Source organism: Methylobacterium nodulans ORS 2060, assembly GCF_000022085.1.
GTDB lineage: Bacteria > Pseudomonadota > Alphaproteobacteria > Rhizobiales > Beijerinckiaceae > Methylobacterium > Methylobacterium nodulans.
In genome coordinates this window covers 5083258-5191815 of the sequence record NC_011894.1, presented here as the reverse complement: position 1 = coordinate 5191815, position 108558 = coordinate 5083258, and the positions used below count along the sequence as shown (strand labels likewise).

The 108558-nt window shown below is 68.2% G+C and carries 117 protein-coding genes, 1 tRNA gene and 11 pseudogenes (1 of these 129 only partly in view); 71 read left to right on the top strand and 58 right to left on the bottom strand.

The window, feature by feature from the left end; translation table 11 throughout:
* The 6 genes from rnd to MNOD_RS24200 all read right to left on the bottom strand — a co-directional run.
* Positions 1-896: the 5' portion of a ribonuclease D gene (rnd, locus tag MNOD_RS24225; RefSeq protein ID WP_015931595.1), read on the bottom strand. 274 nt of this gene lie to the left of the window's left edge; the window shows 896 of its 1170 coding nt (coding positions 1-896); its start codon is at positions 894-896; its stop codon lies beyond the left edge, outside the window.
* A gap of 104 nt (positions 897-1000) precedes the next feature.
* Positions 1001-1711 (bottom strand): tRNA (guanosine(37)-N1)-methyltransferase TrmD, encoded by a 711-nt coding sequence (gene trmD, locus MNOD_RS24220; protein WP_015931594.1) that lies wholly within the window; start codon positions 1709-1711, stop codon positions 1001-1003.
* 142 nt (positions 1712-1853) lie between these two features.
* Positions 1854-2279, bottom strand: a complete 426-nt coding sequence (locus MNOD_RS24215) for a hypothetical protein (RefSeq protein ID WP_015931593.1) — start codon at positions 2277-2279, stop codon at positions 1854-1856.
* On the bottom strand, positions 2269-2529 hold the full coding sequence (locus tag MNOD_RS24210) for a type II toxin-antitoxin system prevent-host-death family antitoxin (RefSeq protein WP_015931592.1): 261 nt from the start codon (positions 2527-2529) through the stop codon (positions 2269-2271). Before MNOD_RS24210 ends, MNOD_RS24215 begins: the two co-directional genes overlap by 11 nt.
* Positions 2530-2737: 208 nt before the next feature.
* Positions 2738-3367 carry a PilZ domain-containing protein gene (locus tag MNOD_RS24205; RefSeq protein ID WP_015931591.1) on the bottom strand — a complete coding sequence of 210 codons (630 nt, stop codon included), beginning with the start codon at positions 3365-3367 and terminating at the stop codon, positions 2738-2740.
* An 83-nt stretch (positions 3368-3450) separates the two neighbouring features.
* Positions 3451-4044: a PAS domain-containing protein gene (locus MNOD_RS24200; protein WP_015931590.1), complete on the bottom strand. Its 594-nt coding sequence runs from the start codon at positions 4042-4044 to the stop codon at positions 3451-3453.
* 438 nt (positions 4045-4482) lie between these two features.
* Between MNOD_RS24200 and MNOD_RS24195 the strand changes: the two genes are divergently transcribed.
* Together MNOD_RS24195 and MNOD_RS24190 are read left to right on the top strand one after the other, a co-directional pair.
* Positions 4483-5304 carry a rhomboid family intramembrane serine protease gene (locus tag MNOD_RS24195; RefSeq protein WP_015931589.1) on the top strand — a complete coding sequence of 274 codons (822 nt, stop codon included), beginning with the start codon at positions 4483-4485 and terminating at the stop codon, positions 5302-5304.
* 250 nt (positions 5305-5554) lie between these two features.
* Positions 5555-5986, top strand: coding sequence for a CBS domain-containing protein (locus MNOD_RS24190; RefSeq protein ID WP_015931588.1), 432 nt, complete (start codon positions 5555-5557; stop codon positions 5984-5986).
* 81 nt (positions 5987-6067) lie between these two features.
* Here the strand turns inward: MNOD_RS24190 and MNOD_RS24185 are convergent, their stop codons facing one another.
* Complete coding sequence (locus tag MNOD_RS24185; protein ID WP_015931587.1) at positions 6068-7132, bottom strand: patatin-like phospholipase family protein; 1065 nt, start codon at positions 7130-7132, stop codon at positions 6068-6070.
* Positions 7133-7296: 164 nt separating this feature from the next.
* Positions 7297-8505 carry a UbiH/UbiF family hydroxylase gene (locus MNOD_RS24180; RefSeq protein ID WP_015931586.1) on the bottom strand — a complete coding sequence of 403 codons (1209 nt, stop codon included), beginning with the start codon at positions 8503-8505 and terminating at the stop codon, positions 7297-7299.
* Positions 8506-8631: 126 nt separating this feature from the next.
* Between MNOD_RS24180 and MNOD_RS24175 the strand changes: the two genes are divergently transcribed.
* Positions 8632-9606, top strand: coding sequence for a quinone oxidoreductase family protein (locus MNOD_RS24175; RefSeq protein ID WP_015931585.1), 975 nt, complete (start codon positions 8632-8634; stop codon positions 9604-9606).
* On the top strand, positions 9603-10235 hold the full coding sequence (pncA, locus tag MNOD_RS24170) for a bifunctional nicotinamidase/pyrazinamidase (RefSeq protein ID WP_015931584.1): 633 nt from the start codon (positions 9603-9605) through the stop codon (positions 10233-10235). Before MNOD_RS24175 ends, pncA begins: the two co-directional genes overlap by 4 nt.
* A 15-nt stretch (positions 10236-10250) precedes the next feature.
* On the opposite strand, the gene rimO is transcribed toward pncA, so the two are convergent.
* From rimO to MNOD_RS24155, 3 genes are all read right to left on the bottom strand, one after another.
* Complete coding sequence (rimO, locus tag MNOD_RS24165; protein ID WP_015931583.1) at positions 10251-11564, bottom strand: 30S ribosomal protein S12 methylthiotransferase RimO; 1314 nt, start codon at positions 11562-11564, stop codon at positions 10251-10253.
* Between the two features lie 622 nt (positions 11565-12186).
* Entirely contained in the window at positions 12187-13215 is a 1029-nt protein-coding gene (locus MNOD_RS24160; RefSeq protein WP_015931582.1) for a cyclase family protein, read from the bottom strand.
* The gene (locus MNOD_RS24155; RefSeq protein WP_015931581.1) at positions 13212-14426 is read right to left on the bottom strand and encodes an ABC transporter substrate-binding protein; all 1215 of its coding nucleotides are present in this window, start codon (positions 14424-14426) and stop codon (positions 13212-13214) included. The genes MNOD_RS24160 and MNOD_RS24155 overlap by 4 nt, the downstream gene beginning before the upstream one ends.
* Before the next feature lie 196 nt (positions 14427-14622).
* Here MNOD_RS24155 and MNOD_RS24150 point away from each other — a divergent pair, with 196 nt between their 5' ends.
* Positions 14623-14976, top strand: coding sequence for a DUF1428 domain-containing protein (locus MNOD_RS24150; RefSeq protein ID WP_015931580.1), 354 nt, complete (start codon positions 14623-14625; stop codon positions 14974-14976).
* Between the two features lie 34 nt (positions 14977-15010).
* On the opposite strand, the gene MNOD_RS24145 is transcribed toward MNOD_RS24150, so the two are convergent.
* The gene (locus MNOD_RS24145; RefSeq protein ID WP_015931579.1) at positions 15011-16993 is read right to left on the bottom strand and encodes a transglycosylase domain-containing protein; all 1983 of its coding nucleotides are present in this window, start codon (positions 16991-16993) and stop codon (positions 15011-15013) included.
* Between the two features lie 276 nt (positions 16994-17269).
* Between MNOD_RS24145 and MNOD_RS24140 the strand changes: the two genes are divergently transcribed.
* On the top strand, positions 17270-18472 hold the full coding sequence (locus MNOD_RS24140; RefSeq protein ID WP_015931578.1) for a hypothetical protein: 1203 nt from the start codon (positions 17270-17272) through the stop codon (positions 18470-18472).
* Between the two features lie 473 nt (positions 18473-18945).
* On the top strand, positions 18946-20580 hold the full coding sequence (locus MNOD_RS24135) for an ABC1 kinase family protein (RefSeq protein WP_015931577.1): 1635 nt from the start codon (positions 18946-18948) through the stop codon (positions 20578-20580).
* 258 nt (positions 20581-20838) lie between these two features.
* On the opposite strand, the gene MNOD_RS24130 is transcribed toward MNOD_RS24135, so the two are convergent.
* Positions 20839-21036 carry a hypothetical protein gene (locus MNOD_RS24130; RefSeq protein ID WP_015931576.1) on the bottom strand — a complete coding sequence of 66 codons (198 nt, stop codon included), beginning with the start codon at positions 21034-21036 and terminating at the stop codon, positions 20839-20841.
* A 510-nt stretch (positions 21037-21546) separates the two neighbouring features.
* Here MNOD_RS24130 and MNOD_RS24125 point away from each other — a divergent pair.
* The 3 genes from MNOD_RS24125 (at position 21547) to MNOD_RS24110 (ending at position 23923) form a co-directional block, all read left to right on the top strand.
* Positions 21547-22050, top strand: coding sequence for a cupin domain-containing protein (locus MNOD_RS24125; RefSeq protein WP_015931575.1), 504 nt, complete (start codon positions 21547-21549; stop codon positions 22048-22050).
* Between the two features lie 410 nt (positions 22051-22460).
* Positions 22461-22550 (top strand) — tRNA-Ser (locus MNOD_RS24115).
* 110 nt (positions 22551-22660) lie between these two features.
* Positions 22661-23923, top strand: a complete 1263-nt coding sequence (locus MNOD_RS24110; RefSeq protein WP_015931573.1) for a tyrosine-type recombinase/integrase — start codon at positions 22661-22663, stop codon at positions 23921-23923.
* On the opposite strand, the gene MNOD_RS43915 is transcribed toward MNOD_RS24110, so the two are convergent.
* The 7 genes from MNOD_RS43915 to MNOD_RS24080 all read right to left on the bottom strand — a co-directional run bounded on the left by MNOD_RS43915 (position 23863) and on the right by MNOD_RS24080 (position 27442).
* Positions 23863-24129 carry a helix-turn-helix domain-containing protein gene (locus MNOD_RS43915; RefSeq protein ID WP_015931572.1) on the bottom strand — a complete coding sequence of 89 codons (267 nt, stop codon included), beginning with the start codon at positions 24127-24129 and terminating at the stop codon, positions 23863-23865. The two genes, MNOD_RS24110 and MNOD_RS43915, sit on opposite strands and share 61 nt — an antisense overlap.
* An 80-nt stretch (positions 24130-24209) precedes the next feature.
* Positions 24210-24440, bottom strand: coding sequence for a hypothetical protein (locus MNOD_RS24100; RefSeq protein WP_015931571.1), 231 nt, complete (start codon positions 24438-24440; stop codon positions 24210-24212).
* Positions 24441-24448: 8 nt separating this feature from the next.
* Positions 24449-24778, bottom strand: a complete 330-nt coding sequence (locus MNOD_RS24095; RefSeq protein ID WP_015931570.1) for a hypothetical protein — start codon at positions 24776-24778, stop codon at positions 24449-24451.
* Positions 24771-25682 (bottom strand): phage Gp37/Gp68 family protein, encoded by a 912-nt coding sequence (locus MNOD_RS24090; protein ID WP_015931569.1) that lies wholly within the window; start codon positions 25680-25682, stop codon positions 24771-24773. Before MNOD_RS24090 ends, MNOD_RS24095 begins: the two co-directional genes overlap by 8 nt.
* A gap of 2 nt (positions 25683-25684) precedes the next feature.
* Complete coding sequence (locus MNOD_RS48230) at positions 25685-25843, bottom strand: hypothetical protein (RefSeq protein WP_015931568.1); 159 nt, start codon at positions 25841-25843, stop codon at positions 25685-25687.
* Between the two features lie 268 nt (positions 25844-26111).
* Positions 26112-26540, bottom strand: coding sequence for a hypothetical protein (locus MNOD_RS47100; protein ID WP_015931567.1), 429 nt, complete (start codon positions 26538-26540; stop codon positions 26112-26114).
* Positions 26537-27442 carry a DNA adenine methylase gene (locus MNOD_RS24080; protein WP_015931566.1) on the bottom strand — a complete coding sequence of 302 codons (906 nt, stop codon included), beginning with the start codon at positions 27440-27442 and terminating at the stop codon, positions 26537-26539. Before MNOD_RS24080 ends, MNOD_RS47100 begins: the two co-directional genes overlap by 4 nt.
* A 167-nt stretch (positions 27443-27609) precedes the next feature.
* On the opposite strand from MNOD_RS24080, the gene MNOD_RS47095 reads away from it, so the two are divergent.
* Positions 27610-27834, top strand: coding sequence for a hypothetical protein (locus MNOD_RS47095; RefSeq protein ID WP_157091543.1), 225 nt, complete (start codon positions 27610-27612; stop codon positions 27832-27834).
* Between the two features lie 60 nt (positions 27835-27894).
* Here the strand turns inward: MNOD_RS47095 and MNOD_RS41730 are convergent, their stop codons facing one another.
* From MNOD_RS41730 to MNOD_RS24000, 15 genes are all read right to left on the bottom strand, one after another.
* Complete coding sequence (locus MNOD_RS41730) at positions 27895-28461, bottom strand: hypothetical protein (protein ID WP_015931564.1); 567 nt, start codon at positions 28459-28461, stop codon at positions 27895-27897.
* Complete coding sequence (locus MNOD_RS24065; RefSeq protein ID WP_015930374.1) at positions 28461-28667, bottom strand: hypothetical protein; 207 nt, start codon at positions 28665-28667, stop codon at positions 28461-28463. Before MNOD_RS24065 ends, MNOD_RS41730 begins: the two co-directional genes overlap by 1 nt.
* Positions 28667-28864: a hypothetical protein gene (locus MNOD_RS24060; RefSeq protein WP_015931563.1), complete on the bottom strand. Its 198-nt coding sequence runs from the start codon at positions 28862-28864 to the stop codon at positions 28667-28669. The genes MNOD_RS24065 and MNOD_RS24060 overlap by 1 nt, the downstream gene beginning before the upstream one ends.
* Positions 28864-29283: a hypothetical protein gene (locus MNOD_RS24055; protein WP_015931562.1), complete on the bottom strand. Its 420-nt coding sequence runs from the start codon at positions 29281-29283 to the stop codon at positions 28864-28866. Before MNOD_RS24055 ends, MNOD_RS24060 begins: the two co-directional genes overlap by 1 nt.
* A gap of 2 nt (positions 29284-29285) precedes the next feature.
* Complete coding sequence (locus MNOD_RS24050) at positions 29286-29732, bottom strand: hypothetical protein (RefSeq protein WP_015931561.1); 447 nt, start codon at positions 29730-29732, stop codon at positions 29286-29288.
* A gap of 10 nt (positions 29733-29742) precedes the next feature.
* A complete protein-coding gene (locus tag MNOD_RS24045) occupies positions 29743-30234 on the bottom strand; it encodes a hypothetical protein (RefSeq protein ID WP_015931560.1) in 492 nt (163 codons plus the stop codon).
* Positions 30235-30237: 3 nt separating this feature from the next.
* Positions 30238-31200 (bottom strand): recombinase RecT, encoded by a 963-nt coding sequence (locus MNOD_RS24040; protein WP_015931559.1) that lies wholly within the window; start codon positions 31198-31200, stop codon positions 30238-30240.
* Between the two features lie 20 nt (positions 31201-31220).
* Positions 31221-32183 carry a PD-(D/E)XK nuclease-like domain-containing protein gene (locus MNOD_RS24035; protein ID WP_015931558.1) on the bottom strand — a complete coding sequence of 321 codons (963 nt, stop codon included), beginning with the start codon at positions 32181-32183 and terminating at the stop codon, positions 31221-31223.
* 5 nt (positions 32184-32188) lie between these two features.
* Positions 32189-32482 (bottom strand): hypothetical protein, encoded by a 294-nt coding sequence (locus MNOD_RS24030; RefSeq protein ID WP_015931557.1) that lies wholly within the window; start codon positions 32480-32482, stop codon positions 32189-32191.
* A complete protein-coding gene (locus MNOD_RS24025) occupies positions 32479-32793 on the bottom strand; it encodes a hypothetical protein (RefSeq protein WP_015931556.1) in 315 nt (104 codons plus the stop codon). Before MNOD_RS24025 ends, MNOD_RS24030 begins: the two co-directional genes overlap by 4 nt.
* Entirely contained in the window at positions 32787-33068 is a 282-nt protein-coding gene (locus tag MNOD_RS24020; RefSeq protein WP_015931555.1) for a hypothetical protein, read from the bottom strand. Before MNOD_RS24020 ends, MNOD_RS24025 begins: the two co-directional genes overlap by 7 nt.
* Complete coding sequence (locus MNOD_RS24015) at positions 33068-33487, bottom strand: hypothetical protein (protein ID WP_015931554.1); 420 nt, start codon at positions 33485-33487, stop codon at positions 33068-33070. The genes MNOD_RS24020 and MNOD_RS24015 overlap by 1 nt, the downstream gene beginning before the upstream one ends.
* On the bottom strand, positions 33484-33741 hold the full coding sequence (locus MNOD_RS24010; RefSeq protein ID WP_015931553.1) for a hypothetical protein: 258 nt from the start codon (positions 33739-33741) through the stop codon (positions 33484-33486). The genes MNOD_RS24015 and MNOD_RS24010 overlap by 4 nt, the downstream gene beginning before the upstream one ends.
* Before the next feature lie 83 nt (positions 33742-33824).
* Positions 33825-34457, bottom strand: a complete 633-nt coding sequence (locus tag MNOD_RS24005; protein ID WP_244424555.1) for a LexA family protein — start codon at positions 34455-34457, stop codon at positions 33825-33827.
* A gap of 1021 nt (positions 34458-35478) precedes the next feature.
* Positions 35479-35757: a hypothetical protein gene (locus tag MNOD_RS24000; RefSeq protein ID WP_015930626.1), complete on the bottom strand. Its 279-nt coding sequence runs from the start codon at positions 35755-35757 to the stop codon at positions 35479-35481.
* A 107-nt stretch (positions 35758-35864) separates the two neighbouring features.
* Here MNOD_RS24000 and MNOD_RS23995 point away from each other — a divergent pair, with 107 nt between their 5' ends.
* The 29 genes from MNOD_RS23995 (at position 35865) to MNOD_RS23855 (ending at position 61836) form a co-directional block, all read left to right on the top strand.
* On the top strand, positions 35865-36191 hold the full coding sequence (locus tag MNOD_RS23995) for a hypothetical protein (RefSeq protein ID WP_063748572.1): 327 nt from the start codon (positions 35865-35867) through the stop codon (positions 36189-36191).
* A 554-nt stretch (positions 36192-36745) separates the two neighbouring features.
* On the top strand, positions 36746-37153 hold the full coding sequence (locus MNOD_RS47090; RefSeq protein WP_157091542.1) for a hypothetical protein: 408 nt from the start codon (positions 36746-36748) through the stop codon (positions 37151-37153).
* A 98-nt stretch (positions 37154-37251) separates the two neighbouring features.
* The gene (locus MNOD_RS23985; protein ID WP_015931547.1) at positions 37252-37641 is read left to right on the top strand and encodes a VRR-NUC domain-containing protein; all 390 of its coding nucleotides are present in this window, start codon (positions 37252-37254) and stop codon (positions 37639-37641) included.
* Positions 37642-37643: 2 nt separating this feature from the next.
* Complete coding sequence (locus tag MNOD_RS23980) at positions 37644-38072, top strand: hypothetical protein (RefSeq protein WP_015931546.1); 429 nt, start codon at positions 37644-37646, stop codon at positions 38070-38072.
* Positions 38069-38632, top strand: coding sequence for an MT-A70 family methyltransferase (locus MNOD_RS23975; protein ID WP_015931545.1), 564 nt, complete (start codon positions 38069-38071; stop codon positions 38630-38632). Before MNOD_RS23980 ends, MNOD_RS23975 begins: the two co-directional genes overlap by 4 nt.
* 4 nt (positions 38633-38636) lie before the next feature.
* Positions 38637-38885: a hypothetical protein gene (locus MNOD_RS23970; protein ID WP_015931544.1), complete on the top strand. Its 249-nt coding sequence runs from the start codon at positions 38637-38639 to the stop codon at positions 38883-38885.
* On the top strand, positions 38882-39979 hold the full coding sequence (locus tag MNOD_RS23965) for an ATP-dependent DNA helicase (protein ID WP_015931543.1): 1098 nt from the start codon (positions 38882-38884) through the stop codon (positions 39977-39979). Before MNOD_RS23970 ends, MNOD_RS23965 begins: the two co-directional genes overlap by 4 nt.
* On the top strand, positions 39976-40545 hold the full coding sequence (locus MNOD_RS23960; protein WP_015931542.1) for a hypothetical protein: 570 nt from the start codon (positions 39976-39978) through the stop codon (positions 40543-40545). Before MNOD_RS23965 ends, MNOD_RS23960 begins: the two co-directional genes overlap by 4 nt.
* Positions 40542-42170 (top strand): hypothetical protein, encoded by a 1629-nt coding sequence (locus MNOD_RS23955; protein WP_050783394.1) that lies wholly within the window; start codon positions 40542-40544, stop codon positions 42168-42170. Before MNOD_RS23960 ends, MNOD_RS23955 begins: the two co-directional genes overlap by 4 nt.
* A gap of 367 nt (positions 42171-42537) precedes the next feature.
* On the top strand, positions 42538-42957 hold the full coding sequence (locus tag MNOD_RS23950) for a Ros/MucR family transcriptional regulator (RefSeq protein ID WP_015931539.1): 420 nt from the start codon (positions 42538-42540) through the stop codon (positions 42955-42957).
* Between the two features lie 50 nt (positions 42958-43007).
* Positions 43008-43700 (top strand): transcription termination/antitermination protein NusG, encoded by a 693-nt coding sequence (gene nusG / locus MNOD_RS43900; RefSeq protein ID WP_015931538.1) that lies wholly within the window; start codon positions 43008-43010, stop codon positions 43698-43700.
* Between the two features lie 247 nt (positions 43701-43947).
* Positions 43948-44106: a DUF3309 family protein gene (locus MNOD_RS43895; RefSeq protein ID WP_015931537.1), complete on the top strand. Its 159-nt coding sequence runs from the start codon at positions 43948-43950 to the stop codon at positions 44104-44106.
* Between the two features lie 144 nt (positions 44107-44250).
* Positions 44251-44601, top strand: coding sequence for an HNH endonuclease (locus MNOD_RS23940; RefSeq protein ID WP_015931536.1), 351 nt, complete (start codon positions 44251-44253; stop codon positions 44599-44601).
* 119 nt (positions 44602-44720) lie between these two features.
* A complete protein-coding gene (locus MNOD_RS43890) occupies positions 44721-45302 on the top strand; it encodes a hypothetical protein (protein ID WP_015931535.1) in 582 nt (193 codons plus the stop codon).
* A gap of 16 nt (positions 45303-45318) precedes the next feature.
* Positions 45319-47019 (top strand): terminase large subunit, encoded by a 1701-nt coding sequence (locus MNOD_RS23930; protein ID WP_015931534.1) that lies wholly within the window; start codon positions 45319-45321, stop codon positions 47017-47019.
* 19 nt (positions 47020-47038) lie between these two features.
* Positions 47039-49018, top strand: a complete 1980-nt coding sequence (locus tag MNOD_RS23925) for a phage major capsid protein (protein WP_015931533.1) — start codon at positions 47039-47041, stop codon at positions 49016-49018.
* 59 nt (positions 49019-49077) lie between these two features.
* A complete protein-coding gene (locus MNOD_RS23920; RefSeq protein WP_015931532.1) occupies positions 49078-49476 on the top strand; it encodes a hypothetical protein in 399 nt (132 codons plus the stop codon).
* 2 nt (positions 49477-49478) lie between these two features.
* The gene (locus tag MNOD_RS23915) at positions 49479-50846 is read left to right on the top strand and encodes a phage portal protein (RefSeq protein ID WP_015931531.1); all 1368 of its coding nucleotides are present in this window, start codon (positions 49479-49481) and stop codon (positions 50844-50846) included.
* A complete protein-coding gene (locus tag MNOD_RS50065; protein WP_015931530.1) occupies positions 50839-53358 on the top strand; it encodes a collagen-like domain-containing protein in 2520 nt (839 codons plus the stop codon). Before MNOD_RS23915 ends, MNOD_RS50065 begins: the two co-directional genes overlap by 8 nt.
* A gap of 7 nt (positions 53359-53365) precedes the next feature.
* Positions 53366-54004, top strand: coding sequence for a hypothetical protein (locus MNOD_RS41705; protein ID WP_015931529.1), 639 nt, complete (start codon positions 53366-53368; stop codon positions 54002-54004).
* The gene (locus tag MNOD_RS23895; RefSeq protein ID WP_015931528.1) at positions 54001-54330 is read left to right on the top strand and encodes a hypothetical protein; all 330 of its coding nucleotides are present in this window, start codon (positions 54001-54003) and stop codon (positions 54328-54330) included. Before MNOD_RS41705 ends, MNOD_RS23895 begins: the two co-directional genes overlap by 4 nt.
* A complete protein-coding gene (locus MNOD_RS23890) occupies positions 54330-55007 on the top strand; it encodes a hypothetical protein (protein WP_015931527.1) in 678 nt (225 codons plus the stop codon). Before MNOD_RS23895 ends, MNOD_RS23890 begins: the two co-directional genes overlap by 1 nt.
* Before the next feature lies 1 nt (position 55008).
* Complete coding sequence (locus MNOD_RS23885) at positions 55009-55419, top strand: DUF4128 domain-containing protein (RefSeq protein ID WP_015931526.1); 411 nt, start codon at positions 55009-55011, stop codon at positions 55417-55419.
* A 28-nt stretch (positions 55420-55447) separates the two neighbouring features.
* Positions 55448-56374, top strand: coding sequence for a phage tail tube protein (locus tag MNOD_RS23880; RefSeq protein WP_015931525.1), 927 nt, complete (start codon positions 55448-55450; stop codon positions 56372-56374).
* 11 nt (positions 56375-56385) lie between these two features.
* Positions 56386-56607 (top strand): hypothetical protein, encoded by a 222-nt coding sequence (locus MNOD_RS23875; protein ID WP_015931524.1) that lies wholly within the window; start codon positions 56386-56388, stop codon positions 56605-56607.
* Entirely contained in the window at positions 56604-57020 is a 417-nt protein-coding gene (locus tag MNOD_RS23870) for a hypothetical protein (RefSeq protein ID WP_015931523.1), read from the top strand. The genes MNOD_RS23875 and MNOD_RS23870 overlap by 4 nt, the downstream gene beginning before the upstream one ends.
* The gene (locus MNOD_RS47085; protein ID WP_157091541.1) at positions 56957-57382 is read left to right on the top strand and encodes a phage tail assembly chaperone; all 426 of its coding nucleotides are present in this window, start codon (positions 56957-56959) and stop codon (positions 57380-57382) included. The genes MNOD_RS23870 and MNOD_RS47085 overlap by 64 nt, the downstream gene beginning before the upstream one ends.
* 78 nt (positions 57383-57460) lie before the next feature.
* Complete coding sequence (locus tag MNOD_RS23860; protein WP_015931522.1) at positions 57461-61522, top strand: phage tail length tape measure family protein; 4062 nt, start codon at positions 57461-57463, stop codon at positions 61520-61522.
* Positions 61523-61533: 11 nt separating this feature from the next.
* Positions 61534-61836, top strand: a complete 303-nt coding sequence (locus MNOD_RS23855; RefSeq protein WP_015931521.1) for a hypothetical protein — start codon at positions 61534-61536, stop codon at positions 61834-61836.
* A gap of 59 nt (positions 61837-61895) precedes the next feature.
* Here MNOD_RS23855 and MNOD_RS47080 read toward each other — a convergent pair whose 3' ends face one another.
* Positions 61896-62270, bottom strand: a complete 375-nt coding sequence (locus MNOD_RS47080) for a hypothetical protein (protein ID WP_157091540.1) — start codon at positions 62268-62270, stop codon at positions 61896-61898.
* Positions 62271-62376: 106 nt separating this feature from the next.
* Here MNOD_RS47080 and MNOD_RS23850 point away from each other — a divergent pair, with 106 nt between their 5' ends.
* From MNOD_RS23850 to MNOD_RS23765, 18 genes and pseudogenes are all read left to right on the top strand, one after another.
* Positions 62377-62694, top strand: coding sequence for a hypothetical protein (locus tag MNOD_RS23850; protein WP_015931520.1), 318 nt, complete (start codon positions 62377-62379; stop codon positions 62692-62694).
* Between the two features lie 57 nt (positions 62695-62751).
* Complete coding sequence (locus MNOD_RS23845) at positions 62752-63087, top strand: hypothetical protein (RefSeq protein WP_015931519.1); 336 nt, start codon at positions 62752-62754, stop codon at positions 63085-63087.
* A 26-nt stretch (positions 63088-63113) separates the two neighbouring features.
* Complete coding sequence (locus tag MNOD_RS23840) at positions 63114-63524, top strand: hypothetical protein (RefSeq protein ID WP_015931518.1); 411 nt, start codon at positions 63114-63116, stop codon at positions 63522-63524.
* Between the two features lie 9 nt (positions 63525-63533).
* Positions 63534-63899: a phage tail protein gene (locus MNOD_RS23835; RefSeq protein WP_015931517.1), complete on the top strand. Its 366-nt coding sequence runs from the start codon at positions 63534-63536 to the stop codon at positions 63897-63899.
* The gene (locus MNOD_RS23830; RefSeq protein ID WP_015931516.1) at positions 63896-64627 is read left to right on the top strand and encodes a phage minor tail protein L; all 732 of its coding nucleotides are present in this window, start codon (positions 63896-63898) and stop codon (positions 64625-64627) included. Before MNOD_RS23835 ends, MNOD_RS23830 begins: the two co-directional genes overlap by 4 nt.
* Positions 64605-65423 carry an NlpC/P60 family protein gene (locus tag MNOD_RS23825; protein ID WP_015931515.1) on the top strand — a complete coding sequence of 273 codons (819 nt, stop codon included), beginning with the start codon at positions 64605-64607 and terminating at the stop codon, positions 65421-65423. Before MNOD_RS23830 ends, MNOD_RS23825 begins: the two co-directional genes overlap by 23 nt.
* On the top strand, positions 65420-65983 hold the full coding sequence (locus MNOD_RS23820) for a tail assembly protein (protein WP_015930586.1): 564 nt from the start codon (positions 65420-65422) through the stop codon (positions 65981-65983). Before MNOD_RS23825 ends, MNOD_RS23820 begins: the two co-directional genes overlap by 4 nt.
* Before the next feature lie 7 nt (positions 65984-65990).
* Positions 65991-74690 carry a TipJ family phage tail tip protein gene (gene gpJ, locus MNOD_RS23815; protein ID WP_015931514.1) on the top strand — a complete coding sequence of 2900 codons (8700 nt, stop codon included), beginning with the start codon at positions 65991-65993 and terminating at the stop codon, positions 74688-74690.
* Positions 74691-74692: 2 nt separating this feature from the next.
* Positions 74693-75112 carry a hypothetical protein gene (locus MNOD_RS23810; protein ID WP_015930584.1) on the top strand — a complete coding sequence of 140 codons (420 nt, stop codon included), beginning with the start codon at positions 74693-74695 and terminating at the stop codon, positions 75110-75112.
* A gap of 3 nt (positions 75113-75115) precedes the next feature.
* A complete protein-coding gene (locus tag MNOD_RS23805; protein WP_015930583.1) occupies positions 75116-75553 on the top strand; it encodes a hypothetical protein in 438 nt (145 codons plus the stop codon).
* A gap of 6 nt (positions 75554-75559) precedes the next feature.
* Positions 75560-76009, top strand: coding sequence for a hypothetical protein (locus MNOD_RS23800; RefSeq protein WP_015931513.1), 450 nt, complete (start codon positions 75560-75562; stop codon positions 76007-76009).
* A 1-nt stretch (position 76010) separates the two neighbouring features.
* Positions 76011-76427 (top strand): hypothetical protein, encoded by a 417-nt coding sequence (locus MNOD_RS23795; protein WP_015931512.1) that lies wholly within the window; start codon positions 76011-76013, stop codon positions 76425-76427.
* Complete coding sequence (locus MNOD_RS23790; protein ID WP_015931511.1) at positions 76424-76786, top strand: hypothetical protein; 363 nt, start codon at positions 76424-76426, stop codon at positions 76784-76786. Before MNOD_RS23795 ends, MNOD_RS23790 begins: the two co-directional genes overlap by 4 nt.
* Positions 76787-76902: 116 nt before the next feature.
* Positions 76903-77547, top strand: a complete 645-nt coding sequence (locus tag MNOD_RS23785) for a glycoside hydrolase family 108 protein (protein WP_015931510.1) — start codon at positions 76903-76905, stop codon at positions 77545-77547.
* Between the two features lie 89 nt (positions 77548-77636).
* Positions 77637-78200: a hypothetical protein gene (locus MNOD_RS23780; RefSeq protein WP_015931509.1), complete on the top strand. Its 564-nt coding sequence runs from the start codon at positions 77637-77639 to the stop codon at positions 78198-78200.
* Between the two features lie 28 nt (positions 78201-78228).
* Entirely contained in the window at positions 78229-78678 is a 450-nt protein-coding gene (locus MNOD_RS23775) for a hypothetical protein (RefSeq protein ID WP_015931508.1), read from the top strand.
* A complete protein-coding gene (locus MNOD_RS23770; RefSeq protein ID WP_015931507.1) occupies positions 78678-79049 on the top strand; it encodes a hypothetical protein in 372 nt (123 codons plus the stop codon). Before MNOD_RS23775 ends, MNOD_RS23770 begins: the two co-directional genes overlap by 1 nt.
* Before the next feature lie 105 nt (positions 79050-79154).
* Positions 79155-80141: pseudogene (locus MNOD_RS23765) on the top strand (IS481 family transposase).
* An 85-nt stretch (positions 80142-80226) separates the two neighbouring features.
* On the opposite strand, the gene gltX reads toward MNOD_RS23765, so the two are convergent.
* Both gltX and MNOD_RS47075 read right to left on the bottom strand, forming a co-directional pair.
* Positions 80227-81654 (bottom strand): glutamate--tRNA ligase, encoded by a 1428-nt coding sequence (gene gltX / locus MNOD_RS23760; RefSeq protein ID WP_198157651.1) that lies wholly within the window; start codon positions 81652-81654, stop codon positions 80227-80229.
* A 224-nt stretch (positions 81655-81878) separates the two neighbouring features.
* A complete protein-coding gene (locus MNOD_RS47075; RefSeq protein WP_050783390.1) occupies positions 81879-82217 on the bottom strand; it encodes a hypothetical protein in 339 nt (112 codons plus the stop codon).
* Between the two features lie 109 nt (positions 82218-82326).
* On the opposite strand from MNOD_RS47075, the gene MNOD_RS47070 reads away from it, so the two are divergent.
* Entirely contained in the window at positions 82327-82635 is a 309-nt protein-coding gene (locus MNOD_RS47070) for a hypothetical protein (RefSeq protein WP_157091539.1), read from the top strand.
* 254 nt (positions 82636-82889) lie between these two features.
* On the opposite strand, the gene MNOD_RS23750 is transcribed toward MNOD_RS47070, so the two are convergent.
* Positions 82890-84074 (bottom strand): TlpA family protein disulfide reductase, encoded by a 1185-nt coding sequence (locus MNOD_RS23750; RefSeq protein ID WP_015931504.1) that lies wholly within the window; start codon positions 84072-84074, stop codon positions 82890-82892.
* 267 nt (positions 84075-84341) lie between these two features.
* Here MNOD_RS23750 and MNOD_RS47065 point away from each other — a divergent pair.
* Positions 84342-84488: pseudogene (locus tag MNOD_RS47065) on the top strand (IS66 family transposase); the annotation flags it as partial.
* Between the two features lie 34 nt (positions 84489-84522).
* On the opposite strand, the gene MNOD_RS23745 reads toward MNOD_RS47065, so the two are convergent.
* From MNOD_RS23745 to MNOD_RS23735, 3 genes are all read right to left on the bottom strand, one after another.
* A complete protein-coding gene (locus MNOD_RS23745; RefSeq protein WP_015931503.1) occupies positions 84523-85275 on the bottom strand; it encodes an IS6-like element ISMno27 family transposase in 753 nt (250 codons plus the stop codon).
* A gap of 339 nt (positions 85276-85614) precedes the next feature.
* On the bottom strand, positions 85615-86631 hold the full coding sequence (locus tag MNOD_RS23740) for an IS110-like element ISMno26 family transposase (RefSeq protein WP_015931502.1): 1017 nt from the start codon (positions 86629-86631) through the stop codon (positions 85615-85617).
* 470 nt (positions 86632-87101) lie between these two features.
* Positions 87102-87470 carry a hypothetical protein gene (locus MNOD_RS23735; protein WP_015930475.1) on the bottom strand — a complete coding sequence of 123 codons (369 nt, stop codon included), beginning with the start codon at positions 87468-87470 and terminating at the stop codon, positions 87102-87104.
* 428 nt (positions 87471-87898) lie between these two features.
* On the opposite strand from MNOD_RS23735, the gene MNOD_RS23730 reads away from it, so the two are divergent.
* The gene (locus tag MNOD_RS23730; RefSeq protein WP_244424531.1) at positions 87899-88555 is read left to right on the top strand and encodes a Crp/Fnr family transcriptional regulator; all 657 of its coding nucleotides are present in this window, start codon (positions 87899-87901) and stop codon (positions 88553-88555) included.
* A gap of 89 nt (positions 88556-88644) precedes the next feature.
* Here the strand turns inward: MNOD_RS23730 and MNOD_RS50720 are convergent.
* A pseudogene (locus MNOD_RS50720) lies at positions 88645-88746 on the bottom strand (IS6 family transposase); the annotation flags it as partial.
* A gap of 88 nt (positions 88747-88834) precedes the next feature.
* Between MNOD_RS50720 and MNOD_RS23725 the strand changes: the two are divergent.
* On the top strand, positions 88835-89086 hold the full coding sequence (locus tag MNOD_RS23725; protein ID WP_015930477.1) for a hypothetical protein: 252 nt from the start codon (positions 88835-88837) through the stop codon (positions 89084-89086).
* Positions 89087-89111: 25 nt separating this feature from the next.
* Here MNOD_RS23725 and MNOD_RS23720 read toward each other — a convergent pair whose 3' ends face one another.
* The 4 genes and pseudogenes from MNOD_RS23720 to MNOD_RS23710 form a co-directional block, all read right to left on the bottom strand.
* Positions 89112-89471, bottom strand: a complete 360-nt coding sequence (locus MNOD_RS23720) for a DUF4113 domain-containing protein (RefSeq protein ID WP_015930478.1) — start codon at positions 89469-89471, stop codon at positions 89112-89114.
* 106 nt (positions 89472-89577) lie between these two features.
* A pseudogene (locus MNOD_RS47060) lies at positions 89578-89712 on the bottom strand (IS66 family transposase); the annotation flags it as partial.
* A gap of 20 nt (positions 89713-89732) precedes the next feature.
* Positions 89733-90537, bottom strand: a pseudogene (locus MNOD_RS23715) (IS5 family transposase).
* A gap of 288 nt (positions 90538-90825) precedes the next feature.
* Positions 90826-91872 carry a LacI family DNA-binding transcriptional regulator gene (locus MNOD_RS23710; RefSeq protein WP_015931501.1) on the bottom strand — a complete coding sequence of 349 codons (1047 nt, stop codon included), beginning with the start codon at positions 91870-91872 and terminating at the stop codon, positions 90826-90828.
* 377 nt (positions 91873-92249) lie between these two features.
* On the opposite strand from MNOD_RS23710, the gene MNOD_RS23705 reads away from it, so the two are divergent.
* Positions 92250-92954 (top strand): GntR family transcriptional regulator, encoded by a 705-nt coding sequence (locus MNOD_RS23705; RefSeq protein ID WP_015931500.1) that lies wholly within the window; start codon positions 92250-92252, stop codon positions 92952-92954.
* A gap of 159 nt (positions 92955-93113) precedes the next feature.
* Here the strand turns inward: MNOD_RS23705 and MNOD_RS47055 are convergent.
* A pseudogene (locus MNOD_RS47055) lies at positions 93114-93465 on the bottom strand (IS66 family transposase zinc-finger binding domain-containing protein); the annotation flags it as partial.
* A 267-nt stretch (positions 93466-93732) separates the two neighbouring features.
* Between MNOD_RS47055 and MNOD_RS23700 the strand changes: the two are divergent.
* The 5 genes and pseudogenes from MNOD_RS23700 to MNOD_RS23680 form a co-directional block, all read left to right on the top strand.
* Positions 93733-94659 (top strand): hypothetical protein, encoded by a 927-nt coding sequence (locus MNOD_RS23700; protein WP_015931499.1) that lies wholly within the window; start codon positions 93733-93735, stop codon positions 94657-94659.
* 184 nt (positions 94660-94843) lie between these two features.
* Positions 94844-95743: a dihydrodipicolinate synthase family protein gene (locus MNOD_RS23695; protein WP_015930569.1), complete on the top strand. Its 900-nt coding sequence runs from the start codon at positions 94844-94846 to the stop codon at positions 95741-95743.
* A gap of 107 nt (positions 95744-95850) precedes the next feature.
* On the top strand, positions 95851-96141 hold the full coding sequence (locus tag MNOD_RS49345) for an aldehyde dehydrogenase family protein (RefSeq protein WP_043749296.1): 291 nt from the start codon (positions 95851-95853) through the stop codon (positions 96139-96141).
* Positions 96142-96163: 22 nt separating this feature from the next.
* Positions 96164-96517, top strand: a complete 354-nt coding sequence (locus MNOD_RS49340) for an aldehyde dehydrogenase family protein (RefSeq protein WP_043749046.1) — start codon at positions 96164-96166, stop codon at positions 96515-96517.
* 41 nt (positions 96518-96558) lie between these two features.
* Positions 96559-97143, top strand: a pseudogene (locus MNOD_RS23680) (GntR family transcriptional regulator); the annotation flags it as partial.
* A 64-nt stretch (positions 97144-97207) separates the two neighbouring features.
* Here MNOD_RS23680 and MNOD_RS23675 read toward each other — a convergent pair.
* A complete protein-coding gene (locus MNOD_RS23675) occupies positions 97208-98242 on the bottom strand; it encodes an IS481 family transposase (protein WP_015931497.1) in 1035 nt (344 codons plus the stop codon).
* 115 nt (positions 98243-98357) lie between these two features.
* Here MNOD_RS23675 and MNOD_RS49335 point away from each other — a divergent pair.
* Positions 98358-98483 (top strand): annotated as a pseudogene (locus MNOD_RS49335) (IS110 family transposase); the annotation flags it as partial.
* A 580-nt stretch (positions 98484-99063) separates the two neighbouring features.
* On the opposite strand, the gene MNOD_RS23670 reads toward MNOD_RS49335, so the two are convergent.
* The 5 genes and pseudogenes from MNOD_RS23670 to MNOD_RS48225 all read right to left on the bottom strand — a co-directional run bounded on the left by MNOD_RS23670 (position 99064) and on the right by MNOD_RS48225 (position 103097).
* Positions 99064-100002 (bottom strand): homocysteine S-methyltransferase family protein, encoded by a 939-nt coding sequence (locus tag MNOD_RS23670; protein ID WP_015931496.1) that lies wholly within the window; start codon positions 100000-100002, stop codon positions 99064-99066.
* A gap of 9 nt (positions 100003-100011) precedes the next feature.
* Positions 100012-100199, bottom strand: a pseudogene (locus MNOD_RS49330) (IS481 family transposase); the annotation flags it as partial.
* A 447-nt stretch (positions 100200-100646) separates the two neighbouring features.
* Positions 100647-101582 (bottom strand): methanethiol S-methyltransferase, encoded by a 936-nt coding sequence (gene mddA, locus MNOD_RS23660; RefSeq protein WP_244424554.1) that lies wholly within the window; start codon positions 101580-101582, stop codon positions 100647-100649.
* 10 nt (positions 101583-101592) lie between these two features.
* Positions 101593-102840, bottom strand: a complete 1248-nt coding sequence (locus tag MNOD_RS23655; RefSeq protein WP_015931493.1) for an SfnB family sulfur acquisition oxidoreductase — start codon at positions 102838-102840, stop codon at positions 101593-101595.
* Positions 102837-103097 carry a hypothetical protein gene (locus MNOD_RS48225; RefSeq protein ID WP_198157536.1) on the bottom strand — a complete coding sequence of 87 codons (261 nt, stop codon included), beginning with the start codon at positions 103095-103097 and terminating at the stop codon, positions 102837-102839. The genes MNOD_RS23655 and MNOD_RS48225 overlap by 4 nt, the downstream gene beginning before the upstream one ends.
* Positions 103098-103573: 476 nt before the next feature.
* On the opposite strand from MNOD_RS48225, the pseudogene MNOD_RS49325 reads away from it, so the two are divergent.
* Positions 103574-103696 (top strand): annotated as a pseudogene (locus MNOD_RS49325) (porin family protein); the annotation flags it as partial.
* 58 nt (positions 103697-103754) lie between these two features.
* On the opposite strand, the gene trxA reads toward MNOD_RS49325, so the two are convergent.
* Positions 103755-104078, bottom strand: a complete 324-nt coding sequence (gene trxA / locus MNOD_RS23645; protein ID WP_015931491.1) for a thioredoxin — start codon at positions 104076-104078, stop codon at positions 103755-103757.
* A gap of 672 nt (positions 104079-104750) precedes the next feature.
* Here trxA and MNOD_RS23640 point away from each other — a divergent pair.
* Positions 104751-105149 (top strand): annotated as a pseudogene (locus tag MNOD_RS23640) (IS66 family transposase zinc-finger binding domain-containing protein); the annotation flags it as partial.
* Here the strand turns inward: MNOD_RS23640 and MNOD_RS50345 are convergent.
* From MNOD_RS50345 to msuE, 3 genes are all read right to left on the bottom strand, one after another.
* Entirely contained in the window at positions 105073-105339 is a 267-nt protein-coding gene (locus MNOD_RS50345) for an ATP-binding cassette domain-containing protein (protein ID WP_341874471.1), read from the bottom strand. The pseudogene MNOD_RS23640 and the gene MNOD_RS50345 sit on opposite strands and share 77 nt — an antisense overlap.
* A 278-nt stretch (positions 105340-105617) precedes the next feature.
* Positions 105618-106718 (bottom strand): dimethylsulfone monooxygenase SfnG, encoded by a 1101-nt coding sequence (gene sfnG / locus MNOD_RS23635; RefSeq protein ID WP_015931489.1) that lies wholly within the window; start codon positions 106716-106718, stop codon positions 105618-105620.
* Between the two features lie 58 nt (positions 106719-106776).
* On the bottom strand, positions 106777-107385 hold the full coding sequence (gene msuE, locus MNOD_RS23630; protein WP_015931488.1) for an FMN reductase: 609 nt from the start codon (positions 107383-107385) through the stop codon (positions 106777-106779).
* Positions 107386-108558: the final 1173 nt, after the last annotated feature.

Genomic DNA, 108558 nt, shown 5'->3' with positions numbered 1-108558 from the left:
GGACGGCCGCGTTCGGGCAGCGGGATCGTGGCCGGGTCGCGGGCGAGGCCCCGCTCCACCGCGGCCAGGATCTCGGCCCCGGTGCGGGAGCGCTCGAACCCGGTCGGGATGGTGCGCAGCCGGCCCAGGGCCTCGACGCTGCGGGGCGCCGCCGTCGCGACGTCGAGCACCGCCTCGTCCTTGAGGATGCGCCCGCGGGGCACGTTGCGGCTCTGGGCCTCCCGCTCGCGCCAGGCCGCGACTTCCATCAGGATGGCGATCTCCCGGGCCTTGCGCATCCGGCCGGCCAAGCGCCGCCACGCCTGGTCGGGATCGGCCCGGTAGGTCTCCGGCGAGGTGAGCACCGCCATCTCCTCGTCGAGCCACGCGCCGCGGTCGGTGGCGAGAAGCTGGCGTGCCAGCGCCTCGTAGACCTTGATCAGGTGCGTGACGTCCGAGAGGGCATAGGAGAGCTGCGCCTCGGACAGCGGGCGGCGCGACCAGTCGGTGAAGCGCGAGGACTTGTCGATCTTCGCCTTCGCGACGTCGTTGACGAGCTGCTCGTAGGACACCGAGTCGCCGTAGCCGCACACCATCGCGGCGACCTGGGTGTCGAAGAAGGGCTGCGGCAGCAGACCGCCCTGCAGCCAGATGATCTCCAGATCCTGGCGGGCCGAGTGGAACACCTTCAGCACCCGCTCGTCGCCCATCAGGGCGAAGAAGGGAGTGAGATCGATTGCGGGGGCGAGCGGATCGACCAGTGCCGTCGATCCGTCCGGCGCCGCGATCTGGATCAGACACAGCTTCGGGTAATAGGTCGTCTCACGCATGAACTCCGTGTCGACGGTCACGAAGGGTTGCGTGGCAAATTGCGCGCAGGTCGCGGCAAGCCCGTCCGTCGAGGTGATCAGTTTCATGAAATCCGGCTATAGCGGAGGTGCTTCGCGAGCGCGAGACGTCGATGCGCCGGCGCACCGAAAAGACCGGCTGCCGGCGCCCCGCCAAGGCCCCGCGACCTGTCTCAAGGTCGATCGGCGGTCGCGCGCGGGCCGATGAGATCGGGCCGCCGCTCCCGGGTCAGCCGGGTCGCCTGGTCTGCGCGCCAGCGGGCGATGGCCGCATGGTTCCCGCCGGTCAGGACTTCCGGGATGGCGCGCCCCTCCCATTCGCGGGGCCGCGTGTAATGCGGGTATTCGAGCAGGCCGCCCTCGAAGCTCTCCTCCTCGCCCGACGCGATCTTGCCCATCACGCCCGGGAGCAGCCGCACGCAGGCGTCGATGAGCACCAGGGCGGCGAGTTCGCCGCCCGAGAGGACATAATCCCCGATCGAGACCTCCTCCAGCCTGCGTCCCTCGATGACCCGCTCGTCCACCCCCTCGAACCGCCCGCAGACCACCACGACGCCCGGCCCTTCGCTGAGCGCCCGGACGCGCGCCTGGGTGAGGGGCCGCCCGCGCGGGCTCATCAGCAGGCGCGGGCGCGGATCCTCCGCCGGGGCCGCGGCGTCGATGGCGGCGGCGAGCACGTCGCAGCGCAGCACCATGCCGGCACCGCCGCCCGCCGGCGTGTCGTCCACCGCCCGGTGCCGGCCGATCCCATGATCACGGATGTTGCGCGCCTCCAGGCTCCAGGCGCCCCGCGCCAGGGCATCCCCCGACAGCGACAGCCCGAGAGGGCCGGGGAACATCTCCGGGAACAGGGTGAGGATTGTCGCGCGCCAGGGTGTCGTCATGCGGTCTGATCGCCCGCGCCGGGCGGGCGGTCAACGCCTGATGCCAACGCCCCTGGCTGCTGACGCAGCAGGCTGTTGACCCACCTCGCATTTGAGGGAAGGGTTTGATCATCACGGGGGCCGAACCGCCCCCGTCCAAATGCTACATGGTGCGATCAACGCGACCTGTTTTGCCGCGGATCGTTGGCAGAACAGCACTTTGAATCTGCTTAAGGAATGGCCTGCTGAACCGGCCGAGAGGCGGACGGTTGATCGGAAAATCCCAGGACCGCTCCAGAATATCGTAATTGTACTCTGAAACTGTAATCCAACCGCGCTTGGCCTCGGTCAACCCAGCGCGCTTCAGCTCCAGCAAGGGAATCTCGATCGCGATCTGGTCAGATTTTGGTGGGGTGCCCGAAATCGGCAGGATCACAAGATGTGTCAGATTCCGGACGCTGTCCTTGATCATCATTGCGACGCAAGCTGGGCGGTCCTTCTCGCCCTCGGTCCGGTCGAGCTCAGCCTGCCATTTCCAGAGATAGCTGTATTCGACGACATGGCCCTCCTTGAATTGATCAGTCGTCATAGTCGGTCGCTTTGTCGTTGATCCGGCGCTCGAGCTCAGTGGCCAGCAGGTCGGCCAGCTCAGGCGGCGTCTCGCCCACACCATAGACCCGCCGCGGCCTGCCCTGCGCCTGCATCCGCTCAAAGTCCTCTATGCTCATGAGCACAAAACGAGGCTTGCGATGCTGTGTGATGACGACCGGCTCCTTGCTGGCAATATGTGTGACCGTTCCGATTTGCTGTGTCAGTTCGACCGTCGAAAACTGGCGCATCAGGCGTTTCTCTAAAAATCAGAATTTCAAGAATATATAGATATTCTGAATATCACCTCACTGCAAGCAGCAAATGGTGGCGAAAGGGCTTTGATCGAACACGCGCCGAACCGGCTGCTTGGTGGGGGAAAAGCCCCATTCGCATCACTGTAAGGTTTCAGAACGCAAGCGATCAACCGTCGGTATGAACCCCGTCCGGGCGATCACCCTACAGAACGAGGTTCTCGTCGAAGCGGTCCGGGGAGAGCGGCAGCCGGAATTCCACCGCGAGCCCGCCCTTGAACTGGCGCACCACCCGGCAGGCGGTCCGGCCGATGAGGAGGGGCGAATCCACCGGGAGCGGCAGGTCGCAGGCGAGCGCGGCCCCCGAGAGCGAGACGTCGATCAGGCGCGCGGGGACCTCGCTGCCGTCGTCGAGGCGCAGCGTCACCGCGCTCTGCCGCGGCACCACGCGCTCGTGCCGCCGGTCCTCCGGCAGGCCGAGGCTGGCGCGGTTCGCAAGCCAGGTCAGCTGCGAGGCGATCTTCTCCCGCTTGTGCGGCGTCGCGCTGAGCGCGACCGCGAAGCCGTCCGGCAGGATGCGCGAGATCGTGCCCTCAAGCCGCCCGAGATGCTCCAGGTAGATCACCACCCGCTCGCCGATCTCGCCGGGCACGGCGCAGACCAGCCGCACGCCGCCGGGCGAGATGTCCACCGTCTGGCAGGGATACTCGCGGCGATCCGCCAGCATGTAGCGCCCGAGCAGGGCGATGGCGACCCGATGGTGCCGCCGCCGGTCCGCCACCCGGGCCGCCAGCAGACCTGCGCGGGAGATGGCGGGACTCGCAGCGTGGCTCATGGTCTGGATGATTCCCGGAAAGGCATCGGCCGAAACCTGCCTCTTCTGACCCCCAAACCCTTAACGAAACGCGAGGGCGGCGCTCACGCGCGTCCGCCCCGATGCACGACCAGTCGCGGCCGGCGGGGCTCCTCGCGATCATTGGCAGGCTCCGGCGCGAGGTCCGGCTCCGGCGGCCCCTCGGCATTCGTGAGGATGCGTAGCGATACGGTTCGCAGGGCGGTCAGCGGCCGCAGGCCGAGCCAGATCGGCGCGGAGCCCGCCGAGAGTGCGCCGATCACCCGCGCCTGGGTCTTGCCGCGGTGGCGCAGGGGCAGCAGCAGAAGCTCGAGATCGATCTCGTCGCCCTCGCGGGTCGTGCCCACGAGGCCGACGACGACGCCCACGGTCTCCTGCACCACCACCTCGATGAGCCGCCAGGGATCCGCCGCCGGGCCCTCGCCCCAGAGGCCGGCGAAGCGCCGCCCGCGCAGCTCGGCCCCGAACAGGGCGCAGATGCGCGTGCCGGCGAGCCGGACCGTCGCATGGTGCTGCGCCGGCTCGACTTCGAGGATCAGGCTGTCGGCCAGGATGTGGCGGATCTCACCGGGCTCGATCTCGCCGCGCTCCGGGGCGGCCCGCGCCCCGCGCAGGCCGTTCCAGTAGGCGTGAAGCAGGGCGCTGGTCGGATGCTTCATGTTGTCTCGTCGTGACACAGGCCGGGTCGCGGTCCTGGCGGTTTCGGGAACGATCGGCGTAACCACCGGTGGATGGCGGCCCGCCGTGATTCGATGCAGCAGAGCCTATGCCGCGCTCAGGATCCGGAAAGCGCAACGTTCTCGTAAGGTTAACGCGTGCGGTCCGTGGCCGGGGGTGCACAACGCCATAATTTTGACGTGCAACACTCTCGGGGGGCTAGCGCACCGGCAGCAGCCGCCCTATGGGTCGGTTCAGCAAGGGGCGGGGGCCGATTCGGCCCGCGTCGTCACGGTCCGGACGCCGTCCGCGCCGGGTTACACCCGGTCCGACCGCCCCGATCAAGGGAGAGCGGCAACGCTCTCCCTTCTTTTTGCGCGCGGACGGGGCATGCGTCCTGCCCGCTTGCGGCCGAGGCGCCGCGCCGCCACGGTGACCGGATGGATGCCACTCCCGATCTTCCGCGCCCGCCCCGCGTGCCGGTCTTCAACATGCCGGCCGTGGTCACGGCCTCGGTCGGTCTGCTCGTCGCGATCCAGGCCGTGCGCATGCTGATCCCGGACACCTGGGACATCGCGCTCCTCGTGGATCTCGCCCTGGTGCCGGCCCGCTGGACCGTGGCGATCGATCCCTCACGGGCGGACGAGGTGCTGCGGGCCGCCGCCGCATGGCCCGGAAGCGCCCTCGAGGTGGAGGCGCGCACCGCTTTCGCGCGCTACCTGATCGCCGAGAACTCGGCGAACCCCTGGACCTTCGCCACCTACGGCCTGCTGCACGGGTCCTGGGCGCATGTCCTGCTCAACAGCCTGTGGCTCGCCGCCTTCGGGACGCCGGTGGCGCGCCGCTGCGGCGCGTGGCGCTACGGCGTCATCGCCCTCGTGGCGACGGTCGTCGGCGGGGCGCTGCACGTCCTTCTCGATCCCCTGAGCACGCTGCCGCTCGTCGGCGCTTCGGCAGGGGTCTCCGGCCTCATGGCGGCGGCCACCCGCTTCGTGTTCCAGCCCGGGGCGGATCCCGGACTTCAGCCCGGCCTGCTGCCCTGGCAGCGGCCGGTTCCGGCCCGGCTCCAGTCCTTGTCCGAGCTGCTGCGCAACCGCGCCGCCGCCCTGTTCCTCGGGATCTGGTTCGTCACCAACCTGCTCTTCGGCCTCCTGGCGGTACCGCTCGGCATCAGCGACGCGAGCATCGCCTGGGACGCGCATCTCGGCGGTTTCGCGGCCGGATTCTTCCTGCTTCCGCTCCTCGAACCGCGCCGAGGCTGACGCAAGCAGCCTCCGACGCAGCGGGTGCCGATCCGTCGGAGAAAACACCTCAAGATCAAAGACATGACGTGGAGGTCGCGAGGGCCGGTGCGGAATCCGCTCTCTAGCGCAAATCCCGCGACCTGACGTGAAGTCCAGTTGCAAGCTGCCGTGGTTGATCACACACTCGTGCAGGAACAGCGGATCGGCCCCCGCGAGCCACGTTCTCGGCAGGATCGCGGGCAGCCGGATCCTCGACGAGGAGGAAGCGATGAGCGTTGCGCGTATCCTGTCTCAGAAGGGCCGTACCGTGGTGACGGTGCAGCCTCACCGGACCCTGGCCGAGGCCGCGGAACTGCTCGCCGAGCGGGGCATCGGCGCCCTCGTGGTGAGCGATGCCGGGCTGACCGTGCTCGGCATCATTTCGGAGCGCGACATGATCCGGGCGATCGCCCGCGGCGGCAGCGCGGTTCTGGAACACCCAGTCTCCCGCTACATGACGGGCCGCGTCATCACCTGCACGCGCAGCACCGCCATCGAGGAAGTGATGGAGCTGATGACCGACGGGCGTTTCCGCCACGTGCCGGTGGTGGAGGAGGGGCACCTCGTCGGGCTCGTGTCGATCGGCGACGTGGTCAAGCACCGCATCGCCTCGGTCGAGGCCGAGCAGCAGGCCCTGCGCGAGTACATCGCCACCGCCTGACCGGGCGGGCGGCCGTTGGAGGGTGTCCAGGAGAAGTGGAGAGGTTCTCAGTCCGGCGCTTCTCGAAGCGCCGGACGGGCTCTAGCTCGGCAGGGCTGCGGCCGACACCACCTCGTGGATCTCGGGCAGCATCTTCTGGGCGGCCTGCCGCCCGAGCTCGATGCATTCCTCCGCGCGGTGGAACTCGAACAGGCCCATCTGGGCGAGCTTCGGGTTGATCATCACGTCGGGCGGATCGCCCGCAAGGCGCGAGCGCGAGATGCGATCCTGCGTGATGTTGAAGGCATCCACCATCACGCTGGCGATGCCGCCCGGCATGCCCGGGTCCAGCCGGGGCTTGGGCTGGCGCACGCCGCGCAGGCGCGGCCAGCGGCGCGGCGCCGCGGGCAGCTGCTCCACGGCCTCGGCCGCGGCGGCATCGACCACGCTCTCGTCCGCCCCATGGGCCTGGATCACGGTGCCGCGGACGCGGATGTCGCCGTTGAGGTTCACGCACAGGACCACGTCCGCCCCGAGCGCGCGGGCGACCGTCACCGGCACCGGGTTCACCAGCGCCCCGTCCATCAGCCAGCGGCCCGCGATCTTCACGGGATCGAAGATGCCCGGCAGCGCGTAGGAGGCGCGCACCGCTTCGACGACGCAGCCCTTCGTGAGCCAGATCTCGTGGCCGGTGCCGAGCTCCGTCGCCACGGTTGCGAAGGTGATCGGGAGAGTCTCGATCCGCCGCCCGCCGAGGTCGCGCTCCAGCAGCTGGCGCAGGCGCTCGCCCGCGATCAGCCCCGAGCCGCTGAGATGGAAGTCGAGCAGGCCCATCACCCGCCGCTTGGTGAGCGAGAGGGCGAAATTCCTCAATTCGCCGAGCTTGCCGCCCGCGTAGCAGGCGCCGACGGCGGCCCCGATCGAGCAGCCGGCCACGACGTCGATCGTCAGGCCGGCCTCCTCGAGCGCCTGAATCGCCCCGATATGGGACCAGCCGCGGGCCGCGCCGCCGCCGAGCGCGAGGCCGATCTTGGGGCGGCGGGCGTGCCGCCGGGGCGCGGGGTGGGGTGGATCCTCGGACAGGCTGGAGCCACCGCCCGCGCCGCCCCCATCTGCGAGGCGACGGACCGGTGGTCCCGAGAACAGACCCAGGCCGTCCCACATCATGACGCTCAACTCCCGTGACGTCCGCTTGCCTTGCGGAACCCGTGCCAAGCGGGCTTGTCTCCGAAGCCAGTCTGCGCGGGACCTATCAATCGATTCTCAACGGCAACGGTTTCATCACGGAATCGTAGACTGATCAGATCGCATGCCCGACGACCGCCCGCGCGTCAGGCCTGCATGAGGCGCGGCGTGCCGAAGCGCGGCAGGATGCCCTCGCGCATCACCACCCGGCGCAGGGGCGCGATGGTGGCGAGGGCGAGGAGGCCCGCGCCGCGCAAGAGATCGGCCGGCAGCAGGCCCGAGAGGAGGCTGCGGTTGAGCGCGTCGACGGCCGCCGTGCGCAGGCGCGCGTCGAAGCCCCGGCTCCGGGCGAAGCGGGCGAGCAGCGCGTCGCTTCCGGGATCCTGCCCGTGGTGCCGGGCTTCCACCACGAGGTCGCGCAGGAACGCGGCGTCGCGCAGGCCGAGATTCAGCCCCTGGGCCCCGATCGGCGGAAACACATGGGCCGACTCGCCCACCAGGGCGAGCCGCGGGCCGACCGGGCGGGTGGCGAGAAGGCCCCGCATCGGCACGACGCCGCGCGGCCCGTCGATGGCCATGCGTCCGAGGAGCGCCTGGGCCTGCCGCTCGACCGCCCGCGCGAGGGCGGGATCGTCGAGATCCCGCAGGCGCTCGGCCTGAGCCTCGCCCGTCACCCAGACGAGGCTGGAGCGGCGCCCGCCGGGCAGCGGCACGAGCGTGAACGGCCCCTTCCGCGTGTGGAACTCCGTCGAGATCTCGCGGTGGTCGCGGGCATGCGCGAGGATGGTGGTGAGGGCCGCCTGCGGATAATCCCAGCGCTTGACCGGGATCCCGGCCGCCTCGCGCAGGGGCGAGCGCGCGCCGTCGGCCGCCACCATGAGCCGGGCGCAGACCATGCCGCCGCCCTGAAGCGCCACGCTCGCCGCCTCGGGGCCGGCGGTCGCGCCGGCCGCATCCTGCTCGATGAGCGCGAGGCCGGGCACGGCCCGGGCGCGCTCCCGCAGCGCCTCGATCAGCCGCGCGCTCTCGACGTTCCAGCCGAAGGCGTCGAGCCCGATCTCGGAGGCGACGAAGCGGGCGGGGGGAGGACGGAACAGGCTGCCCGTATCGTCGATGAGGTGCAGCTCGGCCAGGGGCGCGGCAGAGGGCGCGATCGCCTCCCAACATCCCAGCGCCTTGAGCAGCCGCACCGAGCCGTCGAGAAGGGCCACGGTGCGGCCGTCCGCCACCGGCGCATGCCGGCCGACGAGCGCCGTGCGGATGCCGTCGCGGGACAGGGCGAGGGCGGTGGCGAGGCCCGCCGCGCCCGCCCCCACCACCGCGACGTCGAAGGCCTCGTCACGCGCGTCGCTCACGATCGGATCTCCTGCGGATCGGGTGCATTGCGGGCAAGATGGGAGCCCCCTGCGCCCCGCGCCATTGCCGAAACGGTCGCGCCTCCTATCATCCGGCCGCAGTCAGACAAGGAGCGGGAGGCGGCCATGCCGAAGGCGATCAGGGTCCACGAATATGGCGGCCCCGAGGTGATGCGCTACGAGGAGGTCGAGGTCGGCGCGCCGGGACCGGGCCGGATCCGCGTCCGCCAGACGGCGATCGGCGTCAACTTCATCGACATCTATTTCCGCTCCGGCCTGTACAAGGCGCCGCAGCTTCCCTTCACGCCGGGCAACGAGGGCGCGGGCGAGATCGTGGCCGTGGGAGAGGGCGTGACCGGGCTCTCGGTCGGCGACCGGGTCGCCTACGGCTCGGCCTCCGGCACCTACGCGCAGGAGGTGGTGATCGAGGCCCGCATGGCGGTGCGGATCCCCGATGGCATCGACGACGAGACCGCCGCCGCCATGATGCTGAAGGGGCTGACCGCCCAATACCTGCTGCGCAGGACCTACCGGGTGCAGCCCGGCGACACGATCCTGTTCCATGCCGCGGCGGGCGGCGTCGGCCTCATCGCCACGCAATGGGCCAAGCATCTCGGCGCGACGGTGATCGGCACGGTGGGCTCGCAAGAGAAGGCGGATCTCGGGCGCCAGCACGGCTGCGATCACGTCATCCTCTACCGCGACGAGGATTTCGCCGCCCGCGTGAAGGAGATCACCGGGGGCAAGGGCTGCGCGGTCGTCTATGACGGGGTCGGCAAGGCGACCTATCCGGCCTCCCTCGACTGCCTCAGGCCGTTCGGGATGTTCGTGAGCTTCGGCAACGCCTCCGGGGTGATCGAGGACTTCAACCTCGGGCTCCTCGGCCAGAAGGGCTCGCTCTACGCCACGCGCCCGACGCTGTTCACGCATGTCGCCGAGCGGGCGAGCCTGGAGGCCATGGCGGAGGATCTGTTCGGCGTGGTCAAGAGCGGCGCCGTGAAGATCCCGGTCCACAGCCGGGCGAAGCTCGCGGACGCCGCCGAGGTCCACCGCAACCTCGCCGGCCGCCAGACCACCGGCGCGACCGTGATGCTGCCGTGATCGAGCCCTGCGACACGGACGTCCTCCTCGTGGTGGACGTCCAGCGCGACTTCCTGCCGGGCGGCGCCCTCGCGGTGCCGGACGGCGACGCCGTGGTGGCGCCGATCACGGCGCTCGGCCGGCTTTTCCCGCATGTCGTCCTCACGCAGGACTGGCATCCGCCGGGCCATGCCTCCTTCGCATCGAGCCATCCGGGCCGGCAGCCCTTCGACACCATCGCGCTCGCCTATGGCGAGCAGGTGCTCTGGCCGGACCATTGCGTGATGGGCACCTCCGGCGCGGCCCTGGCGGAGGGGCTCGACCTGCCGCATGCGGAGCTGGTGATCCGCAAGGGCTACCGGCGGTCCATCGACAGCTACTCGGCCTTCGTCGAGGCGGACCGGCGCACCCCCACCGGGCTCGCGGGCTACCTGCGCGAGCGGGGCATCACCCGGGTCGTGCTGTGTGGGCTGGCGACGGATTACTGCGTCGGCTGGAGTGCGCTCGACGCGCGGGCGGCCGGTTTCGAGGCCGTGCTGGTAGAGGATGCTTGCCGCGCCATCGACCAGGGCGGCTCGCTGGCGCGGGCCTTCGCGGCGATGGACGCGGCGGGGGTGGCGCGGGTTCGCGCGGAGGCGGTGGCCGGCTGAGCGGCTCGCCCCGCGCTACACCGCGATGCCATGCAAATCGTAGGTGTCGGCGCGCTCGATCTTCACCGTGACGATGTCGCCGGCCCGCACCGGGCGCCGGAAAGCGACGTGGACGCTGCCGTCGATCTCGGGCGCATCGTATTTGGAGCGGCCCTTGGCCACAGTCGGGCCGGCCTCGTCGATGATCACCGGCAGGCGCTTGCCGACCTTGGCCTTCTGCAGCCGCGCCGAGATGACGGCCTGCGCCTCCATGAAGCGGCGGTAGCGCTCGGCCTTCACCTCCTCCGGCACGAGTTCGGCGACGCCGTTCGCCGCCGCCCCCTTCACGGGCTCGTAGGGGAAGCAGCCGACGCGCTCCAGCTTCGCCTCGGCGAGCCACGCGAGCAGCTCCTCGAACTCCGCCTCGGTCTCCCCGGGGAAGCCGACGATGAAGGTCGAGCGGATGGCGAGGTCCGGGCAGGTGCTCCGCCAGGAGCGGATGCGCTCCAGCATCTTCTCCTGGTTCGCCGGGCGGCGCATGCGCTTGAGCACGCTCGGGCTCGCATGCTGGAGCGGCATGTCGAGATAGGGGAGCACCGTCCCCTCGGCCATCAGCGGGATGACCTCGTCCACATGCGGGTAGGGGTAGACGTAGTGCAGCCGCACCCAGACCCCGAATTCGCCGAGCGCCCGGGCGAGGTCGTAGAAGCGCGCCCGCACCTCGCCGTCGCGCCAGGGGCTCGGGGCATAGCGCAGGTCCACCCCGTAGGCGCTGGTATCCTGCGAGATGACGAGGAGCTCCTTGACGCCGGCCTTCACCAGCTTCTCGGCCTCGCGCAGCACGTCGCCGGCCGGCCGGCTGACGAGGTCGCCGCGCAGAGACGGGATGATGCAGAACGTGCAGCGGTTGTTGCAGCCCTCGGAAATCTTCAGGTAGGCGTAGTGCCGCGGCGTCAGCTTCACGCCCTGCGGCGGTACGAGATCGAGGAACGGGTCATGCGCGGGCGGCACCGCCTCGTGCACGGCCGCCACCACCGATTCATAGGCCTGCGGGCCGGTGATGGCGAGCAGGTTCGGGTATTTGTCGCGGATCTCGTCGGGCTGTGCGCCCATGCAGCCGGTGACGATGACGCGGCCGTTCTCGGCCATGGCCTCGCCGATCGCCTGAAGGGATTCCGCCTTGGCCGAGTCGAGAAAGCCGCAGGTGTTGACGATGACGACGTCGGCGCCGTCGTGCTTGCGGGCGAGCTCGTAGCCCTCCGCGCGCAGATGCGTGAGGATGCGCTCGGAATCGACCAGCGCCTTCGGGCAGCCGAGCGACACGAAGGAGATCTTGGGGGCAGCATTCATGGGCGGGATATATCTCACCCGCCCCGCGCCCTGAGAGCGGCGCGGGCAGGCCTGGTCGTGTGTGGGAGGGTGTCGGGGCGGCCCATAGCATATCAGGCGCGCAGGCGTCACCCGACCCCGCGCGAGAGCGCTCAATCGAAACCGAGGAGCGTGGCCTCTTCCACGCACCTCAGGTTCGTGTCAGCCCAGGCGACGCCGTCCGTCTGACGCGTCCGCAGACGACCGAGGATCAGGTCCGCCTAGCCTCCTGTCGCCTGCTCCCGCTTTCCCGGGCGCATGCAGCGCCAGCGGAATGCGACCCGGGAGCCAGCACAGGAAGTCGCGCAGCGACCACTTGTCAGCCACGGTGGAGACAAGCGGAGCCGCTTTGCGGCACATCCTTGTGCTGGTCCCCGGATCTCCTTCCGCTGACGCTACAGTCGTCCGGGAAAGCGGGAGCGCGAAGGGGCGGAGGCCGGATCACCGCGCCCCCTTAAGCGAAGCTGAGATCCGCATGGCCAGCAAGCAACCGAATTTCGGTTGAGCTCACCGCCGGCCGGGCCGACCCTGGCGGATGAAACCGCGGCTGACTGAGCGCTCCGGGGTTGGGTGCCCCGGAAGGGAGTGCTTCGGGCCGTCGGCATCACACGGTGGCGATCGGCGTCGTCGGGGAGCCCACGGCCCCGGGAAGCCGCAGGGGCGGGGCGGTGAGGAGGAAGCGGGAGCGGCCGTTCGCCCGCAACCAGCTCGCGAGCGGCGTCAGGTGCCAGAGCTCGCCGAGATTGACCCCGAGCTTGAACAGGCAATGCTCATGGAGCGGTAGCGTGGCGCAGCAGCCCCGCATGGCCCGGGCCGGATAGGCTTCGACCGCGTAGTTGTCGGCGATGAGGGCGCAGAGCCCGGAATCGGTGATCCAGTTCAGGAGCCGCGCGTCGCGCCCGTCGAGCCCGGCGCCGAGGCGGTGGACCACCTCCGGATCGGGCGCGCGGTTCATGCCGAGCAGGCGCTCGGCGAAGCCGGTATGCAGGCAGACCATGTCGCCCGGCTCGACCACGACGCCGTCGGTGTCGAGGATCCGCTGCAGCGTGTCGTAGCCGACCGCGCTGCGCGCCTCGCCGAGATGCGCGTGAAGATCGATCATCACGCCCCGGCCCTGCATGCCGCGCTCGGCCAGGCGCTCGATGCCGAGGGCCTTCGCGTGCGAGGGCCGTCCCGCCTCCTCGGGCGTGGCCGGTCCGGTGATGTCCCGGCCGGCCCGGAAGCCGTTGTAGTAGACGGGCTCCGCCCGCCCGTCGCCATCCGCGTCGAACAGCGAGCCGACATGGCAGAGGCCGTCCCACTGCGTCGAGTACTGAAGATGGAGCACCGCGAGGTCGTCGCTGATCACGTCGGTGGCGTCCGGCACCTCCTCGCAGACCGGGAAGTTCATGGTGGGGCGCCCGCTCGCCCGCACGGTCGGCGTGAGGCGCGGCGGGTGGCGGCGCGGGTTCAGGACGTTGCCGCCCGGATAGTCGAGGGGCAGGCTGAGGCAGAAGGTCAGACCCTCGCGCACCTCGGCGACGCCCTGGCGCACCTTCTCGGGCGTCAGCAGGTTGAGGCGCCCGATCTCGTCGTCGGCTCCCCAGTCGCCCCAGGTCGAGCCTTCGGGCCGGCGGCTCCAGCGCGGGTTCATTTCTTCACCAGAGGGCAGCGGGAGGCCGAGAGCGGCTGGAAGGCCTGGTCGCCGGGAATCGTGGCGACCCGCTTGTAGAGGTCCCACTCGCCCGTCGATTCCTCGGGCCGCTTCACCTCGAACAGGTACATGTCGTGCACCATGCGGCCATCCTCCCGGATGCGCCCGCCCTTGGCGTAGAAGTCGTCGACCGGCGTCTCGCGCATTACCTTCATCACGGCGTCGGTGTCGTCTGTGCCGGCCTTGGCGACGGCCTTTAGATAATGCGTGACGGTCGAGTAGACGCCGGCCTGGGACATGTTCGGCATCCGTCCGGTCCGCTCGAAGAAGCGCTTCGACCAAGCCCGGGTGGCGTCGTCGAGATCCCAGTAGAAGCCTTCGGTCAGCAGCATGCCCTGGGTCGGCTTCAGGCCGAGGCTGTGGACGTCGTTGATGTAGACGAGGAGCCCGGCGAGCGTCTGGCCGCCCTGGGCGAGGCCGAACTCGGCGGCCTGCTTGATGGCGGTGGTGGTGTCGCGGCCCGCATTGGCGAGGCCGACCACCTTGGCGCCCGAGCCCTGCGCCTGCAGCAGGAAGGATGAGAAATCCGGCGTGTTGAGGGGGGCGCGCACGCTGCCCTTCACGCTGCCCCCGCTCGCCCTGACGACGGCACTCGCATCCCGCTCCAGATCGTGCCCGAAGGCGTAGTCGGCAGTGAGGAAGAACCAGGAATCGCCGCCCCGCTTCACGGTCGCCTGGGCGGTGACATTGGCGAGGGCATAGGTGTCGTAGGCCCAGTGGATCGAGACGGGCGAGCAGGCCTCGTTGGTGAGCCGCACGGCGCCCGGGCCGTTGAAGGCGATGATCCTGTGCTTGGCCCTGGCGATGTCGGCGGCGGCGAGGGCGGTGGCGGAGGCGGCGACGTCGAGGATCGCATCGACCCGGTCGGTGTCGAACCATGCCCGCGCGGTCGCGGCCGCGATGTCGGGCTTGTTCTGATGATCGGCGATCACGACCTCGATCGGCGCTCCGAGCACCGTGCCGCCGAAATCCTCCACCGCCATGCGCGCCGCCGCGGCGCTGCCGGGGCCGGTGACGTCGGCGTAGACGCTCGACATGTCGAGAAGGAAGCCGATGCGCACCACGCCGTCGGAGACCGTCTTCGCCGGCTGCGCGCAAGCGGAACCGTGCCACGCGGCGATGCACGCCGCGGCCAGGAGCGTTGTCCTCACCCGAGTCGTCCTTGTCCGGGGGCCTCTCGTGGAGCCCGAAGGCCATGCTTCGAGGCGTGAGACCGCTTGTCAATCCCGCGGAATGGTGTTTCGCAGGGCTGCCGTCGCGAATTCCACGGCGGAGGTGTCGGGAGCGGAGCCGCCCGATCGTCGTTCCGGCGGTCCCGCCAAAGGACCAGTCAAGGGAGACTCGGGGATGACCTACGTCGATGGTTTCGTGATCGCGGTGCCGAAGGACCGGATCGAGGACTACAAGGCCATGGCCCGCCGCGCCGGGGAGCTCTGGAAGGAGCACGGCGCCCTCGCCTTCGTGGAATGCCTGGCGGACGACGTGCCCTATGGCGAGCTCACCTCCTTTCCCCGCGCCGTGCAGGCGCGCGAGGACGAGACTGTGGCCTTCTCGTGGATCGTCTATGCCTCCCGCGCCGATCGGGATGCGATCAACGCCAAGGTGATGGCCGATCCGCGCCTCAAGGCCGACATGACGAACATGCCGTTCGACGGGAAGCGCATGATCTTCGGCGGGTTCGAGGCCTTCCTCGAGATGTAGCGCAGCTGGCGGCCGCCGGCCGGCTCGCGGCCGGTCAGTTCTGCCAGACGCCGGCCTGGCGCGCCTTCGCGTTGGCTTCGGCGGCGATCAACTCCGGCGTTGCGCCGGGCGCGGCCTTGCCGGCGCCGTTGAACAGCACGACCTCGGAGAGATCCTGCGCGCCGGTGCGGCAGCGATAGACCTCGGCCTCTCCGGCGGGCTCGCAGGTCACCTCGCGCTTGCGCAGGTATTGGCGGAACTCCCGCGCCGCCCGGCCGCCCTGGCCCTCGACGCCGAACAGCCGGACGGTCTGGCCTTCGACCTTGAGGCGGCCGGTGTCGATCACCCGTGCGGTGCCCCTCAGCACCGGGGTCGTCGCCTTCTCCTCCGGCGCCTGCCAGGCGGCGCGCGGGGAGCCCGGCTCCCGCGCCGGCGGCTCCCGCGCCTCGCGGGCCTTCGCGGCGAAATCCTGCCAGATCGCCTCAGGGGCGGCGCCGGCCGCGCCCTCGTCCTCCGACGACACCCAGACCCCCACGGTCACGTCGCCCGCCATGCCCACGGAGACGCCGTCGCGCGTCGCGGGCGCGGAATCGGCGCCCTCGGGCAGGCGGGCGAAAGCAGCGAGGAGCGCGAAGGCCCGCGCCCTCACCGCCGCCGCAGGGAGCGTCGCCGCCTGCAGCCGGTCGTAGACCGGACGGCCGTCGCGGGTCACGCGGCGCAAGCTCGCCTCCGCGGCGGCGCGACCGGCGGGATCGGCCGCGAGCGGGCTGCCGGTGGTCGCCAGCGCCAGGACCGCGCCGTCCGGCGCGAGAGCCACGAGCCCGGTACGGGCGCCGCGGCCCTTGGCCGTCGCGTCGAGCCGCCGCTCGATCGCCGCTTCCGCGAAGCCCTGGAGCTTGCGATCGAGGGAGGTGCGCAGCGCCGCATCGCGGATATCCTCGCCGAGCCGGTCGCGTGCGGCGAGCACCGCAAGATCGGGGAAGCCGCTGCGCGTCACCGTACTGGCCGACGGCAGCGTCAGGCCGGCGAGGGCGCGGGCGGACTCGTCGGCCTCGATGCGGGTGACGGCGCCGGTCATCACCATCGCCTCCAGCACCCGCCGGGCGCGCAGGCGCGTGGCCTCGACATCGCGGTCGGCCCGCAGGTCGGCCGGCGGCAGCGTCAGGCCGGCCAGGAGGGCGGCCTCCGCCGTCGAGAGATCGCGCGCCGCCTTGCCGAGGATCCGGTGGGCGGCAGCATCGATCCCGCTGATATCCGGACCGAAGGCGGCGGTGTTGAGAAACCGCGTCAGGATCTCGTCGGGCGTGGCGCGGGCCTGCAGCCAGAGCACCAGCACCGCCTCCTGCAGCTTGCCGACGAGCCCGCGCCGGCCGTCGAGGATCTGATGGCGCACGAGACGCTGCGTCAGCCGGGCTGCGCCCATGCGCGGGCCGAGGGGAATCCTGTCGCGGAAGGCCAAGCGGACGACCTCGGCGATGCCGCCTGCGTCGAGCCGGTAGGCGTCGTGGAACCAGGGGTCCTGCGCGGCGACGATCGCGCGCTTCATCACGGGGGCGATCGCGCGCGGCGCGAGCGCCTGCCCGCGGACGGCGCCGCGCATCGCCAGGGTCTGGCCGTCCTCCGCCTGCACCTGGATCGGGGAGGAGGCGGCCGGCGGCCCGTCGAGCCGCGGCAGGGTGGCGACCGCGTAGGCCAGGAGGGCGGCGGCGAGGCAGGCCAGGGTAGCTGCTGCGCCGGCCGCGAGGCGGCCCCAGCGGAGGGCGGCGATCCGGGCGCCGGCCTGCTGCCAGCCCTCCCGCGCGCGGCCCGCGAGAGGATGGGCGACGACGCGCCCGCCCATGCGGCCGGCCGCCTCCCGCAGCGGAGCCACCCGCGCCGCCAGGATCGGCTGCCAGCGCGCCGCGATGCCCGGACCGGCGGGGACGGCCTCAAGGCGGTCCGGCCGGAGAGGCGCGTCGGCCGGGGCGGAAATCGGAGCAGAGGGACCGAGATCCAGCCAGTCGCGCTCGGGCGTCGTCGTCGAGGGCTCCGCCAGCATGTCGTCGTCGCGTCTCCCGAGAGCACGTAGCCCTACGGCCACGGTCCCCGGAAACGCCGCCGGGGCGCGCTGGTTCCCGCCCGCCGGAACGACCTTCCGCCCAGCCTCCCTACGGATCGTCCGGTCGATCTGCGCAGGGCCAGCGTTCCGATGATGGTGCAGCGCCGAAACGGCCGAGAGATGATCTTGGAAATATGGTCGAGCTTCTGTGGCGGATTGGAACGATACTCGTCAGACAACGTTTTGGAGCATCTTTTTCAGCTTCGGAGGAGCATCATGACCAAGTCGTCCATGGGCCGCTTGACCGCTGGTCTGGCCGCGCTGCTGATCAGCACGTCGGTGTTCGCGCAGACGGGCGGCGCGGGATCGCCGGCCGGATCCGGCGCGCCGGGCGCCTCGTCGAGCAGCGCGGGACGCGGCGGTGAAACCGGTGGCAGGCGCTCCGCCGGCCAGAGCGTCCGCGGCGAGATGCAGGGCACTCGCGGCGAGACCGGGATGCGCGAGGGCCAGGGCGGGCGCCAGGAGCAGGGCGCGATGCGCGACCGCGGCGGCGACCAGCGGATGGGCGCGCGCGACGAGAGGGGGACGGGCGAAGCCCGCGGCAACCGCGAAGCCGGGATGGATGGGCGGGACCGCGACGCCCGCCGGGCGGGGCGCGAGGAGAGCCGTGACCTGCGCCGCGACCGGGCCGAGCACGTCGACCGGACCCACCGGACCCATGAGGAGCGCAGCGTGCGCACGAGCAGCCGCGAGGAGCGGTTCTCCACTGGCGGCCGCCAGCACTACGTGACCGTGGCGGGCCAGCGGGTGGTCTATGGTTCGCCCGAATACCGCCGCCTCGTGGTGATCGAGCGGCGCCAGAAGCGCGGCGTGCGCCATGCCGGTGCGGAGTTCGTCGTGATCCAGGGCCGCCGCGTCCGGGTCGGCTCGCCCGAGTACCGCCGCCTCGTGGTGCACGAGAAGAAGGGCGGCCCGCGCTACGTGGTGGTGCATGGGCAGCGCGTCGTCTACGGCTCGCCGGAATACCGCCGTCTGGTGGTCACGGAGCGCTCGGGGACGACGGGCAGCGTGAGCGTGCGCGGCACGCGGCACGACCGCGTCGACATCCGCGGCAGCGAGCGGACCTCGGTGCGCAGCGGCCGGGACGAGGCGCGCACGAGCGAGCGCCGCGACGAATCGCGTGGGATCAGCGAACGCAGCCGCGGCGAACAGCGCCTGGGGCAGGATCGTGACCGGATGCGCGGCGAGCAGGGCCGCATGAGCCAGGATCGGGCGGGCCAGGACCGCATGGGCCAGGGCCGCGGCGCCGGCCACGAGCAGGCGACCCAGCAGGGCATGCGTGACCGCAGTGGTGCCCACGGCCGCGGCACCTCGCCCGAGACCACCGGCAGCACCATGCGCAGTGGCGCGCCGGGCGGCCAGACCGGCGGCGCGGGCAGGTCCGGCGGCGCCGAGGGCTCCACGGGCGGCCGCCAGTAAGCCGCGGATCGCCACCGCGGGATGCAGGCCGCATCCTGCCGATGCCCCGCCGCCGGATCTCCCGACGGCGGGGTTTCTCATGGACGCAAGCTCACGCGGGCGGCTGTGTCGCCGCTCCGCCCTGTGACACGCGACCCAGGGGCTGCGCAGGCTCAGGGCCGCGAGGCCGGCTGCGTCGTGGCGCTCGTCGGCAAGGCGCAGGCGGCGGGCTGACACCCTTCGCCGCGGATCCACTGCGTTGTGCCGGCCGGATCCATGCGCTACCGCGGTAGGGTGTCGTCCCGCCGAACGGAATCGATGCGACCTTGGCCCGTTCCGCGCCCAAGTCCCGCCGCGTTGACGCGTTAAGCCTCATGGCCGGGCGACGCCGGATCGCGCACCGCGCGGCGGGTCTCGTCCCTCGCAGGGCTCAGCGCCGGCGGCCCGACATTGTGCTTGGACTCTCACGGCAGCCGGGCTGAACTGATGCATCCATGCTGAAAACGGCCTTCGTCGCGGCGCGCGACCGTCAGCGCCTCCAGGAGATCGCCGGGATCCTGATCGGGTTCGGCGTCAATCAGGTCGTCGACCGGCTCGGCCTGAGGGCGATCCCGCGGCTCGCCTGGCGCAGCACGCCGGCCGTCGACCTCACCCGCCTGTCCCAGCCGGAGCGGATGCGGCGGGCGATCGAGGCGCTGGGGCCGACCTTCATCAAGCTCGGGCAGGTTCTCGCGAGCCGCGCCGACCTGCTCGCCCCGCAATGGACGGAGGAGCTCGGCAAGCTGCACGACCGGGTCGCGCCCGTGCCCTGGGAGGTGATCCGCCCGCAGCTCGAAGCCGATCTCGGTGCCCCCCCGAGCGAGATTTTCTCCGAGTTCGACACCAACCCGCTCGCCTCGGCCTCGATCGCACAGGTCTACCGCGCCCGCCTCGAGAGCGGGGAGGAGGTGATCGTCAAGGTGCGCCGCCCGGGCGTGCAGAAGATCATCGAGGCGGACCTGCGCCTCCTCTCGCATGCCTCGCGCATCGTGGAGAGCGAATGGCCCGAGATGGTCCGCTACCGGCCCCACGAGCAGATGCGGCACATCGCCAACGGGCTGCGCGAGGAACTCGACCTGCTCAACGAGGCGCGCAACTGCGAGTTGCTCGCCGGCCTCTTCGCGGACCGGGACGACATTGTCTTCCCGAAAATCTACTGGGAGTGGACCTCCGAGCGCGTCCTCGTGCAGGAATTCATCCATGGGATCCCGCCGACCGACCTGACGCGGCTGGAGGAGGCCGGTCTCGACCGGGTGGTGCTGGCCCAGCGCGGCACCGACGCCTTCCTGCAGATGTCCCTGATCGAGGGCGTCTTCCATGCCGACCCGCATCCCGGCAACCTGCTCTGCCTGCCGGGCAGCCGCATCGCCTTCGTGGATTTCGGGATCGTCGGCCGCCTGTCGCAGCGCCGCCGCGCCCAGCTCCTGATCCTCATCGGGGCGATGCTGAAGGAGGATGCCGACGGGCTGATGGCCGTGCTCCTCGACTGGACCGGCGCCAGCAACCCGGACCTCACCCGGCTGGAGGCGGCCTCCCAGGCCTTCGTCACCCGGCACACCGGGGCGACGCTGAACCTCGGCGTCGTGCTCACCGACTTCATGACCATGGCGCGGGAGAACGACCTCGCCATGCCCACCGACCTCGCCATCCTGTTCAAGGGGCTGGTGATGGCGGACGGCGTCATGCGTCAGCTCGACCCGCAATTCGATCTCTTCGCGGCGGCAGGCCCCACCGTGAAGCGCACGATGCGCACGCGCTTCTCGATGAAGGAGGTGAAGACCAAGTTCGAGGGCTTGGCCGCCGGTCTCTACGGCGCCGCCTCCGAACTGCCGACCCTCGTCCACCTGATGCTGGTGCGCCTCAAGCAGGGCCGGGTGACGGTGGAGATCGAGCTCAAGGGGATGGACAAGCTCACCCGCGGCATCGAGCGGGCGGCGGCGCGCGTCGCGGTGGGCCTCGTGGTGGCGGCCTTTGCGACGCAGCTCGCCCCGAAGCTGATGGAGCACGGCACGCCGGCCTTCGCCACGATCGGCATCCTGGTGCTCACGATCGGCATCGGCTGGATCCTGCTCCTCGCGCGCAACCGCTAGAGCAGAAGCCGTTCACGGTGGAACGGCTTCTGCTCCAGGCCTTTGAGTTTGCCGTATTGTCTGCGACGAACCAGCATCCACGTTTACCGACGGCCCAAGATGCTGACGCATCGGGCCGTTGACCTATCTCGAATTTCCGATGCCACGCCAGAGACTTTGTTGCAGAGGCTTGGCGAGAATTCGAGAACTGAACCAACAATCATCGACAAGGCCCGCTGGTATGACCGGGCTGACCGGCGAAGCGGATGCCGGTCGGCCTCAATGCTGCTGGCGCCTCGTGCGGCGGCTTGCCCGCAATTCCTCGGCGGCGCGGGTCGCGTGACGCGGGCTGCGGAAGATTCGGCCCTCCAGCAGGTGGTAATCCGGATGGGCCGAGAAGAACCGGAAGCCTCCCGGTTCCGGGACGACGATGCCGGCGGAGATCTCGTCGATCTCGACGATGCGCGCGGAAGACATCACAAAAACTCTCCTGTCGCCGACGCGAGGCCGGCGGGCGGCGCCGAAGCGGCGCGCGGTTGAAGGCAGGGCGGTGAGTGGGGCGGGCGTCAGTCCCCGCGACAGCGGTCGCGGGCCGTCCGCGCACAGCCGCGCACCAGGCGGCGGAGCCGGTCGTCTTGGTTGGGAATCGGCCGCATCGCCGCGTCTCCGCTCGTATCGGGTGGCGCTGCCCTGACGGGCCGTCCGGCGGGCCGAGCGGCGCGCCGGGAATGCCCGAAGGATCAGGCGAGGAGCCCTGCCGTGTCAACGGGAATGTTCTTTCTGTAGAACAGTTTGAGAGAGCAGGCCGCCCCCTGCGGGACTGCGTGTGCAGAAGGAACCTTCGCCGAAGGCTCTCGGTTAGGGCCGACGCCCAGGAGATTCCACAGGTGTCGTTCTCTAAACAGAACGATCCGTCGCGCCTTTCCGCTGGCGCGGCGGCGCGGCGTGACGCAGGATGATGCCATCGAGGAACCGGGAGAGGACGTCATGTCCGACGAGAGGCACGACCATCATCACGCACCCGCCGCGGAGGTGCCGCGCTGGAAGCATGACGGCGTGCGGGTGATCACGGGCGATCGGCTCGACCCCAACACGGCGCAGACGCCGGGAATGTTCCGGCAGGCGGCGATCAACCACGCGCGGGTCGGTGCGCAGAAGATCTGGGCCGGCACCGTCGCGATCCAGCCCGATGCCAAGACCGGGGTCCATCATCACGGGGCGCTGGAGAGCGTGATCTACGTGGTGCGCGGACGCGCCCGCATGCGCTGGGGCGACCATCTGGAATTCACTGCCGAGGCCGGGCCGGGCGACTTCATCTACGTGCCGCCCTATGTGCCGCATCAGGAGATCAACGCGTCACCGGACGAGCCGCTCGAATGCGTGCTGGTTCGCTCCGACAACGAGGCCGTGGTGGTGAACCTTCCGGATGTCGAGCCGGTCGAGCCCCCGGAGACGGTCTATTGGGTCGATCCGATCCACCGGCATCCGTAAAGTCGCGTCGATCGGCGGGCGAACATTGTGTGATGTTCTCGCCGACCAACTTGGGATCGTTGGCGGATTGCTCGTTTCGGGAGCTGTTTTAACCTTTTGTTCGTCATCCGCGGGGAGGTTCGAGGTGGAATATCCCGGCTGGGGCCGCCATTGCCGACGCAGCGGCGAGACCGTTGATGCGACCGCCGCGGAAATCGCGGCCCGCACGGCGCTCGTTGTGCAGTCCCGGAACCGGCCGGCCCAGGCCGCCGAGCCCCACATGGCAACGGGTCGGCGCATCAGCCTTGCCGGATCGGCCGGCACATGAGTTCTGTGAGATTGCGCGATCGCACCGAAATTTGCGATCGGCGCTTGTGAGCCGCCGCAAAGCCGTGTTAAAGGCGCCCGCCTGCGACGCGAAGCGCGGCGCCGGAGAGGTGGCAGAGCGGTTGAATGCACCGCACTCGAAATGCGGCATGGGCGCAAGTCCATCGGGGGTTCGAATCCCTCCCTCTCCGCCAATAGTCAATTCACCATCATTCACTGACGGTGACTGACCGCACCCATCCCCTTGCAGATCAGCCACATAAGGCCCAATACCGTGCACCGACGGTGATGGTTCGGCACCACAATGGTGGGGCGCCGATGGGGCGAATGGTGGGGTGCGGTGGGGCGGGAGGTCAACAAGCTCTCGGCGCGGCGTGTCCAGACGCTGACGGAGCCGGGCCGACACGCTGATGGCGGCGGCCTCTATCTTGTCGTGGATCCGGCCGGCGGCAAGCGCTGGGTCTTTCTCTATCGGATGGCCGGCAGGCGCCGCGAGATGGGCCTCGGGCCCGTCCTGTCCGTGCCGCTCGCCCGCGCCCGCGAGCTCGCCGCTGAAGCCAGGGCTCAGGTCGCTGGTGGGGTCGATCCGATTGACGCCAGGCGCGCCCCACCAAGCGATGAGCCGCCACCCCACCGGATCACGTTCGCCGAGGTCGCCGAGGTCTACATGACCGATCGCGAGCGGGCGTGGCGCAACGCCGCGCATCGCCGGCAGTGGCGGCAGACCCTTGAGGTGCAGGCGGCATCGCTCTGGGCAATGCCGGTCGCGGATGTCAACACGGAAGCCGTGCTGGCGGTGCTGCGACCGATCTGGCACAGCAAGGCCGAGACGGCGCGCCGGCTGCGCGGCCGCATCGAGCGCATCCTGGATGCCGCCCGGGTGGCAGGACACCGCGGGCCCGAAAACCCCGCCCGGTGGAAGGGGCATCTCGACGTCCTGTTGCCGCGAGCCGGTAAGCTCCAGCGCGGGCATCACAACGCGCTCCCATATATGGAAGTGCCGGCCTTTGTCGCCGAGATCCGCCAGCGCGAGGCGCAGACCGCGCGTGCGCTTGAGCTGCTGATCCTCACGGCGGCCCGGTCCGGCGAGGTCCGCGGCATGACCTGGGCCGAGGTGGATCTGGTGGGCGCGCTCTGGACTGTGCCGAAGGAACGGATGAAGGCGAAGCGGCCGCATCGCGTGCCGCTCTGTGCCCGCGCTGTTGAGATCCTGTCCAAACTACACTTGGAGGCCCCGGACGCGGAGGGTCTGATTTTCCCAAGCCGCAATGACACGGTGCTGTCCGATATGGTGTTCGCGGCCCTGCTGCGCCGGGCGAAATATCCAGACATCACCGCCCATGGCTTCCGGTCGTCATTTCGAGATTGGGCCGCGGATGAGACTGACCATCCGCGCGAGGTGATCGAAGCGGCCCTGGCGCACATGGTGGGAGACGCCACCGAACGGGCCTATCGGCGGGGCGACGCGCTGGCGAAGCGCCGCCTGCTGATGGATGATTGGGGCGCCTATGTCTGCGGCGGAGCATCCGCGGCCGAGCCGCCAATGAGCGCGACGAGATCGCCGTGAGGGATCACCGTTGCGCGGCCGATCTTGCTGGAGCGCAGCTTTCCCTCGCGGATCAGCTTCCAGATCATGGAAGTGCTGACCCCCACCATGCCGGCTGCATCCTCGACCCGATGGGCCAGTGGCGTGATGGACGACTGCGCGCGCTTCGCGGATCGCTCCTGTGCTGGTGTCTCTTTCTGGCTGGGGATGCGCTCAGCCCTGCGCATGGGGTGGTTCTCCTTTGACCTGCTGACCTCCCGCTCCTGACGCGGGGGCGGATGGCGGCGTGAGGGCGGCGCGGGCGGGCTCAGCCGACATGGCGCGCCTCCGGCAGCGGCGCCCACTCGGCGGGATCGCGGATGATCGAGCGCGGTCCGAGGTTGTCGCAGACGACCCACTCCCCATCCCAGGTCACGAGGCTCGAGAAGGCCTGCGGAACGACCTCCTGATTGCCGCGCACCCACGTGCCGCCACGCACCAGGATGCGGCGGGTCGGGTCGTGCGGTGCGGTCGCAATGTCTCGCCAGCGCTCAGCCATGGCTCACCTCAGAACGGCATGTCATCGTGGGAAGCGTCTTCATCGACGCTGTGAGCGAGCCGGAGCCGGGCCGGAGGCTCGTAGGGCTTGTTCACCTTCAGCGCGGCGTCGCGCTCGCAGGGCGTGAGCGAGAAGATCGAGGCGCCGCCGTAGTAGTGGGTGCGCCACCCCTTGGCGTCGGGGTCGCCGTCGATCGGGATGTCGATGCGCAGGAGCTTCGTGCCGAAGCGCTCCTCCTCGCGGATCCGGCCGGCGTGCCGGCGATGGCCGAAGACCTCGACCACGGCCCATTCCCAGCCGTCGGCGTCATCGGTCGTGGGTGCTGTGGTGTCAGACATGGCTCACCTCCGGCATCTGGTCCCAGGTGCGGCCGTCGAGGAGGCGGCCGGCGGCCTTCTTACCGTACCGCTCCAGGGTCAGGGGTGGCCCGAGCGCGTCGTCATCGCGCGTCGGCATGGCGAGCTTGATCTCTCGCGAGCCGGCGATGTGAAGCGTTTGGATCTCGCCGCGGTAGACGGCGCGAGCCGACTCCGTGGCATCGAACGCCGCGCCCGGTCCCCACTCGCCCCATTGCTTGAAGTGATAGTCGATCGCGGCCGCTTGGCACTGATCCCGCAGGCTCCGCGCCCAATCCGGGTACATCGGCCGGGCGCCAGGGCCGCTCTCGCCGCCGACGATCACGAGGTGGATGCCGGTGAGGTCGATCTCGCCGAGGTCCTCGAGCAACGGCTCGCAGGACAGGAAACGGACCCACGCCGGCACGGCCCTCAGTGCGTCGAGGTTCCGCAGCCGGGCCCGGTCCTCGATCGTCGTGCCGAGCCAGACGTTCGACCAGCCCGCGCCCCAGGCCGGTGCGCCGATCGCCGGGCCCGGCAGCATCTTGGCGATGTTCTGCGGGCGCTTCGTCAGCAGCATCCAGTCGAGGTGCGGCGTCTGGCTGATGAGGTGCCAGGCGTTGTCCCGCCAGCGGCTCGGCACTTGGTGGTCGAAGAAGTCGGCGAGCGAGGCGCAGAAGACCCGATGCCGCTCGCCGGCCGCCGCCGCGGCGCGGTCCCACTTGAGCGGCTGCTGCCAGTTCGAGGCGCTGGTCCGGCGGCGCTCGCCGGTCCAGAGGTGCGGCTGCCCGGTGCGCTTGGCCCAGGCCTCGGCGTAGCAGTGGTCACACGCCGGGCTGAGGCGAGTGCAGCCCACCCAGGGATTGAAGGTGTGGTGGCACCATTCGATCTTGGTGTTCTCGGCCACGATCACGCTCCCACAAACGAGAAGGCCGGGCCCGGGCCGAAGAAGCCTGCGATGTCGGCCACTACCGCAGCCGGCATCCGCCAGACGATCGCGACGAGCAGCTCGAAGGCGGCCGCGCCGATGGCGAGAAGCTCAACAAAAGTGAGACGGTCCGCGCTCATGGGCGGGGTCCTTCTGTGGGAGAGGGATCGGTACGCTCTGGAAAGCGGCAAAAAACTGCCGGTGTTCGCGCTTCGTCCGGAAAGGAATTTCCGCGAACGTCTCGTGATGTTCTGCTCGCCTCTGAGGGCGGGGTGAGGTGGGAGAGGGCGGCGGGAGGCGTTCGCACTTTGATCGCGCTGCGCGTGCAGGTTCGCACTTCGCCCGCATCACGGGTTAATCTGGGCCACTCCCAATCCTCTGCGAACAGGTCCGTGAGGCGGGCGGAGGTCATACCAAATCTCCACTTGCCTGCGACCAATTGTGGGCGTGGAATATTCGTGCGCTCCGCTCTCTATGGGAGTGGTAATCATGTACCGTCAGATGAAAGCGCGCGCACAAATCGAGGCGCTCGTCTTGAAACACGCGCAACATTTGCCTGGATGTCAAAGCATCTTCAGTATCGAGATTGTGCGTCGTCAACCATCGCGCACATATCCTGCGTTCTGTATTCTCACCGATGATGATGATATCGCGCCGCACGGTGATATTGTGCGACAGGTTGCCATCATCATCCGACACTTCTACAAGGTATACGACGTCTGGGATGAGCGGCTGCAGTAGGTTGATTGAACAGCCAAAGCTCAGATGCTGCTGGCTCTGTCGTGCGTCGTTGATGGGGAGGAGGACAGCCAGATCTGTGAGGTGGGCGGAGGTCATGCCGGCACCTCGAAGAGGTGCGCCTGGGCGAGCACGCTGCCGAAGGCGGAGAGGCGGGCAGCCGCGCGCGGGTTGATCCACAGCACCTCGGTGCGGGCCCGGGCGCCGTCGGCATGGGCGGCACGCTCGACCCGGGTCCAGCCCGGCAGGGCCGCGTCATAGACCGGCGACGGGTAGCCGGAGAGCACCACCATGCCCGTGAGACCGCGCAGCGCGTCGAGGAGACGCGCGTGGTCCTCCGTCGTCAGCTCGTGGGCATACATCCCGCCGCGGTACTTGATGTCGTATGGGTTCTTGAGAGACCTCGTCTCCGGCAGGTACGGCGGATCGACGTAGTGCAGGCTCTCGGGGCTGTCGTGCTGGGCTAGGACCTCGGCCGCCTCGCGGTGCTCGATCACGACGCCGCGCAGCCGCTCGATCACGAGGCCCAGCGCGTCGGGCAGACCGGCCCAATCTTGAGCCGGGGTCGTGCCGCATCGGAAGCCATTCGACCGGAAGCCCGTCGGCGCCCGCCGGTTATGGCCATTCGATCCGAAGCCCATGAACAACCGCACGATGAGCCGCCGGGCCTCCTCGACCGGATCGTCAGAGATCTCGTAGGCCTGCTCGAACTCCGCGCGAGCGAACGGGGTCGCCCGCAGAGCCGCGATCAGCGCGGGCGCACGCTCCGAGCGCAGCACCCGGAACAGGTTGACCACGTCGTCGTCGAGGTCGTTGTAGATCTCGGCGTAAGAGCGCGGCTTGCGCAGCAGGACGCTGGCGGCGCCGCCGAACGCCTCGGTGTAGAGGCGGTGGGGCGCGAAGTGCCGGACGATCCAGGGCGCGAGGCGCCACTTGCCGCCGTGCCAGCGCAGGACGGGACGCGGCGGCTCGGGCGTGGGCGCGAGGGCGGCGGAGGTCACGGAGCCACCCCTGCGATCTGGAGGATGCGGAGGTGATGCGGCCGCCTCGCAACCGAGGAACCCCCTAAAGTGTTGCTAGCAATCCGGCGGCAGACCGCAACCTGTGCGAGCTTCGCCGAGACCGCGTGCTGCACGTCCGACGCATGGCATAGGCTGGGTGTGAGCCCATGAACTGCAAGGTCAAAACTCGCAGTGAGGTCGAGGCAATTCTTCTCAACCGAATCCGCGAATTCCCTAACGGCCATCTGGTGCGACGTATTGAAATTGTAACCCGCGGCCTCGGCGAGGAATTTCCTGGCTTCAATGTCTACATAGAGGACCCTCTGCCTGATAATTCGACTGAGATCGTCGAATTTATTCAGATTATGATGGTCACGCTGCAACATGTATGAAGTGTCTGAAGCACGAATTCAGTAGATAGCGATCACCTGGCAAGTTGTAGGGGCGCACCGTCATGCCGCGTCCTCCACGGCGGCGCGCATCAGCCACGCCTCGTCCCGGTCGGTCCACGTGATCAGTTCGACCTTGCCGTGCCCGACGATCCGCTCGTCCGGGCGGGCGACGTAGCCGGGCACGTACTCACCAATGTGGGCGGGGTCGATGATCGCGAACTGCGGGCGGTGCCGACGCACCTGCCGGACCGCCATGGTGCCGTTGCGGACGTCGCGCTTGAGCGAGGGGCAGTGCTGCAGGCTGACCGCGGCACATTCCCGGTGCAGCAACGGCTCGACTTGCATGATGCAGAGGCCGTCGGCGCCGATCCGGGGCCGAGCATGCGACAGGGATACCTTCGTGCGGTTGCGCAGCGGCCGGCCGCACAGGTCGCACAGATCCCGGGCGATGGCCTCGCGCTGCCGCTGGCTGTGCGGCTTGCCGAACCGGGGCTTGCCCTCGCCGGGCGCGACGGCCTGGCAGATCGCGGGCCGGCCCGTGTAGGCGCAGCGGTCGACGCGGAACGCCTCTTCGGCACTCCAGGAGACGGTGTAGGGGACCGGCACGCCGCCGTAGGTGAGGGGCATCACAGCGCGCCTCCCAGCAGCCAGCGGGTGACAGCTGCGAAGGCGAGAGCGATCCCGAAGTTCAGGGTGCAGGCGATCGCCGCGGCTAGACGATGTCGGGCTTCCGCTGGAGCTTTGGCTAACTCAACCAAGTTGATTGCCGCGCTCAGCACGAAGAAGATCGCTGCGCCGTAGCCGATTGCGGCGATGAGGAAGGTGCCAACCATCAGACCAGCCCCTTCTCGATCGCGACCCGCTCGGGCAGGGTCAGGGTGTGCGTGGCCTTGCCCGCGCCCGGCTCGATCTCGCAGGCGGATTTCGGGATCCAGACCGCCTTTTCGCGGTCGCCATCCGTCGAGCCGAGGACGGCACGATTGGTCTCGTGGTGCAGGCGCACGGTGACGTCGACGAGGTCGGAGCGCATCACCGCACCTCCGCCGCCATCGCGACCACGACCGGCCCCATCACCGTCCCGGGCCGCCGCATCATCGGCCAGTGGGCCCGCACCGGGACCGCGCTGCGCGGCCGCACCAGCTCCGCCGCCCGGCTCTGACGGATGGTCACCTCCTCGCCGCGCTCCAGGGCTTCGAGGATCGGCTGCAGCCGGTCGGCATAGAGCTCATAGAACTCGGCAAAGTCCTGGAGCCGGCGCAGGTCGTCCCGTTGCGCCGTGGCGTGCGCGCGAATCCGCATCAGGTCTCGATGCTGGCCCGGCCAATTTCCGATGAGGGTCGATTGCCACTCGAACGCCTGCGCGAGATCGGCACTGTGCCTGTCCGCTTCCTTGCGGGCGGCGTCGGCGAGGCTCGGAAAGTCGAATTCGCGGAGATCAGCGGCGCGCATGGTCAGGCGTCTCCCGGGATGGCGACGAGGCGGAGGGAGCCGCCCCAGATCGTTTCGATGTGCAGGTGCAGACGGGCGAGCACCGCGTTGGCGCGGCGCACGAGCTGGGCTTGCCAGGCGTCGCTCATCGGCTTGCCGGGGCGGGCCGCAGCCATGGCCTCGGCGCGGCTCACCGCCAGCCCGACCCGCTCGCTGAACAGGAAGGCAAGCAGCTCGAACGTGCCGACCTGACGGAGGTCGAGGCGATGCCGGCCGCACCGAAGGCAGCGGTAGGCCCGGTCCAGCACCACGGCGCCGGGGTTGGCGAGCGCGGTGTCGTAGCCGCAGGCCTCCACGATGATGATCGTCGGCAGCGGCAGGACTGGCCGCTCCACCGCCTCGCGTGCCGCATGGGCACGGCGCGAGCGAATATTGTGGCGGACCTGCTGGGGCGCGGTGGTGCCGAGCATCGCAGCGCCCTCAGAAGGGGATGTCGGCGGGATCCGGCCGGCCCGTGGCGGCGCAAATCGCGCTGACGAGTGTCATCCGGAAATCGCTGGTCGCATCGACGCCGCGGGGGCCTTCGATCCCGTGCGGACCCGCGCCGGCGGCGAAGCCGCGGCACCAGCACAGCAGGTCGGCCATCTCCTCGGCGACGCGCTCGGCTGCAGGGATGCTGAGCGAGAGCGTGAGGGCAGGCTCGGCAGACTGCGGCGCCCACGGCTCGCCACGCCGCGGAACGCACGGCGTCGCGTCCGACCCCGCATCGCCCCGCTTGGCACCAGCCGCCGCGCGCACCTTGCTGATGCCGTAGGGCGCAGACCGGATCTCGGGGTGGGTGAGCACACCCACCATGCCGAGGAACTCGTCCCACGCGAGGCCCGTGGCGTGCTGGATGTTCTCGCCGTTCCCGACGGAGAGGTTGAAGTGCCCCGAGTCGTCGGCGGTGATCGTGATGGGGAGGACGCGCATCGGTCAGCCCTCCCGTCTGGACGAGCGGCGGCCCGTGCGCATGTCGCTCAAGGCGTCGTTGCCCGGGAAATCGTCTGCGGCGCCGCTCCCCTCGGCCGGGTCGTGACAGTCGCCGCTCTCGCCGACCTCTGCCCTCTGCGCGCCCGTCTCGGTCTCGTCCTCACCAGCATCCGACGGGTCGGCGCCTGCCGCGGTCTCGGGCTGGTGCTCGATCGTGTCAGACAGCGGGTTGACGACCGGCTGGAACAGGCCCGTGATCTGCCCGTCCTGGCCCGGCTTGCGGCCGAAGGCGTAGAGCTCGTCGTCGCGGCGGAGCAGGTCGTCGAGGTCCGACGAGAGCGGCAGCACCTTGCTGTGGCGGCGCGCCACCGTCTTGCGCGCCATCTCCTCCCACCACTGCGACCAGGGGCCGCCGTTCCGCGCCCGGCTGACCTTCCGGACCTTCTCGATTTCCTCGACGGTCATGACCTCGCGGGAGCGCTCGCCGCTCTTGAGCACCGCGATCGAGTAGGCGGCGATCGGCTTGCCGCGGTTCACGAGGGCGGGCCGATGGATGATCTTCGGATCGTCGCCGAGCTGGTACTCGAACTCGTCGTTCTCGAAGACGACGTTCGCCTCCCAGGTCGAGACCTCGCCCGAGTTGCGCACCTTCTTCCGGATGCCGGCGATCATCGGCATCCACTGCGCGCGGCCGTTGAACTCGACGATCGCGCCCTCGCGCCCGTCCGGCAGCAGGCCATCCTGGGCGGCCCGCATCGCGGCGTTGAAGAAGGAGCGCCGCTCCAGCTTCAGAAGGTCCGGGTTGTTCTGGACCGCCGTCAGCAGGATCCGCTTGAAGCGCTCGACCGGGATGTGGGCGGGCAGCGCCGCGGCGAACTCGGCCTCGCGGCTCTGGATCTGCTCGCGCACCAGCACGAGCGGATTGGCGGCCGGATTGCGCTCGGCGACGGCCGTGGATGCAGCCATGGACGTTCTCCTGTCGGGGTTCAGCGGGACCACCACGCGGGCAGGTCGGAGAGCTCGATCTCGTCGAGCGGGGTGTGCGCGACCCACGGCGCGTCGAGGCCGTGCGCGCGGCGGGCCGCGACGTAGTTCCAGAGGGCGAGGTCGATGGTCTTCTCGGCGATGCCGAGCACCTCGTTGCCGGGCGAGAGCGCGACGCCCCAGGTCAGTGGCGCGTCGCCCGTGCTCCAGAAGACGAAGACGAAAGCGAAAGCCGGCGCTGCGGCGACACGCGCGAGCCAGGCCGGATCATGGTCACCGAAGACCTGGCCCTCGGCGGCGAGCCGCGCGAGCTGCGCGCGGGCCTGCAGGTAGGCGGCGGCCTGCACCGGGTAGCCGTATTCGGCCATGGCGCGCAGGCAGTTCGCCTTGAACGAGGTCGGGCGGCTCGGCCGCGTGCTCTTGAGGTCGACGATCGCGCGCGGCTTCAGGTAGTCGAACCGCGCCTTGCGGCGCACCGGCTCGCCGTCCACCTCGGCGGTCCAGAAAATCGACACCTCGGACATGCCGCCGGTGAAGGAGGTGGCGAGGTGCGGGTTGGCCAGCACCGCAGCGGAGGCCTGCTGGACCCGGTCGAAGTCGTCGCCGGCGAGCACCTCCTCGCCGTTCGGCGCCAGCTTGGCGCGGGCCGTGGCGTCGAGGCGCGCGAGGTCGTCGGGGCGGCGCACGAAGCGCGCGGCGAAGGACGGCTGGCCTTCGAGCACCAGCTTGTGCACCGCCATGCCGACGATCTGCGAAGGCGTGGAATCCTCGGCTGGGCGGTTCGGGTTGAGCACCGAGCCGAACCAGTAGTCGGCCGGCTCGGCCGCGAGGCGCTTCAGGTCGGAGGAACCGAGCGCCGCATCCGCGTGATAGCGATCCTCCTCCAGGCCGAAGTAGATGCCATCCTCGAAGGGTGCTGGCGGGATGGTCGGAGCGGCGGTACCGTCCTCATCGATCATCTTCATGATGATCACTCCGCCGTCACGGCGCCGACGCGCCGCAGGACGTGGGTGGTCTGGGCCGACACCGCCTCGTGGCAGGGCGCAGCGTCATCGGCGCCGGCCGCCGCGTTGATGGCCTTCGCCACCGCGGCCGCGAGCTCGTGGTCCCGGGCGGCATTTCCAGTCGGAATGATGAGGAGCGCGATGCGCCCCGTCGCGTCGACGATTTGGCGGCCGCTGGCGGTGAGCGGAGCCCACGGCGCCGGGGCGCCGAGGCCCGCGAGGGAGGCGGCAGCCTGATTCTGAGGGGTGGGGGGCGTCACAGCTGCGCCCTCCGCTCCTCGGCCGCAGCGCGAAGCTGGGCGCTCACCACCTGGAGAGCCGCACGGAACTGCAGGTCCGCCGCGATGCGCGCCTCGAAGTCCGTGCGCTCGAGCAGGCGCGAGGCCTGCAGCAGGTGATGACCGACCAGCACCAGCGCAGAGAGGCGCTCGGCGGCGATGTCGGTACGCGCCGCCGCATGGGCGCGGCGCTGAGCATCGAACCGTGCGATGGCGGCGATGTGGAGCGGATCGAAGACCCGCCCGGTGCGCAGGTCCACGACGGGGGCGGTGGGGCGGTCGGCGGTCAGCATGACCGGCCCTCCGCCTTGGCGATGACGGCCAGAAGGCCGGAGACGCAGCCCCGCTCGGTCTTCTGCTCTGCGAGAGCGTCAACCGCGCGCCTCAGCCCATCAAGCAGATCAGGCGCCGCCAGAATCAGGTTCGCGACCTGCCCCGCATTCTCGGTCTCATTGACCTCGATCACCCCGCTGCCCGACAGATAGATGACTGCGGTGTCAGTGACGGGCTCGCCGTTGACGTGCTCGACCGAGCCGAGCGACCAGGGAAGACTGTAGGGCGCGCTCATCAGCACCGCCGCCCGTGCACCTGGAGGACGTATTCGCGGCGGCTCTCCTCAAGGTAGGAGAGTTCGCCTGGGGCCACCTCGGCCTCCTCGTTGGCGCGCAGCCGCAGCTGCAGCGCCGTCGCCATGTCGTCCTCGTCGTTCGGGGTGAGCGCGTGCTCCTCGGGCGCGAGCAGCTCGAGGCAGATCTCGTCCACCTCGCTGCGCATCGCGTAGACGCGCTCGCGGGCCTCGCGGGTCACGGCATCGTCCGAGGCGCCGGCCCGGGACAGCCCGGTGTCGCCGCTGTGGAGCGCGACGGTCACCTCGGCGCGGTAGCGCTCGGCGCAGAGAAGCGTCTCAAGCGCGGAGCTGAGGCGGGCCGCGGCAATGGCGCGGGCGGCATTGGAAGCGCCGGGACGAGCGAGGACAGTGCCGCTCACAGCACGACCCCGCGTACCGCGTTGACCAGGGCGCCGCCGCTCAGGGCCAGCGCGATGAGGATCGCCACCGCGACGATGACGAGGCCGGTCGCGAGCCAGTCGCGGTTCGCGGGCTCGCGCTGCGGCTCATCGTCGGTAAGCGGCTCGCGCAGGAACAGCGGCGGCTCGAAGGCGGGGAAGGTCTCGGCTGGGAAGTGCGGCGCAGCAGGTCGCGGCGCGGATGCGATCAGGTCGGGTTGGGGGCGGGTGAGCATGGCGGGGCATCCGTGGTGGATGACCCCATAATCGCTGTTTTCGCGATTTGGTCAACGAGAAAATCGCGCTTTTGTCGATTGTCTCAGAAGCGAGTCCCCGATCGGATGAAGTCCAGGACAAAGCCGATCACGCGGACGTTGTCTCCGCCGTTACCTGCAACGACGAGTGGGCGCTGAAAACGGTCGTCGTTGCTGTCAGGCCACAACTCCCATGCGCCCTCACTGCCCCGCACCTGTTTTACGGTTGTCTCGACGAGGTCGCCGCACCGCTGCTCAACGACGACCCAGTCGCCCGACTGGTACGGGCGCGGCGCTGCACTTGCGTCAAGTACGATGATGTGATCCCCGTCACGGGCCTGACGGTTAATGCTCTCCCCACGTACTATGTACGCGGTTATGGCTTCTTTAGGCCAACGCGGATCAGCGACGTAGGGGATGTCGTAGTCTACGAAATCGACATACTGCATGTCTATGAAGGCGCCTGCCGCGACCTCCCCCACGACCTTAACGTAAGACACATCGCGCGCGGGGAGTTGTGCTGTCAATGGTGGGCTAGCACCTAAGAACGCGCAAATGCGCTTGAGTTCGTCGGCTTTGATCGTGCGCTTGCCAGACAGCATCCGACTGACCGCGTCCTCGCTGAGGCCGATCGCGGACGAGAGGGCTTTCTGCGGGATCCGTCGATCGCGCAATTGCCCAGCGATCCATTCTCGCAACAATTCCCGATCCCCGTTGGATGCTACTCTCCGGCGCCTTTCTGGCACCCTAGGCACGGATGTCATTCGACCATTTCCCAACGGTGGTGGGCGAGGGCCGTAGACAAAATCGCGATATGGCTTGACACGGCTTGTGAATATCACGATTTCTGAGGGCATGACGAGCCGCACCCGCCCCGCCTCGCTCCGCTGTGAGCCGGCCCGATCCATCATCCTGAAGCTCGGGGGGATAGATCCCGTAGCCGAGGAGTGCGACGTGCACCGGAGCCGTGTCTGGGCGTGGGCGCAGCCCCGCGAGCGGCACAGAGCTGCGACGGGTGGGAACGTACCGCAGCGCCACCACGTCCGGCTGCTCAATATGGCTCGTCGGCTGAATGTGCCTATGACCGCTGAAGACTTCCTTCCCGTCCATAATAACGAGTCTCTCCCGGTATGCGTGGCTGCTGCGCCAGACGCTGTAGCAACATTGTGATGTATTTCAAAATGTAGCCTGCCGGTGATCATTTAATCACAACCGTTACTAGAGCGGATTTGGCCAGCTGAAGAGGGGCGCAAACACTCGATACAGGCTTGAATGTACCTAATTTATGTTCGACGCCAGTGGTTGAGAGCACGCAATCTTCTTGGTGCGGATTGGGGGTCGATAGAATGGTGCCCGCGCATATCGCAGCTTTCGCCGTACAGAATGTGGCGACACGCGCAGTGGTGATTGCGCAACCTGCAACCAGCGGTGCTCCTGAGAGCGCTCAATCAGACGGGCCCGCAGCAGTCTCGGCGGCAACCCCTCCCAACAGCCCCACTCCACCCGTAGAGCAGGGAGCGGCGGCATGATCCGCCTCCTCCTCTCCTGGCTGGACCGGCGCATCGATGCGCGGATCGAGGCGCGCGAGGCCGCGCAGCGCGCCGCTGCAGATGCGCGCCGCTCGGCGCGGGTGGCCGAGATTGATGCCATCACGGCGGCTGGTGGCCGGCCGGGCACGTGCCTTGAGACCGGACGGATTCGCGACCTCGGTCCGCGCCGCTACAGCAAGGAGTCGAACGCAGGGCCGAATGTGTCGTCGAGGAAGCCTTCGGCGTCCGATGACACCTGCTTGATCACCTCGGCGTCCTGCCTGTCGCGATCCTCGGAGGACATCCGATGAATCGCAGCTTCCACACGCTCGTCCGCAGCGATGTGCAGGCGCCTCAGGGCCGTCTCGCCCTGCTCGCGGCCGATGTCGGTCAGGATCACCGTGAGAATGCTGCGGATCGCGATCAGCGATCCGCGCGCCATCTCCGGATCCACGTTGCGGTCGCTCATGGATGCCTCCAGCGGCATGGGCGGTTGCGCGAGGGGCCGGGCCGCTACCCGGCCCCTCACCACGGCATGCTCGCGTCATCTTGCGCCTTCCGCAAGGGAGCTGCCGCATGATCCGGCCCGCTCCTCAGATGATTGGTCCGCTGCGGGTCGCGAGGATCGGCAACCGATTTCTGCTCGCCATCCCCGAAGCCGGCCCAGCCGCGACGGTGCTGCTCACACCCGAACAGGACCTCGCGCTGGAGCGCTGGCTCGGTCAGCGGCCGGGTGACGTTGCCGCACCGGCAAGGAGCGGCCCGCCCGGCCTGCGCCTCGTCCGCGGCCTCAGCGCCGACGGCGACCGACCCGTGTACGAGAAGGCCGGCGATGCGCTCAGCGGCGGCACCAGCCCCGCACCAGCCCAGCGTCTTCACTCGTCCAGTCGCGGCGAAGCGTGAGGCGTCATGCGCTCCGCGTCCGCCCCCGAGACCCGCCGGTCCAGCAAGCCTGGCCCAGCCGGCGGCGCGCCCGGTCCGGCAATGACCGGCCCCTGTCCGTTCCGGACCGGGCGCAACCCTCTTCGCGTCGCTCAGCTCAGCAATTCTGTTCGCGCCGGCCGCCCGGCCCGCGCTTCGAGGCCCCGGCCGGCGGTGGCGTTCCCGGCTGGAGCACTGCCCATCGTGGGCGTTTCCTCCCGGACTGGCCCCCTCTCCCGGTGCGGAGAGGGGGGCTTTTTGGGGCCGCAATTCCGACGTGCCGCATGCGGCGGCGCGTGCGCCCGCGCAATCAAGGTCTCTCGCATCGCTGACCGCGCGGGCGCTCCCCTGTTCCTGGTTTCGCGTGACCGCTCGCCGGCAAGCATCGTCGGTCGCGCGCTCGTTGTGCTGCGTATCCCTGTCCACCTCCTGCATCTCGAAGCGCTCCCTGGTTCGACACCGTTGAACCACAGGAGACTTCCGACGTGCCGGGAAAACATACCGAGGGCTCGGAAAAGTATTCCGAGGGCGGTCGCATGACGACGGTCGATCAAGCCTCACAGCTTCTGCGGGAACTCGCCGAACCGCGGCCGGTCGGCGACACCGTGAAAGCTGCCATCACGCGCGCCGCGCGCGCGGTCTCTGCCGTTCTTCAGGAGCCGATGAGCTATGGCCGTGCCGAGGATATCTGGCGGCGCGAGGCTCGCCGGATCGACGCCGCCGAGATGGACGCCATCCGGGCCGCGCATGCCCGCCGCGCCGGCGAGCTTCGGACCGAAGTTCAGAAAGCTGCGGCGTTGGCTCAACGCCTTGAGCGCCTGGTTGCCCAAGCATCTCCTGCTTCAGGCAGCGAAGATCTTGAGCAGCTCCGGTCTACGGCAGATGAGGCGTGGAAGGCGGCGCGTACGCTTCGCCGTCTTGCTTCGGAAGCGCGCGAAGCGTGACCGACGATGACGGGCTTCATCTATTTCAGTCCCTCCGAGTTCACGCCGCCGGAGGCGGGCCGGCCGGCGCCGACCGATGGCCGCGCGGGAGGTCAGCGATGACCCGCGCCCGCCCCGAGCAGGTGATCCAGACCAAGATCGTCGTGGCGATGCACCGGCGGTTCGACTGCCGGTGCGTGCACGTGCCGAACGGCGGGCGCCGCGGCAAGCTCGAGGGCGTGGCGTTCAAGGAGATGGGCGTCGAGGCGGGGCACCCCGACCTGATCGTGTACGGCCGGGGCGGCCGGTGCTTCCTCATCGAGGTCAAGGCGCCCGGCGGGAGCCTCAGCGCGAGCCAGCGCGCCTTCCTTCCCGGCCTGCGGGAGCGCGGCTTTCCGGTGCACGTGGTGGACAGCGTCGAGGACGCGCTCGCGGCCGGCGCGGCCTTCGGGCTGCCGCCAGCCCCGGCGCGGCCGCGTCCGGCGCCCGAGCCGGCGACGGAGTTCTGACCGTGGCGGCGCTCCAGTCCCATTCCGAGGGCCGCCGCAGCCGCGGCCCGGCGCAGATGCGCCTCTCCGGTCTGGAGGCCGAGAAGCGGCTGCGTGCAGACGAGCAGCTCTCGAAGCAGTACCGGGCCTGGAAGCGGCAGAAGCTCGAGGCGCTGCTCGCCGGCCCTCACAGCGAGGAGATCCATGACCTCGATCGGTTCATGCGCCGGCTGGGCCTCGCCGACGGGCCGGCCCTGATCGCCCGCGTCGAGGCCGCGGCGTCGTGGATCCAGGAGATGGACGCCGACGCCCGCCACGATCTCCTCAGCCTGATCGGGCGGCGCATCGCCCTGATGCGCGAGCGAAACGGCCTGGAGCCCTTCAACGACGGCGTACCCGGCGATCCGCCGCGCGCCTTCGAGCGGATCAAGACCCTGATGGGGTGCCGATGACGTGGCCCTTCGACCCGCTCCCGCCCTTGTCCTTCGGGCTGATCATGGCCGACCCGCCGTGGTCCTACGACCTCTGGTCCGAGAAGGGCATGAAGAAGTCGGCCATGGCGCAGTACGCGTGCATGTCCGACGAGGCGATCTGCGCGCTGCCGGTCGGGCAGCTCGCCCGCGGCGATGCCGTGCTGTGGCTCTGGGCCACCGGCCCGAAGCTCGACGTCGCGCTGCGCGTCATGACGGCCTGGGGCTTCCGGTACCGGACCTTCGGGGCCTGGGACAAGCAGCGCTGGGGCACGGGCTACATCATGCGCTCCGTGGCCGAGCCGTTCCTGATCGGCACGATGGGGCGCCCCGTGTTCGACGGGCGCAGCATTCCGAACATCATCCGCGGTGGCGCGCGCCAGCATAGTCGCAAGCCGGAGGAGGCTTACGGAATCGCGGAGCGGCTCGTGCCGGCGGCCTACCGCTGTGAGCTCTTCAGCCGTCAGTCGCGAGCCGAATGGGCGACCTGGGGCGATGAGGCCGGGCGCTTCGACGCGCCCGTCCTGCAGGCCGCGGAGTGACGCCATGGCGGGCTTCCGCTCCCTGCCCGTCTTCCGTCCTGGCCTCGTCGGCGTCCACACGCGCGGGGCGGACGCGGTGCGCCTCTCCGGAGCGCTCGCCGGCGTGCCGGACGCCTATCCGGCCGCTGTGGCGCTGGGCGATCCATCCATCCCGGCGCGGCGCGCCCGCGCGCTGCGGATCCTGGAAGGACTGCCGGCGCGCCAGCGGGAGCGGATCCTGGCGGCCTACGAGCGAACGGGGCAACGCGCATGACGGCGTGGTCGCCCCAGCAGGATCAGGCCCTGCGCGCCGTCAAGGCCTGGCTCAAGAGCCCGGGCCGGGCGCCGTTCTACCTCGGCGGCTACGCCGGGACCGGCAAGACGACGCTCGCCCGGCATCTTGCCGAGGGCGTCAAAGGCGATGTGCTCTTCGCCGCCTTCACCGGCAAGGCTGCGCTCGTCATGCGAGCGAAGGGCTGCACCGGCGCCAGCACGATCCACTCGCTGATCTACCGGCCGAAGCCGCGGCGCGACGGCAGCGTGACCTTCGTGCTGAACGAGGACAGCCCCGTCGCATCGGCCGCGCTCGTCATCGTCGACGAGTGCTCGATGGTCGGTCCCGAACTTGGCCGAGACCTGATGAGCTTCGGCAGCAAGGTGCTCGTGCTCGGCGACCCCGCGCAGCTGCCGCCCGTCGACGGCGCTGGCTACTTCACAAGCGGCGACCCCGATTTCATGCTCACCGAGGTGCATCGGCAGGCCGCGGACAACCCGATCATCGCGCTGTCGATGCGGGTGCGCCAGGGCGGGCGGCTCGACGCCGGCGTCTACGGCGAGAGCCGCGTCATGCAGCGCGCGGCGCTCGGCCAGCGCGTCGTGCTCTGCGCGGATCAGATCCTGGTCGGCCGCAACCAGACCCGGCGCGGGCTGAACGCGAAGGTGCGACAGCTCTACGGCCGCGACCCGGCCGGCCCGGAGATCGGCGACCGGCTCGTTTGCCTGCGCAACAACAAGGACAAGGGCCTGCTCAACGGCGGGCTCTGGGAGGTCGCCGACGTCGCGCAGAACGACGGCGCCACCGTCGAACTTGAGGTCGTGCCGGACCACGACCCGGACGCCGTGCCGGTCCCGGTGGAGGTACGGAGCGAGTTCTTCCACGGCCAGGAAGAGGCGCTGAGCCCGAAGCAGCGCAGAGGCTTCGACGAGTTCACGTACGGCTACGCGCTCACCGTGCACAAGGCTCAAGGGTCGCAATGGGACCGGGTCGTGCTCTTCGACGAGAGCTGCGCCTTTCGCGAGACCGCACGGCGCTGGCTCTACACGGGGCTCACGCGCGCGGCCGATGCCGTGACGGTGGTGCTGTCATGAGGGCGCGCCGCGCCCTCGACCCGGAACGGGAGCAGGCCCGTGGGCTGCCGCTGGGACGCGCCGACTTCGCGGCGCTCCGGCGCCGCGGCGTCGAGGGCCGGCATCTGGCCTGTGCTCGCCACGGCTGCGACCTGCTGCTGCGCGACCTCGTGGTGTTCGGGAAGCGACAGCGCTTCGGCTTCGCGCGGCACGACGGCGGCGAAGGGCCGGGTGCGGTCGAGGCTTACACGATCCCGGCCCGGGACGCCGGCGGAGCGCTGGTCGACGTCGTGGCCTGGGATCCCGCCGCCGGCCGCCTCGCGACGTGGCTCGGCGCGGTCGGCATGCTCGGCGAGGACAGCCTGTGGCGCCCGCTCGCGGACAAGGAGCCGCTCGTGGTGCACCGCGACCCCGTCGGCTGGCTCGCGGCGGGCTGGCGCGGCGTGGTGGTGATCAACGACGCCCTTGCCCGGCCTGCGCTCCTGGGAGCCGGCACGCTGCTGACGCAGGACATTGCGCACGGCGAGGCCGTGGAGGCGATGCTCAGGACGGTCAGGATGCCCCGCATCCTGGTCGAGGCACCATGATGACGGCGCCGATCGACCTCGATCAGGCCCGCCGGGCTAAACGGCTTCGTGATGCCGGTGCCCAGGGTGCCGGCGGCGCGTCAGGATCGTCGGACCTTCTGCCGGTGATCAAGGTGGTGGCGTCCGAGCTGCCGCGGGTCGTCGACGAGGCCGAGGAGGCCCTGATCGAGAGCGGGGCGGCGGTGTTCGCCCGCGCCGGCGCGCTGGTGCGGCCGGTCGTGGAGCCGACCCCGACCGCCAACGGCGGCCTCGCCCTCGTCGCCAAGCTGAAGCCCCTCACCGCAGATTCCCTGGCCGACATCCTGGCCCAGGTCGCCAAGTTCCAGCGCTTCGACGGCCGCGCCCAGCGCTGGGTGAACATCGATCCGCCCGACAAGGCCGTGGCGATCCTCCTGTCGCGCGAGGGGCGGTGGCGGCTGCCGCCGATCTCCGGCATCACCACGATTCCGACCCTGCGGCCCGACGGCTCGCTCCTCGACGAGCCCGGCTACGACCCCGCGACCCGGCTCTTCCTGATGCCGGACGAGGCCGTGGTCATGCCGACGCTCCCGGAGCGGCCGAGTCGCGCCGAGGCGCAGGCCGCGCTCGCGCTCCTGCTGGAGCCGCTGCAGGAATTCCCGTTCGTCGGCCCCGTCGACCGCGCCGTGGCGCTGTCCGGCATCCTGACCGCCGTGCTGCGGCCCACGCTGCCCTCGGCGCCCTGTCACGGGATCCGGGCCTCCTCCGCGGGCACCGGCAAGTCGTATCTCGTCGATCTGATCGCCGCCATCGTCACGGGACGGCCCTGTGCCGTCATGGCGATCGGGCGCACCGAGGAGGAGACCGAGAAGCGTCTCGGCGCGCTCCTTCTCAGCGGTACGCCCCTGATCTCGCTCGACAACGTCAACGGCGAACTCGGCGGTGACGCGCTCTGCCAGGTCACGGAACGGCCGGTGGTCAGGGTCCGCATTCTGGGCCGGTCCGAGGTGCCCGAGATCGAGTGCCGGGCGGCCGTGTTCGCCACCGGCAACAACTTGACGCTCGTCGGCGACATGACGCGGCGGGCCGTGCTGTGCCGGCTCGACGCCGGCGTGGAGCGGCCGGAGCAGCGGGAGTTCGCGTCGAACCCGATGCAGGCCGTCATGGCCGACCGCGGCGCCTACGTGGCCGCCGCCCTCACCATCGCCCGGGCCTACCGCGCCGCCGGCGCGCCGCGGGTCTGCGGCCCGATCGGCTCCTACGGGGCGTGGTCGGACACGGTCCGCGCCGCGCTGGTGTGGCTCGGCGAGGCCGACCCGGTCGCGAGCATGGACATCGCGCGCGGCGAGGATCCCGAGCGCGCCGCGCTGTCGGAGCTGATCACGGCCTGGGGCGAGCACCTCATCGAGGGCGCCTACTACGCCACCGGCGACATCGCCGCGGCCGCGCAGGAGACCGGCACCGACGGGCAGCCGCTGCGGCCATCGCTGCGCGAGGTGCTGATGCGCCAGGCCGGCAAGGGATCCGCGATCTCGACCCGCAGCCTGGGTCGCTGGCTCACCGGAATCCGCGGCCGGGTCGTGGTTGGGATGCGCATCGAGATGGTCGCCGACGAGAAGCGGGGCAACCGTTACGCGCTCTGCAAGGCGCCGGAGGAAGGGAGGTGAGCACGCGCGAGTGGGGTTTCTCGTGGGGTTTGTGGGGTTTCGAAAAATGTAACCCCACCGGAAACCCCACGGAAAATCTGACGGTGGGACAGGGGTTTATGGCCGATTTGGGGGTTTTCGGGGTTTTTTCGTCAATCTTCACGCGCGACCTTTCCTGCGCACGCATAAGATTGAGAAACAAACCCCAATAACCCCCAAAACACCTCTAAGTCTCTGACAGATCAGCAGATTTTGGTGTGGGGTTTCTCGAAAAAAAACCCCACCCTAACCCCCCAAAACCCCACCGAAACCCCAGGACCGGACTGGTGCGCCACCGCCGCTCCAGATGAAGAACAGTAGGTAGTTCAGAGACATAGAGGAGATCCCGATGCCCGACATCGACCCCCAGTCCCCCGACCTCGCCGGCCTCACCGGCCGCATCGTCGGCGCCTACGTCGCCCACAACGCCGTCCCGACCGCCGAACTGCCCGGCCTGATCGCGGCGGTGCATGGCGCGCTGGCTGCTCTGGGCCGGCCGGCTGAGCCCGAGGCGCCGGCGCTCGTCCCGCCGGTGCCGATCCGCAAGACCGTCACGCCGGACGCGATCATCAGCCTGGAGGACGGCAAGCCCTACAAGTCGCTCAAGCGGCACCTGACGACGCGCGGCCTGACGCCCGAGCAGTACCGGGCGAAGTGGGGCCTGCCGGTCGATTACCCGATGGTGGCGGCGAACTATGCGGCGCATCGGTCCGAGCTCGCCAAGGCCGCGGGGCTGGGCCGGAAGCCGCAGCTCGCCGCGGTGGCGTGATGCTCTCGGCCGGCGCTGCGGTGCCGGCTTGACCCCGCGTGGAGTTCAGCATGGCGAGCAAGCAGGCCAAGCTCCGTCTCAACCCGAAGCGTCGCCGCCGCGAGAAGCGGCGACGCTCCGCGGAGTTCCAGGCCCGCGGCGAGCGCGAGCGAACGGCCCAGGAGCGCGCCGCCCGGCGTGAAGCCGCAAAGAAGGCCGAGGACAAGCACATGGCCGCAGTGCGGTGGCACCTCGTCGATTGCCGGGCCGGAAAGGCGCGCCAGTTCGCCGATGCCTTGGCCGCAGGCGCGATTCCGGCGCTCCGCCTGTCCGAGGAGGTGGTCCGGGTCCGCTCCGGTAGGCCGATCCGGACCCGCATGCCCCTGTTCGGCCGCCTGCTGTTCGTCGGCCTCGACCCGCACTCGGAGGACGCGCACTGGCTGCGGGACAAGTACGATCGCGAGATCAAGGGTGTGCGATTCCGCGACGAGAAATTCATGCTCGTGCCGGGTCGCGAGCTGGACCAGTTCACGGGCGTGCTGGGAGGGGATGTTCCGCCCGCCGAGCGCCGGACCGGCGCTGCTCTGACCGTGGAAGACTTCGAGATCGGTGAAGCGGTGCGTGTGGCCGATGGGCCCTTCGCCTCGTTCAGTGGTCTCGTCGAAGAAATTGACGCTGAGTCACAGAACCTGAAGGTCAGCGTGAGCATATTTGGGCGCTCGACTCCGGTGACTCTGGAGCCGACGCAGGTGGAGAAGCTCTGAGATGGTCTTGACTCTGGGACATCCGCGAACGTACACGAAAGCGCACGGCCGCTCGCGGCCGTTGTCGGACGACCCGCCCTGCGACCTCCCTCCGGGTAGAAGGTTGCGGCTGCTGGCCCGGGCCATCTCGAAAAGCGGGATGTGCCGAGTAGGGCGGCTCGTGTCCGCAATTCGCTGCAGCGTTTCGGCATCTGTGACGTTTACGCCCGCGGTCGTAATCCAGCGGCCGAGACAAGGACCGTCTGCGATGCTCGGCACCATCCTCATTATCGTCCTCATCCTGCTGCTGCTTGGCGCCTTTCCCCGTGCCGGCGCCTACAACGCAGGATGGGGCTATGGCCCGTCGGGCGGCCTCGGTGTGGTGCTGCTCATCGTGATCATTCTGCTGCTGATGGGGCGGATCTAACACCAGGCGAAACAAGTGCTGGCCGGTCGTGCTAGCGATACTGCTCGCCCCACTGACCGGCCCGCAAACAGACAGGCAGCATTCATCGTCGCATGCATATTCCGCTGCGGTTTTTGTAAATCACTACAGTAGCGGGAAGCAGCCATGGCCCGCCTCTCCATCCTCAAGCCCCGCCTCGCGACGCTCGACCCACGGACGGCCCGACCCATGCCCAAGGCCGCCGATGCCGAGCTGCAGACCCCGGAGCACCGGGCCTGGCGCCTGGCCGTGCTGCAGCGGGCCGGCTGGCGCTGTGAGGATTGCGGCGCTCAGGGCGGGCGCGGCGGCGTCCGCCTCTTCGCCGATCACGTGATCGAGCGCCAGGACGGCGGTGAGCTCACGGATCCGAACAACGGCAGGTGTCTATGCGGATCCTGTCACACCAGGAAGACGGCGGCCGAGCGGGCGCGGCGGATGGCGGCGCGGAGCGCGGCGGCCGAGCCGGGCCACGGCTGACCCCCCGGGGGGTGGTCGAGAGTCTGGCGGGTCAGGGGCGGTGAACCGCACAGGGTCTCATCCGGACAAAAAATTCCCTCCGAGCAAAACCAGGGTGCGCACATCCGCGCACGGGTGCGATGGCAGGCAAGCGACGGCCGATCGACTGGGCCGAGATCGAACGCGAGTACCGCGAAACCGCGACGCCGATCAGGGACTTGGCCCGATGGCACCGGGTCGCCGAGAGCGGCATCCGGGCACGCGCGAAGCGCCACCAGTGGACGCGGCGTGCGCAGGCCGATGTGCGCAGGCCGGCCCCGATGGGCGCACCCGCGGCGCCGGCCCCGCTGCGGGTGGGCCCGGTGCCGCCGGAGATGGCCAGGCCGGAGGCCATTCTCGGGCGCGGCCGCGGCCTCGTGCTGCGCATGCTCGACGAGCTCGAGGCCACCACCGCCCATCTCGGCGAGATCGAGGCCGCGATCGTCGAGGAGACGACGGACGATGACAGCGGCCGGCGGCGCGAGGCGCTGCTGAAAGCGGTGAGCCTGCCGGCGCGGGCGGGCACGCTGAAGGCCCTGGCGCTCGCGGCCAAGACCTTTGCGGAAGCGGGCGCGCCCGAAGGCAAGAAGGCGCAGCAGGCCGATACGGCAGCCAAGCTGGCGCAGGGCGGCGGCCGCTTCGCCGCCCCCGCCCCGCCCAAGCTGGTGGTGAGCAACCCGTGACGAAGGTCGGTACCCCGTGAGGGAGTGGAGCACCGCCTGCCCGGATTGGGAGGAGCGCATCCTGGCCGGGCGCTCGCTGCTGCCCTGCGGGCCGCTCTTCCCGGCCGAGGCGGCCGCAGCCATGGAGGTCTTCCGCGCGCTGCGGATCGTGGACGCGCTCGGCAGCCCCACCCTCGGCGAGGTCTGCCGGCCCTGGGTCACCGAGTTCGCCGAGGTGATCTTCGGCGCCTACGATCACGCCAGCGGGCGGCGGCTGATCCGCGAGTTCTTCCTCTGCATCGCCAAGAAGAACGGCAAGTCGACGCTGGCGGCCGGCCTCATGCTCACCGCCCTGATCCGCAACTGGCGGCGCTCGGCCGAGTTCCTGATCCTGGCTCCGACCATCGAGGTGGCCAACAACGCCTTCCAGCCGGCGCGCGACATGGTCAAGGCCGATGACGAGCTGCGCGCCCTGCTGCACGTGCAGGACCACTATCGCACCATCACCCACCGCCACACCGGCGCGGCGCTGAAGGTGGTCGCGGCCGACACCGAGAGCGTGTCGGGCAAGAAGGCGACCAGCGTGCTGGTCGACGAGCTGTGGCTGTTTGGCAAGCGGCCGCAGGCCGAGAACATGCTGCGCGAGGCGACCGGCGGCCTGGTCTCGCGGCCCGAGGGCTTCGTGATCTACGTCTCGACGCATGCCGACGAGCCGCCCGCGGGCGTGTTCAAGCAGAAGCTGGCCTACTTCCGCGCCGTGCGGGACGGGCGGATCACGGATCCGCGCAGTCTCGGCGTGCTCTACGAGCATCCCCGGGCGATGGTGGAGCGCGGCGAGCATCTCGCTCCGGCGAGCTTTCGCCTCACCAACCCGAACCTGGGCCTGTCGGTCGACCCGGAGTGGCTCAGCGAGAAGTTGGAGGAGGCGCGGAATGCCGGGCCGGCCTCGCTGGCGGGGTTTGCGGCCAAGCACCTCAATGTCGAGATCGGCCTGGGGCTGCGGGCGGACCGCTGGCCGGGCGCCGAGTTCTGGGCCCGCCGCGCCGATCCTGCTCTGGCCTCACCTGTCGAGGATCCGCGGGCGGGTCTGCAGGCCCTGCTCGAGCGCTGCGAGGTGGTGGTGGTCGGCATCGACGGGGGCGGCCTGGACGACCTGTTCGGCTTGTGCGTGCTCGGCCGCGAGCGGGCGAGCCGCGACTGGCTCGCCTGGAGCCACGGCTGGTGCCATGCGGGCGTGCTGGAGCGCCGGCCGGCGATCGCCTCGCGGCTGCGGGATTTCCAGGCGGCGGGCGAGCTCACCATCGTGGGCGACGAGCTGGCCGACATCTCGGCGATCGTCGGCCTGGTCGCGGCGGTGAAGGAGCGGGGCCTGCTGGGCGGGGTCGGGGTCGATCCGGCCGGGCTCGGCGAGCTGATCGAGGCCTTTGCGGAGATCGGGGTGACGCAGGAGGCCGGCCTGCTGGTCGGCGTGCCGCAGGGCTACGGGCTGATGACCGGCATCAAGACCGCCGAGCGCAAGCTCGCCAACGGCACGCTCCGGCATGCCGGCTCTGCCCTGGCGGCGTGGTGCGTGGCCAATCTCAAGATCGAGCCGACCGCGACCGCGATCCGGGCCACCAAGCAGAATGCCGGCGACGCCAAGATCGACCTGGCCATGGCGCTGTTCAACGCGGTGGTGCTGATGGCGCGCACCCCCGAGGCTCACCGCGAGCCGGAATACGCCATGTATTTCGCCTAGGCGCATCCCGAGATCGAGAATGAACCGAGCTTATTCCATCCTGACCGTGAAAGCGGTCGAGGACGAGCAGCGCGTCATCCGGGGTGTGGCGACCACGCCGTCTCCGGATCGGGTCGGCGACATCGTCGAGCCGCTCGGGGTCAGGTTCACCAATCCGATGCCGCTGCTGCACCAGCACGATGCGGATCGGCCCGTCGGCACGGTGCGCTTCGACAAGCCGACCAAGGACGGCATCACCTTCGAGGCGCGACTTCCGAAGATCGCGGAGCCCGGCCCGCTCAAGGACCGGGTCGAGACCGCCTGGGGCGAGGTCAAGGCCGGCCTGGTGCGTGCCGTCTCGATCGGCTTCCGCACCCTGCCGGACGGCTACGAGATCATGCAGGACGGCGGCATCCGCTATCTCAAGACCGAGGTGCTGGAGCTCAGTCTTGTGACCGTGCCGGCCAATGCGGACGCCAGGATCTCCCTGATCAAGTCGATCGATCGCCCGCTGCTCGCCGCGTCCGGCAAGGAGCCGCGGGCGGATGATCGGCCCTCACCCCCCGGCGCTTCGGGATCCCAACCACACCAGAGCTTGCCGAAAGGGGCATGCATCATGCCGAAGACCATTGCCGAACAGATTGCCGCGTTCGAGGCGACGCGCCAGGCCAAGTCGGCCCGGATGACCGAGCTGATGAACCAGGCGGCCGAGAACGGGGTCACCCTCGATGCGGCGGAGACCGAGGAGTACGACAGCCTCGCCGAGGAGGTGAAGGCGATCGACGCGCATCTCGTGCGCCTCGCGGATCTCGAGAAGGCCAACCGCGCCGCGGCCGTGCCAGTCGAGGGTGTGCGCAGCGCCGAGACCGGCTCGCAGCTGCGCGCGGGCGTGCGCATCGAGGTGAAGGGCCCCACCCTGCCGAAAGGCACCGCCTTCACCCGCTACGCCATGGCGCTGATGCGGGCCAAGGGCAACCTGATGCAGGCCGAGCAGATCGCCAAGGGCTGGCACGACAGCACGCCCGAGGTGGAGACCGTGCTCAAGGCGGCGGTGGCGGCCGGCACGACCACGGACACCGCCTGGGCCAAGCCGCTGGTCGAGTACCAGACCATGGCCTCCGAGTTCGCGGAGCTGCTCCGCCCGGCCACCATCCTCGGCCGCATCCCGGGCCTGCGCCGGGTGCCGTTCAACATCAAGGTGCCGCGCCAGACCGGCGGCTCGACCATCGGCTGGGTCGGCCAGGGGGCGCCGAAGCCGGTCGGCAAGCTCTCGTTCGACCAGATCACGCTCGGCATGGCCAAGACGGCCGGCATCGTGGTGATGTCGGACGAGCTGGTGCGCTCCTCCAACCCCTCGGCCGAGGCGATCGTCCGCCAGGACATGATCGACCAGACCGCGCAGTTCCTCGACCAGCAGTTCGTCGATCCGAGCGTGACGGCGGTGGCCGACGTGTCGCCGGCCTCCGTGACCCATGGCGTCACGCCAGTGACCGCCAGCGGCACCGACGCGGATGCGGTGCGGGCCGACGTGCGCGCCGTGATGGGCAGGTTCATCAGCGCCAACATGTCGCTGGCCGGGGCCGTCTGGATGATGACCGAGATGCAGGCGCTCGGCCTGGCGCTGATGCTGAACCCGCTCGGCCAGCCGGAATTCCCGGGCCTGGTGGTGAACGGCAACAGCGGCGGCACCTTCTTCGGCCTGCCGGTGATCCTGTCCGAGAACATCCCGGCCAACCCCGGTTCGGGCACCCCCGTGACCGGCGCGGGCTCGCGCCTGATCCTGGCCAAGGCGAGCGAGATCCTGCTGGCCGACGACGGCGAGGTGGTGCTCGATGCCAGCCGCGAGGCCTCCCTGCAGATGGACAGCGCGCCCGACAACCCGCCGAGCGCCAGCACCGTGCTGGTGTCGCTCTGGCAGAACAACCTGGTGGGTCTCAAGGCGGAGCGGTTCATCAACTGGAGCAAGCGCCGGGATGGCGCCGTGCAGTACATCGACGCGGCCAACTACGGCTCCGCCTAAGCAAAACCAGCACAGTGACGGCCCGCCCTGGTGGCGGGCCGCCCAGGTCGGAGGCGGAGATGAAGGTTGATCTGATCGCCACGACGGCGATGCGCTACGGCGGCCGAGCCTTGAAGCCGGGCGAGTCCTTCCGGGCATCGCGCCGCGATGCGCGAACGCTCGCGGCCATCGGCAAGGCCAAGGAACCCGAACCGGCGACCGTTGAGAACCCGGCCATCGCTGAGCCTGAGCTCTCGGAGCCGGAGCGGCAGGAGGCCGAAGCGCCACGGCCGGCCGAGCCGAAGAACGCGGAGCAGGAGAGAGTCGAGCGGCTTGAAGCCTTGCGGAGCCAGTACCGGGCGGTGACGGGTGAGGATCCCGACCTGCGCTGGGGCATCTCGCGCCTGGAGACGGCAATCGCCTCGGCGGCATCCGCGAACCAGACCTACTCGCGTCGCGACCTGCGCCCCGAGGACTGAGCGTGCGCTTCTTCGGGCTGACGATCACCCGCGAGAAGGCGGCCCCGACTGCCTCTCCGGTCGACACCCGCGGCGGCTGGTGGGGCATTGTCCGGGAGGCCTTCACGGGCGCGTGGCAGAAGAGTGTCGAGGTGAGGCTCGACACGGTGCTGACCTATAGCGCCGTGTTCCGCTGCGTCTCCCTAATCTCGTCTGACATCGCCAAGATGCGCCTGCGGCTCGTGCAGCAGGATGCGGACGGGATCTGGACCGAGACCAGCAGCCCGTCCTTCTCGCCGGTCCTGCGCAAGCCGAACCGGTTCCAGAACCGGATCCAGTTCATCACGAGCTGGGTGGAGTCGAAGCTGGTCCATGGCAACACCTACGTGCTCAAGGAGCGCGACAGCCGTCGCGTGGTGGTCGCCCTCTCCGTGCTCGACCCTACCCGCGTGAAGCCGCTGGTCGCCCCCGACGGCGAGGTCTTCTACCAGCTCTCCCGCGACGATCTGGCCGGGGTCAGCGACCTGGATGCCGCCGTGCTGGTGCCGGCCAGCGAGATCATCCACGACCGCTGGAACACGCTCCATCACCCGCTGGTCGGCACCTCGCCCATTTATGCCTGTGGTCTCGCCGCGGTGCAGGGCATCCGGATCCAGACCAACAGCGCGCACTTCTTCGGCAACGGCTCGCAGCCGAGCGGGATCCTGGTGGCGCCCGGCCCGGTCTCGGAGGAGAACGCCAAGCGCCTGAAGGCGCATTGGGAGCAGAACTTCACGGGTCAGAACGTCGGCCGGGTGGCGGTGCTGGGTGATGGCCTGCGCTACGAGCCCATGGCCGTGAAGGCCAGCGATGCCCAGCTGATCGAGCAGCTGAAGTGGAGCGCCGAGACGGTCTGCTCGGTGTTCGGGGTGCCGGCCTACAAGATCGGGGTCGGCGCGCCGCCCGCCTACACCAACATCGAGGCCTTGGACGCGCAATACTATGCGCAGTGCCTGCAGATCCACATCGAGAGCATCGAGCTGTGCCTCGATGAGGGGCTTACTCTGCCGGCACCCTATGGGACCGAGTTCGAGCTCGACGCCCTCCTGCGCATGGATACCGCGACCCAGATCCGGACCTACGCCGAGGGCGTGAAGGGCGGCCTGATGAAGCCGGACGAGGGCCGGGCGAAGCTCGGGCTGCCGCCGGTGACCGGCGGCAATGCCGTCTACCTGCAGCAGCAGAACTACAGCCTCGCGGCGCTGGCCAAGCGCGACGCCCAGGCCGACCCGTTCAATCCCGCTCCGGCAGCATCCCCTCCGGAGCTTGCGCCGCCAGACGCGACAGAGGAGGTCAGCCGCTTCGCGACAGCGCTGCGGCTCAAGTTCGCCGAGGCGCCTGCGCATGCGTGATGCTGAGCTTCTGGCAGAGGCGGTCTTCAAGTCTGTCGAGGGCTATCTGGCCAAGACCCTTGCGCCCCTGCTCGCCCGGCTCGAGGCGCTGGAGAAGCGGCAGCCGGAGCGCGGTGAGCGAGGTGAACCCGGGATGCCGGGCCGCGGCATCGCGGAGGCCCTCATCACCGAGGACGGCATTCTCGTCCTGACGATGACGACCGGCGAGGAGCGCAGGGTCGGCCGCGTGCGAGGCCGGGACGGCAAGGACGGGGCCGACGGACGCCCGGGCCAGGATGGTCGCGACGGTGTCGACGGCGCGCCGGGCGAGCCGGGCCGCGATGGCAAGGATGGGACTGATGGTCGGGACGGCCGCGACTTCGATCCGGAGCTTCTCCGCACCGCGGTGGTCGAAGAGGTGACCCGGGCGGTGGAGGCCATCCCGAAGCCGCAGGATGGCGCGCCAGGGCGCGACGGTCGGGACGGCCAGGATGTCGACCCCGCCGCCATGACGGCCGCGGTCGAGGAGGCGGTCACGCGGGCCGTCAGCCAAATCCCGGTCCCGAAGGACGGAGCGCCCGGCCGGGACGGCGTCGGTGTCGCGGGCGCCCTCATCGACCGCAGCGGCCATCTCGTCCTTACCCTGTCGAACGGTGAGACCCGCGATCTCGGCAGCGTGGCCGGCCGGGACGGCCAAGATGGCGCTCCTGGCGCTCGTGGCGAGCGAGGAGAGCCGGGTCGAGACGGTAAGGACGGGGCCGATGGTCGGGATGGCCGCGACGGCCAGGACTTTGACCCGGACCTGCTGCGTTCCGCGGTTGCCGAGGCGGTCTCCAGAGTGGTCGCAGCCATCCCGCAGCCGAAGGACGGGGCGCCCGGGCGAGATGGGAGGGACGGCCAGGACTTCGATCCCGAGGTGCTCGCGGCCGCTGTCGAGCGAGCCGTCACGCAGGCAGTCGATCAGATCCCTGTTCCGAGGGACGGCGCGCCCAGCCGGGACGGCGCAGATGGGGTCGGTGTTGCAGACGCCCTGATCGACCGGAGCGGCAAGCTCATCCTGACGCTGTCGAATGGCGAGGTCCGGGATCTCGGCCTGGTGGTCGGCCGGGACGGAAAGGACGGTGCCGACGGCCGCGACGGCGCTCCTGGTGAGCGTGGCGAACAAGGAGAGCCAGGCCGCGATGGGAAGGATGGCACCGACGGTCGCGACGGTCAGGACGTCGATCCGGACCTGCTGCGCGCTGCTGTTGCGGAGGCGGTCGCCAGTGCCGTCGACGCTCTCCCGAAGCCGCAGGATGGCGCGCCGGGGCGCGACGGCCGCGACGGAAAGGACGTCGACCCGGAAGTTCTACGGACCGCCGTCGAGGAGGCGGTCACGACGGCCGTCAGCCAGATCCCGCTCCCGAAGGACGGGGCGCCCGGCCGGGACGGTCGAGACGGCGTGGACGGCAAGGACGGCGTTGGCCTCGCCGATGCTCTGATCGATCGCTCCGGCAATCTCGTCGTCACGCTGTCGAACGGCGAGACCAAGCAGCTCGGCGTCGTGGTCGGCCGGGACGGCAGCGACGGCAAGGATGGTGCGCCGGGCGAGCGGGGAGAGCCGGGCCCGCAGGGTGAGCGGGGTGAGCAGGGCCCGCCCGGTCCGCAGGGCGAGCGAGGCGAGAAAGGCGAGCCCGGTGAGCAGGGCCCCGCTGGCGAGCAAGGCCCGCCGGGTGAGCAGGGACCTGCCGGCGAGCCCGGCGCTCCGGGTGAGCAGGGTCCGCCCGGTGGGCGCGGCGAACAGGGACCGCCCGGCGAGCGTGGGGAGCGTGGAGAGCCCGGCGAGCCGGGGCCGCCGGGCGAGCGGGGCGAACCGGGTCCCGCCGGCGAGCCGGGCCCTCCCGGTGAGCGGGGCGAGCCCGGCGAGCAAGGCCCTCCTGGCGAGCGCGGTGAGCAGGGTCCGCGGGGCGAGCGCGGAGAACAGGGGCCGCCCGGTGAGCGGGGCGAGTGCGGCGAGCAGGGCCCGCCCGGGGAGAAGGGCGAGCAGGGTCCTCCCGGCGAGCAGGGCCCCCCTGGAGAGCGCGGTGAGAAGGGCGACCCGGGCCGCGACGGAGAGGACGGCGCTCCTGGGGCCGCCGGAGAACGCGGCGAACGGGGCGAGAAGGGCGACCCGGGTGAGCGCGGCGCCGACGGCTTCGGCTTCGAGCACATGGAGGAGGAGCTCGCCGAGGACGGCCGCACCCTTGTGCGGCGCTACCGCCGCGGCGAGGAGGTGAAGGAGTTCCGCCACCGCGTCCCGACGGTGATCGATCGCGGCGTCTACAAGGCGGGCCAGATCTACCAGCCGGGCGACGGCGTCACCTGGGCGGGCTCGTTCTGGATCGCCCAGGCCGAGACGAGTTCGAAGCCCGACAGCGGCGAGGGCTGGCGCCTCGCGGTCAAGCGCGGGCGCGATGGGCGTGATGGCAAGGACGGTGCCCCCGGGCCCCAGGGCAAGGAAGGGCCACCCGGTCGCGATCTGACCCAGCTCGGCCCTGACGGCAGCAAGTGGTGAGGCGCCGATGAGCGTGATCGTCCTCACCCCGCCGGCCTCGCGGCGGCTCACCACGGTCGAGAACGTGCGCCGCGACCTCGGGCTCGGATCGGCCCCGGCAGACGCGCAGATCGAGCGCCACATCGCAGCGGCATCCTCACGCGCAGCGTCCTACTGCAACCGCGTGTTCGGGCGGCATACCGTCCGCGAGAGGATTTCCCTTCCGGATGCCGGCCGCGGGGAGAGCGTCGTGCTGGGCCGCTCGCCGGTGGCCCGGATCGTGAGCGTCACGCAGGACGGCGCGCTCCTCGATCCGGGGCAGTACGAGACCGACGGCCTCTCGCTGTTCCTGCTGAGCGCCGGGCGGCGCAGCCCGTGGCCGGGGCGCGAGCTGGACGTGGTCTACGAGGCCGGGTGGGTGCTGCCGGGCGAAGATCCGGCCGCAGCGCCCGGCCGGGCCGAGCCGCTGCCCGCAGAGATCGAGCGGGCCGTGATCCTCCTGGTCGGGTCCGCCATCTCGACCAGCACGCGCGACCCGATGCTCAAGAGCGAGCAGGTCGAGGGCATCGGTCAGCGGGACTGGTACGTGCAGGGCGCGAGCGCGGCCTTGCCGCTGCCCGAGGCCGAAGAGGCCCTCAAGCCCTATCGGCGGGTGACCTTCGCATGAGCCCGGCCGACGCCCTCGCCATGCTCGACCGCCAGATCGCCGAGAACGGCCAGACCGTGACGCTCCAGCACGACGGAGTGTCCTACCCGCTGCGCGCCTTCGTGCGCGGGTACAGCCCGCGCGAGATCGGCAATGGCATCCAGCAGGGCGACTCCAAGGTGGTGCTCAGCCCGACCGAGCTGGCCGCCGCCGGCTTTCCGGCGGATGAGGCCCCGGAGCGGCTCGACACCCTGGTGATCAGTGGCCGGGTGCGGAATGTCGAATACGCCACTCCGGTCGAGCTCGGCGACGCCGTGGTCCGCTACGACCTGCTGGTGAGGGGCTGATGGCGCGCGACCGCATCACGCCGCTCCAGCGGGACCTGCAGCTTCTCATTGATGAGGGGCTGTCGCCCGAGGTGCAGGCTCAGCACCTGCGCGAGTTCGCCCACGAGGAGTTCCAGCGGGCGCAGTTCCAGAACGAGCGCGCACTCGGCTATGTGCCGGAGCACGACCTCTTCGTGGACGGCGGCCAGCGCGAAGATCTGAGCACGGTCCGGGCGTCGAGCCGCATCATCTACGAGTTCCACCTGCTCACGGACGTGATCGAGTGGGTGGACGGCATGCTGCAGCTGCACTCGCCGGTCTTGAGCGGGCGGTATCAGGCCAGCCACCAGTGGTTCGCCGACGACCAGCCCTTCGACATTACCCAGATCCCGCCGGCCAAGGCCTACGTCGTGCTGAACACTCAGCCGTACGCCAGGAGGATCGAGCGCGGCTGGTCCCGGCAGGCGCCCGACGGCGTGTACGAGGGCGTGGCGGCGCTCGCAAAGCGGCGCTTCGGCAATGTGGCCTACGTGGGCTTCACCTTCCGCTCGTTCCCGGCCGGCGCGATCGGCGCGTGGGCGCAGTCCGCGAGCGCCGCGCAGCTGGCACGCGAGGTCCGCGGCGGCAACCCGAAGCTCCACGAGGAGTGGCTGACCCGTCAGCCGGCCATCTACATCGATCCGGGCCGAGGCGGCTGACATGGCCCTGAGCACCGTCATGGCGGCCGTGAAGGCGCGCCTGGACGAGACCTGGACCCGCTGCCCCGTCGTGTACCCGAACACGAAGGGCAACACGCCAAAGGACGGCTCGCGCTACCTCGCGGTCTCCTACCCCCTGGCCAGCTCCCAGCCCATCACCGTCGGCTCACCGGGCAGCACCTTGTACCGCGAGACCGGCACCTTCCGCCTCGTCCTGCACGTCGAACGTGGCGTGGGGGTTGATGAAGGCGCGGCCTGGATGGACGAGCTGGCCGCGCACTTCCGGGGCCTGACCGTCGGCCATTTCCGCTGCTACGGCCCGACGTCCCCCGCCCACGACGACCGGAACGACCTCGGCAACTACTACGCGCTGTCGATCTCGGTGCCGTACCAGGCCGATTCCGTCGGCTGACCTTCCGCCCACCACTTTGGAGCGACACATGGCCATTGCAGCAGGCAGTGGGCGTCAGATCGCCTACGTCCTCGAGACCGCCTACGGAGAGGTGCCGGCCACGCCTACCTTCACGGTGCTGCGCTCGACCGGCGGCGGGCCGCGCACCGACAAGGCGACCGCGGTCTCGGACGAGATCCGCGCCGACCGCAACGTCTCGGACGAGCAGCAGCTCGGCCAGGACGTCACCGGCGGCTACAACTTCGAGCTCAGCTACGGCTCGCTGGACGACATCCTGGAGGCCGCGCTGTGCGGCACCTGGGCCGGGAATGTCCTGAAGAACGGGACGGTTCAGCGCTCGCTGACCTTCGAGGAGCGGCTCGACCTCGGCGGGGGCAGCTTCAGCTTCAGCCGCTTCAGCGGGTGCGTGGTCAACACCTTCGCTCTGGCGACCAACTCGCGCGCCCTGATCACCGGCTCCTTCGACCTGCTGGGCCGCAGCGAGGCGCTCGACAGCGCGATCATTGCGGGCGCGACCTACACGGCCGCGAACACCAAGCCGATCCAGTCGGCGAGTGGCAGCGTCGCGGGGCTGACTGTCGGCGGGGCGACCTCCAAGGTGCGCCAGCTGAGCCTCGCGGTCGCCAACAACGGCCGCAATCGCCCGCTGGTCGGCTCGCTGTACACCGACAGCATCGGCCTCGGCCGCGCCGACGTGACCGGCTCGCTGCAGGTCTACTTCGAGACCAACACGCTCTACCAGCGCGTCCTCAACCACGAGGGTGGCGCGATCTCCTTCACGGTCGGGACGGTCGCCAATGAGAAGTACACCGTCTCGATGCCGAATGCGGTGTTCCTGAACGGTGAACGCCAGCCGGGCGGCAACACGGATGACGTGATGGTGACCATTCCGTTCCGCGCCCGCTTCGACAGCGGCATCGGCGCCTCCATCCAGATCACCCGTGGTGTGGCGTGAGGAGGCGGCCGATGAAGACGGTGAAGATCCTGGAGACCTTTGAGGGTTGGCCCGGCAAGACGCCGGTGCGCTACGTCGCCGGGCAGGAGGTCGCGGTCTCCAACGAGTTTGCCGACCTGATCGTCGGCAAGGGGCACGCCCAGGAGGTGACCTCCGCCAGGGCGGCCCCGGAATCGGAGAAGCCGGCCGATGCAGCACCGCGTACCCCGGCAGCGAAGGACACCCCCGCGTGAAGCTCAAGGCCTTCAAGACCAATTCGGCGCTGCTCGAGCAGGGGCGCTGGGTCGATGACATCCCGGAGAGCGGCAACCTCCGCCTGCGGGTCCGCGGGCTCGGCAACGTCGATTACCGCACCCTCCTCGACCGGCTGGTCGACGCCATCCCGCGCGAGAAGCGCCTGCGCGGCATCGATCCGCGCGAGCGCGACCGGGTGACCGGCGAGGCGATGGCACAGACCATCCTCCTCGACTGGGACAACCTCTACGAGGATGACGCGGAGCAGGTGAAGATCCCGTACAGCCCCGAGCTGGCGAAGGAACTCCTCACCAACCCCGACTATGCCCGCTTCTATCGGGCCGTCCTGTGGGCCGCGAACCTCGTCGCCGACGAGAGCGAGGCCGATCTGAAGGACGCCGAGGGAAAGTAATCGCCGCCCTGGAGTGGCATCTCGAGTGGGGCGATCAGGTCCAGTTTCTCCTCGACCTCGCCGAGGAGAACGCGGCCGCGGGCCTGCCGCCGCCCGCAGCACTGCTCGCCCGGCCCGAGCTCCCCGAGCTGGCCCAGGTCGCCTGGGATGCGTTCTGGGACCTGACCGCGGAGAGACCGCTCGGCTTCGGCGCCGTCGGCGCGATCCCCTGGTCCACGATCGCCGCCTGGGCCGATCGGCACGGGATCCGCTGCGGGGACCAGTTCGCGCGCCTCAAGCGCCTGGTCATGGCCCTCGATCGGAGGTGGCTCGAACACCTCCGCGCGTCGGTTCCCAAGCCGCCTAACCCCGGCGCGGGGTGATGCTCGTCTTCTGCTCGCCGGTGGTGTTCACGCACACCGGCTCCGTCGCGTTCCCGGCGCCCTAGCCCAGGTTCCCCGATGGCCTCCATCGAGAGCATCCGCCAGCTGACCATCCAGGCCCGCACGCAGGGCTTCGCGGAGGCGCAGCGCAAGATCGAGAGCACCAGCGGCTCGATCGGCACCATGGCGGGCGCCATGGATCGCCTCGAGCGGTCCTTCGACCCGCTCTACCGGGCCCACGATCAGCTCAGCCGGATCTCGCGCACCCTCTCGCTTGCCGTCGCGAGCGGGACGACCACGCAGCAGCGCGCCAACCAGATCTGGGAGCTCGCGACCCAGAAGATCCTGAAGTACAGCGAGGCCCTCGATCGCGCCGCGCGCATGCAGCGCCAGTGGGCCGCCCTCAGCGAGCAAGGCAAGGGCCAGCTCGCCGCCATCAGCGCCGACAACCACGTGCGCGACGCCAGCCGCCGGATGGGCTCGCTCAGCTACGCGCAGGGCACGATCGCCAGCGACGCCGAGCGCGAGGCGGCCACGCGCGCCCTCGACAAGGAATACGACGCCACCCAGCGCCTGAAGCAGGAAATCGCGCGCCTGCAGGGGCTGCGGGACCGCGGCGCGATCTCCGAGGCGCTCTACGGCCGGGCGGTCCAGGATGCGACGGCCGCGTATGAGAAGCGGATCGCGACCCTGCGCGGGGTCGCCGCGGCCGAGCGGGCCGCCGCGGGCGCGGGATGGCGCGGGCTCGGAGCGGGCACCTATGCGAACGTCCAGGCGAGCCACCGGATGGGCTCACTGAGCTACTCCAATGGCTCGTTCATGAACGACGTGCAGCAACGCGCGCTGGCTGCCGAGCTCGACCCGCTGACCGCGGCCCAGCAGCGGCGCGACGAGCTCATCGCCAAGGCCAATGCGGCGCTCAAGTCCGGCGCCCTCACCGAGGAGCAGCACGCCCGCTCGCTCGCCCAGACGACCGCCATGTACATCGCGCAGGAGCGCGCGATCCAGACCTTCATCCGCAACACCGAGGCGGCCGGCCAGGGCGCGCGGCTGACCGCCTTCGATCTCCAGAACCTCGGCTATCAGGCCAACGACGTGTTCTCGTCACTGGCTTCCGGCATCTCGCCGATGCAGACCCTGGCCCAGCAGGGGCCGCAGATCTATCAGATCCTGGCCGGCTCTCAGGGCGGTCTCACGGGAGGCCTGCAGGCGGTCCGAGACGCCGCTCTCAGCATGGTGCGCGGGATCGGCCTCGTTGGCGGCGCGATCGGCGGCCTCACCGCAACCGCCCTCACGGGCCTGATCGCATGGCGCTCCTACGCGAGCACGCAGCGGGAGGTGCAGCAGGCCCTGGTCGGCCTCGGCCGCGGGGCCGGCACCAGCGTCGACCAGATCAACCGGATCGCCAGCGCCTCGGCGGAGGCCGGCGGCGTCTCGGTGCGCGAGGCCCGCTCCATGGCCGCCACCTTCGCCAGCACCGGTCGGATCGGCGCCTCCATGTACGCCGACCTGATCTCCCGCACGCGCGACTACGCCGCCACCACCGGCCAGGAATTGCCCGACGCCGCGAAGGAGCTGGCGCAGGCCTTCGCCGACCCGAGCCGGGGCGTCCAGATCCTGGACGAGCGGCTCGGCGGCCTGAACGACCGCACCGCCCAGACCATCCGGAACCTGCAGGAGCAGGGCGATCGGCTCGGCGCGCAGCGCGCCCTCTTCGAGGCCCTGAACCGGAACGTCGCCCGGTCCTCCGAGCTGATGTCGGGCTGGGGCCATATGATGGAGACCCTGGGCAACCGCGTCTCCACCCTCTGGGACCGCATCGGCCAGGCGATCGACCGGGTCGTGACCGGCGGCACCCTCGAGGAGCAGATCGCCACCCTCGAGCGGCAGCTGCAGCAGGTGGCCAACCAGCGCGGCCGCCCGTTCGGTCTGTCGCCCTCCGATGCGGACGCGCGCGAGCGCGCCCTGCGCGGGGATCTCGCCCGGCTGCGGGCCGAGCAGGCACAGCGCCAGGAGCAGAGCGGTCGGGTCCAGGTCGCCCGCAACAATCGCGAGATCATGGACCTGGTGCGCCAGCTCGACCCGGCGCAGGGCCAGCTGCAGACCCTCAGCAATCAGGCGGAAAAGCTCCGCAAGGCGATCGCCGACCCGATCCGGTTCGGCCTGGACGGCGCTCAGCTGGCGCAGGTCAGCGCGCAGTTCGAACGCCTCCAGAACCTGACCCGCTCGATGCGGGAGGACATGGAGCGCTTCGGCTCCCTCGACATCTCCGCGTCCGTGCGTGCGGCCCAGAACGCGAACGCCAATGTCGGGCTCGACCCGGTCAGCCGGGCGATCACCGAGCGGAACCAGGGCCTGCAGGAGGAGCTGCGGAAGCGGGGTCTCGACCAGCTGCCGACCCGGGACGAGGTGAACCGGCAGTTCACCGCGCGCGCCGCGAACGACAACCTGGACGCCCGCGACCTCGCCACGCTGCAGCGGGAGCGGGACACCCGCCTCAACCTGATCGCCCAGCGTGAGGGGCTGATCGAGGCCGCTCGGGCCGACACGGACCGGATCCGGAAGGAAGCCGAGGAAGCCGCCAAGCGGACCGTGGTCAGCCAGGACTTCATCGCGGCGATGGTCAACGCGGAGAGCCGCGGCGATCGTTTCGCCAAGAACCCGCGCTCGACCGCGACGGGCCTCGGCCAGTTCATCGAGGAGACCTGGGAGCGGCTGTTCCGGAAGGCCTTCCCCGACCGCGCGGCCAACATGAGCCGCGACGAGATCCTCGGCCGGCGCACCGACCGTGAGGACAGCATCACGCTGATCCGCGTCCTCGCCGAGGAGAACCGCCGGGCGCTGGAGAAGGCCAACCTGCCGACCACCAACCGGAACCAGTACGTCGCGTGGTTCGCCGGCGCCGACCGTGCCACCCGGCTGTTGAACGCCGATCCGAACGAGGCGGCGTCCGCCTACTTCTCCCAGAAGGCGATCAACGCCAACCCGGGCATCATCGCTGGCCGGACGGTCGGGCAGTTCCTCGACTGGGCCGACCGGGTCATCAACCGGAACACGCAGGGCAACGTCGCGACGCGGCGGCAGGCGGACATCCTCGGGGCCCAGGTGAGGACGACGGACGAGACCACCTATGAGGCGGCCCGGCGCGAGAAGGCGCAGGAGCTCCTCAACGAGGCGGTCGAGAAGGGCACCCGGCTCGGACTGGAGTACCAGAACGCCCAGAAGCTCATCAACGACGGCCTGGGCAAGGTCTCGGAGGGCGCCCGTGGGGAGGCGCAGGCCCTGCTGGAGAGCGCCGACGCCTGGGCCAAGCGCAACGCCCAGGTCCAGAACAGCGCCCTGATGCGCGAGGTGAGGTTCGAGACCGAGCAGCTCGGACGCACCGACAGCGAGCAGCGGATCGCCTCCCGCCTGCGCGGCACCGGCCTCGGCATGGACAGTCCGGAGGCCGAGGGGATGCGGATGGTCGACACCCTGAAGGAAGCGAAGGACATCGCCAAGGACGCCTTCTCCGGCCTCGCCTCGGATCTCCGCCGCGGTGTCTCCGCGGCCGAGGCGCTCAAGAACGTCTTCGACCGCATCATCGACAAGCTGATGAACAAGGGCATCGATGCCCTGATCAGCGGCTTGTTCGACGGCATCGGCGGCGGCTCCAGCGGCTCCAGCGGCTCGGGCGGCTTCGGCACCATGATCGCCGCAGCCAGCAAGATCTTCAGCGGCGGCTTCGCCGACGGCGGCTACACCGGCGCTGGCGGTCGTTTCGAGCCGGCCGGCATCGTCCACCGCGGCGAGTATGTATTCGACGCGGCGACGACGTCGCGGATTGGAGTGTCGGCCCTGGACACCCTCCGAGCGAACCTCCGGGGCTATGCCGCTGGCGGCTATGTGGCGCCGGCCGGCGCCGCGGTTTCGGCGGCCATGCAGCAAGCCGCAAACGCCAACGCGGCCCAGCAGGGACCGGTCTTCAACGCCACCATCAACACGCAGTCGACGGGCGACCCGGAGGCCGACCAGCGCAACGCCGACGCGAACGCCAAGGCGATGCGGGCCGAATATGAGCGGATGTGGATGGCAATGGCGCAGCGCGAGATGCGGCCGGGCGGGACGCTGCACGCCGCTGGGGCGAGAAGGGCAAGTTGAGGAGACATATGATGGACAGCGAGACGGTTGAGACGCTCGGGATCGAAGAGACCTCGAAGGGCATGATCAAGAGGAGCGTCAGGACATCGCGTTATGAAACAGCGACAGAGACCTCGATAACGGCGGCCAAGGGCTCAGTCACCATGTACATCGGCCCGCTGCGCGACGGCTCCATCCACATTGGCGGCGGCTGGGAGACCTACACCCCCGATGAGGCAGAGGCTGTCGCTGCTCGACTGGTGACAGCCGCTGCTGAAGCGAGGGCCGCTGCGGCAGCGCCGGATTACTCCGGCATCACCGCAGCAAGCATTTGATGCGCAGCGAGGCAAGGTGATCCATATGGCACAGCCGCGCGCGGATCTGCAGAACGTAATCAGTTCTCCGGTGCATCTTTCAAAACAGGAAGCCGCTCTAATTCTGATGCGAGATCTCGAAGCTCTTCGGCGATCTCGCGGCTGGAGGCAAAGGATATGGCGTGCGCCTCGGCCGTATCAATCTTCAGAATGAGCTGTCCATCTGGGCTCCATGCCGCTTCATACCGCAGAGCAGTCAGCTCTGGTAGCGCGTGCGGTCCGGCGAAATATGTTTCCTGGATTTTATGAATAAGCTGGCCACCTAGTGCGACTGGCAAGCGGATCGTACCGGTCGTCCCGTCATCGAATTCTGCAAATATCAGCGTGTCACTGTTGTTGTGAGTTACACTTCCCAGGCACATCATCCTCAAGTGGTGTTCGCTCTTTTCCGCCACTATGATTTCTCCATCGGCTTGGTTGGCGCCTCCGATGGTGAAAGGGCCGGGTGAGCAAAGCAAGCTCCCCGGCCTAACTCTACGTCCACTCACACAGGATCACCCCATGAATCGTCGCTCGCTGCTGGCGATGCTCGGGCTCGCGCCCGTGGCCGCCCCCCTCGCCCTGGCCGCCGCCAAGCAGGCCGTCCACGAGAACGTGCTGATCAGCTCCGCAGCCAGCATCCAGAACCTGACGGTGGCCGGGTGGGCGCCCGGTCACTCTGACACCGTCATCGAGGGGGACCGGATCACCTGCGGCTCAATCCGAGCCGACCGGATCACCTGCGGCTCGATCACCCCCGGCCACCTCTTCGAGACCTCGATCGATCCCTTCTGCACCGGTCAGGACCGCCTGATCGGCGCTCTCAGCTTCGGCGCCTGACAGGCGCTGCACCCTGCGCGGCCCGGGGATCACGGCCGCTCATCCAAGGAGCACCCCTTGTCCCGATCCAACCCGAAGCCCCCGATCGACCGCACCGCCCCGGACGCCCAGGTGCCGCCTGTGCCTCCGCCGGCGCCCGAGGCCGCCCCCCAGGCCTCCGGCGACGTGCCGATGCCCACGGTCGAGAACAACCCGCCCTGCGTCTTCAAGCCGGGCGCCGGCATCACCACGGGCGACGTGATCGAGATCGCCCTGATGTTCTGGATCCAGCTCACCAACAGCCCGGTCCAGGTCGAGAAGGGCGCCCTGCGCAGCGTCACCCTCGCGCCCGAGCGGGTCGAGCAGCTCAGCGACAGCGCCCGCCGCTTCATGACCCCGCTGGGGCAGCACTGAAAGCCTGACAGGCCAGGAGCAGATCGATGGCAGATCAGACCCTACAGCTCGACCTCAACGCGACCGCGGTCCAGCGCGGCACGCCCGTGGCGGTCTTCCGCCGCGGCTTCGATGCCTTCGCGATGCGAGGTCCCGTCCAGATCCAGGGCGCGAACGGCACCTCCGTGCAGGGCGTGATCGTCTCCACCGAGGTCGGGCGCTTCTTCAATCTCTGCCAGCGCTTCGTCGGGCAGAACGTGTATGCCGCGCCCGCGGCCGCGGCGACGCCGGGCTACTTCGCACCGGACGCGGCGCTGTTTGATGCGCTGGAGAAGGAGTACGGCCGCGAGGCGCTCTACCCGCTGGAGCCCTACACCGTGCTGATGGTGACGGTCCCGATGCAGTCGCCCACGCCCATGGCCGGGCCGGGCTACCCGGTTCCCACGCTGTCGGCATAAGGGCTGGCCTTGGCCTACCCGACCTTCCCCACGCTCGGGATCGGCTCCTACGGGCCGGTCACGACGGGCTCGTCGCGGAGCTCCAGGATGGCGGTGCTCACCGCCACCTTCGGCGACCGCTACAGCCAGCGCACGGGCGACGGCATCAATCCGCTGACCCGGGACTTCAACTACCGCTCCGTCCCGCTCGCAGCTGACAAGATCGAAGCGCTGGAGGCCTTCCTGGTCAGCCGCAAGGGCTACCTGCCCTTCCTGTTCCAGGTCCCGTACGAACCGGCGCCCCGGCAGTTCATCTGCGACACCTGGACCACCGACTATTCGGACCGGCTCCAGAGCACGCTGACGGCGACGTTCAAGGAGAACTTCGATCCGTGACCTCTCCGAATACCGCGCTCATCCGCGCGGGCCAGAGCCTCACGCCGGGCGATCTCGTCGCGCTGTTCATCATCGACCTGTCGCCGATCCGGGTGAACCAGCAGTTCGCGTTCACGTCCGAGGCGGACCGGGCGCGCGGCCCGCTGACGTTCCGGGGCGTGACCTACACGCCGCTCGACGTGAAGGCCGAGGGCTTCGAGATGACCGGCCACGGGCAGATGCCCCAGCCGAAGATCAGCGTCTCGAACGCCACCCGGCTGATGAGTTCCGCGACCCTGCTCTACCAGGACCTGATCGGCGCCCGGCTCATCCGGACGCGCACCTATGCGCAGTTCCTGGACGGCGGGGAGACGCCCGATCCCGAGGCGGCCTACGCGCAGGACCTCTACCGCTTCGAGCAGAAGGTCGAGCACTCGAAGCACCAGATCGTCTGGACCCTCGCGGCCGACATGGATCAGGAGGGCCGCGAGCTGCCCGCCCGGCTGATCGTCCGCGACATCTGCCTGTGGCGGTACCGGCGCTGGGACGCTGAGAAGGGGGACTGGGACTATTCCCACGTGACGTGCCCCTACACGGGCCCTCAGGCCTACGACCGGTTCGGCAACCCCACCACGCCCGACAAGGACGAGCCCAGCCGGCACGTCACCACCTGCTGCAAGGTCCGCTTCGCCGCCGCCGCGCCACTGCCCTTCGGAGGCTTCCCCGGTGTCGCTCGCGTTCGCGTTTGACGACGGCCTCACCACCCGCTGGAGCGCCGCGGTGGACGCTCACAAGCGCCACGCGCACGCGCAATGGCCGCGCGAGGCCGGCGGCCTGATCCTCGCGGACGGCTCCTATGCCCCGCTGCGCAACATCGCCGGCGAGCCGTTGACGGAGTTCGAGACCGATCCGGCCGAGGTCGAGGCGGTGAGCGGGCACCGCTACCTCGCGGTGCTGCACTCGCACTGCTCGGTCGAGGAGCCCGCGACCGGCAAGGTCACCCCGCCGCCGGACTGCCCCTCGGGCGCCGACATGGAGGCCCAGATGGCGACGGCGGTGCCGTGGGGCATCTCGCTCTGCCTCTCGACCGGCTGCGCCGACCCGTTCTGGTTCGGGGATCAGGTGCCGCGCCCGCCGCTGCTCGGCCGCCCGTTCCGGCACGGGGTCAACGACTGCTATAGCCTAGGGCGCGACTGGCACCGCGAGGTGGCCGGGATCGAGATCCCCGACGTCGTGCGCGACCCGGACTGGTGGCAGCCGCGGGACGGCCAGCCCCAACTCGATCTCTACCGCGACGGCTTCGAGCGGGCGGGCTTCCGGCGCGTCGAGCGCGGCCCCGAGGGCCCGCTGCCGGGCGACTGCTTCCTGTGCCGCGTCCGCTCCCCCGTGCTGAACCACGGCGGGATCTACATCGGGGGCGGCCTCATCCTGCACCACCTCGCGCACCAGCTGTCCGGTCGCGACCCCGCCTCGGTCTGGCGGAGCAAGCTCGACTTCCTGGTGCGCCACACGGATCTGCCCGACGACTGGAGGCCTCCGGCATGATGCGGACCGTGCGCCTCTACGGCTCCCTGGCCGAGCAGTTCGGCTCCTCCTTCCGCCTCGACGTGCGCTCGCTGGCGGAGGCCTGCCGCGCGCTCGGCGCGCAACTGCCGGGATTCCGGCAGGCGATCGAGGAAGGCCGGTTCCGGGTCACCCTCGGCCGGAGCCGGCGCACCGGCTGGCAGCTGGACAAGGATCTGATCAGCTTCGGGCTGCCCGAGGGCGACCTGCACATCGTGCCGGTGATCCGCGCCCGCAAGTCCGGCATGTCGATCGGCAAGATCATCGTCGGCACGCTGATTGCGGTCGCCACCTGGTGGATGGGCGGCCCGGCGTGGCTGATCAGCATGGGCGCCATGGTTGCCCTCCAGGGCGTGTCCTCCCTGCTGTCCCCCAAGAAGAAGACCGAGAAGCAGAAGAAGTCCTACATGTTCCAGGGCGCCGACAACGTCTCGGAACAGGGCATCCCCGTGCCGCTCATTTACGGGCGCGCCATGGTGAACCCGATCACGATCTCTGCTGGCGTGACCACGGCCAACAGCACCGGCCTGCCGACCGCGTAAGGACATCATGGACCGCATCGATTTCGATCCGGCCCCCGCGCCGGAGGACAGCGTGCGCCAGGACGCTCCGATCCGGGGCAGGAAGTCCTCCTCCGGCCGCGGCAAGACCGGCGGCTCGGGCTCGACCGCGCCCGACACCCTATTCTCGAACGCCACGGTCCGCCTGGTGGACCTGCTCGGCGAGGGCGAGATCACGGGCGTCGTCGGCGGCCTGAAGGGCGTCTACTTCAACGACGTGCCGGTCCAGAACGCGGACGGCACCTTCAACTTCAAGGGCCTCTCGGCCGACTTCCGCACCGGCACGCCGGATCAGTCCTACATGCCCGGCTATCCCGAGGTGGAGACGCCGCGGGAGGTCGGGGTCAAGGTCACCAAGGCGACGCCGGTCACCGCCTCGATCAGCGACGGCGAGGCCGACCGGGCCCGCGTCATCATCGAGCTGCCGGCGCTGTTCCTGGCCAAGAACGACGGCTCGGTCCGCCAGAACAGCGTCAGCTTCCGCATCGAGGCCCGCTACAGCGGCGGGCCGTGGGTGAACCAGCTCGGCGACCTCACCATCACCGGCAAGAACACCTCGCCCTACTTCGTGTCCTACGAGGTTGCCCTGCCGCGCAATCCGGCCGGGTCGAGCCCGCCCTGGCAGGTGCGGGTCACCCGCCTGACCGACGACACCGACGGCTTCAACACCAGCCAGGACAAGTGGACCAGCCAGAGCGACCTCGTCTTCTATTCGCTCACCGCGATCCAGGACGCCAAGTTCAGCTATCCGCATTCGGCCCTGGTCGGCCTGACCGCGGACGCGAGCAACTTCGGCTCCTCCGTCCCGGCCCGGACGTATCTGGTCGACGGCCTGCTCATCAAGGTGCCGTCGAACTACGACCCGATCGCGCGCACTTATTCCGGCATCTGGGACGGCACGTTCAAGGAGGAGTGGACCGACAACCCGGCCTGGGTGTTCTTCGACGTGCTGTGGAACGACCGTTACGGGCTCGGCGAGTTCATCAGCGTCGAGAGCATCGACAAGTGGACGCTGTACGAGATCGGCCGCTACTGCGACGTGCCGGTCGCGGACGGCCGCGGCGGGCAGGAGCCGCGCTTCCGCTTCAACGCCCAGATCAGCACCCAGCAGGATGCCTTCGATCTGCTGCAGCAGATCAGCGCGATCTGGCGCGGCATGGCCTACTGGTCCTCGGGCGCGGTCACGGCCACCCAGGACCGGCCCGACGACGTCCGCCAGCTGGTCACGCCGGCCAACGTCATCGAGGGGCTGATCACCTACAGCTCCTCGGGGCGCAAGGCCCGCCACACCGTGGCGCTGGTCAGCTGGACCGACCCGGACAATCTGTTCAAGCCGCAGATCGAGGTGGTCGAGCACGGCGAGGGCATTGCCCGCTACGGCTACAATCCGACCAAGATCGACCTGCTCGGCTGCACCAGCCGGGGCCAAGCCCACCGCGAGGGCCTGTGGCGCCTTCTGGTCGAGAACTACGCCACGCAGACCGCGACCTACCGGGCGGGCCTCGACCATGCCGTGCGCCGCCCCGGCGACATCATCGCGATCGCCGACCCGCAGATCAGCACCATCGACGCCGGCGGGCGCCTGAAGGCCGGCTCGACGGCCTCGACCCTCCTCCTCGACCGCCCGGTCACCCTGAAGAGCGGCGTGCCCTACGAGATCTCCGTCACCCTGCCGGACGGCAGCGTGGCGGAGCGGCAGATCGCGACCCTGGCCGGCGTCGACCTCACCGAGGTCAACGTCTCGCCCGCGCTGCCGGCCGTGCCGGACGCCGCGGCGGTGTGGCAGATCGCCGGCGAGGTGGTGCCGCAGCTGTTCCGGATCGTCGGGATCAAGGAGGTCGAGCCGCACATCTACGAGATCCAGGCGCTCCAGCACGAGCCCTCGATCTATGCGGCCGTAGACGACGGGGCGGCCTTCGAGCCGCTGACCATCGGCGAGTTCCCGAACGTCGTTCTCGCCCCGACGAACCTGTCGGTGAGGGAGAGCACCTATTTCGAGAACAACCTGCCGCGGCAGAGCCTTCTCCTCAGCTGGACGGCCGGCCAGCCCTTCAACTCGGTTGCCTACTACGTCACCGCGGTGAAGCCGAACGGCTCGCTGGTGACCCTACCGAAGCGCAGCACCACCTCGGCGGACTTTGACGACGCGGCCACGGGCGAGTGGACCTTCATCGTCCAGGCGGAGGGGTTGAACGGCCGCCTCTCGGAAGCTGCCCAGATCATCTACACGGTCCAGGGCTGGGAAGGCCTGCAGGGGCCGACCGTCACCGGCCTGCAGGTCAAGGGCGGCGGCAGCGTCTTCACGGGGCGGAGCTGCACCCTGGAGTGGGGCCTGACCTGGCCGGCGGACGTGAGGCCCTACGAGGTCGGCTACGCCTTCCGGGTCTTCGACGCGGACACCACCGCGCTCCTCCACACCGAGATCATCACCGCCGCGCAGGCGACCTACGACTACGAGGAGAACCTCAACGAGGGCGGGCCGCGGCGGCGCTTCCGCGTGTCGGTCGCCGCGCGCGACGCGATCGGCCGCGAGAGCCAGCCCGCGGTGCTCGTCGTCTCCAACCCGCCGCCCGGCGTGGTGGTCCCCACCGCCACCTGGACGACGGAGAGCATCGCGGTCCAGTACACCCCGCCGGGCGACCCGGATCTCCGGGGCGCCCTCATCTGGGTCAGCAGGACGTCCGGCTTCAACCCGCTGACGACGGCGCCGGTCTACGATGGGCCGAACACGCTCCAGTTCTTCACGGCCGATCCGGACACGTGGTACTACGTCCGGGTCGCGCTCTACGATGACTTCGGCAAGAACCCGGCCGAGCTGAACATCTCGGGCGAGATTGCGGTCCGCACGAACGACCTCATCATCGACGTCCAGGCGCCCGACATCCCGAGCGGGCTGACGCTCGCGACCGCACTCGAGGTCTCGGCGACCGGCGTTGCCAGCTCGCGCATCGACGCCGTCTGGAACCCGGTTGGCTCCACCAACATGGGGTATTTCGAGTTTGAGATGACGGAGGGCGACGGCGTCACGAACCCTTCGTGGACCCGCGACGCCGCCGATGCGGGCCAGCCCAAGTTCACGTGGCGCAACCTGAAGCCGGGGCAGCTCTATGCGGTTCGTGTTCGCTCGGTGAACAAGACCCGCGAGGCGGTCTCGGGCTGGTCCCCGATCGCCACCATCACCGCGGCCAAGAACACCAACAAGCCCGGCGCCATCACCAACTTCACCGTGGACGCCGCCTACCGGACGGCAAGCCTGTCGTGGACCAATCCGAGCGACCCGGACCTTGCCGCGATCGAGGTGTGGATCGGGACGCGCGACGACGGGGCGGACGCCACCCTGTTCGCCAAGGTGCCGGTCCCGCTCAACTTCTTCAGCGACACCACCCTGGAGATCGTACAGACCCGCAAATACTGGGTGCGGCCGGTCAACAGCTCGGGCGCGGCCGGCGACTTCGTCGGCCCGAAGACGGCGACCACGGCGGCTCTCCCGGCGGCGGCGCTCCAGAACGAGACCATCGACGCCACCAAGATCGCCTCATCCATCGTGGCGCCGGCCGTGGTCACCAGCCTGCCGGATCCGGCGACCTGGACCGGCCCGAAGCTCGCCTACAACGCGACGGACGGCAAGCTCTACCGGCTCGTGAACGGCGCCTGGACGGCGGCGGTTGCGGCGGTCGATGTCGGACCGGGCCTGACCGCGGCCCAGATCGCCAGCGTCAATGCGGCGGCGGTCGCCGGCCAGCTCACGAAGGAGCAGATCGCGAGCATCAACGCGGCCTCGGTCGTCGGCCAGATCGTCGCCGCGCAGATCGAAAGCATCACGGCGGCTCAGATCAGCGGGCAGCTCACGGCCTCGCAGATCGTCTCGCTGGCAGCCACCCAGATCTCCGGCACTCTGTCGGACAGCCAGCTCGCCGCCATCAGCGCCTCGAAGCTGGTCGGGCAGGTGGTCGCTTCGCAGATCGCCTCGCTCGCCACCTCCCAGCTCACCGGCACGATTTCGGATGCGCAGATCGCCCAGCTCTCGGCCGCCAAGGTCGCAGGGCAACTCTCCGACGCCCAGCTTGCAGGCATCAGCGCCTCCAAGCTCGTCGGACAGGTGGTCGCGAGCCAGATCGCCTCGCTGACCGCCGCGCAGATCACGGGGCAGCTCACAGCGGCCCAGATCACCTCACTGACGGCTGCCCAGATCACCGGGCAGATCGGCCGGACGCAGATCGCGGACAGCGCCATCGACACGCCCCAGCTCAACGCGGGTGCGGTCTCGACCGCGAAGCTCGCCGCCTGGGCAGTCACGGCCTCGAAGCTCGCCGTGGCGAGCCTGAACCTCGCGACCAACGGCGGCCTCCAGCAGGGTTCCTCCGGCTGGGTCGCTGGCCCGGGTAACACGGGCGTCAACCCGATCGTGGAGGGCATCCGCACCGACTACGCGCCGGCCGGCATGCGGGTGCTCTCGGCCCGCTACGATACGGCCCCGACCACGGGGACCTACGCCGAATTCATCTACTCCAACCCGGATGCGAGCGGGGCCGGGCAGCGCATCCGAGTTACGGGCGGCGCGCTCTACGAGGTCTCGGCCTACATCTCGGCCCACCGCTGCTCGGCTTACGTGTCGATCATCTGGTGGGACGCCGCCGGTACCTACATCACGGAAGCCACCGGCAACAGCATCGTCGCGACGCAGCTCGCCTCCGGCTCCTCCCTGGCGGACTGGGACAAGTTCGCCCGCTCCTGGGTGATCGCCACCGCGCCGGCCAACGCCGCCTTCGCAGACATCCGTATCCGCTGGACCGGCTTCGGCATCCAGCCCTACTGCATGGCCGGCGGGCTGCTGTTCGCCCAGGCGGTCGCGGGCCAAACCGAGCCGAGCCCGTATTCCGACGCGGGCGTCACCATGATCGAGGGCAGGAACATCCGCACGGGCTCGATCTACGGCGACCGGCTTGTTGCCCGCACCATCACCGCAGGGCAGATCGCCACGGGAACAATCACGGCCACGGAGATCGCCGGCTCGACCATCACGGCCGACAAGATCGCCGGCCGCACCATCACGGCCTCGCAGATCGCGACCGGGACGCTCACCGCCACCGAGCTGGCGGCGGGCTCGGTGACCACCTCGAAGCTCGCGGTCGCCAGCCTGAACCTCGCCATCAACGGCGACATGGGCAACCTGAACACGCTGGGCAATCCGGCCGCCTGGAGCAGCGACAGCTCCGGCCTTGCCGGCGCCACCATGCTCCCCAGCGGGGTCGACTACCTCTACTGCCCGGCCGGCCTGCGGGCCATGAAGGTCGCCGCCACCGCGGTTCCGACCAACCAGGGCTCGATCGGGCAGGTCTGGTTGAGCCGGGTCGAGACGGACGGCACTCTCTATCCCTTCTCGGTGCGCGCCGGCACGACTTACGAGGTCTCGGCCTACCTCAGTGCCCACCGCTGCACCGCCTATGTCGGGTTGGTCTGGTATGACGCCAACCAAGCCTATATCGGCGAGACCTGGGGCAGTCAGATCGTCAACTGGGGCGGCAGCATCTACAACTCCCAGGCGGATTGGGAGCAGTTTGGCCGCTCGAAGCTGATCGTCATCGCCCCAGCCGGTGCAGTCTACTGCCGGCCTTACGTCCGCTATGGGATCACATGGTATCCGTCAGACCCTGCACCGCCCTACTGCTTCATCAGCGGTGTGATGCTGGCGGTCGCAGTGGCAGGGCAGACGGAGGTCTCGCCCTTCTCGCCGGCCGGCCTCACCACCATCAACGGCGCCTCGATCCGCACCGGCTCGGTTGCCGCCGACAAGATCATCGCGAAGTCGATCACCGCAGGCCAGATCGCCACCGGCACCATCACGGCGACCGAGATTGCCGGATCCACGATCACCGGGGATCGGATCGCCGGCAACACCATCACGGGCGGCAACATCCAGGCGGGCAGCCTGACCGCGCGCGAACTCGCGGCCGGCTCCGTCACCACCTCGAAGCTCGCGGTCTCCAGCTACAACGTCGCCTACAACACGGAGCTGGCGCAGAGCACCCGGGGCTGGAGCATCTCCGGCACGAGCTGGGGTGCGAACATGCCCCTGATCTGGCAGGAAACCCTTTGGGTGCCGGCCGGCGCGACGGGCCTCCGGCTCACCTGCGACGTCGCGGCGGCGGCCGTCCCGGCAGGCGGCTACTTCGAGCTGTTGCACGGCCGCGCCACCGCCACCGGCCTCTGGGCCTTCTACCCCTGCGTGGGCGGATCCTTCTACGAGTTCAGCGTCTACGCGACGGGGCACCGCTGCGCGCCCCAGATGTATGTCCAGTTCCTCGACGCGGCCGGGAACCATGTCGCCTACGCGGGCGGCGTGGTCGGTGCCCCCAACCAGGGCGTGGCCGGCGGCGCCCTGAAGGACTACCCCCGCCTCGGGTTCATCGCCCAGGCTCCGAGCAACGCAACCCAGTTCCGAGTCATGTATCGGGGCGTCAACATCACGGGTGACAACCCGATCGTGATGCTCGCCGGCATGATGTATGCGGGCGCCCGCGCCGATCAGACGGAGTGTTCGCCCTACACCCCACCCGGGGTCACGCTGATCGACGGCGGCACCGTCATGACGCACACGCTCGCGGCGGACCGACTCGTCGCACGGTCGATCACCGCCGGGCAGATCGCGGTCGGCGCGATCACGGCAACCGAGATCGCCGGCTCGACCATCACGGGCGACCGCATCGCCGGGTCGACCATCACCGGAGACAAGATCCAGGTCCGCACCATCACCGCGGCCAATATTGCCGGCCAGACCATCACGGCCTGGGAGATCGCCGGCAACACCATCACGGCAAACCAGATCGCCGGCCAGACCATCCTCGGCTGGAACATCGCCGGCCGCACGATCTCGGCGGACAAGCTCGTCGCCAACTCGATCACGGCGGGCGAAATCCAGGCCGGCGCCATCGGCGTCGATCAGCTCGCGGCGGGCGCGATCACGGCCGACAAGATCGGCGTCGGGCTCAACTCGACCAACCTGCTCTACAACTCGGACTTCAAGGCGGGCGCGGCCAATGCGATGCCGCCGGGCGTTACCGGCTGGGGATCGAGCGTCACGGTCAGCGCCCCGTATGTCGGGCTCAACCAATCGGGCCCCGGCTGGCAGCCGACCGGCATGGGCTCGCTCCAGATGTCGTGCGCCGGCACGCCGCCGGCGGGCCAGATCCTGGATGCGTATCTGGCCTACCCGCGCCAGGACGGTGCGTGGGAGACCAAGTTCCCGGTTGTCGGGGGCAAGCGGTATGAGGTGTCCGGCTATGTGAGCGCCCACCGCTCGCAGGCCTACATGGTGGTGTCGTGGTTCGACGCGGGCGGCATCTATCTCGGGGCTACGACGACGACCGTCGTTGAGAACCAGCAGTCGAGCGGCAACCTGAACGCCTGGGCACGCTGCACCGGCATGGGCACCGCGCCGGGTGACGCCGCGACGGCGACCGTCTCGTTGCGCATGGCCTTCAACGGCGGCAACGGACCCTACAACTTCTGGAGTGGCATTTACTTCGCCCAGGCGAAGGCCAACCAGACCCAATACTCGGACTGGGCGCCGGGCTCCTCGACCGTGATCTGGGGCGATACCATCGCCACCGGCACCATCCATGCCAACCGGATCACCGCCGGGACGATCACGGCCGACCGGATCGCCGCGAACGCCATTACCGGCGGCCGGATCGCCGCCAACACCCTCACCGGCTGGCACGTGGCGGCGAACTCGATCTATGCGGACAAGATCGCGATCGGCGGTGGGCAGGCGCTCACCTCGTGGATGGGTTCGGACACCACCAAGATCAACGGCGGCGCCATTCAGGCCAACTCGATCCTGGTCAACTCCCTGGTCGTCGGCCTGCGCGGCGTCCGCACGGTGAGCCTCGATTTCTCGGTCGACAAGACCACGCGCGTCCTCTCGTGGACCGCAGGCTACGTCCTGTGGATCGATGACACGGGTGCCAACCGGGCCGATCAGGTCGCAGCCGGCAGCTTCAACACGGGCGGCGGCTACACCTATGTCTGGTGGAACAAAACCACGCCGGGCCAACTGTATGCCGCCAGGGACAACTGGCCCGACATCTTCAGCGACAAGAACGCGGTGCTGCTGGCGTCGTATGATGGGTACGCTGGGATCAACAACTTCGGCGGCGGCACGATCATCGACGGATCCCGGATCAACACCGGCACGATCACCGCCAACCAGATCGCGGCCAACGCCATCCAGGCCAGCCACATCGCGGCCGGACAGATCACTGCGGAGAAGATCGGCGCCGGGCAGGTCACTGCGGACAAGATCGGGGCCGGCACCATCACGGCGGGGGACATCTTCGTCGGGAACACGCAGTTCGTCCTCCAGGCCAACGGCGGCGCCCCGCGCATGTTCGTGCGCGACGGCGGCGGCAACCTGCGGGTGCTGATTGGCCAGACGAACGGCTTTACCCCGCGCGGTGGCGACTGGGGCATCGCGATGTGGGGGAACGACAACACCTACATCCTCGGCCCGGACGGCGTGAACGGCGGCGGCATCTGGGTCAGCTCGATCGCCGCCGACAAGCTCTCGGTGACGCAGCTCTCCGCCATCACCGCCAACGTCGGCACGATGACCGCCGGCCTGCTTCAGAGCGGCGATGGGCAGATGCAGGTCGACCTCACCAACAAGCGCATCCTCATCTGGGGCTGACCGTGGTTTGGCGCACCCTCATCGGGCAGCACCCGACCGGGCATCAGGGGCTGTTCGTCTCGAAGCCCGGCTACGACGCACTGGCCTGCGACCCGACCAACCACTCGCAGTGGATGTTCTCCTCCGCTGCGGGCCGGATGGCGAACATCCTCCAGGCGGGGACGAGCAATCTCGATCAGGTCGTCACCATCCCGGACATCGGCTACTACCCCTGGTACTACTTCGACCGCTACGACCCCTCCGCCGGACAGCTCGCCCAAGAAGAGGCCGTGTATGGAGGCAACTACGGCTTCCCGCGCTTCCAATTCCAGTACCTGAACCGAGCCCAATTCAGGATCGCGAAGCTGCGGCCGGACTTGGATCCCAACGCCGTGCCGGGTTATTTCCGGTACGTGGTCCTCACCTTGCCGATCAAGGCATAGCTCATGACCTGGCGAACTCATATCGGACCTGGGGCCTTCCGGGTGATGCGCCCCGGCTTTGATGTCTTCACCCCGTCCTGGGACGGGATCCTGCTGGACCTGTTCGTCCGGTCGGGTCAGCTCCTGGAGCACGGCATCGTCACCCTCGGGGCTCACCCGACCTCGTCAGGGGCGAAGCAGGCCACGGTCGGCATCGGGCCCTACGGCGTCACCCCGGACGTGATCCCGATCGCGGTGCGCCCGAACGGCACGGTCCAGTGGCCGCCGGTGGCCCTCCAGTCGAGCGGAAGTGCCTTCAACTCAGTGGTCCCGCGCCACACCATGAAGCTCCGGATCGCGACGAACCAGTTCGTGATCTCGTGCTTCGGCGCTGGCGGCACCTACACCGAGCTGCCGGACAAGATCATGTACCTCGTCTATCGCCGCCAGACCTTCTCGTGAGACCCCATGGCCTTCAACGCTCAGTTCAATGTCAACGGCGATCCGCTGAAGATCTGGAACCACGGCGGTGGCGCGCCGGGCGATCCGCTCGACCCGGCCCTGATCTTCTCGGCTCAGTACCCGCCGGCCGTGGCCGAGGAGTTCATCTTAGGCTCGCCTGCAGATATGACACAGGCGTGGCGTCCCCGGGTCGAGACCGCCCGCGCATACTATACCTTCCCGTGGATCTGTGGGACCTACATCAACAATGACGGGACCATCTTCCCGATGGGGGCGCTCGTCATCACCAACGCGCAAGGCGTCGCCCAGGCCTACTGGGTCTGCCAGTACACCCTGACCCCGCTCGGCGACGGGCGCTTTGCCATCGACTGGTCTGTCCAGGGCGGCGGCACCTCCGGCACAGGGATGATCACGGCCGGCACCCTCAAGTTCTGGGTGCTGGGCAGAGGAGACTGACGTGTTCTTCATCTACAACGACGCGGGCCGCATCACCCAGATGGTGGGCCAGAGCCAACCCGGCTACGCCGACCTGCTGCGCGAGGCCGGGCAGACCTTCGTGGAGGTCGGCCAGGACATGACCGACACCTACGTGGACCTGAGCAGCGGCACGCCGGCCCTGAAGCGGCGCCCGGAGCTGGCGGGCGAGTTCGACAAGACTACCCTCAAGCCGTTCGAGCAGGCGACGCTGCCCGGCGTGCCGGCCTGCAGCATCGTGGTCGAAGAGGGCCCGCTCGGGCCCGGCCAGACCCCGCACCCGGGCGGCGACCTCGTGATCGGCTTCGTGGTGCCGGGCACTTACCGCGTCGCGACCGAGCCGTTCCCGTATCGGCGGCGTGTCTTCACCCTCACCGTCACGGAGCCGTCTGCCCCATGAGCCTGATCCTCGGCCCGAGCCTGGCGCAGTTCCAGGACCTGGCCTACGCCGCCCTGATGCGCTTCTACGCCGAGATCGGCCAGAAAGAGCGCTCGGCGGTGCAGCGCGCCATGGACACCAACAAGGCGGCCCAGGCCCGCGCCTTCCTCTCTTCGGGCGTGCGCTCGGTGATGCTGGAGGAGGAAGCCCGGATCCGCGGCCTCACGGTTGCGCAGCTGGCCCGGCAGGTCGATGCCGCAGCCAGCACGGCCGAGCAGATCGAGCTGGCGCGTGTCGCCTGCGCGCAGGAGGTCTACGCCGCCACCGACCATCAGGGCGTCCTGGCGGCGCTCAAGAAGCGCGGCATCCCGCTCGCCTAAGCCCGGCGCCGCCGGTCCCCTGATCCGGGGCTCAGGATCACGGCGAGAGCGCCGCGTGCCGCCTGATCCGTCCGCCCCCAGCCCTTCCGCTCCCCCCTGACAATCGGAGATCCCCCATGGCCGCGTCGTCCTACGACCGGGCGCTGAAGCTCGTCCTTGCGCACGAGGGCGGCTACGTCGATCGCCCCGACGACCCTGGCGGGCCGACCAACCTCGGGGTGACCCTCGGCACGCTCTCGGCAGTGCTTGGGCGGCCCGCCACCCGCGCTGACGTTCGGGCGCTCACGCCTGCCAAAGTGGCCCCGATCTACCGCACCCGCTATTGGGACGCGGTGCGCGGCGACGAGCTGCCGGCCGGCGTCGACTACGCCGTATTCGACTTCGCGGTGAACAGCGGGCCGGCCCGGGCGGCCATCGCGCTGCAGCGCCTGGTCGGCGTGGCGGATGACGGCGTGATCGGCGCGGTGACCCTGGCGGCGGTCGCGCGGACGGATCAGCGCTGGCTGGTCAACGCACTCTGCGACAGCCGCTTGGTCTTCATGAAGTCGCTGACGAAGAGCTGGCCGGTCTTCGGAAAGGGCTGGACGAAGCGGGTGGCCGGCGTGCGGACGGAAGCACTCGCCCTGGTCACGGCACCGGTCGTCGTGACCGCGACCACCATGGTGCGGCCTGCAGGCGGTGCGCCGCCGAAGGCGGGCACGGTGCAGACAGGCGGCCTGCCACAGGCGCTCAAGCGCCTGTGGCGCGGCAAGGCTGCCTGAACCGTTCCGGACAGTTCCCCCCGAGCCGGCCGGGCCCGCCGCGCGCACGCCCCCTCTCTGGAACAGGAGAGGGGTGGAGACCTCCTCACATGGATTGGCTTCAGTTAGCCGGGCAGCTCGCGCAGGTCGGGCTACCCTCTCTCGGCACGCTCATCGGCACGACGCTTGCCGGGCCGCTCGGCGGCGGCATCGGCGGCGCCCTCGGCAAGGGCGCGGCCGCCGCGATCGGCGCGGCGCTGGGCGTGCCGGCCACCCCGCAGGCGATCAGTCAGGCGGTGCAGGCCGACCCGACCGGCGCGCAGCTCAAGCTCGCCGAGATCGACGCCGCGGCGAAGGAGCAACTGGCCGAATTGGCCGACCTCGCCAACGCCCGGCAGATGCAGCTCGGGCTGGCGCAGGCCAGTCACTGGACCGCTTCCATGCCGGCGATCGTCACGCTCGCGATCCTCGCCGCCTGGGCGCTGCTGACCAGCGCGCTCTACTTGATCCAGGGCGAGATCCCCGAGCGGGTCTACCAGCTCTTGAGCCAAGCCTATGGCGCAGCCAACCTTGCGCTGGGCACCGCCATCGCCTTCTGGCTCGGCTCCTCGCGCTCCAGCCAGCAGAAGGACGCGCAACTCAGCGCCATCCTGCCGAGCGTGGTGAAGCGCTGACGGCGATCGAAGGAGCCAGGAGGCCAGCATGCCCACCAGCAATGTCGGGATGACCTCCCTCAACAAGACCCGCTCGACGGAATGGCTGCTGGCGTGCTGCGCCATCGCGTGGGGCTGCGCCATCCTCCAGCCCGGCGAGTTGTTCGAGATCTCCTCGGACCAGATGCTCGGGCTCATCATGCGCGAGACCACGTGGGGGGCTCTTGCCATCCTGATCGGCTGCTTGCGCTGCCTCGGGCTCGCAGTAAACGGCTGGTGGAGGCGGTCACCCATCCTGCGCGCATTGGGCTCCTACGCGTCCGGCTTCTTCTGGTTGTCTCTGTGCATCCTGCAGTTCGCAGCAGCGCGCAAGTCGGGTCTGGGCCTTCCGCCGGGGGTGTACTTCTACATCGTCTTCTTCGGGTTCGAGGGATGGTGCCTCGCTGCGGCCGGCTACGACATGCAGAAGGCAGGCGCTTTCTCGATGCGGGGGCGCTGATGTCGCCAGAGGCGAAGGAGCTGTTCGATTACCTGCTGGCCTTCGCCGGCCCCGGCGCAGCGGGCGGCATTATCCTGGCGATGTTCGGTTGGCTGAAGGCGCGGGCCGAGAAGCCGCACCTTGCTCCGCCCTCGGTTGGAGGCGAGGGATTGGCGCAGATCGGCGGCATGGTGATGGGCGAGCGGACGGCCCGAGAGCTGATCGATGGGCTTCATGCGGTCGCCGCCTCCTACGATCGATGCACGCTCGTCCGCGAAGCCGAGATGGCGATGCGGAAGCGGCACCGGGAGGAGATCCACGAGGAGCGCCGGCAGACGGTGGATGCGATCCGGTCGCTCGCCGATCGCATCAGGGATGTCCGGTTGAACTAGCTGTTTGGTCGCGGAACATTGTTGGGATCAGGTGCGTTGGGCAATTGAGGGGTAGGCCTGGCGCTTCGAGCCCTCCCAGCGCTCCTCCTCCAGGTGGGCGCGCTGATGCTCGCAATCCATCCCAATGCCCGCACCACCCCAGCCGTGCGCGCCGAAATCGCCCGCTCCGCCGAGCCCTCCGGCGTGCTCGCGAAGCGCTACGGTGTCTCCACCGAGACCATCCGCAAATGGCGCAAACGCGGGCCGGATGACTGCCAGGATCGCTCCGCAAGGCCCCACAAACTGCCCTGGAAAGCCAGCGATGAGGAGCGCGCCATCGTGAGCGCGCTCCGCCGCGCCACCGGCTTTCCACTCGATGATCTCACCTTCATCGTCAGCCACTTCCTACCTCACCTGAACCGGGACGCGGTCTACCGCATCCTCAAGGCCGAGGGTCTCAACCGCCTCACCCCCGCCGAGCGTGCGCGCAAGCCCCACAACTCCTTCAAGGAGGACGAGGTCGGCTTCGTGCACCTGGACGTGAAGCACCTGCCCAAGCTGCGCGACAAGGACGGCGTCACGCGAAAGCGCTACCTGAACGTCGCGATCGACCGTGCCTCGCGCTACGTGCACCTGGCCGTCAAAGATGACGAGACCGCCGCGTCCGCTGTGGCCTTCCTGGAGGCGGCGCTCGCGGCCCTGCCGTTTCGGGTTACGCACATCCTGACCGACCGGGGCTCCTGCTTCACTTCGGATAACTTTGAGAAATCCTGCCGGCAGCACAAGATTGAGCATCGCACAACTCGGCCCTATACGCCACGCACCAACGGATTGGTCGAGCGCTTCAACGGGCGTGTGCAGCGCGAAGTGTTGGGCATCACGATCTATAATCACCGTGCTCTTGAGACCGTGCGGGCCGGCTTCAACACGGCCTACAATGGCCGTCGTTAGCGGGCCCTGAAGGGCCGCTCACCCGACATGGTGTTGCGTGAGCGACTGAAGGCGAACCCTGCATTGGCCAAGCCCGCCGCGAAGCCGCCTGATCCGGACGCGCTCCCCAAAGCGCTCAAGGTTGTGGCGGCTGCCAAGGAGGTTTCGCATCCAGACAGCTAGTCCCTTCAGCCCGCCCGCGATGCGCGGTGGATCCGGGCGGGCCGGCCGGCGCGGCCGCGGGCCGGCCCGCCCGATCAAGCATAAATCAGGCCGCGCGCGCTTGGTCGCGCAGGCGCCCGAGGCTCTCCTCGCGGCCGAGCACCGCCATCACGTCGAAGAGGCCGGGCGAGGTGGCGCGGCCGGTCAGCGCCGCCCGGAGCGGCTGCGCCACCTGCCCGAGCTTCACGCTCGCCGCCTCGGCGAAGTCGCGCACGGCCTGCTCGGTCGAGGCGGCGCTCCAGTCGGAGAGGGCTTCGAGGCGCGGCAGCACGCCCGCGAGCCGCTCGCGCCCGCCATTGCCGAGCAGGCCCACGGCCCGGTCGTCGAGGGCCAGGGGGCGCGGGGCATAGAGGTAGTAGGCGCTGTCGAGCAGCTCGACCAGGGTCTTCGCCCGCTCCTTCAGCCCCGGCATGGCGGCGAGGAAGCGCTGGCGCAGCGCCGGATCGAGCCGGGTGGGCAGCCCGCGCGGGGGGCCCTGCGTCGGCAGGATCGCCTCGATGGCCGCCACCAGCTCCTCGTCCGCCGTGCTGCGGATGTAGTGACCGTTCAGGTTCTCGAGCTTGGCGAAGTCGAAGCGGGCGGGCGAGCGGCCGATCTGCTTCAGGTCGAAGGCCCGGATCATCTCCTCGGTGGAGAAGATCTCCTGGTCGCCGTGGCTCCAGCCGAGGCGCACGAGGTAGTTGCGCAGGGCGCCCGGCAGGTAGCCGAGATCCCGGTAGGCATCGACGCCGCGCGCCCCGTGGCGCTTGGAGAGCTTCGCGCCGTCCGGCCCGTGGATGAGCGGGACATGCGCCATGCTGGGCACCGCCCAGCCCAGCGCCTCGTAGATCTGGGTCTGGCGCGCCGCATTGGTGAGGTGCTCGCCACCGCGGATCACGTGCGTGACGCCCATGTCGTGGTCGTCCACCACGACGGCGAGCATGTAGGTCGGCGTGCCGTCCGAGCGCAGCAGCACGAGGTCGTCGAGATCCTTGTTCTGCCAGACCACCCGGCCCTGGACCTCGTCCTCCACCACCGTCTCGCCCTCGGTGGGCGCGCGCAGACGGATCACCGGCTTGGCCCCGGGAGGCGCCTCGGAGGGGTCGCGGTCGCGCCAGCGCCCGTCGTAGCGCAGGGGCCGGCCCTCGCGCCGGGCGGCCTCCCGCATCTCGGCGAGTTCCTCCGGCGTGGCGTAGCAGCGATAGGCCCGGCCCGAGGCCAGGAGGCTCTCGGCCACCTCCTGGTGCCGGGCGGCGCGGGCGAACTGGTAGACGACCTCCCCATCCCAATCGAGGCCGAGCCAGGACAGGCCGTCGAGGATCGCGTCGATGGCGGCCTGCGTCGAGCGTTCGCGGTCCGTGTCCTCGATGCGCAGCAGCATCCGGCCGCCAGTCTTGCGGGCGTAGAGCCAGTTGAACAGCGCCGTGCGGCCTCCGCCGATGTGGAGGAAGCCCGTGGGCGACGGGGCGAAGCGCGTGACGACGGAGGACATCAGCAACGAGAACCGGTCAGGAGGAAGCGGGGGACGGGTGCCGGGCAGCCTAGATCGTTCCGGTCGACCCGCCGACGAGGCGTCCGGTAGCATGCGCGCGACCGGGCGTTAAGGAATCCACGGAAAACCCCGCCATGGCACGCGGAGATCCGAGCGGCCCATAGAGCAGCAGGTCCTTGCGGGTGGACTGGCCGGGCTGCTTCAGCTCCTCCCGAAGACGGCCGCACTCAAAGACGACGCGCTCGAAGAAGCGCTCGAAGACGGTCGCGCAAGAAGCTGCCGCGGTCGAGCCGATCCATCGTCGCCTCGTCCAAGATGAGGGCATCGGGGGCGACGGCCGGCAGCTTGTGGGCCCGCATGGCGGCGCGCCGGCCTGAATAGCTGGAGCCCATCTCGGAGATAGCTTTGCCGCGATAGAGGGTCGAAGTCGCGCCGACCGCCTGCACCGCGGCCAGGAAGCTTCGAGCGAACTCCACCGAAGTCGGATCGTCCAGCGTCGCGACCTCGACTTGGGTGAACGGAATCCCTGCGTTCCAATCGGTGTACTGCGATAGTAGAACGGCCACGGGGCGGCCCTCTGCCCGAAACAGCCACAATCCGTTGTTTAGCGCGACGAAGGGTTTTGCCCCCCCCGACATCCATGTCCCAGTACTGACGCAGCGAGACGGCGATCTGGTGCTGGTCACCGTGGACCAGGAGGCTGGAGATCGAGAGCGGATCACTGTCATCGACTTGGTGCACGCCCAGCAGGGTGGTCTTGAATGGGGCGAGTCGCACCGTAATGGCATATTGCAGGTCAAGAAGCAGATGCGCGCCGAACTCGCGTCGCGAGCTGACGATCCCGTTGATCTGCTCGGGGCCGAAATGTGCGGCCAGCGCTTCCCAGGCGAAATTGAAGTGCGTGGGCATCGATGCTGTCTCCGAGCGGGTTTCTGCGGACGGTACTTGGCGCAGATCAGTCATGGTCAGACCCCGCTGGGTTGATGGCGACATCGCTCCCGATGTCACCGCCGTCGGCGACATCGGCCGCTGCCGGACCTCTGCGCAAGCGAGGTGCCAAATGCTTCTGGAGCAGTTTTGCTATTGAGCTCAGTACGTTAATGGAACCGCCGGTGATTGGCGGAAACTTCACTCGGCTGTCGGGAATCTGACAATGTCCGACAGCCATGTAATTGTGGAAGGCGCGTCGCCTTCCCGCCCGCGGGTCACGCCTTGTCGCGCCGGCAGGTCTCTGCGGCTCAGTCGCCGCGCCCGGCGGCCGCATCGCAGTGCGCGACGAACTGGTCGAGTTGGGAGATGATCGCCGCCAGCTCTGTGTCGGACGCGAGGGCGAAGGCGGGCGCGAGGGCACGGGCCGCCCGGGCGCGGTCGGCGGCCTCGCCGGTCCGGCCGACGACGAGCAGGGCCCGGGCGGCGGCCTCCGCGAGCATCATCCGCAGGCGGGGGTGAGTCTCTTCGTTGAACAAGGCCTCCGCCTGAGTGATCGCCGTCAGCGCCAGGTTCGCGGCGGCCGGAGGCCAGTCCGGCGCCTCCGTGCCCTGCTCGACCGCCTTCGCCGGCATGGTGCTGAGGAGGTAGATGAGCAGATCGCCGATCCTGACCGTGGCGGCCGGAGGCCAGTCCGGCGCCTCCGTGCCCTGCTCGGCCGCCCCGGCCAGCATGAGGCCGAGCTGGATGAGCGGATCGATCTGGTCTGCGACGACCGCCCCGATCAGGTGCCGCGCGTAATCCAGGGCCGCCTCATCGCGGGCGGACAGCAGCAGCAGCGCGAACTTGTGCAGACCGTGGAGCGGCTCGAGGCCGGGATCGGCCGCGAACGCCGTGTCGTAAGCCTGCAGGAGGCCGGTGCGGTCTCCCGCGGCGAGGTGGCGCTCGACGGTCTCCTCCAGGCTCCAGAGCTCCCGCACCTTGTCGCGCCGCAGGGTCGCCTCCTGCTCCTCCCGGGCCGCCGCGAGGTCCCAGCGCCCCTCGACCACCGCCGCGAGCGGGTCGTCGATGTCCCAGGGAGGGCCGATCCAGGCGATCCGGCCGTCGCGATCGATGATGAAGGCGCTCGGTACACCGGTCTCATAGGCTGCCTTGTACCAGGTCCGGTACATCGTGCCCTGACGCTCGCCGGGCGAGAGCGGCAGATCGGCCGCGATCCGGTAGCCGATCGCGTCGCCCTGATCGCGCACGAAGGCCTCCAGCTCGCCGAAATCCGTCCAGTTGACGGCGACGCCGAGGAAGACCACGTCGGGATACCGCCGCTGCAGCTCGGTCAGGCGCGGGATGCTCGCCGTGCACGGACCGCACGAGGTCTCCCAGAACACGACCACATGGACGCAGCCTTGCGCCAGGGCCGCGATCGGCGTGCCCTTTAGATAGGTCTGGACGCGGATCTCCGCGGCGGGGTCGCCGATCAGCCGTTCTGTCAGGGGCATGGAGGGGTCTCCAGGTGAAGTGGTCACGGCGTTCGGCGCTTATGCCCTTTTTCGTGAAGCATGCAAATGGGGTCAGAAAATATATGACCCTCTATATTGCTGATGTAATCCCATATTATAGCATGTACCGCTACCACGCAGATGAACATCTAATATATCGGAGAATATAGGCGATCCTATATCCTAAAATATATTCTCTGCACGACAAAGAAATCGTTATTGCCCATGCCCCTTGCGCGGCGTGGATTTCGCTGATCCCCTCGTGGGATGGGCCGCAGCGAACTTGAGCGCCTGAGCAAGCAGGAGCTGATCGAGCTGGTGCTGCGGCTGCAGCGCCCGGACAAGACCTCGCGCACCTCCTCCAAGCCGCCGTCCACGGATCGCAAGCAGCGGCGGGCGTGTCGCAAACTCGGGACCGGGACGCAGAAGGAGCTACCCGTCCCCGCTTTCACGCTGTGTTCGCGACGGGAAGCCCGAAGCAGGAGGCCAGCAGCTGGTTCTGCTCGCGCATGGTCCATGCGCCTGAGAACCCGAAGCCCTTGCGAAGCCACAGCATCGCCTCGAAGCCCTGGATTGTGCGCCGGGCCGTCTTGAACGACCGGAACCCGCCCACGCGGGGCATCGGCCTCTTCACCCGGAAGTGGTCACTCACAATCCCCTGCTGCAGGTGCTTGGTGACGTGGTGGGTCGGAGCGCGCGGCAGCAGGCCCTCCTTGCGGCTCTCGGCGATAGCTGGCGGGTAAGGACCAGCGCCGTCGGTGCCGATCCGATCCGGGGCGAGCAGCGGCTCGGCCGAGAGCATCTTGCGGAAGAAGCGCTTGGCCGCACCCAGGTCGCGGTTGGCGGTGAGCAGGAAGTCGACCACCTCGCCATGCTTGTCGATGGCCCGGTCCAGGGAGCGCCACTGACCCCGGACGCGGATGTACGTCTCGTCCACGCGGACCGACCCGCAGTGCGGCTTGCGGAACCGGCGCAGGCGACGCTCGATGGCGGGCGCGTAGGCGAGCACCCAGCGGTTGAGGGTGGAGTGGTCGACCTCCAAGCCGCGCTCCAGGAGCATCTCCTCGATGTCGCGGTAGCTCAGCGCGTCGCGCAGGAACCAGGAGACGGCCTGCACGATCAGCGTCGCCTCGAAATGCCGGCCCTTGAAGGCGTCGCGGGCCTGTCTCTTCAGCTTGAGGGTAAGGGCGTTCAGGATCATGGGCCGGCTCCGAGCGGAGGCGGCAAGCTGGCCGGGTATGCCTAACGACCCGTGAACGCGGGCCCGTTCGCGTTTGCGACATGTGTGGACGGCCCCTGCGGTGCAAGTGGAAAGGGATGCTGCCCAGTCGGGGTGCAGTCATGTGTCCGGCCTGTCGACGCGGCGCTCATGGCCGCTGGCCCTGATGAAGTCCGCGATCGAGGTCCCCATCAAGCCAGCGCGCTGTGACGCGCATGTCGCAAAGCGGGCTCCCCTCAATCCCGGCTCGACCGGTTCGTCATCACCTCTCAGCAGCTTGCACCCCCGTCGCCGGCGAGAGAGCCGGCAGACGGGATCTTGTCAGACGGCGGGCGCTCTGTAGACGTCGCCGCGCGTCATCACCGCCCAGGCAATCCGGGCGGTCTTGTTGGCCAAGGCGACGGACACGACCCGCGCGGGCTTGCGCTCCAAGAGCCGCTTGGCCCAGGCTCGACCGGGGTTGTCTTGGCGCGCCACTCGGATCACCGCCGTGGCCCCCCCGACGAGCAGCCGGCGGATCGTTCCGTCGCCCTGCTTGCTGATGCCCCCGAGCCGATCCTTGCCACCGCTGCTCTGCGGTCGAGGCGTGAGGCCGAGCCAGGCTGCGAACTGCCGGCCGGACCGGAAGAGGGTGGGGTCGGGCACGGCCGCCGCGATCGCGCTGGCGGTGATCGGGCCGATGCCGGGGATGGTCAGCAGACGGCGGCTCGCAGCGTCGCTGCGGCACCAGGCGACGATCTCGGTCTCGGCGCTTCTCAGCTGCTCGGCGACCTCCTCGCTCTGGCCGATGAGGCGGCGGATCGCCGATCGGGCCAACTCCGGCAGGCTGGCCTGATCGGTCCTGAACTGCGCGATGGCGCTCTTCACGCCGGCGGGCCCCTGCGCCGCCACGATCCCGAACTCGGCCAGATGCCCCCGCAAGGCGTTGATCAGCAGGGTGCGCTGCCGGACGAGCAGATCGCGCCCCTTGTGCAGCATGAGCACGGCCTGCTGATCGACGGTCTTGACGGCGACACAGCGCATGGTCGGGCGGCGCACGGCTTCTGCAATGGCCTCGGCATCGGCCGCATCGGATTTGCCACGCTTGACGTACGGCTTTACGGAGGCTGGCGGCATGAGCCTCACGATATGCCCGAGCTTAATCAGTTGGCGAGCCCAGTCGTGTGCCGGTCCACAAGCCTCCATGCCGACCAGGCCAGGTGAAAGCTTGGCAAAGAAAGGCAGGACCTCGGCTCGACGCAAAGGTCGGCGCACGATGACCTCGCCTTGAGCGTCGATGCCGTGGACCTGGAAGACGGTCTTCGCCAGATCGAGGCCGATGGTGCTGACCTGTGCCATGGACGGCTCCTGATGATGAGAACCAGCGGCCTCATCCTGGCACAGCGATGCCGTGAGCAGGGGCCGTCCACCCCATCAAGCCCCGCCCAAGCCGGCGTTCGCGCATGCGTTTGCATTCGCGCAAATCGCATGTTGACAGGGGGGCGGGCTGAAGGAGGATCAGATCGCTACATCGATCTTCCGGTGCCTTGCATCGGGACCTTGGACCCGCCCTCACCGGCGGGTTCTTGCGTTTCAGGCTCTACTCGTCCTCCGATCTCCTGGGCGCCGGAGATGCGGCTCCGCTGGCCATGGCGGACCGCCGTAGCGAGTCTGGCAACACGGCCCAGCCCACGCTGGTGCTCGATCCGTTAGCAAAGCCTTAACCATCACCCGCTCACGGTCATGCTCGACGTCACCGCTGACGTCCGGGCGGCCATCTGGATGGGCGTCGGGCATGACGTCATAGGCGATGAAACCCGCTGGGTGACCTACGACGAGTTGGCCGCGGCACTCGGGATCGCGCCGGACAGCGCCCGCCCCTCGTGGCTCGCCGACGGTGGCCCAGGAAGCCGGGGAACGACGGCCGCACCCTCATCGCCGTCCCCGTCGAGCGGCTGACACCCGACAAGGCCGCCGTCGTCCATCAGGACGTCCAGCCCGACGACACCCCCGACGTCCTCCCCGTTGTCGGGGTGCTCACGCGGCACATCGAGCGCCTGGAAGGACAGCTTGAGGCCGCGCTGAACCGAGCTGCCGATCGCGACACCGTTGCCGTCGAAGGGGACGTGTTCAAGGTCCAGCTCGATGCCCTCCAGGCAGCCCTCGACATGGCCAAGAGAGACCGCGACCGCTGGCATGCAGCCGCGACACGCCCGCCCGAGCCGCCTCCGCATCGCCCCTGGCGGCGACGCTTGGCAGGTTGATGGCCGGCTGGCGACCAAAGACAACCCTTGCGGATGATGCCGGTCGGGCTCCACGGGACATCCGCATGGGCATATCCTTTGACAAAGGACATGACAGCGGGCTAGGCGATGCGCCCTAAGCGAGACCGGCGTCGATCTGCTCGATCATCTCCATGGCCTGCCGGTGGTGCTCGCGGAAGGTGGCGAGCGTCCCCTTCATCATGGTGAGAGACGTTCGGCTTCCTGCGTCTCGTGACCACCTGCGCGCAGCCGCTCTACGACAAGCAGCTGCTGGGTGATAATGCGAATAGCGGGAGCGACCCATGCTACCGGAAAGCCGGGATCCGACCCACTGCCCACAAGGGCGCTGCTCAGTCTGCCGCGTGCGCAGCGTCAGCGTCTGCGCCGCCCTCGACCGCTCCGAACTCGACCGCCTCGAAGCCCTCGCCGAGAACGCGGTTTTCGCCGGCAAGACGACGATGCTGATGCAGGGCGATCCAGCGGACGCCGTCTACACCATCACCGAGGGCACGGCCCGGCTCTACCGGCTGCTGCCAGACGGGCGGTGCCAGATCGTCCGCTTCCTGCTGCCCGGTGACTTTATCGGACTGTCGCTCTCGGAGCACTACGCCTTCTCGGCGGACGCGGTCGAGCCGGTGGCGGCCTGCCGCTTCGGGCGCTCCGCCTTCTCGGGGCTCGTTGACCGGATGCCTCACCTGCTGCGGCGCCTGCACGAGGCCGCGACGCACGAACTCACCCTAGCGCAGGATCACATGGTGCTCCTCGGTCGCCGCACCGCCGAGGAAAAGGTCGCGGCCTTCCTGCTCGGCCTGCGCAAGCGCCTCGGACACCTCGGACGCAGCACCGTGATGCTGCACCTGCCGATGACGCGCCAGGACATCGCCGACTATCTCGGCCTCACGCTGGAGACGGTGAGCCGCACCTTCTCAAAGCTCGCCGGCGACAAGGTGATTCTCGTTGTGCGGAATGGCATCCAGGTGCTGAACCCGAGGCGCTTGGAGGATCTCGCGGCGGCATGAGCCTCACCGCTCCAGGCTGGCGAGGTAGCGGATCAGGGCTTGTAGCAAACTCGAGACCGGGTCGCAGAAGGGGCTACCCGTCCCCGCTTTCACGCTTTGTTCGCGACGGGGGGCCCCGAAGCAGGAGGCGAGGAGCAGTTCTGCTCGCGCACGGTCCGTGGGCCGGCGAACCCATAGCCCTTACGAAGCCACCGTGCGGGAGAAGTTTCTCCGCAGTGCGAGCCTACCGGCGCGGCCGGCATGAGGTATGCTGGGTCGATGCGACCGTGAGGCTTGCCGATGCCGATCTATTTCGACGACGTGTGGCTCCCCGCCGTCGATGGCCACACCCGCGTGAAGCAGGTCTACCGCGGCCGAGAGGACGTGATCGGCCGCGTGCGGCGCTGGCAAGCGGCCGAGCTGGGCGAACCGATGCGGGAGTGGTTCACCGCCGAGCGCTGGGCGAAGGGCCTCTACGTGCCCATTGAGGGAACGCACCCCGACTTCGAGGAGGCTCTCCAACGCATCATCTTCTACGGCGTCGCTCATTGATGGGCCGCCGCAGCCCGCGCCGCACCTACGACGAGGAGGGGCGGATCTCGGGTCTGGGAGCCGCCATCGCTGTCACGACCGGCACCTCGGCGAGCCGCGTCGTATAGCGCGGCGTGCGCAGCTCGAACTTGGTCGCCCACCTCCGCTTCGCCTCCAGGCCCGCCCGCGCCGGCACCACGGTGCCGCGCCCGAAACGCCGGTTGCAGGCATCCATCGCCGCCATCAACGCGCCGCCGCGCTCCCGGTCCAGTGAGCCAAATAGCGCCCGCGGGCTCTCGGCCAGCCGCACGAGGTCGGTCGTGATCCTCCGCCTGCGCAGCCACTCGCCGACGCTGGCCTCCATGCAGAGGCGCTTGACCGAGGGCCTGACGAAGCGGGAGATCATCCGCGGTCTGAAGCGGTTCGTCGCGCGCGAGGTCTACACCCACCTCTGTGGCCATCTCCGGCCTGCCGCAGCCGTTACAAATCCCACTTGACGATTAGAGGAGCATCAATGCGGCCTGCAGCCGCTCGGAGGAGAGCGCCTGCAAGGTCTTGAGGTCGGTCGCCACCGCGTGCAGGCGCGGACCGAACGGCGTGCCGGGCGCCGCCTGCGGCACCGGAGCGACAACCCGTGCACCACAGGTTAGTGCCTGTTTGAGAATGGCTATGGGTGGGAGATGCGGCGGCTGAGCAGGCTTCCCATGGCGAGATAGATCATGGCCTCGGACCCGTCACAGCGCTCCTCATGGTCGCGCACCAGCCAGCCTCGGGACCGTTCGACCACCCAACGCCGCGGCAGAACCTGAAACCCTTGCTGGCCCTCACGCTTGCGCACGATCTCGATCACGAAGTCGCGGTAGGCCGCCGCGCTCATCACCTGACCGCGGTCGTAAGCCCCGTCAGCAAACAGGTGCTTGAGCCAGGGGCGGCGACGGAGGGCCGCGATGATCGCCTCGGCGCCGGCCGCATCCTGCCCGTCGGCCGGCGTGAGGTGCACCATCAGCAGGCGCCCGTCCGTCTCCACCGCCACGTGGCGCTTGCGGCCCTTTGATGCGCTTGCCGGCATCGTAGCCGCCCCCGTGGGGAGCGCCGGGCGCCTTCACGCTCTGGCTGTCGAGCACGCCGGCCGACGGGCTCGCCTCGCGTCCGGCGCGGTCACGATCGAGCAGCAGGGCGCCATCGTGCAGGGTGCGGACCAGCAGGCGGCGGACGAAGCGGCGGACCCACCAGGACACGGTCTGCCAGAGAGCGACGTGGGTCGGCAGCATGCGCCACGAGCAGCCGGCGCGGGCGAGGTAGCGCAGGGCCTAGAGGATCTCGCGCAGATCCACCTTGGGTTTGCGTCCGCGTGCGGCGGGCTTGGGCAGAAGGGGTGCGATCTGCTGCCATTCCGCATCGGTCAAGTCGCTCGGGTAACGCCGCCGCGTCTCGAAAGCGGCTTGGCGCGCACGGTGTTCGGCTGTCCACACCCCTTGAGATGGCTACTGAATTCGTCGCGTTCAAACCGCCATGCCCATTCTCAAACGGGCACTCAGATGCGCCGGACGCCAGACGTTGTCCTCCATGGCGCACCTCCTCACAATGACCGACACAGCCCTATGTTACACTGCTTGCGTAAAGATCATGAGGGTTCGCTCATTTATGCGCCCTCCGCACGCCACTCAATGTCCGGCTCCGTGCTATGTTCGGCCGCCATGGCTGCCCCGGCTCAAACATTTTCGGCCGTGTAGATTTCAAAGGGAATGACCGAACACTTTTCAGGTGTACAGATGAACATCTTCAGGCGTGCAGATAACGAGGGGAATGGCAGGGTGCACGATTCTGCTGCCTTGGTTGCTGATCGTTGATTGCGCCATCACCTCGACCAGCGTGTCGGCCAACAATCTCCTCGGATGCGTCAGGACAACCTTGATCACACCGTCGAAGAGCGCTTTCTGGGTATCAGGTGTCACTTCCCGTCCGATAACCACGAGGTTTCGGGATAAGGCGCTCGGGTCCTCACGCAAGGCTCGGATGACGCCGGTGATGCCGCCACCGGCGACGTAAATGCCAACCAGATCACGTGCCCGCCGCAACAAGTCCAGGGTGATTTCATAGGCGTTGTGCGCGTCCTCGAAAGTTGACACGGAATCGAGCAACTGAAACTCTGGTGCACGTTCGCGGAAGTACGAACGGAAGCGCATTTCGCTGGCATCTTGGGACTGGAAGCGGTGGCTCCCCACATAGACGCCGATCTGTCCCGACTTCCTGCACATGTTGGAGATGAACCAGGCCGCGGTGCCGCCGACCGTCCAGTTGTCCAGCCCTACGTAGCCGGCACGGTTCACCGCCGTGAGATCGGAAATGAGCGCGAATACAGGCACGCCTTCCTCGTGCAGAATGTCGATCGCCTGCGTCACCTTGGGGTGATCTGCAGCGACGACCGCCACGGCATTGCATTCCCGCCCAAGCTGGAGGAGGCGTTCCGCGGCGACCTCCTCCTCCTGGTAGTCCCGGAACCTCACCACCGCCTGGCCCCTGATGGTCTTCGAGGCAGCCGTTGCCTCTTGCAGGTCCGCCCCGAGCATCTCGTAAAGCGATTGTTGCCGCTGCTGGAGGAGGAAGCCGAGGGTGCGGGCAGGCCGATCCTGTCCGAGGCGGTGACGGATCGTCCCAGCGAGATGATAGCCGACGGCCTCCGCGGCACGTTGCACCCGTTCGGCGGTTGCCTGCCGCACGGGATGGCGGCCGCTCAGGACACGATCGACCGTTGACACGCTGACATCGGCGGCCTTGGCCACATCGGCGATGGTAGGGCGGGGCACCTAACTCTCCTGTTTGGCAGTTTATTTCATTCTCTCGCAGTCGCAGTATGATAGTTTTTGAAAGAAAATGTCAATCCTCCTTGCAGAATTTTCATAGGGGTGGCACTTCCAACCGTCGTCAATGAGGGCCTCCTCCCATGACCACAGATCGGCATGAAGCCCGCCGGAAATGCCATCCGCTTGTCGTGCGGTCCTGCCTCGGCTCACGAGGTGCCGGTGTCTAGGACCTGCGCAGATCGCGAAAAGATGGACCGCGCCGAGACGGGTGCGCCATCGACTGATGACGGGCGGGACTGGGCTACGAATCCATCGAACTGTCCCCGCGAGCGGGTTTCCTCGACCGGTGGGTCAAACGCACGAAAAGCGGGAATAACCAAATGAGCGCACGAAACGATATGGCCGGACACAAGCATAACGATCGAGACGAGGAAACAGGGGTTTATCTAAAGATAAAGAAGGATGTCGTCTACAATCAGTTCGCCCCACGCAGTCAGCTCAAACTTAAAGAGCTTTCTGACAAGTACGGCTTCGGTGATACACCCGTCCGCGACGCGTTGATCAAACTGGCGACCGAAGGGTTGATCGAATATATTCCTTATAAGGGCTATTTCACCAAGCCCATGACGGTCCTCAGGTTCACTCAACACTATGATGCGGCATTAGTTCTCCTGAAGTACGCAATCCAGTCGGGTCCTTCGTCCTTTACGACCGAAGAGCCCTGCCCGTCTTATTTGTTCGGCGAACCCGCACCGACCGGAGAAGCCGAAACAACACCCTCCCATGCCCGGGACATTGAGAGCCTCTATGGGAGGATTGCGGCCATGTCCGAAAATTCCGAGGTCATGTCGCTAATCGGACGCTTTATTGACCATACGAGATACATTCGCGAGCTTGGTCTCGAACAAACCGAAGGCCGAGGGACAATCGTCGAGGGCATGATCTGCTTGGTCAAACTGCTTGCCGCTGGCGATCGCACTGCGGCGATCGAGATTCTGACCGTGCTGTTCGATCAAAAGATCGCTCTCCTGGCCGAGTCGGTCAAAGAAGGAAACAACCGCGCCCTCGGCGCGGTCCGGAGCTGAGCCTGAATAGGGTAGAGTTTGGGGAGAAACGCCGAGTGTCTCTAGTGGTCTGAGTTAGTGCTGTTTGATAATGCATGTGACTCACAAGGGGTCGTAGCTCGCCTCCTCTGCGAGCTGCGAGGTATTGTGCTCAAGCTACATTCTCAAACGGGCTCTTAGACAGCGCACGGCCAGTCGCTGGTGTCGGGTGACGACTGGCGCGACCTCGGGCAGCCCAATCCGCTCGGACGAGCTGACGAGCTCGGCCGGCAGGTCCGGAGCCAGGGCGCCGCCACAGCAGGGCACTGACCCGGGCGGTGGGCGACGACCTCGTCGGGATCGGGGTGAGCGTCCGGCTATGCCTCTCGTGACCCGGCTTGGCGCCGCCAGGTTTGGCCTGCGCGCGGCGCTGCTTGCGATCGCTCGAGGGCGGCTTGGAGGAGGTGCGCGAGGTCTTGTCCGGGCGCTGCAACCGCAGCACCAGCTCGATCAGCTCCTGTTTGCTCAGGCGCTCAAGTTCGCTGCGGCCCATCCCTCAAGGGGATCAGCGAAATCCATGCCGCGCAAGGGGCGTAGGCAATACCAATTTCTAAGTCGTGCAGAGAATATATTTTAGGATATAGGAACTCCTATATTCTCTAGTATATTATATATCCATCTGCGTGGTAGCGGAATATTCTATAATATAGGATTTCATCAGCAATATAGAGGGTCATATTTTTTCTGACCCCCTTTGCATGCTTCACGAAAAAGTGGACAAGCGACGAGCACCGTGAACTCTTCACCTGGAGTCCCCTCCATGCCCCTGATGTTTCTCGGCCTTTACGTCGATCACCGGACGTCGGGGCCTTCAGCAATCGCGCAGTATTCTGAGAAGATCAAGTCAATGGCAGACGACCTTGCAGCAAGCGGAGTTCTCCTGGTCCCGACATGCTCGCGTGTTGAGTTCTATGGTGAGGCGCCCGCACTCAGAAACATCCCGAGCGAGGTATTTGCTGACTTTGACTTCAGACGCATTGAAGGTGAGCACGAGATTGCGCAACGTGTCGCCGAGATTGCATCCGGCGTTCGTTCCCCGATCCTCGGCGAGAGGAACATCATCCAGCAGCTCGAGGGCGCTTACAAACGTCTTGACCCAAACCTTCCGATCGCCCGGATCGCACGACTGGGGATTGATATTGGTCTGACCGTACGCGAGAGACATCTGTTCAACGCATCGTTCACCTACGATCAGTTCGTCCGAGACATCATGGCTGATCAATATCAGAATGGCGAGCCTCTCGACCACCTTTACCTGACCGGGGCAAGTGACCTGTGTGTCGACCTGATCAAGAGTGGTGTGGGAGAGCTTTTCCGTTCCACGACAATGGTGACGCGGGATCCGAAGAACGCTCGCAAACGTCTCCGTCGCGTGACTGACAAAAAAGTCGAGTTCATGCGCCCGGAAGAGTTTGGGCACGCACGCGAACCATCGTCGTTCGTCGTGATCACAAACTCCAATCTCGATGATGAATACAAAGCCGTTCTTCAGAATGGGATTCTGCGGATGGAGCCGCGCACGGTAGTGGACCTGATGGCAAATCCGGTGATGTCGGACGCCCTAGTCGGGAAGTCCAACTACGTGAACATGTACGACGAAGAGTTTCTCCGGTCCATCGAGCAGAACAATGAGCAGCTGGATCCAAAGGTGCCGCTCGTGTGTTCCGATATCGAGGCAGCACTCTAAACAGCGCAACTCGATCTTTCCGTGAAGGCACCGTAACCCCAAAGCGGCACACCCCCTGTCGGGCGCCAACCCGCGGCTCGCGGCCTTCGTCGGCCGCTTCACGGAACAGGCCCGCCGTCTCGGTCCTCTCGCGGCCGCGGCGGGCGCACCCTCGACCACATCTGCCACACAAGGACAGTAAAGCATGGCCCGTGCAGACTGGGGTGGCATCTTCCCCGTTCTCGTCACCCCCTTCGGAGCCGATGGCTCCATCAACGAGATCCGGTACAAGGCGCTCATCGACGACGCGATCGCCAATGGCGCGCAGGGCGTGGTGGCCGCCGGCAGCACCGGCGAGTTCTATGCCCTCACCAAAGCCGAACGCGCGCGCCTGTTCAAGCTGGCCGTTGACCACGCGGCGCGCCGCGTGCCCGTGCTGGCCGGTGTCGCCGACCTCCGGGTGGAGGATGTCCTGGAAGCGTGCCAGTCCGCGGTCGCGGCGGGCTGCGCGGGCGGCCTGATCCTGCCGCCGATCTACGCCATGCCGAGCCCGCGTGAGGTCGTGGCCTTCTTCGCGCACATCTCGCGCAACACCCCGCTGCCGCTGATGCTCTACAACAGCCCGCGCCGGGCGAAAATCGAGCTCACCCCGGCGCTGGTGGAGCAGCTCTCCGCGCTGCGGACCGTGGTTGCCATCAAGGACAGCTCCGGCGACATCACCCAGGTGAGCGAGCTCGTGCAGCGCGTGGGTGACAACCTCCGCGTCTTCGTCGGCTACGAGACCATGATCGTTCCCGCCCGGGCCGTGGGCGCCCATGGGGTCATCGCCATGGCGCACCAGATCGCCGGCCCCTTGATCCGCGCCTACTGGGACAAGGCGCTCAGCGGGGACAAGGCCCTGGAGGACCTCGGTCGCGATGTCTGCGCCTTGTATCGCTGCTTCCAGTCCGGGTCCTATTACGCGGCCATCAAGGAGACCATGAGCCAGCTTGGGCGCGACGCCGGCGGCCCGCGCCTGCCGCTGCTGCCGCTGGCAGACGAACAAAAGGCCGCCATCGCCAAGATCATTGCCGATGCCGGCCTCGCCCGGTGGGCCAAGGCCTGAGGGGAGGGGTCCCCATGCGTTCTAACCTCGACCCGGAGGACCCGCTCCCAGCGGGCTTCCGACTGACTGGCGTCTGAGTGCACCTTCCACTGTCCAAGGAATGCAACATGTACACGAAACTGGCTCTCCGCATCGGCGGCGAATGGATCGAAGGAACTGAAGCAGGGAGCGAGATCGTTCTCAACCCTGCTACGGAACAGCCTCTTGGCGCGCTCGCTCACGCCGGTACGGCAGAACTTGACCGCGCACTGATGGCGGCGAGCCGGGCCTTCGAGGGCTGGAAGCGTACTTCGCCCTACGAGCGGGGCGAGATCCTGCGTCGCGCCGCAAACCTGATGCGCGAGCGGCTCGACCACATCGCGACCGTGCTAACGCTCCCGGCTTATCGCCGGCGGTGAACGCCTCAAGGGGACAGGCCTGATGTACAGGCCGACCATCTTGGCGGACATGCCCAACCACGCGAAGGCCATGACGCACGAACCGTTTGGCCCGCTTGCGCTGGTGCAACCTGTTGATGAGATCGACCAAGCGCTGGCACGGGCGAATGCGCTGTCCTATGGGCTGGCCGGATATGCCTTCACCGGCTCCGCCGCGACCGTCAATCGTATCGCGGAGGAGCTTGCGGTCGGGACCATCGGCATCAATCAGATGGTCGTCACGATCCCGGAAACGCCCTTCGGCGGCATTGGCGACAGCGGCTGGGGCCGCGAAGGTGGCATCGAGGGACTTGAGGCCTATACGGTCAAGAAATACGTCGGCCACCTTCAGATATAGCGGCCCGAAGTGAAACGGGCCGGGAAAGGAAATATCAGCTGATGGGCATGGACAGGACGAAGTTCGCCGGATGGTTGCCCAGGCAGTTGTCACCCTCCGGGCCGCGTTATCTGGCTCTGGTGAACGCCCTGGAACAGGATGTCACCGAAGGCCGGTTGACTGACGGTTTCCGCCTGCCCCCCCACCGGGAGTTGGCGCAGCAACTTGGCCTGTCCGTTGGCACCGTGAGCAAGGCCTATCAGGAGGCCGAGCAGCGCGGCATCGTCAGCGGCCATGTGGGGCAAGGCACCTTTGTGCGCCGGCCCGCCCCGGGCCGCGACGAGGCGTCCGCTGCGCGCGAGCCCGTGAACCTGGCGTTGAACGTGCCGGCTGATGGGCGCGAGATCGAGATCCTATCAGGGCTGTTGGCCGAGGTGTCGCAGGGGCGCGAGCTCGCGCCCCTCCTGAGCTACCATCCCCACGGCGGTATCCGGCAGCATCGCGAGATCATTGCCGCCTCCGTCTCCGGCGGCTCGTTCATCGTGGACCCGGCGCGGCTGTTCCTGTGCAACGGCGCCCAGCACGCCATCGACATCGCGCTGCGCCTGGTGGCGCGGCCCGGCGATGCCGTCCTCGTGGATACTGTAGTAGCTGGAATTTGACCTGACAGACGATGTCTGGATGTGGTCGGTCTCGTCTGCCTGATCCCGATCAGGCCGCGATCATCTTCTCCCGAGCAAGTGGGACAGCGTCAAGGAAGGTCTGCATCGGCGTCTTGCCGAAGCACCAGCGGCCCTGGTGCGGGCGCTCCTCGTTGTAGCTGCGCATCCAGGCATCCAGATCTGCCTGCAGCTCGGCCAGCGAGCCGTAGATCCGCTTGCGGAAGGCCACGCGGTAGAACTCGTTCAGCACCGTCTTGTGGAAGCGCTCGACGATCCCGTTCGTCTGCGGGTTCTTGGCCTTGGTGCGCGAATGGTCCACGTCCTCGACCGCCAGGTAGAGTTCGTACTCGTGGTGCTCTGGGTTGCCACAATATTCGGTGCCGCGGTCGGTCAGCACCCGGCACAGCTTCACCGCGTGCTCGTCGAAGAACGGCAGCACGCGGTCGTTGAGCAGGTCGGCCGCGGTCAGGGCCGTCTTGCGGTCGTAGAGCTTGGCAAAGGCCACCTTGGTGTCGGTGTCGATGAAGGTCTGCTGGTCGAGGCGCCCGACCTCCCTCATCGTGCCGACGTAGAAGGTGTCCTGCGCCCCGCAGTAGCCCGGGCACGCGCTCTCGAACTCACCGTGGGTCTCCTTTTCGGCCTTGGCCTTCTCCAGGGCGGCCAGTTGGCCCTCGGTGAGGACCAGCCCTTCCTGGGCGACCTTGGCCTCGAGCGCCTGGAGCCGCTTCTTCATCGTCTCCAGATCGTGGCGCTGCCAGACCCCGCGCACCCCCGCTGGCGAGATCGAATGGCCGCGCGCGCGCACCGCGTTGGCGACCCGGATCTGCCCGAAGGCCGGCTGCTCCAGCGCGAGCTCGACGGTCAGCGCCTCCACCTCCGGCGCGGTGCGGTTCTTCAGGAGGGGCTTGCGTCGGCTTAACTCCTGCAGCGCCACCTCGCCGCCGGTCTCGTAGAGCTCGCGGAAGCGGTAGAAGCTGTCACGCGAGTAGCCCATCAGCTTGCAGGCTTGGCTCACGTTGCCGAGCTGCTTGGCCAGTTCCAGCAGGCCGAGCTTGGCCCGGATGAGCTTCTGCTCCTTCGTCAGGGCCGGTGTCCTCTCGAACGCCGAGGCCGGGCGCTGCGCATCCCGACCACTCCGCGCCCGGCCTCGGCTCGCGCCTCAGCTTCGCGACACCGTCCGTCAGATCAAGTCCTGACTACTGCAAATGATGGCGCGAAAGCCCCACATGCTGGTGGTGGTTGCACTCGCCAACAAGATGGCGCGGACGATCTGGGCGCTGGCCGTCCGCGGCGAGGTGTACCGGAAACCGGTCCTGGCAGCCTGATCAGCCGCCAGGCTCCGGCGCCCCGGGGAGTGCAGGCAGGGCAGAGAGAGGGTAAGGGCAGCAGTCGAAGAGACGGGATTGCTTAAACCTGTACCGCCCCGAGCGCTTCGAGCGCGCAAATCCGAGAGGGACGCGATCCGCACATCTCCATACAGGCCAGCGGCACGGGATGGCCGCACCGACAGGCCGGATACACGACCGCACCTCACTGCACAGCCGTTACCAGACCAAAAATCTGCTTGCATTCATGGGGGCATCCACACACGGGGCGGTTCATTCTGGACCTTGCCGGCGGGCGATTGGACGCGCTTGGCCTTGGAGATCACGCGCGACGACATGTCGGGGCTGAGCCGGAACCGAAGAACCTGGGCGCATAGCGCGGCCGGCCTCCAATCATTCGGACTGGATCATCGAACAGGGCGCCTCACGCTTACGGGAGGCCACAACACGTCTACGTCATCGCCTGCCGCCTCGTTCGGCAATCTCGAACCGACAGCAAAATTCCGGTGAGGAAGCCGCGAGCACACAACGCGATCACGCAATAGGTGGATGACAATGCTCTGGGTCGACCTGCTGCTGGTCACAGGCAGGCTTCGCAGATCGCCTCGATGTGCCGGTGGTCCGTCCCGCAGCAACCACCGAGCACATTCAGGTTGGGCAATCGGCCACGCAGGGTCGCGTAGCGGTGGCCGAGATCCTGCGGGTCGCCGCTGTCGAGATCGGACGCTCCATCAAGGTCGGCGTGGCTTTTCGTGGAGGCGTTCGCCCGTACTCCGCGAATGCGTGCGAGCCAGCTGGCATCCCGGGTCAGAGCGGGTTCGAAGTGCAGCGGATGCGTGCAGCCGATCATGTAGTAGGCCGGGTAGGCGCCCGTAGCGGCGTCCGTCTCCTCGATCGCCGAGCCGAGGGTTTGGCCTGAAGGCAGATGCCCGTCCGTCTCCAGCGTGAAGGAGATCGCCAGCGGCATCTTCGCGTCCCTGGCCGCCATCGCAATGCCGATGGCCTCATCGACGAAGGTGAGGGTGTGGGCACTCACCATATCGGCTTCGCTGTTCTGGAAGACCTCGATCTGCGGGCGGTGATAGGCAGCGGCATCCTCGGCCGACATGGTGGCCTCGGCCGTGTACCCGTCCCCTCGTGGACCGATGACGCCGTTGAGCACGAGCGGCAGGTCGGGCTCTGCGTGCTGACGCCGGAGTGCGTCGACAAAGCCGACGGCAGCCCGGTTCACCTCGGCCAAAGCGTCAGCGTCATAGCCGAGCTTAGCACCCCAGTCGGCATTGGCACGCCAGGTCGGCGTGTCCAAGATCAGGCCCACCCGATACCTCCTGGCCAACTCCAGGTAGGGCTCGAAGCAACGCGTGAGCGCACCTCGACCTTCTGCGCTATTGAGCAAGGGGAAGCGAGCACCGTCGGGAAGATCGATGTTTTCTCGGAATTTCAGTGTGGTTGCAACCCCGCCCTCGGTCAAGAATGGGCGGCCGGTGAGCTGAGGAAGTGAATTGCGGAATTGGGGCATGCGGCATCCGTAGGGTGTGAGGCCGCGCAGCGTCTTCAGCCGACGGCCATTGTTGTCGACGTCCACGAACAGCTGCAGGGGGTGGCGCAGCTGATGGTGCGGTTCATGCGCTCAACTTGACCGTTCCTCCCTGGGCAGCGCGGCTTGGTCAGGCGGTGCTCGACCGTGTTCTGCTCGCAGGCCCAGTCGACGGGATGCCAGCGGTCGAGGCGCGGCTCGGTGCGCTCGGCCCAAGAGGCTGCCGCTGTGGCCTCGGCTTGCTCGTTGACCGGCGTGCTGTCGACGAACTGGATGCCGTAGCCCATCGGGACGATGGCTCGACGGTTCTGGGGCGGCGCGCGGAGCCCTGCGGAGGGCAGCGCGCCGCCCTGGGCGGGCATGGCCGATCAGCAGGTCGCTAGAGTGACGGTGTTCGAAGCCTCACCCCGGAGATCGACCGACCATGACCACCCGCCAGCTTACGCCCAATCCCGGTATTCTCCTCCACACTTCCTCATGCTCTCCCGGATCGATGTCGAGAATGACCTCCTGCCATTCGGGATCGGCAAACAACGGGACGGTACGCTCCTTGCGCTTGGGACCGCAGCCCACACCCAGGCTTTTGGGTCGAGAGACGATCTCGGATTTCCCTGACGGTAAACCGTTCACCTCACACGAAAGGGAAACAGCATCGCGACCTGGCGTTTGTACTGCCTGTACTGATCGCCGTGTTTGGCGATCAGATCCTTCTCCTCATGAGCGATACCAACCATGATATAGGCCGTGGTCACCAGGGCAAACAGCAGCCGGCCCACGGTCATCTGGGGCGTTGCCCAGAACGCGATGATGAAGCCCAGGTAGATCGGATGCCGGACAACGTTGTACAGGCCGGTGATTTTGAACGTATTATCCTGAGCGTCCCGGCCGATAAAGTTCATGTAAACCTGACGCAGTCCAAACAGCTCGAAATGACTAATCAGGAACGTGCTGACCAGAGCCAAGCCCCAGCCGAACAGGGACAGCCCGATCAGGGCCGCATCAAACGGCGAGGTCTGAACACTAAAGACCTCCGCGGGGAGCGGCCGCCACTGCCAGAACAGCAGCAGCAGAGCGGAGCTGGCGCACAAAACATAGGTGCTTCGCTCAACGGGGGCTGGGATCACCTTGAGCCACCAGCGCTTGAAGAACGGGCGCGCCATGAGGCTGTGCTGGACCGCAAACAGGCTCAGCAGCAGCATATCAATCAGAAGCGATAGTCCGAACGAGCCCGCCTCGCCGCTGTCGATCGTTTTGGACACACCGGCGTTTTCGACAAAGCCGATCGCATACACAAACGCGATCAGAGATAGCACATACGCAACCAGTCCATAAAGCAGCGCACTGGTCCGGCCCATCGTCGCAACCTCCAGAAGGTCCGTTTCAACATCGGGTTCCCGCTCTGCCCAATCCAGTACCTCTCGGATCAGGCGGCCGGTACGGGAGCCCTGGCTCGGGCTCCCACTGATACCAAGGAGGCGCGTCAGGCGTTCCTCGCACTGCCTTGCGGCGGAGCGGGCCTGCTCGGCAGAGCCCTGACAGGCGAAATGAGTTGCACGAAGCAAGGCATTTCGATCAGCTCCAGGCATGCAACGGCGGATTGACGCCATTGAGGTAGTAATTGCCGACGATCGCGTATTTCCAGCGGACAGGATCATGCAGCGTGTGGGTGCGAGCGTTCCGCCAATGCCTGTCGAGGTTGTGCTCGGCGAGGGTCGAGCGGGTGCCGGCGAGTTCGAAAAGCTTGGTTGCCGCCTGGATGGCAATCTCGGTGGTGAGGATTTTCGCTCCCATAACGGCAATCTGCGCCTTTGCAACCGTCTGCTCATTTGGCTCGGCGACGGCGCGGTCCACCGCGTGCCCGGCCAGGTCCAAAACGGCCTCGGCTGCATTGGCACGTACCGAAAGCTCACCAACCGCTTGGATCGTGTAAGGATCCTGGGAGGCACGATCGATCCCGCTGTCGACCCAGGCACGAGACTTGGTCTTCACGAAATCGATTGTATCCGCGATGGCCGCCCGCGCGATGCCGAGATCGATCGCTGCTTGCATGATCTGGAAGATCGCACTATCCGCGGTCGGCCGGTCATAGCCCTTGTAGCCCGGAACGAGGTGCGTTTTCGGCACCTTCACATTGTCGAGGATCACGGTGCCCGACAGCGTCGTGCGCTGACCGAAGCTCGACCAGTCATCAATGACGGTCAGACCTGGCGCCCCACGATCGGCGATTGCGTACCAGGCACGCCCCTGGTCATCGAGAGCCACGATCGGAACCCGGTGCGCCAGCAGCGCGCCGGTCGCGTAGAACTTGCGGCCATTGACCACGACATGATCCCCGGCATCGGTGAACTTCGTCTCAAAGTCGACCGCCCGCTTGGAGCCGAACTCAGAGATTGCATTGCCCAACCGGGTGCCAGCGAGCACCTCTGCGAAGAGTTGCCGTTTCTGCTCCTCGTCTGAGACCGTGCGGATTGCTGCCACAATACCTAGGTGGTTCTGCGGGAGCTGGCCCAGCGAAGGATCGGCCTCCGAGATGATGGCAATGACGCGCGAGAGCGTCACATAAGACACTTCCGGTCCGCCATAGGCCTTGGGCACATTGATCGACCAGAGGCCACTTTGGGAGAAGGCATCCAGCTCGTCCTTCGGCCAGATCCGCTCCCGATCCCGTTCGGATGCTCCCGGCCGGAACTGCGCCGCAAGATCGTGTGCAATGGCGATCGCCTCGGCATCATCCTTGATGATATAGGCCTTACCCTCTGGGCGCTCGACCGGGGGTACCGGCTCACCGCTGCCGACAGGATGCTTCGGTTGAACGGTCATGCTGCTGTTTCCGTCATTGGGGCGGGAGCGGAGCGACCCTCTCCACCGAGATAGAAATGGGCGAGTTGCTCCACGATGGCGGATTGTAGGTCAGGAGGCCGGTGCGCGCCGAACTCGCGCAGCGAGCTGACGATCCCGTTGATCTGCTCGGGGCCGAAATGTGCGACCAGCGCTTCCCGGACGATACTGAAGTGCGTGGGCATTGATGCCGTCTCCGGGCGGTTTTCTGCGGGCGGTACTTGGCGCAGATCAGTCATGGTCAGACTCCGCTGGGTTGATGGCGACATCGCTCCCGATGTCACCGCCGGCGGCGACGTCCTGACATCGCAGAAGTTCGCGAAGCATGCAACTGGTTCAGAAGGATATATGTCCATCTATATTGCTGATTGGATCATATATTCTAGAATATGCCGCTACCTCGCAGATGGACAGTTAATACATACGAGAATATAGGCGATCCTATATCCTAAAATATATTCTCTGCACGACAAAGAATTTGCTATTGCCCACGCCCCTTGCGCCGCGTGGATTTCGCTGATCCCCTCGTGGGATGGGCCGCAGCGAACTTGAGCGCCTGAGCAAGCAGGAGCTGATCGAACTACGAATGATTTGAACCATTCGAGTATTTGAGGACATGGCGCGGATGCGAACCAATCATTCGGGCGAGCGCCAACCGGACCCGTTGGAGGTTGCGATCAGCGAGGGAATGCGGGGCGTCGGGTCAGTTCCGGTTGACGGCGCCTTTGCGGTGAACAACACCGGCGCCATCATCACCACGGCCAGCCCGGGCGTGGTCGTGGTCAGCGGCGCCAACCTGCGCCGCGACACCGAGTTCGCGGTGGTCCGCGCCGGCCTGAGAAACGGGAAAGCCCGGCCGCAAGGCCGGGCTGTGGCGGAGCACCACGGCACCGCGGTCAGGCGCTCGCGGACTGGATCCAGCGCAACAGGGCGCCCTTCGACAAGGCCCCGAACTTCTGGCTCACGAGCTTGCCGTCCTTGAAGATCATCAGGGTCGGAACCCCGGCGATCCCGTACTCCGAGACAATGCCCGGATTCTCGTCCACGTTGAGCTTGGCGATCTTGACGCGGCCCTGCATCTCGCTCGAGATCTCTTCCAGCGCCGGGCCGATCGCCTGACAAGAGACGCACCCCTCGGCCCAGAAAACGACGACGACGGGCTCGGAAGCCTCCAGGACGTCCTGCTTGAAACTCGCGTCGGTTACCATCACGGTAGGCATCGTAAAACACTCCGACGCGGCGCCATCCGCCGCTGCCGGGTCTTTCCGCAAGCGATGTGCCGAATGCTTCTGAATACCTTTATCCTTCTGAATACCTGTTGCTATTGAGCTCAGTCCGTTAATGGAACCGCGGGTGATTGGCGGGAACTTCACTCAGCTGTCGGGAAGCTGACAAAGTCCGACAGCCTGGGATTGGGGAAGGCGCGTCCGGCCCTGCAGGGCGGTGAGATGCGGGATGGCCGCCTCGCAGGAGCTGCACGACGTTGACCAGAACTCGACCACATGGACGCAGCCTTGCGTCAGGGCCGTGATCGGCTCGCCCTTCAGGAAGTCTGGACGCGGATCTCCGCGGCGGGGTCGCCGATCAATCGCTCTGTCAGGGGCATGGAGGGAATTCCAGAGGAAGTGTTCACGGTGCTCCTCCTGATTTAGGCTCTGGCTTCGCATAGCGACCTTTCGTGAAGTATGCAAAGGGAGTCAGAAAATATATGGCCCTCTATATTACTGATGGAATCCTATATTCTAGAATATGCCGCTGCCGCGCAGATGAACAGTTAATACATACGAGAATATAGGAGATCCTATATCCTAAAATATATTCTCTGCACGACAAAGAATTTGCTATTGCCCATGCCCCTTGCGCGGCGTGGATTTCGCTGATCCCCTCGTGGGATGGGCCGCAGCGAGCTGGAACGCCTGAGCAAGCAGGAGCTGATCGAGCTGGTGCTGCGGCTGCCGCGCCCGGACAAGACCTCGCGCACCTCCTCCAAGCCGCCGTCCACGGATCGCAAGGAGCGCCGCGCGCAGGCCAAGCCGGGCGGCGCCAAGCCGGGTCACGAGCGGCACAGTCGGGTAATCAGCCAGACCCCGGATGAGGTGGTCGCGCATTGCCCGGGTCACTGCTCCTGTTGTGGAGGCGCGCTCGATCCGGACCTGCCGGCCGAGATCGTCAGCTTGTCCGAGCGGATCGAGCTGCCCGAGGTCGCGCCAGGCGTCACCCAACACCAGCGACTGGCCGTGCGCTGTCTAACCTGTGGTGCACGGGTTGTCGCTCCGGTGCCGCAGGAGGCCGCCCAGCACGTCGGATATGGGTCAGGCCCGAGCTGACGTTGTCCCGAACGGAAAGCCCGCCAAAAAGCGCAAGGTTCTGGAACGTTCGGGCGACACCCAAACGGGCGAGACGATCCGACCGGATCCGGCCAAAGCTTTGCCCAGCAAGCCGAATGGTCCCTGGATCGGGCTTGTACAAGCCGCTTACCACGTTCCTCAGGGAGGACTTCCCGGCCGTCGGGGCCAATCACCGAGCAGATCTCACCGCGACGCACGGACAGCGTGACGTCCGCGAGAGCCGCAACACCGCCGACCGACACGCCGATGTTCGAGAGCGGCGGGATCCCGCCGCTCTGTGCCATCACGGCAAGCCATGCGGGGCTGCGAGAGGGCTGCGGTCAAGGGATCCATTTCCCTTTGAGGTGTGGGCGCAGCTTCTCAGCGGCGGCCACTTCTGCTCTGTAGAAGGCGGCTGAGGGGCCGCCCCGATTACTCGGCTGCGATCAGCTCGGATTGGCGCTCAGCCTCGAGCCTGCGAACCAGCGGGATCACATGCTTGCCGAAGGATTCGACTTCCTCCTGGAAGTGCAGGAAGCCCAGCAGGATGAGATCAGCGCCAGCGTTTTTCAGCGCGATGATGCGCTCGGCGATCTGCTCCGGCGTTCCAATAAGATTCGAGCGGAAGCCGTCGTTGTACTGAACAAGATCTGCAAAAGAGGACTTGGCCCAGTTGCCCTCTCCTTCCGGCGAGGCCTTGCCGGCATTCTTCACCTGATCGGCGAAGCCCTGCACGGCCTCCGGGTTGGCTTTGGCGATGATCTCGTCGAGGACGGCCTTAGCTTCATCTTCCGTCTCTCGGGCGATGGCGAATGCATTCACACCGATCTTGACGGAGCGATTGTTCGCGGACGCCTTAGCGTGAATGTCGTCGACCTGCTTGCGGATCTCCTCAGGCGTGTTCCCGTTCGTGAAGTACCAGTCCGCGACCCGGGCCGCCATATCCCGAGCAGCGCGTGACGATCCGCCCTGGAAGATCTCGGGCTGAGGATCGATGGGCTTGGGCTTCATGGAGTAGTCACGGAAGCGATAGAAGTCGCCTGCGAAGGTCAAGCTGCCTTCAGTCCAGATACCGCGCAGAGAGCGAATGAACTCCTCCGAGCGGCGGTAGCGCTCATCATGATCAAGCCAGGGCTCCCCGATCGCCTGGAACTCGCCACGGAACCAGCCGCTGACGATGTTGACGGCGATCCGGCCACTGCTGAGATGGTTGATGGTGGCAATCTGCTTGGCCGCGAGGACCGGGGTCCAAGGACCGGGCAGGATTGCTGCGATGACCTTCAGCGATGTCGTTGCTGCCAGGAGCGCGTGGCTGAACGCGACGGACTCGTGTTGGTTGTCAGCGCCGTAGCCTGCCGTGAAGCGGATCTGGGTCAAAGCATACTCGAACCCGCTCGCCTCAGCGATCTGTGCGAGCTTGCGGTTATATTCGATGTCCCAGCTTGTACGCTGCTCGATGTTGCTGATGACAAGGCCCCCGGAGACATTGGGAACCCAGTAGGCGAACTTAATCGGGTCGGAAGGCGTGCTCATGTTGTTTCATCCTTGTCTCAGAACGGGTTACGCGATAAATATCGTCAAAAGAGTTGGTTCAGCGGTGTGCGGCTCGCCTTCTAACGACGTGGCGGTCAGCCATCTCGGTTTCGGGTGATGCGTCAGAGCGTTGCAGGTCGTCGAGTAGACCCGCGAGCTGTTGTGCGGCGGCGCCCGCACCCGCCAAGACGCCGGCGTCAGTCAGCTGTCCATCGGTGAAGTCGGTATCACTGGCGTAGACTGCGGTGGGAGCAGTCAGGGCCTCGAAGAAACCGAAGAGCGGCCGCAGGGCGTGTTCCACCACCAGGGCATGGCGCGGACCGCCTCCGGTGGCGGTGAGCAGCACTGGCTTGCCGATCAGGGCACGGGGATCAACCAGATCGAAGACATGCTTGAACAGCCCGGTGTAGGCGCCCTTGTACACCGGTGTGCCGACAATCAGCGCAGCGGCCTGCTCGATGGCATCGATGATGCGAGCCGCCGGCAGGGTCAGATCCTGGCGCTGCAGCGCCGCACCAAGGCCAGGACCGGCATCGACGAGATCGTAGATGTCGAGGCGCACCTGTCTGCAGTTCGCTACCTCGGTTGCGACTGTCTCAACGAGGCTCCGGGTCTTGGATGGACGGCGGGGGCTGCCGGAAAAGGCAACGAAGCGAGGTAGACGCATGGCACAAATTCTCCTGCCGCCGTCGAAGCTCGCGGCGATGATGATCAGGCTCGGGAGGAGTGCGGCGGGAACGAAGCCCAGGGATCTCGTGCCAGTTCACAGCACGTGCTGACGAGCGGGCGAAGCTAAGTCACTTCTGCGGTCGCGATGACCTTGGAGCTGATGGCCCTCATGTGCTCGTCCTTCAATGAAGCCCGCGACGCAGGTGCCCTACGATCGAAAAAGTAAGGAATGCTCGACTGATCGCGATGATCGCATCGACGTGTCCTCCGGTGACGCGCAGAATTGACTTAATATGGCTGCCTGTCAACGATAACGTTCTTTCTTTAGAACGAACTTGTCGACAAAAAACTTCTTCCGGATGGGCGGCCTGGAGAAGAAACGGAAAATTCACTCCCAAAAACCCTGTTCTGGGTGTGTGGTTCACCCCAATCTGAGTGGGGGCTGTTCGTTTTATGGGACGATACTCGCTTACCTTAAACGAAGCGGGACGGAGGATCGCCGATAGAACCGGCCACTCTGTCCTTAGAGGATGAAAGAAATATGGAAGTACATTCAGGGCATCAGCTGCAGAATCCGGAGTACAGGCGCCGCATTCTGGCCGGTTCCAAGCTTCAGGCGATCTTCAGTTGCACAAGCACCTCGCCCAGTATCTCTCCTGAGGGCTCTGTCGTGGCAATCTGGCAAGCCATAGGACGAAGGCGCTGTTGATCTTCGCGAGTGCGCTAACCCGCTGTGTCTCACATAGAGAATGCATCAGAGCAGAGCGCCCTGCTCTTGTTGAAGTCACTCATTCCATCAACGGCTCACGCATAAATCACCCATCGCAATTCAGTGCTGAAACTGAGATATGTGACTGTGTCGCACGGATCCATTGGCGACTGCACTTCGCCCATCCCATGCCTTTCGTTCAGGCGACGCGGACAAACTTCGGGCGCCCAAGCTCGAGCATGCGGTTCAGGACATGAACGGCTATGGTGATCTCAGTCGCGCGGCGGGGTTCCGTCTGTGAGCGTAAGCTCGTACTGATCCCTCGTTTGAAGCGGCTGATAGAGGCCTCCACCAAAGCCCGACGGGTGTATCCATGCATCAAGGCGCCCGTGTCCGCCATCCCCGGGAAAATGTCGGGCAATCGACAACTGTCAGGTTTGTCGAGCCCGCGCCACGGGGTGT

What these genes read in the sequence shown, in the direction of transcription:
- trmD (WP_015931594.1), bottom strand. Translation starts at nt 1,711, where the DNA reads ATGACGACACCCTGGCGCGCGACAATCCTCACCCTGTTCCCGGAGATG.
- MNOD_RS24215 (WP_015931593.1), bottom strand. Translation starts at nt 2,279, where the DNA reads ATGACGACTGATCAATTCAAGGAGGGCCATGTCGTCGAATACAGCTAT.
- MNOD_RS24210 (WP_015931592.1), bottom strand. Translation starts at nt 2,529, where the DNA reads ATGCGCCAGTTTTCGACGGTCGAACTGACACAGCAAATCGGAACGGTC.
- MNOD_RS24205 (WP_015931591.1), bottom strand. Translation starts at nt 3,367, where the DNA reads ATGAGCCACGCTGCGAGTCCCGCCATCTCCCGCGCAGGTCTGCTGGCG.
- MNOD_RS24200 (WP_015931590.1), bottom strand. Translation starts at nt 4,044, where the DNA reads ATGAAGCATCCGACCAGCGCCCTGCTTCACGCCTACTGGAACGGCCTG.
- MNOD_RS24195 (WP_015931589.1), top strand. Translation starts at nt 4,483, where the DNA reads ATGGATGCCACTCCCGATCTTCCGCGCCCGCCCCGCGTGCCGGTCTTC.
- MNOD_RS24190 (WP_015931588.1), top strand. Translation starts at nt 5,555, where the DNA reads ATGAGCGTTGCGCGTATCCTGTCTCAGAAGGGCCGTACCGTGGTGACG.
- MNOD_RS24185 (WP_015931587.1), bottom strand. Translation starts at nt 7,132, where the DNA reads ATGATGTGGGACGGCCTGGGTCTGTTCTCGGGACCACCGGTCCGTCGC.
- MNOD_RS24175 (WP_015931585.1), top strand. Translation starts at nt 8,632, where the DNA reads ATGCCGAAGGCGATCAGGGTCCACGAATATGGCGGCCCCGAGGTGATG.
- rimO (WP_015931583.1), bottom strand. Translation starts at nt 11,564, where the DNA reads ATGAATGCTGCCCCCAAGATCTCCTTCGTGTCGCTCGGCTGCCCGAAG.
- MNOD_RS24160 (WP_015931582.1), bottom strand. Translation starts at nt 13,215, where the DNA reads ATGAACCCGCGCTGGAGCCGCCGGCCCGAAGGCTCGACCTGGGGCGAC.
- MNOD_RS24150 (WP_015931580.1), top strand. Translation starts at nt 14,623, where the DNA reads ATGACCTACGTCGATGGTTTCGTGATCGCGGTGCCGAAGGACCGGATC.
- MNOD_RS24145 (WP_015931579.1), bottom strand. Translation starts at nt 16,993, where the DNA reads ATGCTGGCGGAGCCCTCGACGACGACGCCCGAGCGCGACTGGCTGGAT.
- MNOD_RS24140 (WP_015931578.1), top strand. Translation starts at nt 17,270, where the DNA reads ATGACCAAGTCGTCCATGGGCCGCTTGACCGCTGGTCTGGCCGCGCTG.
- MNOD_RS24135 (WP_015931577.1), top strand. Translation starts at nt 18,946, where the DNA reads ATGCTGAAAACGGCCTTCGTCGCGGCGCGCGACCGTCAGCGCCTCCAG.
- MNOD_RS24130 (WP_015931576.1), bottom strand. Translation starts at nt 21,036, where the DNA reads ATGTCTTCCGCGCGCATCGTCGAGATCGACGAGATCTCCGCCGGCATC.
- MNOD_RS24125 (WP_015931575.1), top strand. Translation starts at nt 21,547, where the DNA reads ATGTCCGACGAGAGGCACGACCATCATCACGCACCCGCCGCGGAGGTG.
- MNOD_RS24110 (WP_015931573.1), top strand. Translation starts at nt 22,661, where the DNA reads ATGGTGGGGCGCCGATGGGGCGAATGGTGGGGTGCGGTGGGGCGGGAG.
- MNOD_RS43915 (WP_015931572.1), bottom strand. Translation starts at nt 24,129, where the DNA reads ATGCGCAGGGCTGAGCGCATCCCCAGCCAGAAAGAGACACCAGCACAG.
- MNOD_RS24100 (WP_015931571.1), bottom strand. Translation starts at nt 24,440, where the DNA reads ATGGCTGAGCGCTGGCGAGACATTGCGACCGCACCGCACGACCCGACC.
- MNOD_RS24095 (WP_015931570.1), bottom strand. Translation starts at nt 24,778, where the DNA reads ATGTCTGACACCACAGCACCCACGACCGATGACGCCGACGGCTGGGAA.
- MNOD_RS48230 (WP_015931568.1), bottom strand. Translation starts at nt 25,843, where the DNA reads ATGAGCGCGGACCGTCTCACTTTTGTTGAGCTTCTCGCCATCGGCGCG.
- MNOD_RS47100 (WP_015931567.1), bottom strand. Translation starts at nt 26,540, where the DNA reads ATGACCTCCGCCCACCTCACAGATCTGGCTGTCCTCCTCCCCATCAAC.
- MNOD_RS47095 (WP_157091543.1), top strand. Translation starts at nt 27,610, where the DNA reads ATGAACTGCAAGGTCAAAACTCGCAGTGAGGTCGAGGCAATTCTTCTC.
- MNOD_RS41730 (WP_015931564.1), bottom strand. Translation starts at nt 28,461, where the DNA reads ATGCCCCTCACCTACGGCGGCGTGCCGGTCCCCTACACCGTCTCCTGG.
- MNOD_RS24065 (WP_015930374.1), bottom strand. Translation starts at nt 28,667, where the DNA reads ATGGTTGGCACCTTCCTCATCGCCGCAATCGGCTACGGCGCAGCGATC.
- MNOD_RS24060 (WP_015931563.1), bottom strand. Translation starts at nt 28,864, where the DNA reads ATGCGCTCCGACCTCGTCGACGTCACCGTGCGCCTGCACCACGAGACC.
- MNOD_RS24055 (WP_015931562.1), bottom strand. Translation starts at nt 29,283, where the DNA reads ATGCGCGCCGCTGATCTCCGCGAATTCGACTTTCCGAGCCTCGCCGAC.
- MNOD_RS24050 (WP_015931561.1), bottom strand. Translation starts at nt 29,732, where the DNA reads ATGCTCGGCACCACCGCGCCCCAGCAGGTCCGCCACAATATTCGCTCG.
- MNOD_RS24045 (WP_015931560.1), bottom strand. Translation starts at nt 30,234, where the DNA reads ATGCGCGTCCTCCCCATCACGATCACCGCCGACGACTCGGGGCACTTC.
- MNOD_RS24040 (WP_015931559.1), bottom strand. Translation starts at nt 31,200, where the DNA reads ATGGCTGCATCCACGGCCGTCGCCGAGCGCAATCCGGCCGCCAATCCG.
- MNOD_RS24035 (WP_015931558.1), bottom strand. Translation starts at nt 32,183, where the DNA reads ATGAAGATGATCGATGAGGACGGTACCGCCGCTCCGACCATCCCGCCA.
- MNOD_RS24025 (WP_015931556.1), bottom strand. Translation starts at nt 32,793, where the DNA reads ATGCTGACCGCCGACCGCCCCACCGCCCCCGTCGTGGACCTGCGCACC.
- MNOD_RS24020 (WP_015931555.1), bottom strand. Translation starts at nt 33,068, where the DNA reads ATGAGCGCGCCCTACAGTCTTCCCTGGTCGCTCGGCTCGGTCGAGCAC.
- MNOD_RS24010 (WP_015931553.1), bottom strand. Translation starts at nt 33,741, where the DNA reads ATGCTCACCCGCCCCCAACCCGACCTGATCGCATCCGCGCCGCGACCT.
- MNOD_RS24000 (WP_015930626.1), bottom strand. Translation starts at nt 35,757, where the DNA reads ATGAGCGACCGCAACGTGGATCCGGAGATGGCGCGCGGATCGCTGATC.
- MNOD_RS23995 (WP_063748572.1), top strand. Translation starts at nt 35,865, where the DNA reads ATGATCCGGCCCGCTCCTCAGATGATTGGTCCGCTGCGGGTCGCGAGG.
- MNOD_RS47090 (WP_157091542.1), top strand. Translation starts at nt 36,746, where the DNA reads ATGACGACGGTCGATCAAGCCTCACAGCTTCTGCGGGAACTCGCCGAA.
- MNOD_RS23985 (WP_015931547.1), top strand. Translation starts at nt 37,252, where the DNA reads ATGACCCGCGCCCGCCCCGAGCAGGTGATCCAGACCAAGATCGTCGTG.
- MNOD_RS23975 (WP_015931545.1), top strand. Translation starts at nt 38,069, where the DNA reads ATGACGTGGCCCTTCGACCCGCTCCCGCCCTTGTCCTTCGGGCTGATC.
- MNOD_RS23970 (WP_015931544.1), top strand. Translation starts at nt 38,637, where the DNA reads ATGGCGGGCTTCCGCTCCCTGCCCGTCTTCCGTCCTGGCCTCGTCGGC.
- MNOD_RS23965 (WP_015931543.1), top strand. Translation starts at nt 38,882, where the DNA reads ATGACGGCGTGGTCGCCCCAGCAGGATCAGGCCCTGCGCGCCGTCAAG.
- MNOD_RS23960 (WP_015931542.1), top strand. Translation starts at nt 39,976, where the DNA reads ATGAGGGCGCGCCGCGCCCTCGACCCGGAACGGGAGCAGGCCCGTGGG.
- MNOD_RS23955 (WP_050783394.1), top strand. Translation starts at nt 40,542, where the DNA reads ATGATGACGGCGCCGATCGACCTCGATCAGGCCCGCCGGGCTAAACGG.
- MNOD_RS23950 (WP_015931539.1), top strand. Translation starts at nt 42,538, where the DNA reads ATGCCCGACATCGACCCCCAGTCCCCCGACCTCGCCGGCCTCACCGGC.
- nusG (WP_015931538.1), top strand. Translation starts at nt 43,008, where the DNA reads ATGGCGAGCAAGCAGGCCAAGCTCCGTCTCAACCCGAAGCGTCGCCGC.
- MNOD_RS43895 (WP_015931537.1), top strand. Translation starts at nt 43,948, where the DNA reads ATGCTCGGCACCATCCTCATTATCGTCCTCATCCTGCTGCTGCTTGGC.
- MNOD_RS23940 (WP_015931536.1), top strand. Translation starts at nt 44,251, where the DNA reads ATGGCCCGCCTCTCCATCCTCAAGCCCCGCCTCGCGACGCTCGACCCA.
- MNOD_RS43890 (WP_015931535.1), top strand. Translation starts at nt 44,721, where the DNA reads ATGGCAGGCAAGCGACGGCCGATCGACTGGGCCGAGATCGAACGCGAG.
- MNOD_RS23925 (WP_015931533.1), top strand. Translation starts at nt 47,039, where the DNA reads ATGAACCGAGCTTATTCCATCCTGACCGTGAAAGCGGTCGAGGACGAG.
- MNOD_RS23920 (WP_015931532.1), top strand. Translation starts at nt 49,078, where the DNA reads ATGAAGGTTGATCTGATCGCCACGACGGCGATGCGCTACGGCGGCCGA.
- MNOD_RS50065 (WP_015931530.1), top strand. Translation starts at nt 50,839, where the DNA reads ATGCGTGATGCTGAGCTTCTGGCAGAGGCGGTCTTCAAGTCTGTCGAG.
- MNOD_RS41705 (WP_015931529.1), top strand. Translation starts at nt 53,366, where the DNA reads ATGAGCGTGATCGTCCTCACCCCGCCGGCCTCGCGGCGGCTCACCACG.
- MNOD_RS23895 (WP_015931528.1), top strand. Translation starts at nt 54,001, where the DNA reads ATGAGCCCGGCCGACGCCCTCGCCATGCTCGACCGCCAGATCGCCGAG.
- MNOD_RS23890 (WP_015931527.1), top strand. Translation starts at nt 54,330, where the DNA reads ATGGCGCGCGACCGCATCACGCCGCTCCAGCGGGACCTGCAGCTTCTC.
- MNOD_RS23885 (WP_015931526.1), top strand. Translation starts at nt 55,009, where the DNA reads ATGGCCCTGAGCACCGTCATGGCGGCCGTGAAGGCGCGCCTGGACGAG.
- MNOD_RS23880 (WP_015931525.1), top strand. Translation starts at nt 55,448, where the DNA reads ATGGCCATTGCAGCAGGCAGTGGGCGTCAGATCGCCTACGTCCTCGAG.
- MNOD_RS23875 (WP_015931524.1), top strand. Translation starts at nt 56,386, where the DNA reads ATGAAGACGGTGAAGATCCTGGAGACCTTTGAGGGTTGGCCCGGCAAG.
- MNOD_RS23860 (WP_015931522.1), top strand. Translation starts at nt 57,461, where the DNA reads ATGGCCTCCATCGAGAGCATCCGCCAGCTGACCATCCAGGCCCGCACG.
- MNOD_RS23855 (WP_015931521.1), top strand. Translation starts at nt 61,534, where the DNA reads ATGGACAGCGAGACGGTTGAGACGCTCGGGATCGAAGAGACCTCGAAG.
- MNOD_RS23850 (WP_015931520.1), top strand. Translation starts at nt 62,377, where the DNA reads ATGAATCGTCGCTCGCTGCTGGCGATGCTCGGGCTCGCGCCCGTGGCC.
- MNOD_RS23840 (WP_015931518.1), top strand. Translation starts at nt 63,114, where the DNA reads ATGGCAGATCAGACCCTACAGCTCGACCTCAACGCGACCGCGGTCCAG.
- MNOD_RS23820 (WP_015930586.1), top strand. Translation starts at nt 65,420, where the DNA reads ATGATGCGGACCGTGCGCCTCTACGGCTCCCTGGCCGAGCAGTTCGGC.
- gpJ (WP_015931514.1), top strand. Translation starts at nt 65,991, where the DNA reads ATGGACCGCATCGATTTCGATCCGGCCCCCGCGCCGGAGGACAGCGTG.
- MNOD_RS23805 (WP_015930583.1), top strand. Translation starts at nt 75,116, where the DNA reads ATGACCTGGCGAACTCATATCGGACCTGGGGCCTTCCGGGTGATGCGC.
- MNOD_RS23800 (WP_015931513.1), top strand. Translation starts at nt 75,560, where the DNA reads ATGGCCTTCAACGCTCAGTTCAATGTCAACGGCGATCCGCTGAAGATC.
- MNOD_RS23790 (WP_015931511.1), top strand. Translation starts at nt 76,424, where the DNA reads ATGAGCCTGATCCTCGGCCCGAGCCTGGCGCAGTTCCAGGACCTGGCC.
- MNOD_RS23785 (WP_015931510.1), top strand. Translation starts at nt 76,903, where the DNA reads ATGGCCGCGTCGTCCTACGACCGGGCGCTGAAGCTCGTCCTTGCGCAC.
- MNOD_RS23780 (WP_015931509.1), top strand. Translation starts at nt 77,637, where the DNA reads ATGGATTGGCTTCAGTTAGCCGGGCAGCTCGCGCAGGTCGGGCTACCC.
- MNOD_RS23775 (WP_015931508.1), top strand. Translation starts at nt 78,229, where the DNA reads ATGCCCACCAGCAATGTCGGGATGACCTCCCTCAACAAGACCCGCTCG.
- MNOD_RS23770 (WP_015931507.1), top strand. Translation starts at nt 78,678, where the DNA reads ATGTCGCCAGAGGCGAAGGAGCTGTTCGATTACCTGCTGGCCTTCGCC.
- MNOD_RS23750 (WP_015931504.1), bottom strand. Translation starts at nt 84,074, where the DNA reads ATGCCCCTGACAGAACGGCTGATCGGCGACCCCGCCGCGGAGATCCGC.
- MNOD_RS23745 (WP_015931503.1), bottom strand. Translation starts at nt 85,275, where the DNA reads ATGATCCTGAACGCCCTTACCCTCAAGCTGAAGAGACAGGCCCGCGAC.
- MNOD_RS23740 (WP_015931502.1), bottom strand. Translation starts at nt 86,631, where the DNA reads ATGGCACAGGTCAGCACCATCGGCCTCGATCTGGCGAAGACCGTCTTC.
- MNOD_RS23735 (WP_015930475.1), bottom strand. Translation starts at nt 87,470, where the DNA reads ATGCCAGCGGTCGCGGTCTCTCTTGGCCATGTCGAGGGCTGCCTGGAG.
- MNOD_RS23725 (WP_015930477.1), top strand. Translation starts at nt 88,835, where the DNA reads ATGCCGATCTATTTCGACGACGTGTGGCTCCCCGCCGTCGATGGCCAC.
- MNOD_RS23720 (WP_015930478.1), bottom strand. Translation starts at nt 89,471, where the DNA reads ATGATCTCCCGCTTCGTCAGGCCCTCGGTCAAGCGCCTCTGCATGGAG.
- MNOD_RS23705 (WP_015931500.1), top strand. Translation starts at nt 92,250, where the DNA reads ATGAGCGCACGAAACGATATGGCCGGACACAAGCATAACGATCGAGAC.
- MNOD_RS23700 (WP_015931499.1), top strand. Translation starts at nt 93,733, where the DNA reads ATGCCCCTGATGTTTCTCGGCCTTTACGTCGATCACCGGACGTCGGGG.
- MNOD_RS23695 (WP_015930569.1), top strand. Translation starts at nt 94,844, where the DNA reads ATGGCCCGTGCAGACTGGGGTGGCATCTTCCCCGTTCTCGTCACCCCC.
- MNOD_RS49345 (WP_043749296.1), top strand. Translation starts at nt 95,851, where the DNA reads ATGTACACGAAACTGGCTCTCCGCATCGGCGGCGAATGGATCGAAGGA.
- MNOD_RS49340 (WP_043749046.1), top strand. Translation starts at nt 96,164, where the DNA reads ATGTACAGGCCGACCATCTTGGCGGACATGCCCAACCACGCGAAGGCC.
- MNOD_RS23670 (WP_015931496.1), bottom strand. Translation starts at nt 100,002, where the DNA reads ATGCCCCAATTCCGCAATTCACTTCCTCAGCTCACCGGCCGCCCATTC.
- MNOD_RS23655 (WP_015931493.1), bottom strand. Translation starts at nt 102,840, where the DNA reads ATGACCGTTCAACCGAAGCATCCTGTCGGCAGCGGTGAGCCGGTACCC.
- MNOD_RS48225 (WP_198157536.1), bottom strand. Translation starts at nt 103,097, where the DNA reads ATGACTGATCTGCGCCAAGTACCGCCCGCAGAAAACCGCCCGGAGACG.
- trxA (WP_015931491.1), bottom strand. Translation starts at nt 104,078, where the DNA reads ATGCCTACCGTGATGGTAACCGACGCGAGTTTCAAGCAGGACGTCCTG.
- sfnG (WP_015931489.1), bottom strand. Translation starts at nt 106,718, where the DNA reads ATGAGCACGCCTTCCGACCCGATTAAGTTCGCCTACTGGGTTCCCAAT.
- msuE (WP_015931488.1), bottom strand. Translation starts at nt 107,385, where the DNA reads ATGCGTCTACCTCGCTTCGTTGCCTTTTCCGGCAGCCCCCGCCGTCCA.